Source organism: Streptomyces sp. NPDC050121, assembly GCF_044460385.1.
Taxonomy (GTDB): Bacteria; Actinomycetota; Actinomycetes; order Streptomycetales; family Streptomycetaceae; genus Streptomyces; species Streptomyces soliscabiei.
Map to the genome: position 1 here is coordinate 1 of NZ_JBITJV010000036.1, position 105,299 is coordinate 105,299.

The 105,299-nt window shown below is 70.0% G+C and carries 86 protein-coding genes, 2 tRNA genes and 7 pseudogenes; 54 read left to right on the forward strand and 41 right to left on the reverse strand.

The genetic code is table 11. The features are described 5' to 3' along the window. The first annotated feature begins 33 nt into the window (after positions 1–33). Positions 34–718: pseudogene (locus tag ACIBTS_RS37770) on the forward strand (MvdC/MvdD family ATP grasp protein). A 322-nt stretch (positions 719–1,040) separates the two neighbouring features. Beyond that, a pseudogene (locus tag ACIBTS_RS37775) lies at positions 1,041–1,340 on the forward strand (methyltransferase domain-containing protein); the annotation flags it as partial. A gap of 94 nt (positions 1,341–1,434) precedes the next feature. On the opposite strand, the gene ACIBTS_RS37780 reads toward ACIBTS_RS37775, so the two are convergent. The 4 genes and pseudogenes from ACIBTS_RS37780 to ACIBTS_RS37795 all read right to left on the reverse strand — a co-directional run. Beyond that, a tRNA-Arg gene (locus tag ACIBTS_RS37780) sits at positions 1,435–1,507 on the reverse strand. A gap of 102 nt (positions 1,508–1,609) precedes the next feature. Beyond that, the gene (locus ACIBTS_RS37785) at positions 1,610–2,020 is read right to left on the reverse strand and encodes a hypothetical protein (protein WP_399325197.1); all 411 of its coding nucleotides are present in this window, start codon (positions 2,018–2,020) and stop codon (positions 1,610–1,612) included. A gap of 59 nt (positions 2,021–2,079) precedes the next feature. Beyond that, positions 2,080–2,319, reverse strand: coding sequence for a hypothetical protein (locus ACIBTS_RS37790; protein WP_399325198.1), 240 nt, complete (start codon positions 2,317–2,319; stop codon positions 2,080–2,082). 10 nt (positions 2,320–2,329) lie between these two features. Then, positions 2,330–2,530: pseudogene (locus ACIBTS_RS37795) on the reverse strand (IS701 family transposase); the annotation flags it as partial. Between the two features lie 150 nt (positions 2,531–2,680). Here ACIBTS_RS37795 and ACIBTS_RS37800 point away from each other — a divergent pair. From ACIBTS_RS37800 to ACIBTS_RS37810, 3 genes are read left to right on the forward strand one after another with little or no spacing between them, the layout of a single operon-like run. Next, positions 2,681–2,869 (forward strand): hypothetical protein, encoded by a 189-nt coding sequence (locus ACIBTS_RS37800; protein WP_399325199.1) that lies wholly within the window; start codon positions 2,681–2,683, stop codon positions 2,867–2,869. After that, positions 2,866–3,510, forward strand: coding sequence for a cytochrome b N-terminal domain-containing protein (locus tag ACIBTS_RS37805; RefSeq protein WP_399325200.1), 645 nt, complete (start codon positions 2,866–2,868; stop codon positions 3,508–3,510). Before ACIBTS_RS37800 ends, ACIBTS_RS37805 begins: the two co-directional genes overlap by 4 nt. Continuing rightward, a complete protein-coding gene (locus tag ACIBTS_RS37810; RefSeq protein WP_399325201.1) occupies positions 3,507–4,463 on the forward strand; it encodes a hypothetical protein in 957 nt (318 codons plus the stop codon). The genes ACIBTS_RS37805 and ACIBTS_RS37810 overlap by 4 nt, the downstream gene beginning before the upstream one ends. A gap of 827 nt (positions 4,464–5,290) precedes the next feature. Here ACIBTS_RS37810 and ACIBTS_RS37815 read toward each other — a convergent pair. Then, positions 5,291–5,869 (reverse strand): Dps family protein, encoded by a 579-nt coding sequence (locus ACIBTS_RS37815; protein ID WP_399325202.1) that lies wholly within the window; start codon positions 5,867–5,869, stop codon positions 5,291–5,293. Positions 5,870–6,106: 237 nt separating this feature from the next. On the opposite strand from ACIBTS_RS37815, the gene ACIBTS_RS37820 reads away from it, so the two are divergent. After that, a complete protein-coding gene (locus tag ACIBTS_RS37820) occupies positions 6,107–7,474 on the forward strand; it encodes a dihydrolipoyl dehydrogenase family protein (RefSeq protein ID WP_399325203.1) in 1,368 nt (455 codons plus the stop codon). A gap of 14 nt (positions 7,475–7,488) precedes the next feature. Then, positions 7,489–8,652: a low temperature requirement protein A gene (locus ACIBTS_RS37825; protein ID WP_399325204.1), complete on the forward strand. Its 1,164-nt coding sequence runs from the start codon at positions 7,489–7,491 to the stop codon at positions 8,650–8,652. 240 nt (positions 8,653–8,892) lie between these two features. On the opposite strand, the gene ACIBTS_RS37830 is transcribed toward ACIBTS_RS37825, so the two are convergent. From ACIBTS_RS37830 to ACIBTS_RS37865, 8 genes are all read right to left on the reverse strand, one after another. Continuing rightward, a complete protein-coding gene (locus tag ACIBTS_RS37830; protein WP_399325205.1) occupies positions 8,893–9,867 on the reverse strand; it encodes a helix-turn-helix domain-containing protein in 975 nt (324 codons plus the stop codon). Between the two features lie 161 nt (positions 9,868–10,028). Continuing rightward, positions 10,029–10,844, reverse strand: coding sequence for a carbohydrate ABC transporter permease (locus ACIBTS_RS37835; protein WP_399325206.1), 816 nt, complete (start codon positions 10,842–10,844; stop codon positions 10,029–10,031). 11 nt (positions 10,845–10,855) lie between these two features. Beyond that, positions 10,856–11,779, reverse strand: coding sequence for a carbohydrate ABC transporter permease (locus tag ACIBTS_RS37840; RefSeq protein WP_399325207.1), 924 nt, complete (start codon positions 11,777–11,779; stop codon positions 10,856–10,858). Then, positions 11,751–13,004, reverse strand: coding sequence for an extracellular solute-binding protein (locus ACIBTS_RS37845; RefSeq protein WP_399325208.1), 1,254 nt, complete (start codon positions 13,002–13,004; stop codon positions 11,751–11,753). The genes ACIBTS_RS37840 and ACIBTS_RS37845 overlap by 29 nt, the downstream gene beginning before the upstream one ends. Before the next feature lie 163 nt (positions 13,005–13,167). After that, positions 13,168–14,013 (reverse strand): alpha/beta hydrolase, encoded by an 846-nt coding sequence (locus ACIBTS_RS37850; RefSeq protein ID WP_399325209.1) that lies wholly within the window; start codon positions 14,011–14,013, stop codon positions 13,168–13,170. Next, a complete protein-coding gene (locus tag ACIBTS_RS37855; RefSeq protein ID WP_399325210.1) occupies positions 14,010–16,754 on the reverse strand; it encodes an ATP-binding protein in 2,745 nt (914 codons plus the stop codon). The genes ACIBTS_RS37850 and ACIBTS_RS37855 overlap by 4 nt, the downstream gene beginning before the upstream one ends. A gap of 645 nt (positions 16,755–17,399) precedes the next feature. Then, a complete protein-coding gene (locus ACIBTS_RS37860; RefSeq protein WP_399325211.1) occupies positions 17,400–19,082 on the reverse strand; it encodes a helix-turn-helix domain-containing protein in 1,683 nt (560 codons plus the stop codon). A gap of 59 nt (positions 19,083–19,141) precedes the next feature. Next, on the reverse strand, positions 19,142–20,626 hold the full coding sequence (locus ACIBTS_RS37865; RefSeq protein WP_399325212.1) for a cellulose binding domain-containing protein: 1,485 nt from the start codon (positions 20,624–20,626) through the stop codon (positions 19,142–19,144). A gap of 496 nt (positions 20,627–21,122) precedes the next feature. Here ACIBTS_RS37865 and ACIBTS_RS37870 point away from each other — a divergent pair, with 496 nt between their 5' ends. Together ACIBTS_RS37870 and ACIBTS_RS37875 are read left to right on the forward strand one after the other, a co-directional pair. Beyond that, positions 21,123–22,229 carry a glycosyltransferase family 2 protein gene (locus ACIBTS_RS37870; RefSeq protein ID WP_399325213.1) on the forward strand — a complete coding sequence of 369 codons (1,107 nt, stop codon included), beginning with the start codon at positions 21,123–21,125 and terminating at the stop codon, positions 22,227–22,229. 38 nt (positions 22,230–22,267) lie between these two features. Continuing rightward, positions 22,268–22,480: a hypothetical protein gene (locus tag ACIBTS_RS37875; RefSeq protein WP_319677345.1), complete on the forward strand. Its 213-nt coding sequence runs from the start codon at positions 22,268–22,270 to the stop codon at positions 22,478–22,480. Between the two features lie 477 nt (positions 22,481–22,957). On the opposite strand, the gene ACIBTS_RS37880 is transcribed toward ACIBTS_RS37875, so the two are convergent. Continuing rightward, complete coding sequence (locus tag ACIBTS_RS37880) at positions 22,958–24,355, reverse strand: M6 family metalloprotease domain-containing protein (protein ID WP_399325214.1); 1,398 nt, start codon at positions 24,353–24,355, stop codon at positions 22,958–22,960. Positions 24,356–24,629: 274 nt separating this feature from the next. Here ACIBTS_RS37880 and ACIBTS_RS37885 point away from each other — a divergent pair, with 274 nt between their 5' ends. Together ACIBTS_RS37885 and ACIBTS_RS37890 are read left to right on the forward strand one after the other, a co-directional pair. Then, positions 24,630–25,274: a TetR/AcrR family transcriptional regulator gene (locus ACIBTS_RS37885; RefSeq protein WP_399325215.1), complete on the forward strand. Its 645-nt coding sequence runs from the start codon at positions 24,630–24,632 to the stop codon at positions 25,272–25,274. Positions 25,275–25,490: 216 nt separating this feature from the next. Further along, positions 25,491–27,029, forward strand: a complete 1,539-nt coding sequence (locus ACIBTS_RS37890) for an MFS transporter (RefSeq protein WP_319676960.1) — start codon at positions 25,491–25,493, stop codon at positions 27,027–27,029. Between the two features lie 37 nt (positions 27,030–27,066). Here ACIBTS_RS37890 and ACIBTS_RS37895 read toward each other — a convergent pair whose 3' ends face one another. After that, positions 27,067–27,582: a MarR family winged helix-turn-helix transcriptional regulator gene (locus ACIBTS_RS37895; RefSeq protein WP_399325216.1), complete on the reverse strand. Its 516-nt coding sequence runs from the start codon at positions 27,580–27,582 to the stop codon at positions 27,067–27,069. A gap of 166 nt (positions 27,583–27,748) precedes the next feature. Between ACIBTS_RS37895 and ACIBTS_RS37900 the strand changes: the two genes are divergently transcribed. Continuing rightward, a complete protein-coding gene (locus ACIBTS_RS37900; RefSeq protein ID WP_399325217.1) occupies positions 27,749–28,558 on the forward strand; it encodes a dioxygenase in 810 nt (269 codons plus the stop codon). An 11-nt stretch (positions 28,559–28,569) separates the two neighbouring features. On the opposite strand, the gene ACIBTS_RS37905 is transcribed toward ACIBTS_RS37900, so the two are convergent. Further along, on the reverse strand, positions 28,570–29,109 hold the full coding sequence (locus ACIBTS_RS37905) for a GNAT family N-acetyltransferase (protein ID WP_399325218.1): 540 nt from the start codon (positions 29,107–29,109) through the stop codon (positions 28,570–28,572). A gap of 219 nt (positions 29,110–29,328) precedes the next feature. Between ACIBTS_RS37905 and ACIBTS_RS37910 the strand changes: the two genes are divergently transcribed. Together ACIBTS_RS37910 and ACIBTS_RS37915 are read left to right on the forward strand one after the other, a co-directional pair. Further along, a complete protein-coding gene (locus tag ACIBTS_RS37910) occupies positions 29,329–30,327 on the forward strand; it encodes a sigma-70 family RNA polymerase sigma factor (RefSeq protein WP_334579250.1) in 999 nt (332 codons plus the stop codon). A 1,287-nt stretch (positions 30,328–31,614) separates the two neighbouring features. Continuing rightward, entirely contained in the window at positions 31,615–32,277 is a 663-nt protein-coding gene (locus ACIBTS_RS37915) for a TetR/AcrR family transcriptional regulator (protein WP_399325272.1), read from the forward strand. 413 nt (positions 32,278–32,690) lie between these two features. On the opposite strand, the gene ACIBTS_RS37920 is transcribed toward ACIBTS_RS37915, so the two are convergent. Then, positions 32,691–33,674: a helix-turn-helix transcriptional regulator gene (locus ACIBTS_RS37920; protein ID WP_399325219.1), complete on the reverse strand. Its 984-nt coding sequence runs from the start codon at positions 33,672–33,674 to the stop codon at positions 32,691–32,693. A gap of 62 nt (positions 33,675–33,736) precedes the next feature. On the opposite strand from ACIBTS_RS37920, the gene ACIBTS_RS37925 reads away from it, so the two are divergent. The 5 genes from ACIBTS_RS37925 to ACIBTS_RS37945 all read left to right on the forward strand — a co-directional run bounded on the left by ACIBTS_RS37925 (position 33,737) and on the right by ACIBTS_RS37945 (position 40,237). Next, positions 33,737–35,407, forward strand: coding sequence for a DHA2 family efflux MFS transporter permease subunit (locus ACIBTS_RS37925; protein ID WP_399325220.1), 1,671 nt, complete (start codon positions 33,737–33,739; stop codon positions 35,405–35,407). 214 nt (positions 35,408–35,621) lie between these two features. Then, positions 35,622–36,383, forward strand: coding sequence for a DeoR/GlpR family DNA-binding transcription regulator (locus tag ACIBTS_RS37930; protein WP_399325221.1), 762 nt, complete (start codon positions 35,622–35,624; stop codon positions 36,381–36,383). Between the two features lie 95 nt (positions 36,384–36,478). Then, the gene (pfkB, locus tag ACIBTS_RS37935; protein WP_399325273.1) at positions 36,479–37,426 is read left to right on the forward strand and encodes a 1-phosphofructokinase; all 948 of its coding nucleotides are present in this window, start codon (positions 36,479–36,481) and stop codon (positions 37,424–37,426) included. Positions 37,427–37,697: 271 nt separating this feature from the next. After that, a complete protein-coding gene (locus ACIBTS_RS37940) occupies positions 37,698–39,821 on the forward strand; it encodes a fructose-specific PTS transporter subunit EIIC (protein ID WP_399325222.1) in 2,124 nt (707 codons plus the stop codon). Between the two features lie 152 nt (positions 39,822–39,973). Then, on the forward strand, positions 39,974–40,237 hold the full coding sequence (locus ACIBTS_RS37945; RefSeq protein ID WP_399325223.1) for a hypothetical protein: 264 nt from the start codon (positions 39,974–39,976) through the stop codon (positions 40,235–40,237). Between the two features lie 87 nt (positions 40,238–40,324). Here ACIBTS_RS37945 and ACIBTS_RS37950 read toward each other — a convergent pair whose 3' ends face one another. The 3 genes from ACIBTS_RS37950 to ACIBTS_RS37960 all read right to left on the reverse strand — a co-directional run bounded on the left by ACIBTS_RS37950 (position 40,325) and on the right by ACIBTS_RS37960 (position 43,740). Beyond that, positions 40,325–41,071 (reverse strand): DUF6227 family protein, encoded by a 747-nt coding sequence (locus ACIBTS_RS37950; protein WP_399325224.1) that lies wholly within the window; start codon positions 41,069–41,071, stop codon positions 40,325–40,327. Positions 41,072–41,266: 195 nt separating this feature from the next. Continuing rightward, positions 41,267–42,523, reverse strand: coding sequence for an Ig-like domain-containing protein (locus ACIBTS_RS37955; RefSeq protein WP_399325225.1), 1,257 nt, complete (start codon positions 42,521–42,523; stop codon positions 41,267–41,269). A 188-nt stretch (positions 42,524–42,711) separates the two neighbouring features. Further along, positions 42,712–43,740, reverse strand: a complete 1,029-nt coding sequence (locus ACIBTS_RS37960) for a P1 family peptidase (protein WP_399325226.1) — start codon at positions 43,738–43,740, stop codon at positions 42,712–42,714. A gap of 678 nt (positions 43,741–44,418) precedes the next feature. Between ACIBTS_RS37960 and ACIBTS_RS37965 the strand changes: the two genes are divergently transcribed. The 5 genes from ACIBTS_RS37965 to ACIBTS_RS37985 all read left to right on the forward strand — a co-directional run bounded on the left by ACIBTS_RS37965 (position 44,419) and on the right by ACIBTS_RS37985 (position 49,873). Then, positions 44,419–45,846 carry a DUF4012 domain-containing protein gene (locus tag ACIBTS_RS37965; protein WP_399325227.1) on the forward strand — a complete coding sequence of 476 codons (1,428 nt, stop codon included), beginning with the start codon at positions 44,419–44,421 and terminating at the stop codon, positions 45,844–45,846. Beyond that, positions 45,834–46,007, forward strand: coding sequence for a hypothetical protein (locus ACIBTS_RS37970; protein ID WP_399325228.1), 174 nt, complete (start codon positions 45,834–45,836; stop codon positions 46,005–46,007). The genes ACIBTS_RS37965 and ACIBTS_RS37970 overlap by 13 nt, the downstream gene beginning before the upstream one ends. Before the next feature lie 152 nt (positions 46,008–46,159). Then, positions 46,160–47,989, forward strand: a complete 1,830-nt coding sequence (locus ACIBTS_RS37975; protein ID WP_399325229.1) for an SDR family NAD(P)-dependent oxidoreductase — start codon at positions 46,160–46,162, stop codon at positions 47,987–47,989. Further along, entirely contained in the window at positions 47,986–48,714 is a 729-nt protein-coding gene (locus ACIBTS_RS37980; RefSeq protein WP_399325230.1) for a sugar transferase, read from the forward strand. The genes ACIBTS_RS37975 and ACIBTS_RS37980 overlap by 4 nt, the downstream gene beginning before the upstream one ends. Beyond that, positions 48,707–49,873 (forward strand): DegT/DnrJ/EryC1/StrS family aminotransferase, encoded by a 1,167-nt coding sequence (locus tag ACIBTS_RS37985; RefSeq protein ID WP_399325231.1) that lies wholly within the window; start codon positions 48,707–48,709, stop codon positions 49,871–49,873. Before ACIBTS_RS37980 ends, ACIBTS_RS37985 begins: the two co-directional genes overlap by 8 nt. 137 nt (positions 49,874–50,010) lie before the next feature. Here ACIBTS_RS37985 and ACIBTS_RS37990 read toward each other — a convergent pair whose 3' ends face one another. Together ACIBTS_RS37990 and ACIBTS_RS37995 are read right to left on the reverse strand one after the other, a co-directional pair. Further along, a complete protein-coding gene (locus ACIBTS_RS37990) occupies positions 50,011–50,712 on the reverse strand; it encodes an acetyltransferase (protein ID WP_399325232.1) in 702 nt (233 codons plus the stop codon). Next, entirely contained in the window at positions 50,709–52,016 is a 1,308-nt protein-coding gene (locus tag ACIBTS_RS37995) for a glycosyltransferase family 4 protein (RefSeq protein WP_399325233.1), read from the reverse strand. The genes ACIBTS_RS37990 and ACIBTS_RS37995 overlap by 4 nt, the downstream gene beginning before the upstream one ends. A 460-nt stretch (positions 52,017–52,476) precedes the next feature. Here ACIBTS_RS37995 and ACIBTS_RS38000 point away from each other — a divergent pair, with 460 nt between their 5' ends. Genes ACIBTS_RS38000 through ACIBTS_RS38015 form a run of 4 tightly spaced genes read left to right on the forward strand, consistent with a single transcriptional unit; the run spans position 52,477 to position 58,193 of the window. Then, positions 52,477–55,206 carry an O-antigen ligase family protein gene (locus ACIBTS_RS38000; RefSeq protein ID WP_399325234.1) on the forward strand — a complete coding sequence of 910 codons (2,730 nt, stop codon included), beginning with the start codon at positions 52,477–52,479 and terminating at the stop codon, positions 55,204–55,206. Next, positions 55,203–56,426 (forward strand): glycosyltransferase family 4 protein, encoded by a 1,224-nt coding sequence (locus ACIBTS_RS38005; RefSeq protein WP_399325235.1) that lies wholly within the window; start codon positions 55,203–55,205, stop codon positions 56,424–56,426. The genes ACIBTS_RS38000 and ACIBTS_RS38005 overlap by 4 nt, the downstream gene beginning before the upstream one ends. Further along, on the forward strand, positions 56,423–57,010 hold the full coding sequence (locus ACIBTS_RS38010; protein WP_399325236.1) for a hypothetical protein: 588 nt from the start codon (positions 56,423–56,425) through the stop codon (positions 57,008–57,010). The genes ACIBTS_RS38005 and ACIBTS_RS38010 overlap by 4 nt, the downstream gene beginning before the upstream one ends. Beyond that, positions 56,997–58,193 carry a glycosyltransferase family 4 protein gene (locus tag ACIBTS_RS38015; RefSeq protein WP_399325237.1) on the forward strand — a complete coding sequence of 399 codons (1,197 nt, stop codon included), beginning with the start codon at positions 56,997–56,999 and terminating at the stop codon, positions 58,191–58,193. The genes ACIBTS_RS38010 and ACIBTS_RS38015 overlap by 14 nt, the downstream gene beginning before the upstream one ends. 71 nt (positions 58,194–58,264) lie before the next feature. On the opposite strand, the gene ACIBTS_RS38020 is transcribed toward ACIBTS_RS38015, so the two are convergent. Together ACIBTS_RS38020 and ACIBTS_RS38025 are read right to left on the reverse strand one after the other, a co-directional pair. Continuing rightward, positions 58,265–59,170 carry a glutaminyl-peptide cyclotransferase gene (locus tag ACIBTS_RS38020; RefSeq protein WP_399325238.1) on the reverse strand — a complete coding sequence of 302 codons (906 nt, stop codon included), beginning with the start codon at positions 59,168–59,170 and terminating at the stop codon, positions 58,265–58,267. 49 nt (positions 59,171–59,219) lie between these two features. Then, positions 59,220–59,735 (reverse strand): hypothetical protein, encoded by a 516-nt coding sequence (locus tag ACIBTS_RS38025; protein WP_399325239.1) that lies wholly within the window; start codon positions 59,733–59,735, stop codon positions 59,220–59,222. On the opposite strand from ACIBTS_RS38025, the gene ACIBTS_RS38030 reads away from it, so the two are divergent. From ACIBTS_RS38030 to ACIBTS_RS38045, 4 genes are all read left to right on the forward strand, one after another. Beyond that, positions 59,728–59,976 carry a hypothetical protein gene (locus ACIBTS_RS38030; protein WP_399325240.1) on the forward strand — a complete coding sequence of 83 codons (249 nt, stop codon included), beginning with the start codon at positions 59,728–59,730 and terminating at the stop codon, positions 59,974–59,976. The genes ACIBTS_RS38025 and ACIBTS_RS38030 overlap by 8 nt on opposite strands. 254 nt (positions 59,977–60,230) lie before the next feature. Beyond that, entirely contained in the window at positions 60,231–61,730 is a 1,500-nt protein-coding gene (locus ACIBTS_RS38035; RefSeq protein WP_399325241.1) for a polysaccharide biosynthesis tyrosine autokinase, read from the forward strand. Beyond that, entirely contained in the window at positions 61,727–62,266 is a 540-nt protein-coding gene (locus ACIBTS_RS38040; RefSeq protein WP_399325242.1) for a low molecular weight phosphatase family protein, read from the forward strand. Before ACIBTS_RS38035 ends, ACIBTS_RS38040 begins: the two co-directional genes overlap by 4 nt. Before the next feature lie 255 nt (positions 62,267–62,521). After that, on the forward strand, positions 62,522–62,704 hold the full coding sequence (locus ACIBTS_RS38045; RefSeq protein WP_079661683.1) for a hypothetical protein: 183 nt from the start codon (positions 62,522–62,524) through the stop codon (positions 62,702–62,704). Between the two features lie 40 nt (positions 62,705–62,744). Here ACIBTS_RS38045 and ACIBTS_RS38050 read toward each other — a convergent pair. Continuing rightward, positions 62,745–63,035: pseudogene (locus ACIBTS_RS38050) on the reverse strand (MscL family protein); the annotation flags it as partial. Between the two features lie 56 nt (positions 63,036–63,091). Further along, the gene (locus tag ACIBTS_RS38055; RefSeq protein ID WP_399325243.1) at positions 63,092–64,315 is read right to left on the reverse strand and encodes an RNA-guided endonuclease InsQ/TnpB family protein; all 1,224 of its coding nucleotides are present in this window, start codon (positions 64,313–64,315) and stop codon (positions 63,092–63,094) included. A 289-nt stretch (positions 64,316–64,604) separates the two neighbouring features. Between ACIBTS_RS38055 and ACIBTS_RS38060 the strand changes: the two genes are divergently transcribed. Then, a complete protein-coding gene (locus tag ACIBTS_RS38060) occupies positions 64,605–65,981 on the forward strand; it encodes an IS1380 family transposase (RefSeq protein WP_399325244.1) in 1,377 nt (458 codons plus the stop codon). 785 nt (positions 65,982–66,766) lie between these two features. Here ACIBTS_RS38060 and ACIBTS_RS38065 read toward each other — a convergent pair. The 4 genes from ACIBTS_RS38065 to ACIBTS_RS38080 form a co-directional block, all read right to left on the reverse strand. Further along, positions 66,767–67,174 (reverse strand): hypothetical protein, encoded by a 408-nt coding sequence (locus ACIBTS_RS38065; RefSeq protein ID WP_399325245.1) that lies wholly within the window; start codon positions 67,172–67,174, stop codon positions 66,767–66,769. Between the two features lie 247 nt (positions 67,175–67,421). Further along, on the reverse strand, positions 67,422–68,687 hold the full coding sequence (locus ACIBTS_RS38070; protein WP_399325246.1) for a hypothetical protein: 1,266 nt from the start codon (positions 68,685–68,687) through the stop codon (positions 67,422–67,424). Further along, positions 68,684–69,430, reverse strand: a complete 747-nt coding sequence (locus ACIBTS_RS38075) for an ATP-binding cassette domain-containing protein (protein ID WP_399325247.1) — start codon at positions 69,428–69,430, stop codon at positions 68,684–68,686. The genes ACIBTS_RS38070 and ACIBTS_RS38075 overlap by 4 nt, the downstream gene beginning before the upstream one ends. Positions 69,431–69,629: 199 nt before the next feature. Continuing rightward, on the reverse strand, positions 69,630–69,965 hold the full coding sequence (locus ACIBTS_RS38080) for a hypothetical protein (protein ID WP_399325248.1): 336 nt from the start codon (positions 69,963–69,965) through the stop codon (positions 69,630–69,632). Positions 69,966–70,491: 526 nt separating this feature from the next. Between ACIBTS_RS38080 and ACIBTS_RS38085 the strand changes: the two genes are divergently transcribed. Continuing rightward, a complete protein-coding gene (locus ACIBTS_RS38085) occupies positions 70,492–71,892 on the forward strand; it encodes a hypothetical protein (RefSeq protein WP_399325249.1) in 1,401 nt (466 codons plus the stop codon). Positions 71,893–72,058: 166 nt separating this feature from the next. On the opposite strand, the pseudogene ACIBTS_RS38090 reads toward ACIBTS_RS38085, so the two are convergent. Next, a pseudogene (locus tag ACIBTS_RS38090) lies at positions 72,059–72,304 on the reverse strand (transposase family protein); the annotation flags it as partial. Between the two features lie 303 nt (positions 72,305–72,607). On the opposite strand from ACIBTS_RS38090, the pseudogene ACIBTS_RS38095 reads away from it, so the two are divergent. Next, positions 72,608–72,685: pseudogene (locus ACIBTS_RS38095) on the forward strand (hypothetical protein); the annotation flags it as partial. Positions 72,686–73,021: 336 nt separating this feature from the next. Here ACIBTS_RS38095 and ACIBTS_RS38100 read toward each other — a convergent pair. The 5 genes from ACIBTS_RS38100 to ACIBTS_RS38120 form a co-directional block, all read right to left on the reverse strand. Continuing rightward, on the reverse strand, positions 73,022–73,591 hold the full coding sequence (locus ACIBTS_RS38100) for an RcpC/CpaB family pilus assembly protein (protein WP_399325250.1): 570 nt from the start codon (positions 73,589–73,591) through the stop codon (positions 73,022–73,024). A 280-nt stretch (positions 73,592–73,871) separates the two neighbouring features. Further along, complete coding sequence (locus tag ACIBTS_RS38105) at positions 73,872–74,768, reverse strand: S-methyl-5'-thioadenosine phosphorylase (RefSeq protein ID WP_399325251.1); 897 nt, start codon at positions 74,766–74,768, stop codon at positions 73,872–73,874. A gap of 77 nt (positions 74,769–74,845) precedes the next feature. After that, entirely contained in the window at positions 74,846–75,178 is a 333-nt protein-coding gene (locus tag ACIBTS_RS38110) for an FmdB family zinc ribbon protein (RefSeq protein ID WP_399325252.1), read from the reverse strand. 68 nt (positions 75,179–75,246) lie between these two features. Beyond that, positions 75,247–76,506: an MFS transporter gene (locus tag ACIBTS_RS38115; protein ID WP_399325253.1), complete on the reverse strand. Its 1,260-nt coding sequence runs from the start codon at positions 76,504–76,506 to the stop codon at positions 75,247–75,249. A gap of 272 nt (positions 76,507–76,778) precedes the next feature. After that, positions 76,779–78,284 carry a potassium/proton antiporter gene (locus ACIBTS_RS38120; RefSeq protein WP_399325274.1) on the reverse strand — a complete coding sequence of 502 codons (1,506 nt, stop codon included), beginning with the start codon at positions 78,282–78,284 and terminating at the stop codon, positions 76,779–76,781. 267 nt (positions 78,285–78,551) lie between these two features. Between ACIBTS_RS38120 and ACIBTS_RS38125 the strand changes: the two genes are divergently transcribed. Then, positions 78,552–81,356, forward strand: a complete 2,805-nt coding sequence (locus ACIBTS_RS38125) for a penicillin acylase family protein (RefSeq protein ID WP_399325254.1) — start codon at positions 78,552–78,554, stop codon at positions 81,354–81,356. An 83-nt stretch (positions 81,357–81,439) separates the two neighbouring features. On the opposite strand, the gene ACIBTS_RS38130 is transcribed toward ACIBTS_RS38125, so the two are convergent. Beyond that, positions 81,440–82,054, reverse strand: a complete 615-nt coding sequence (locus tag ACIBTS_RS38130; protein WP_399325255.1) for a 5-formyltetrahydrofolate cyclo-ligase — start codon at positions 82,052–82,054, stop codon at positions 81,440–81,442. Between the two features lie 115 nt (positions 82,055–82,169). Between ACIBTS_RS38130 and galU the strand changes: the two genes are divergently transcribed. The 7 genes from galU (at position 82,170) to ACIBTS_RS38165 (ending at position 87,746) form a co-directional block, all read left to right on the forward strand. Further along, positions 82,170–83,081 (forward strand): UTP--glucose-1-phosphate uridylyltransferase GalU, encoded by a 912-nt coding sequence (gene galU, locus ACIBTS_RS38135; protein ID WP_399325256.1) that lies wholly within the window; start codon positions 82,170–82,172, stop codon positions 83,079–83,081. Continuing rightward, a complete protein-coding gene (gene glp / locus ACIBTS_RS38140; RefSeq protein WP_399325257.1) occupies positions 83,078–84,403 on the forward strand; it encodes a gephyrin-like molybdotransferase Glp in 1,326 nt (441 codons plus the stop codon). The genes galU and glp overlap by 4 nt, the downstream gene beginning before the upstream one ends. A 62-nt stretch (positions 84,404–84,465) precedes the next feature. After that, positions 84,466–84,945 carry a cyclic pyranopterin monophosphate synthase MoaC gene (moaC, locus tag ACIBTS_RS38145; protein ID WP_319671112.1) on the forward strand — a complete coding sequence of 160 codons (480 nt, stop codon included), beginning with the start codon at positions 84,466–84,468 and terminating at the stop codon, positions 84,943–84,945. Next, positions 84,942–85,460 carry a molybdenum cofactor biosynthesis protein B gene (locus ACIBTS_RS38150; protein WP_399325258.1) on the forward strand — a complete coding sequence of 173 codons (519 nt, stop codon included), beginning with the start codon at positions 84,942–84,944 and terminating at the stop codon, positions 85,458–85,460. Before moaC ends, ACIBTS_RS38150 begins: the two co-directional genes overlap by 4 nt. Beyond that, complete coding sequence (locus ACIBTS_RS38155; RefSeq protein ID WP_399325275.1) at positions 85,457–86,083, forward strand: GNAT family N-acetyltransferase; 627 nt, start codon at positions 85,457–85,459, stop codon at positions 86,081–86,083. The genes ACIBTS_RS38150 and ACIBTS_RS38155 overlap by 4 nt, the downstream gene beginning before the upstream one ends. A 141-nt stretch (positions 86,084–86,224) precedes the next feature. Further along, positions 86,225–87,580, forward strand: coding sequence for a gephyrin-like molybdotransferase receptor GlpR (gene glpR / locus ACIBTS_RS38160; RefSeq protein ID WP_399325259.1), 1,356 nt, complete (start codon positions 86,225–86,227; stop codon positions 87,578–87,580). 92 nt (positions 87,581–87,672) lie between these two features. Further along, positions 87,673–87,746 (forward strand) — tRNA-Ala (locus ACIBTS_RS38165). Positions 87,747–87,793: 47 nt separating this feature from the next. Here ACIBTS_RS38165 and ACIBTS_RS38170 read toward each other — a convergent pair. Next, on the reverse strand, positions 87,794–90,193 hold the full coding sequence (locus ACIBTS_RS38170) for an FtsX-like permease family protein (RefSeq protein WP_399325260.1): 2,400 nt from the start codon (positions 90,191–90,193) through the stop codon (positions 87,794–87,796). Here ACIBTS_RS38170 and ACIBTS_RS38175 point away from each other — a divergent pair. Further along, a complete protein-coding gene (locus ACIBTS_RS38175) occupies positions 90,146–90,760 on the forward strand; it encodes a response regulator (protein WP_399325261.1) in 615 nt (204 codons plus the stop codon). The genes ACIBTS_RS38170 and ACIBTS_RS38175 overlap by 48 nt on opposite strands. Before the next feature lie 14 nt (positions 90,761–90,774). Here ACIBTS_RS38175 and ACIBTS_RS38180 read toward each other — a convergent pair whose 3' ends face one another. Continuing rightward, positions 90,775–91,257, reverse strand: a complete 483-nt coding sequence (locus tag ACIBTS_RS38180; protein ID WP_399325262.1) for a GNAT family N-acetyltransferase — start codon at positions 91,255–91,257, stop codon at positions 90,775–90,777. A gap of 90 nt (positions 91,258–91,347) precedes the next feature. On the opposite strand from ACIBTS_RS38180, the gene ACIBTS_RS38185 reads away from it, so the two are divergent. Further along, entirely contained in the window at positions 91,348–92,151 is an 804-nt protein-coding gene (locus tag ACIBTS_RS38185) for an exodeoxyribonuclease III (RefSeq protein ID WP_399325263.1), read from the forward strand. A 6-nt stretch (positions 92,152–92,157) separates the two neighbouring features. Here ACIBTS_RS38185 and ACIBTS_RS38190 read toward each other — a convergent pair whose 3' ends face one another. Further along, positions 92,158–92,802: a MerR family transcriptional regulator gene (locus tag ACIBTS_RS38190; protein ID WP_319671102.1), complete on the reverse strand. Its 645-nt coding sequence runs from the start codon at positions 92,800–92,802 to the stop codon at positions 92,158–92,160. A 152-nt stretch (positions 92,803–92,954) separates the two neighbouring features. Between ACIBTS_RS38190 and ACIBTS_RS38195 the strand changes: the two genes are divergently transcribed. The 5 genes from ACIBTS_RS38195 to ACIBTS_RS38215 all read left to right on the forward strand — a co-directional run bounded on the left by ACIBTS_RS38195 (position 92,955) and on the right by ACIBTS_RS38215 (position 97,501). Further along, on the forward strand, positions 92,955–94,511 hold the full coding sequence (locus ACIBTS_RS38195) for a flavin-containing monooxygenase (RefSeq protein ID WP_399325264.1): 1,557 nt from the start codon (positions 92,955–92,957) through the stop codon (positions 94,509–94,511). Continuing rightward, positions 94,508–95,422: an alpha/beta fold hydrolase gene (locus ACIBTS_RS38200; protein WP_399325265.1), complete on the forward strand. Its 915-nt coding sequence runs from the start codon at positions 94,508–94,510 to the stop codon at positions 95,420–95,422. Before ACIBTS_RS38195 ends, ACIBTS_RS38200 begins: the two co-directional genes overlap by 4 nt. Further along, entirely contained in the window at positions 95,419–96,315 is an 897-nt protein-coding gene (locus ACIBTS_RS38205) for an SDR family oxidoreductase (protein ID WP_319671099.1), read from the forward strand. The genes ACIBTS_RS38200 and ACIBTS_RS38205 overlap by 4 nt, the downstream gene beginning before the upstream one ends. Positions 96,316–96,406: 91 nt before the next feature. After that, positions 96,407–96,610 (forward strand): hypothetical protein, encoded by a 204-nt coding sequence (locus ACIBTS_RS38210; RefSeq protein WP_399325266.1) that lies wholly within the window; start codon positions 96,407–96,409, stop codon positions 96,608–96,610. Between the two features lie 135 nt (positions 96,611–96,745). Next, a complete protein-coding gene (locus tag ACIBTS_RS38215; RefSeq protein WP_399325267.1) occupies positions 96,746–97,501 on the forward strand; it encodes a hypothetical protein in 756 nt (251 codons plus the stop codon). Here the strand turns inward: ACIBTS_RS38215 and ACIBTS_RS38220 are convergent. Further along, positions 97,490–100,747 carry a S41 family peptidase gene (locus tag ACIBTS_RS38220; protein ID WP_399325268.1) on the reverse strand — a complete coding sequence of 1,086 codons (3,258 nt, stop codon included), beginning with the start codon at positions 100,745–100,747 and terminating at the stop codon, positions 97,490–97,492. The genes ACIBTS_RS38215 and ACIBTS_RS38220 overlap by 12 nt on opposite strands. 205 nt (positions 100,748–100,952) lie before the next feature. Here ACIBTS_RS38220 and ACIBTS_RS38225 point away from each other — a divergent pair, with 205 nt between their 5' ends. The 4 genes and pseudogenes from ACIBTS_RS38225 to ACIBTS_RS38240 form a co-directional block, all read left to right on the forward strand. After that, the gene (locus tag ACIBTS_RS38225; protein ID WP_399325269.1) at positions 100,953–101,558 is read left to right on the forward strand and encodes a TetR/AcrR family transcriptional regulator; all 606 of its coding nucleotides are present in this window, start codon (positions 100,953–100,955) and stop codon (positions 101,556–101,558) included. 141 nt (positions 101,559–101,699) lie between these two features. After that, the gene (locus ACIBTS_RS38230; protein WP_399325270.1) at positions 101,700–103,940 is read left to right on the forward strand and encodes an MMPL family transporter; all 2,241 of its coding nucleotides are present in this window, start codon (positions 101,700–101,702) and stop codon (positions 103,938–103,940) included. A gap of 308 nt (positions 103,941–104,248) precedes the next feature. Beyond that, positions 104,249–104,767, forward strand: coding sequence for a lamin tail domain-containing protein (locus tag ACIBTS_RS38235; RefSeq protein ID WP_399325271.1), 519 nt, complete (start codon positions 104,249–104,251; stop codon positions 104,765–104,767). A 90-nt stretch (positions 104,768–104,857) separates the two neighbouring features. Then, a pseudogene (locus ACIBTS_RS38240) lies at positions 104,858–105,299 on the forward strand (hypothetical protein); the annotation flags it as partial.

Sequence of the window (105,299 nt, forward strand, 5' to 3'; positions counted from 1 at the left end):
GGACGACAAGACCCCGCGGACCCCAGACCGCAGATCGGCACCGCCAACGACGCGCCCAGGTCACACATCAGCAGAACGAAAGACGCTCAACAGCTGCACGACCGGGGTGTCCCGGTCGTGCGGTTCGACTCCGGTGACTTCCCGGCCACCCTGTCGTGCTCCGCCTCCATCGGCGACACCGACAGGTGGCGAGGAAGCGTGCAGACCTCGACCCGGCGAGCCGACCTGGGCGCCGTGAGGTCCATGTACTACCGGCGCCCGTCTGGGTTCGCCTTCCCCTACCTCGACAGGCAGGAAGAGCGGTTCGCCATCGCGCACGCGCGCTACGGGCTGGGTGGCATCCTCACCTCGCTGCCCGGCTGCCTGTACGTAAATCACCCCAACCGCATCGGTGACGCCGAGTACAAACCGGCCGGGCTCGCGACCGCGGCGGCGGCCGGCTTCACCCTGCCGCCCACGCTGATTACTAATGTGCCTGACGATGCGCGGGCGTTCACCTGTCACCCCGCCGCCTGAGGTGGAACATGCCATGCGTGCCTACCTGAAGCACTTCGGGCTTGTCTTCGGGGCATTCGACTTCGCCTTGACCGACTCCGGCGAGTGGGTCTTCATCGAGTGCAATCCTTCGGGGCAGTGGGCATGGATGGAGCCGCCGACCGGGTTGCCCATGACCGCGGCACTCGCCGATCTCCTGGAAGGAGGACTCCGTGGCCGGTGAGCCTGATGCCGAGACAACGGCAGCCGACCTCCGACGGCAGCTGGCCGCCGGACTGGAGAAGGACCGCTGGCTGCGGTCACCTCAGTGGCGGGCTGCCGTTGAGGCAGTGCCCCGCCACGTGTTCATTCCGCGCTTCTACCGGGAGAGCGACGGCCTTGGTGTCACCACCTGGGAGCCGGTCACCGAGGCGAACCCCGGCCAGGAAGAGTGGCTCCGGCTCGTCTACTCCGACGAGACCTGGATGACCCAGTTCGACGGCCGGGACATCGACTGGGCCGATCCGAAGCCGATCACCAACGCGGTCCCGAGCTCATCGTCCACTCTGGCGAGCCTCGTAGTCCGGATGCTCGAAGACCTGGACGTACACCAAGGCATGAACGTACTGGAAATCGGGACAGGCACCGGCTACTCGACTGCACTGATGTGCCACCGGCTTGGCAGCGAGGCCGTGACCTCGATCGAGACGGACGAAGGTGTGGCACGGCGAGCCCGCGAGGCTCTCGCGAGCTCCGGCTATACCCCTGACCTGGTGGTGGGGGACGGCCGCGTCGGCCACCTCGACGGAGCCCCCTACGACCGGCTGATCGCCACGTGCGGTTTCCGCAACATCCCCCCTGCCTGGCTGGGGCAAGTGCCATGTGTGCCATATGTGTGCTGCAAGCGCAGGGGCCCTCCCGTCCGCCGGACGGAAGGGCCCCTGACCTGGTGCTTCTCTGTGCCCCCGGCAGGATTCGAACCTGCGACACCCGCTTTAGGAGAGCGGTGCTCTATCCCCTGAGCTACGAAGGCGGGCCTTGCGGAAAACGTTGGTGAACACTCTGCGTGAGAGTTCACCCGCGCTGTGGCAAGGGTGGGGCCGCCGGTGAGGGCGGTCCCTGACAGCGTAGCGGATCAGTGTGGGGTGGTGGGGCGAGGCTGAGACCTCAGTCCGGGTTCATGATCGCGGGAGTTGTTGGGGCCGTCGCTGAGGCCTGTGGCTTCTGCGTCGGCGTCGGTGTAGGTGGGGTCCTCTTGGTAGCGGGCTGCGCTGGTGGCGTTCTGGGCGAGGAGGAAGCCGAGGACGACGAGGCTCTGGGCTTCTGCGCCGAAGGCGATCATGCGGCGGTTCCACAGGGAGCGGTCGAACTGGGAGAAGCCGGCTTCGGTGTCCTCGCGGCCGCCGTAGAGGTGTTGGCGGGTGGAGGTGTTGTCGGGAATCTGCAGGAGGTGCTCGGCGCGGTGGAAGCCGGTCTCGGTGTCGCTCTGACCCTCGTCGCGTTCTCCGGGGGTGGTGGTGACTCCGACGGGTTCGCGGTGTTCCACCGCGCCCCGCCAACAGCCCGGTGGAATCCCTCTGATGTGGATCGCGCACACGCACGCGGTTAAGGCACGCGATCTGCGGCGAACTCGTCGACACCGGCAAGGCCTTCCTCGGTATCGGCATGGGCCGCGTCGAGGACCTCGTGAACCACCGGAATCCGCTCGCCGACCTCGACGCAGGCTTCTACTTCAATCGCTGAGCCGCCAGGAGGCTGGTAGTACTTCGTCAGGTTGGTGGTGGCGGGTGGTGTTCGGGCTGGGCTGGTAAGTGGCGGTGGCAGGTGGGGCTTGTGCCGGTCCATGCCCATATGAGGTTCTGGAGTGTGTCGAGGACTTGGTGGAAGGTCAGGTCGGCGCGGGGGTTTTTGGGGTCCAGGCGGTGCAGGGTGAGGAAGGCGTGGGCGGCGGTGACCAGGTGGTGGTGTGGTGGTGGTGCCGGCCGCGGCAGGTGCGGCCCTCGAAGTGGTCCAGGCCCAGCCCGTGCCTCATCTCGCGGTAGTCGTGCTCGACGCGGACCCCACCGGGATGAGCAAGGAAGGAATACGCCGCGGACAGGGCAGCCCTTGCGCGATTGAGCCGTTCGGCCCAATGCCCGGCCGGTCAGCAGGCCGATGGTCTTACAAGGCGCTCTACTTGCTCTCAGACTTCGAGGGGAGCCGGCCCATGACAGGACATCCGCACTCCGTCGAGCGCGTACTTGCCGCGCCCATCGATCTCAACGGGACTGGGCACTACGTGCACTGGGGAGTGGTGCAGCTCTCTGTCGCCAACCTCGTGGTCATCGGGGTGATGCTGGTCGTCTTCGTGGCGGCCCTGCTTCTGCCCTTCCCGCGAGGGCGAGGCCGAGGATGAGCGAGGCAGGAGGAGGCTGGACCGGAGCGGTCCGGCGGCGGGCCGTGCGGGCACTGCCCCCGGACAAGCTGCTGCCGGACACCCAGCCCGCGTACATGGCCTCATGGATCTACGTCTTCGGTGTGCTCACCGTGGCCGCGCTGATCGTAGTCCTGGTCACGGGCGGGGTGCTGGCCCTGAAGGGGCCCGCATGGTGGCATGTCTCGGGGACCGGCAAGTACGTGAACGGTCTGCACCTGTGGAGCGTCGAGCTGTTCATGTTCTTCATGGTCGTCCACCTGTGGGGCAAGTTCTTCATGGCCGCCTGGCGCGGTCGGCGGGCGCTGACCTGGGTCACCGGTGCGGTGTGTTTCTTCGCCTCGATCGGCACGGCGTTCACCGGCTACCTGGTCCAGCAGAACTTCGACTCCCAGTGGATCGCCGGGCAGGCCAAGGACGGGCTCAACTCGGTTGGTATCGGCGCGTTCTTCAACGTGCTGGACTTCGGTCAGATGCTGATGTGGCACATCGTCCTGCTGCCTTTCGCCCTCGGCCTGCTGGCGGTCTGGCACATCCTGCTGGTCCGGCTGCGCGGGATCGTGCCGCCGATCGGAGCCGCGCCCGATCCCCCGGACGGGCCCACGCGGGAGGCAGCGTCATGACCCACCGCGCCCGCAAGCGCACCGTGCCGGACCCGGCCAGTTTCCCCACCAGGCCCTACGACCTGGTCAAGGAGTTCACGATCGCACTGGTGGTGGTCGCGCTGCTCACCGTGGGCCTGGCCGCGGTATTCTCCTCGCCCGACATCAAGCCGGTGACGCTGGCCTCCTGGTCGCGGGCCGACGGCGCCGACTTCACGGCGACCGCCGTGTCCGAGCTCGGCGGCACCAGCGGAACGGCCGAGTACGGGCCGCCCTACAACCACACGCCGGGCGCGGCGCAGAAGCTCGGCCCGGTCGGGCTGCAGAGCGCCGCGGGGGTCCGCATCCCGGTGAACACGGCGAACGACTTCGTACTGCGTCCACTGCGAGACGCCCCGGAACCGCCCGCCGTCACCGCGGCCCTCGCCACCTGGGCCGCCGCCCCGGCGGCCCGGCAACAGGCATGGACCGCCGCCTACTCCGACGCCCTGTCCAAGGCCGGCGGCGGCGCGCCCGCGAAGGGCGATTACGGCCCGGTCCCTGTCCTCACCGAACGCCTTCTCGGTCTGGCTCGCAGCGGCGCACTGGATGGCGAACTGCAGGCGGAGGGCAAGTTCTACGAGACCGACTACACCCGTCCGCTGCTCTTCCTCTCCGATGGTTCCTACCTGGAGTCCCTTGCCCGTGCCGAGCATCTCGGCGGCGACCAGTGGGGGATGATGAACGAGACCGGGAACTACCCGGGCCAGGCGTGGCTGTGGCTCTACACCTTCTGGTACCAGATCGAGCCCTTCAAGTCCTCCGGTAACGCCGACGCTCTGATCTGGGGTTTGATGGCGCTGCTCAGCCTGGGCCTGATGCTGGTCCCCTTCATCCCCGGCGTGCGCTCGGTACCGCGCTGGACGCGGGTGCACCGGTTGATCTGGCGCACGTACTACCGCGAACAAGCTGTCCAACGGGACCGGCAGGAGTGATCTTCGCTCTCCGACGTACGCCCGCTGCGGGTGCACCGCCTGTTCCGCTGTCAGCCCTTCGGGGTTTGCCGGAGTCACCGCAGGGCGGCAAGACACCGTCGAGTGCGTGTCAGCCGTGCGACTCGCCCTCTTCCAGCATGTGGGTGGCGCGGGATCCAGTGGCGCTGCAGTGTCCGGACCCGCTGGCGGGTGCTGAGCACCTCCGCGCCGACGATCCTGGCTGCGGCCCGGTTGCAGGCGTGGTCGGCGGCCGCCGCCACCGCGCGCCGGTAGGCGGCTTCGGCGTTGATCAGGGCCGTGTTGCCCGGTGCGGCGGCGGTCGGCGGGCGAGCCGGGACCGTACAGGAGACTTCCGACGGGTGGTGCGTCCCCATTGACGTGGTCCAGCCGAGGTAACGTCCGCCGGGCGAGGTCGGGTACGGCCCGGACCGGCCCCCTTGCGCATCAGTCGGGAGCGCAGTGCAGCCGGGTCGAGCACGACTCGGCGGGTGCGCCGGGGGTGCAGTGCCCGGATTCGTCACACCCGGCCGCTCTGCCTGCATGCCACGGGATGGAGCAGCCCGCTTCGGCCCTACGGGCGTAGACGGCACGTGATCACGCGCGCCGGAGACGTGAACGCGTTGCTGAGGACATCCGCCAGGCGCATGTGGCCTTGATCGGCAAGTTCGTCGCGGACCGTGCTGGACACGGACAGCGCTCCGTCCGGGGCGAAGGCGACGGGCTTCGATCGTCGCCGCATGGTGTGCGGACGGCGGTCCGTCGTGCGGATGCGGTTCATGCCGCTCCAGGTACCGCCTCACGTACGTCGGGGCAGCCGCGGCCGTTCCTCAAGCGCGGACCAGCGGTGTGTCGACCAGATGCTCGGCCAGGAACCACGCCTGCCGTTCGCCGGTCCGGATCACCTGGGAGACCAGCAGGTCGATGGTGCCGTCGTCACCGCACTCGGCGGTCCGGGCGGTGGCGTCATGGGCGTCGATGAGGATCGTCTCGTGGGCCTCCAGCAGCCGGGACAGCATGGCCGGCACCTCCTCCACGCCGTCCGGGGGCCGCGGGATCGACGTGATCTCGGCGACGTGCCGCGGGTCTCCCACCGCGACGCCGCCCAGCGACTGGACGCGTTCGGCGATGGTGTCGATGATGTCGAGCTGTTCACCCGCGTGCTTGTCCAGGAGCAGGTGCAGCTGGTAGAAGGTCGCGCCGCGCATCAGCCAGTGGTGCTTCTTGTAGAGGCCGTAGAGGATCTGCGTGTCCGCGAGGACCTTGTTCAGGCGCTGACAGGAATACATCCGCGCCTCATAGGTCAGGGCGATGGGCAGCTGCTTGACGGTCCCGAACTTCTGGATCACCTCGCCCTTCTGGTGCAGCAGGGGCTGGCTGCTATGTGCGGATGGGGAGTTGGTGGTCATGGTCCGCCTCCTGCGGTGCCGTGCTGTGCGTACCCCGGTGACGCTAGGTGCCCGGTCGGGGGGTGTCTTGACCGGCAGTGCATGCGGTGGTGCCCGCCGGCGCACTGAGCCGGTCCTTGTCTTCGGTGTTCGCTCTCGGGCAAGCCTCCGTGCGCCGGCGGACTCGGGCCGTTGTCCCGCCGCTCTAGCGTCAGCGGAACAGTCCATGCCCCAAGAGCCGGCGGAACGAGGAGAGGCATGAGCGCGAACGAGCAGGCGGATGTGGTGGTCGTCGGGCTGGGGCCGGGCGGCGAGTACGTCGCCGGCACGCTGGCCGAAGCGGGACTGGACGTGGTGGGGGTCGAGGCGGAACTCGTCGGAGGCGAGTGTCCGTACTGGGCGTGCGTGCCCAGCAAGATGATGATCCGGGCCGGGAACCTGCTGGCCGAGGCGGGGCGGGTTCCCGCCCTCGCCGGTGAAGCGGTCGTGACTCCGGACTGGGGCAGGGTCGCCGGACGGATCCGTCACGAGGCCACCGATGACTGGAACGACCAGGTGGCCGCGGACCGCTTCACCGCGAAGGGCGGTCGGCTCGTCCGGGGGACGGGGCGCCTCGCCGGGCCGCGCCGTGTGACGGTTGGTGACCGCAACTTCGAGGCCCGGCGGGGTGTCGTGCTGGCCACCGGCACCCGGCCCCGGATCCCCCCGGTGCCGGGTCTGGAGGGAACGCCGTACTGGACCAACCGGGACGCCATGGCGGCCAAGGAGCTACCGGCGTCCATGGTGGTGCTCGGCGGGGGCGCCATCGGCGTCGAACTCGCCCAGGTCTTCGCCCGCTTCAAGTGTGCGGTCACGGTGGTCGAGGGGCAGGACCGGCTGCTGTCGCAGGAGGAGCCGGAAGCAGGGGAGCTGGCCGCTCAGGTGCTGCGTGCGGACGGTGTCACCGTTCGCACGGGCACTCGGGCGCGGCAGGTCAGCCATGACGGCTCCGAGTTCATCGTCCGCCTTGAGAGCGACGAACAACCGCTGAGCGCTGAACGGCTCCTGGTCGCCACCGGACGCCAGGCCGACCTGACCCCGCTGGCGGTCGACTCGGTGGGCCTCGATCCGGCAGCGGGAGCCGTTCCCACGGACGGGCGGATGCGGGCCGGGGACGGGCTGTGGGCGGTCGGCGACATCACCGGCCGGGGCGCCTTCACCCACGTGTCGATGTACCAGGCTGAGATCGCCGTCCGGGACATCCTCGGGCAGCCCGGACCCCCCGCTGACTACCGGGCGCTGCCCCGGGTCACGTTCACCGATCCGGAGATCGGAGCCGTGGGGCTGACGGAGCGACAGGCGCGGGAGCAGGGGCTGTGCGTGCGCACCAGCGTGGTGACCGTCGCCTCGTCCACGCGCGGCTGGATCCACGGGCCGGGCAACGAGGGGTTCATCAAGCTCGTCGAGGACGCCGACCGGGGCGTTCTGATCGGTGCGACATCGGCGGGGCCGGTGGGCGGGGAGGTGTTGTACGGACTGAACGTGGCCGTCCATGCCGAGGTACCCGTCGACCGGCTTCAGCACATGATCTACACCTACCCCACCTTTCACCGGACGATCGAGGCGGCCCTGGGAGCCCTCCGCTGAACCGCGCCCCGACCATGCAGGCGGACCCGGGCGCCAGGCGGTGGCGCACCATGATGGGCCGCGACCCCGGCGAACCGCACCGATCCGCCACCTCGCTGGAGCTCTTCTTCGACCTGTGCTTCGTCGTCGCGGTGGCGCAGGCCTCCGCCAGCCTGCACGGGGCGCTGACGGAAGGGGACTACGGCAGCGGCGCGCTGCGCTTCGGGCTGGTCTTCTTCACCATCTGGTGGGCGTGGATGAACTTCACCTGGTTCGCCTCCGCCTACGACCCCGACGACGTCACGTACCGGCTGACGGTGCTGGTGCAGATCACCGGATCGCTCATCCTCGCCGCCGGCGTGCGCCGCGCCTTCGAGGACGGCGATCTGCACGTCATCACGCTGGGGTACGTCGTGCTGCGCACGGCGTTGGCCGCGCTCTGGCTGCGGGCCGCGCTGTCCGATCCCGCCCGGCGGAAAACCACGCTGCGCTTCGCCGCGGGGGTGACGGGATGCCAGCTCGGCTGGGTGGGGTTGCTCGCCGTCCCGGCTCCGGTACGGCTGCCGGGCATCGTGGTGCTGATCGTGGCCGAGGTGTCCGTTCCGGTGTGGGCGCAGTCCGCCGGGATGACGCCCTGGCATCCGCACCACATCGCCGAGCGCTACGAACTGTTCACCCTCATCGTCCTCGGCGAGTCCGTCGCAGCCGCCACCGTCGCCGTCCGCAGCGCCTTCGACCGGCATCACGGCACCGGTTCGCTGTACACGCTGGCGGCCGGCGGCCTGCTCCTGGCGTACGCCATGTGGTGGCTGTACTTCGCCCGCCCCGCGCACACGCTGCTCGCCACGACGTACCAGGCCCACCGGAGGCGATTCCCCTGGGCCTACGGCCACTACCTGATCTTCGCCTCGGCGACCGCGGAGGGCGCCGGCCTGGCCGCGTACGCCGATCACGTCACGCGTCACACCGGGGCCTCGCCGGTTGCCGCCGGCGCCGCGGTCACTGTTCCGGCGGCCGTCTTTCTGATCACGGTCTGGCTCGTGCACCTGAGGCCGCACCAAAGGAGCCTGGCCGAGCGGATTCCGTTCCCCGTCGCCGCGGTCGGGGTCTTGGCGGCCGCTTGGTCCCCGGTGCCCGCGCTCATCGCCGGTGTGCTTCTGGCCGGCCTGGTCGCGGTGGTCACGGTGCCGCGCCGATGACCAGACCCCGCAGCGGAATCCCGGCCCTGGGCCGACACGAATGGGCCGCGCGGACGGACCGGGCGACCGAGCGCCGGCGGCGCATCGAGCTGAGGGCGGGCGGCTCGGCCGGTTGCCTGGGGTACTCGCCTCATTCGGCCGGACGGTCGTCATCGAGCGGCCCGGAACGTCGTTGTGTCGTTGGCGCGTTCGCCGGTCGCCTCGCGTCCTACGACCGCCGAGGCCGACGACGAGGAACCATCACTCAGCCGTGCGCCGTTCGCCGGACAGGCCTTGAAGCTGCCACTCGCGAGGCGCTATGCCATAAGCGGCCCGGAAAACCCGGCTGAAATGGCTGGGACTCACGAAACCCCAGCGTCGGGCGACGGTCGCCACCCCGAGCGTCAGAGCCGGGGACCGCAGAAGATCCCGGCGGCACCGCTCCAGCCGCTCGGTCCGGATCCATTCCCCGACGGTGGTTCCCTCGGACTGGAACAACTTGTGCAGATAGCGAACCGAAATGAAGTGGGCAGCGGCGATCGCGGTGGGTGACAGGTCGGGATCGGAGAGGTTTTGCAGGATGTGGTCCTTCACTCGCACCATCATGGCCGCGGCGGTTTCGGGAGCCTGAGGCGCGAAGCGGCCGCTGAGCTCGTTGAGGAACAGTGCCAGCAGGTCGAGCCCGGTAGCGACGACCTGACGGCCGACGAAGTCGTCGAAACTCGCTGCTTCGAGCCCCATCCGCGCGAAATAGGACGACACCAGTGCGGCACTGCCGCAACGATCCGAGAACGCTCGCGCAGTCAACGCCTGCAGGTCCTCGTCCCGCACGCGAAGCTCCTTCCGGGGGAACTGAAAGGAGGTGAAGCGGGCCTCGCCCTGCACTTTCTTTCTGAAAACGCGAGACGAATCAGAAATGGAGAAATCTCCGGGCTTGATCAGGCACTCTCTCCCGTCCTGCTCCTTGACGGCGCTGCCCGTGTGCTGAAACGTGAGGATCAGGAGCTCCTTCCCGTCCCGGGCTATCAGGCGCTTGCTGCGCCGCACCTCTTGCGGCCCGGCCTGGACGTCCGACACCTGAGTGGCACCCCATTGGTGGGTGACGATTCTTCCCGGCGACGGATCCTGCTCCAGGATATTGACATCGAGCGGTACGAACGCCTCGGACACCGCTTCATGCCAGCGCTCTATCCGAGCGGCTGCGGACAGCGCCGCGGTGGAAAGGACAACGGACATCTGGCCCCCTTGACATCCTGATCGACAGGTGGTTCGGACACGGTCACCGGACAGCCCGATCAGCGAAGATCCGGTTGGCCTCCACAACACCGTGCCAGCCGGCCTGGGACGGCACATCGCGTGAATCCGCTAGATCCAGGGGTGCCGGACCGAGACGCCCCTCACTTGACGGCTCCGCTGGTGGCGCCGGCGGCGACGTAGCGCTGAGCGACGACGAGCAGGAGGGCAGCAGGGACGGACGCCATGACCGTGGTGGCCATGACGGCGTTCCACTGGTTCGTGTGGGCACCGATGTACTGGTAGATGCCCAGGGTGATCGGCTGAACGGTCCGTGTGGTGGTCAGCGTGAGGGCGAAGAGGAAGTCGCTCCAGGTGAAGAGGAAGGTGAAGACGGCGGCAGTGATCAACGCGTTCGTGCTCACCGGAAGCACCACGGAGCGCAAGACACGCAGTCTGCCGGCCCCGTCCACGCGCGCGGCCTCGATGATCTCCCTGGGAATGCTCTGCATGAACGAACGCAGGATGATGATCGCGAAGGGGACCCCGGCGGTGGAGTCGGCGAGGATCAGTCCGAGGTAGGAGTTCAGGAGCCCCAGGTCGTTGTAGGCGCCGTAGAGCGCGTTGGCCACGACGATGCCCGGCACCATCTGGGTGAGCAGGATGCCGAAGAGCACGAGGTTGGTTCCGCGCAGGCGGAACTGGGCCAGCGCGTAGGCCGCGGGCGCGGCGAGCCCCAAGCTGAGGGCGACGCTGCCGAGGGCTACGACGAGGCTGGTGACGAGGTTGCGTCCCTGATCGCGCAGGGCGGTGACGTAACCACTGAGATCAGGGTGGAAGGGGAACCAGCCTCCCTGCAGTGTGTTGCCCGCCGGCTGGAGGGAGGCGTTCACCATCCAGTACACCGGAAACAGCATCAGCGCGAGCAGGGCGATCCCGACCACGGTGGACGACCTGCCACGGCCCGGAGCGCGCTTCACGGGGGCACCTCTCAGACGTTCCGGGCGCGACGGTTGGCGCGCAGGTAGACGACGGCGAAGGCAAGAGAGATGACGATGAGCACGTTGCTCATCGCGGCACCGCGCCCGAACTCGAACTGCTGAAACGACAGTTCGTAGGACTGGGTGGCCAGGGTCTCCGTGGCGCCCGCCGGTCCCCCGCCCGTCACCACGAGGATGATGTCCAGCACCTTGACCGTGTAGACCACGCCCAGCACCAGCACCACGCTCACCACGGGCCGCAGCAGCGGCCAGGTAACATGGCGGAACGACGCCAGCGGGCCGGCCCCGTCCAGCTTCGCCGCCTCGTACAGGTGCGTGGGGATGTCCTGCAGACCGCCGTACAGGATCGCGGTGTTGAAGGGGATTCCGACCCAGATGTTGATGAGGATCACCGACACCAGCGCCTGTGAGGTGCCGGTGAGCCAGGGGATGCCGGACGATGAGAGATGCAGGCCGCGCAACCCCGCGTTGACGACTCCCGAGTCGGGGTCGAGCATCCACCGCCACGTCGTTCCGGAGACCACCAGCGGCAGCAGCCACGGCAGCAACAGCAGCGATCGCAGAACGCCGCCGAGCGGGAAACGGCGCTGGAAGAACAGGGCGAAGGCCAGGCCGAGAGCGAACTGCCCGACGATCGACCCGGCGGTGAACAGGACCGTGGTCAGCAGCGCCCTGGAGAACAGGTCCGACGCAAGGATCTTCGAGTAGTTCTGCAGTCCCACGAACGGCGCAGCACCCGTGTAGAACGTCGTGGTCGTGTACTGCTGGAAGCTCATCACGATGTTCTTGACGATCGGGTAGCCGAAGAACAGCAGCAGGTATGCCGCGGCGGGCACCAGGTACATCCACTGGGCCGGCCGCTCCCAGAAACGCGCCCGGGCCGGGTCAGTTACTTGTCGCGATCTGCTGGGCATGCCTGAGGGCTTCCTCCGGTGTCTGCTCGCCCGTCAGCGCCAACTGGACAGCGGTGTATATCCCGGTCGCCGCCTTGGGCCACTTGACGCCGAGCTCGCTGGTACGGGATCGGGCCGCTTCCACGCTCTTGACGAAGGCAGCCATCGACGGGACCTGCTCGGCGTACTGGGAGGCCACGGTGGAGCGGGAGGGCACGGTGAAGTGCTGCTTGGCCAGGGCGAGCATGCTGGAGGAGTCGTTCAGGCAGGCGAGGACCTTGGCGGCCTTCTCCTGCCGGGCCTTGGAAGGGCTCTGCGGGACCGTCCACACCTCACCGCCGAGCGGCGTGATCGGGGTCTGCCCAGTCTTGGGAACGGGGATGGGGGCCACTCCCCAGTGCAGGTTCTCGTCCTTGTTCAGGGCCGGGATCCGCCACGGGCCGTTGATCATCATGGCTGTCCTGCCGGCGACGAACTGATCGTGGACGTCGGCCTGCGTCCAGTTCAGCACCGACTTGGACATGGATCCGCTCTTCACCAGGTCGACCCACAGCTGGAGTGCCTGCGCGGCCTGCGGGGTGTCCAGGTGCTTCTCGTCCCCGCCGTTGGACCACAGGAAGGGCAGGAACTGCCAGCTGCCCTCGAAAGTGGGGTTCGCGTCGACCGCCATGCCGTAGCGCCCGGGACGGGTCAGCTCGGCCGCCGCCGTCTTCAGTTCGTCCCAGTTCCTCGGCACGGCGACACCGGCCTTGGCGAGCATGTCCTTGTTGTAGATGAGGGCGACCGTGCTGACGTAGGGCGCCAGACCGTACACCTTCCCCTTGTACGTGCCCGCCGAGAGGATGCCCTTGGCGAAGCCGCCGGAGTCGACGCCGTACTGGTCCAGCGGGGTCAGTGCGCCGGTCTGTGCGATCTGCTGCAGGTCGGGGTTGTCCAGCATCAGCAGGTCGGGAAGGGTCCGCGACGACGCCTGCTGCAGGACCTTGGGGATGAGCGACGCTCCCGGAACGCTTGTCTGCTCGACCTTCACGCCGGCGGTCTTGCCACAGGCGGTGAGCATCTCGCCCCATTGGCTGTGTTCGGGTTCGTCGGTGTAGTAGTCGAGCGCCGTGATGGACGTGACCTTGCCGGCGGCGGAGCCGGTGGCGGTTCCGCCACCACAGCCGGTGGCGGCCAGTACCAGGGCGATGGCTCCGCTCAGGAGGGCGGCTGTCCGCCGCGCCGGCGGTCTGGCCGGTGAGATCATGCTGTGCCTTTACCGAGGGGCGTCTGTGGCCGGCATCGGTGTCGCAGGGGTGGGCGGATCCGGATTCCGGGGGGTGCCCGCAAGATGGCCCATGCCGGCGTCTTCCGTTCCGATGCATGCTATAGGGTCCGCGCGAAGACGTGTGATCACCTCTTCCCCCTGCTCATGAGGGCTGTTCGAGCTCGTCGCCGTCGCCGCGACCGGTGCCCTGTTCGGCGGCTTCCCGGATCATCGCCACCACGGCGTCGGGCTGCGACAGCACAACCGCGTGCGAGCCGTCCAGCAGGTATTCGGTGGCCGCCATGCGTTGTGCCATGAAGCGCTGAGCGGTGGGGTTGAGCATCCGGTCGGCGGTCGCGATGGCGTACCAGGACGGCTTGAAGGCCCAGGCCGGTGGGCCCGATCTGCTGGTCAGCGCACTGTGGACGATCGGGCGTTGCGCCACGGACATGACATTCTTCACGTGAGGCGGAAGGTCGGCGGCGTACACCTGCGGGAACCGTTCCGCACTGATGTAGAGCTCGCTGTCCGGGCCGCCGGGAAACTGTGCCGGAAGGTCGGCGGCGAAGGTCGCGTCGGCCACCGGCATGGGGGAGAACCGGCTCGTGATGTCCAGGACGCACTCGCCGGCGTCGAGGCCGAACCCTGCGACGTAGCACAACGCCACGACGTTGTCGGCGTCGGTGGCGGCGTGCGTGATGACCGCGCCGCCGTAGCCGTGACCGACCAGCACGACAGGGACATCGATGCCGCGCACCACGTTCTTGATGTAGGCGGCGTCATGGGTCAGGCCGCGCAGTGGGTTCGCCGGGGCGCGCACGGTCGAACCGGCACTGTGAAGGAGGCTGATGACCCCCGCCCAGGATGAGGCATCGGTGAACGCCCCGTGCACAAGCACGATGGTCGGCGGTGAGGGGATAGATGGCATGGCGATGCCCTCCGATTGAGTTCGCTGTCCCAGCCAAGTGGGTTCAGGCACGGAGAGGCATCGCGTGAACGTACCAATCATCCACAGGTCCGCTCAGTGTCGGGCAAGGCCATGACCAGGTTGGCGAGCTGGACCCGTGAGTTCACCACCAGCTTGCGGAAGGCGGAGGTCAGGTGTGTGTTGACGGTGTGCGGGGAGACGACGAGCAGGTCGGCGGCCGACCGGTTGGTGTGGCCCTCGGCGATCAGGCGCGCGACCTTCTTCTCCGAGGCCGTGAGGGCACTCCATCCCTGGACGGGGCGCTGCTTGGTCACTGCCCTGCCGCTGCCGGCCCCTGCACCGTCCAGGTCACGCCGCAGGCGGGCCGCCGCGGCGTGAGCGCCCGACCCCGCGAACATGCCATGGGCCTGGGTCAGGGCGGCCACTGCCTGAGGTCTCCGGCCCGCTGCGAGGAGCGCCTGTCCGAGATCGGCGTAGGCGGCGGCCCGGACCAGGGGGCGGGGGCTTGCCTTGAGCAGTGCTACGGATTCTTCCAGCAGGGCGAGATCGTTCTTCGCGAGCCCGAGGGCCTGCGCCGCGATGCCCGTGGCGGTCGGCACGGCAGGGTTGCGTTCGGCGTGGGTCTGGGCCTGTGCGGCCAGGTCCTCGGCGAGCTCGTGTTCCGCGCCGCGCAGGGCCATGCGTATCGCGGAGTCGACCCAGTCGCGCAACAGCCGCCAGCGCATGAAGAGACCTTCCTGCTGCACCTGTCGGATCTTGTCGACGGCAAGCCCGATGTCCCCGTCGGCCTCGGCATGGACGGCTTCCAGGAAGCGCACCGCGGCCGTGTTGCCCGGGTTCGGTTTGACCGCCAGTCTTTCCTGCGCCGCGGCTAGGTGCTCCCGCGCCGCTTCCCGGTCGCCGCGCAGCAGGGCGATCCGGGATCGAATCACGCGGGCGTTCACCTGCTGGACGGGTACCTGTACGTCGTCTTCCAGGCGCTCCATGGTCACGAAGTCGGCGTCGGCGTCGTCGAGCCGGCCGAGCCCCAGATCGTGCTGGCCCTGTGCCCACAGCATCATCGCCTGACGCATCGCCCGGGCATCGTCCGCTCCTTGCAGGAGCAGCCGTGCGCTGGACGCGAAGTCGTCCACGTGCAGGTGCGCGACGATCTCTTCGGGAAGGAAAGCGGAATCGATGGTGCTGAGCGCGGCAAAGCGCTCCAGAGCGACGGCGTTCTCACCCGCGTTCTGCGCGATCTCGCCGAGCCCGGACAGGGCCAGGACGTGCGCCTCCCGGTCACCGATCGCGGTGGCGGCCCGCAGCGCCGTCTCGCCGGCCTCACGGGCCACGACAAGATCCTGCCCCCGGGACAGAGCCAGCGCCCGCAGGGCCGCCAGCCTCGCCCCGGCTTCCGGAGCGGCGCCTTTGACGGCGAGGGCCGATTCGGCCCGGCGGCGCAGCTCCTCGGCGAGATCCATGTTCCACAGCGTCCCGCCGAGGGCGGCCTGCAGCCGGCTGAACACCTCCAGCGACGGTCGGCAGGCCAGCAGCCGGTCTCCGGTCGACAGCGCTTCTCGAGTCCGGCCTGCCCGAGTCAGGCAGAGGATCGCCTGCTCACCCACCTCGAACATCAGCGGGCGGGCGGACGGCACCAACTCCAGGGCACGCGTCATCAGGTCGGCCGCGAGCCCCGGCGTGACCGGCAGCACATCCTCAGCGGCCCGCCGCAGCAGCGTCACGGCCTCCTCGTCTCCGGGCAGGGCGCCCCTGAGGATGTGCGGCACCGCGTCGATCGGCCGGCGGCCCGTGGAGACAAGGTGGCCGGCAGCCTCCCGGTGCAGGGCCTTCCGGGCTGACGGCGGGACGTCGACGTAGACGGCCTGGCGCAGCAGATCATGCCGGAAGACCAGCTGGTCGCCGTCGTCGCCCAGAAGTCCGGCGCGCATCGCCTCCTCCAACGCCGAGATCAACGCGGCGGGCGGCCGACCGCACAGCGCGGCGGCGTCGTGGAAGCCGAACCGACGCCCCAGCACGGCTCCCATCTGAAGGAAACGCAGGGTGCTGGGCTGCAGGGATCTGAGCCTGCCACGCACACCCACCACGAGCGTCGAGGGCACGAGATCACCCGAGGCCTCGGCGGTACCCAGTCCCGCGAGCATCTCGACCGCGAGAAACGGGTTCCCTCCGGCCCCGTCGAGCAGGTCCCGTACCCGCTCGTCAACGGCTGCCCCCAGGGTGTCGTCGGCCAGTTGACGGATGGCCGCGCCGGACAGCGGCCCCAAGGGCACCGTGACCGCCAAAAGCCCGTCGGCCGCGGCCGCAACGATCTCTTCCGTCGGCCCGGCGGGGTCCAGTCGCCCGGCCAGCATCCACAGAACCGGCGAGGTCCGCAGACGTGCCGGAAGCTGCTTCAGGGCGAACCGGCTGAGCGGGTCGGCCCACTGCACGTCGTCCAGGCCGATCAACACCGGCGCACTGCCGGCTCTGGCTTCGATCGCCTCGGCGAGCCGCTCCACCAGCCAGATCCGCTGATCCTGATTACGCGCGAGATCGGCGAAGGCGTCGCCGGACAGCAGCGGCTGGTCGCCGTGCAGGACGCAGGCCGCCAACGACGAGAGGGGCACAATGTGATGCAGCTCATCGGCCTTGCCGAGGCCGACGGAGAATCCCGCTGCCCTGGCCGTTGTGACGGCCTCGGCGAGCAGCGTGGTCTTGCCGATGCCCGGTTCCCCCTGGATCAGGGCCAACCCGCCGCTTCCGGTGCGGGCCACCGAGGCGATCAGTGCTTGGAGTTCTTCGAGTTCGGCCTCTCGACCGCGCAGACCGCTACGGGTCAGCAATCCGCCTGACCCCACCACGTACGCCCCTTTCGGCCCACACTCGCCTGCTGGAGCCGGGCTCAACCCATGCCGACGAGTGACCGCACCCGTCCGCAGCAGATCTTCCTCCTGCGAAGTGGACATTCTTCCAATGGACCGTGGACGCGCGCATCACACGAGTCCGGCCGAGGGCGGGGGAGGGCGTGGGATGCGAACCAGTCACTCTGCGTGCTCGCGGGTGCCTGCCAGGCGGGCGAGTTCGCTTGGGCGGGTTCTCGATGGGCAACCGGAGAGGTCGCCCGGTACGTGTCCGCCTACGGCTCCGCCCGGGTTTCCAAGGTCGCCTTCCTGGCCTCGCAGGAGCCCTGCCTGCTCAAGAGCGACGACAGCCCGGACGGGGTCGCCCGAAGGAGTTCGCGACCTGAGGCAGCAACTGCGGTGAGGGGCGGACCGAGCCCGCGGGACACGCCGCAGCGCCCGCCGGGGCGCTCGATCCACGGGGTACCGGATCGGGGCTCGGACGGGCGCTGGTGTCTCCGAGTGGAGCGGAGCGGGACGGGCTGGGCGGTCGGGCCGAGGCGCCGGGACGGGGACCCGGCCGCAGCCCGAGTCGCACTCGGCTGATGGACCCAAGCCGCTCTCACTCCTCTCTCACTCTCAGCACTCTCAGGTCAGGGGGACGGTGGTGAAGCGGGAGGCCGTGTGGAGGTCCGTCTCGATGCGGGAGGCGGTGGACATCAGGGCGGGGAGGATGTCGTGGACGCAGCTCTCGGCCGTGCGGCGGGCCACGTGGGTCGCCGCGTTGAGGGCGGCGACCACCCGGCCCGTCCGGTCGCGGATCGGGACGGCGATCGCGCGCACGCCCTGCTCCAGTTCCTCGTCGACCAGGACGTAGGACGACCGTGCGGGCGACGACGGTGCGGGCGACGGCGGCGCGTCCGTGTGCTGCGGCAGCAGTACCCGGCCCATCGACGTTCCGCTCGCCGGCAGCCTCGTCCCCACCGTGATGTCCACGCTCATGACGTGGCTCGCGGGCACCTGGGCCGTGAACTGGATCTCGTCGCCCCGGTCGGTCAGGATCGCCAGGGAGGTCGTCTCCTGGATCTGCGCCGCCAGCGTCGCCATGTGGGGGGTCGCGATCCGCGGGAGGGACGTGCGGGAGAGGGGCGGGAAGCCGAGCGCGAGGACTTCGGGGGTGAGGGCGAAGGCGCGGTGCGGGGTCGGGGTCACCAGGCCCAGGTGCTCGTACGTGATCAGAGCGCGGCGGGCCGTCGCTCTCGCCAGGCCCGTCGCCTTCGCGACCTCCGTGAGGGTCAGTTCCGCCCTGCCCTCGCCGAACGCGGTCAGCACGGTCAGGCCCCGGGCCAGGGACTCGATGAACTCCCGGCCGAGTTCCTGTTTCGACGCGCCCGTCCAGGTCGCCAGGCCTGCGGGGGGCGGTCCGGGGTGCGGGGGCGGGGCGTGGCGCAGATCGTCCTCCATCGCCGACACGGCCGCCCGAAGGCGCGGGAGCAGCGTTTCGCGCAGGTCCGCCGCCGTGTGCCGGCTGGTGTGGCTGACGACGCTCGCCACGCACGCGATCCGGGCGGTACGCGGATCCCGTACGGGTACGGAGACCGCCACCAGCCCCGGTTCGATCAGCTGGTCGTCCAGGGCGTGGTGCGCGGACGCCGCTTCCGCCGTCCTTCGCACGAAGTCGACGTCGACGTCGACTTCGACAGCCTCGTCCTTGTCGTCGGGCTCGTGCCCCGGCGTGTGGTGGGGCAGTGGCGGTAGCGTCGGGAAGTCTCGGTTCTCGGGGTCCGTGGTGCGGCGGGTGCGCCAGGTCTGCCAGTCCTCGTCCGTCCACTCGGTGGCGAACAGCGGGCCGGGGGCGGTGCGTTCGGCCGGGAGGAGGTCGCCGATGCGGAAGCTCAGGGACATCGCGCGGCGGCGGGTCGCCTGGTGGATGAAGCGGATGCCGTCGCGGTCGGCGACCGCCAGGGACACCGACTCGTCGAGTTCGTCGGCGAGGGCGTCCGCGCGGGCGTCCAGCAGGGCGGGCAGGCGCAGGGCGGCCAGGTAGGCGTTGCCCAGTTCCATGACGCGGGGGGTCAGGATCGCGTCCCGGCCGTCCAGTCGGACGTATCCCATGCGGGCGAGCGTCGCCACGATCCGGTCGACGGTCGAGCGGGCCAGGCCCGTGGCGCGTTCGAGCGCGCTGAGGCTCAGCACGCCGTTCGCCTCGGTGAGCCGGTGCAGCACGGCGACGCCCCGCATCAGCGGCGCCACCGCCTCGGCGGGGGTACTGGTGTCGCTGGAGGCGGCGGCGTCGATGGGGGACCTGGTGGCGGCGTCGGGCAGTGGCATGGGCGGTGTGTGCTCCCCGTGGAGGGTGTTCGGGACACCGTAACGGGGGGCGACGGATATCAGGGCTTGGACAGGGTGTTCACATAGTGGCTCCCGTCGGCGGTGAGGCCGGCGACGGCCTTCTGGGCGTCCTTGCCGGACACGTCCTGGCCGGCCTGGTAGTAGACCCAGTCGACCTGCATGTCCCAGCTGCGCGACCCCTTGAAGGGGAGGTCGATGAACCAGGTGCTGAAATTGACGGTCATGGGCTCACGCGGGGAGTGCTCGCTTCCGTTGCTGAACAGCTCCTGCCCGTCGATGGAGTAGGCGGTCTTTCCGTCGTGCACGGTGATCACCATGGTGTGCCAGCCGCCGAGCTTGGTGATGTGGGCCTTCGTGACCCGGTCGTTCGTCGCGCTGTCGTGCCAGCTCGTGGTGTCGAGCCGCGGACCGAACGCCCCCCAGCCCCCGTTGGGCAGGTACTCGTAGTCGAGTTCGCTGTACTTCTTCGACTCGTGGTCGGGCGAGATCGTGAAGAAGGACTCGGCGATGTGGTCGCCGTCCTTGCCGTCGGCCGGCTTGTCGCTGAGGCGGACCCGGGCGACGAGGGTCCCCTCGAAGACGGTCCCCTTGGCGCTGTGGAACTCGGACTGCCGGGTGCCCTTCTGGGTCCCGTCGGTCTCGGCCCGCAGCTGAAGCGCCTGCCCCTGGCCCGGCTCGGCGCCCTCGCCCTCCCCGGCGGGGAAGCTGATGCCGTCCTTCGACCAGCTGTCCCTGATGCCCGGGCCGCCCTCGCCGCTACGGGCCTCCCAGCCGTTGGCCGCGAGCGCCGGGTCGCCGGGACCGGTGTAGTTGAAGTCGTCGAAGAGGACGCCCTTGGGCAGCGCGGGCGGACCGGGCGTTCCCGCCGCCCCCGACTTCGGCGTGGACGACGTCGAGGTCGACGTCGATGACGAGTCCGCCGGTGCCGGAGTGGCGCCGTTCGGCTCCTCGCCCCAGGCCAGTGCGCCGCCGAGGTAGGCGGTCACCCGCTCCGACGGCGTGTACGCGCTGTCATCGGCGTCGAAGGAGTGGTCGTTCTTCTGATCCAGGTTCTCGTGGTCGACGCGGTAGAGCTGCAGGCCGATGCCCTCGGTGCTCCCGCCGGGGGCCAGGGTGCCCGTGGCCTGCCGGAAGCCGACCTCGAGGTAGTGGTCGGCGCCGGGTGAGGCGTCGTCGGCCTTGATGGTCTTCTGGGTGATGTGCGAGCAGCCGAGCGTCGTCTGGACGCAGTTGGACGCGTACGCGGAGGCGTCGTCGGCCGAGTAGTAGTAGCGCAGAGTGACGTCACTCAGGTCCACGGGCTTGTCGGACGTGTTGATGACTTCCAGCCAGGGCCTCGCCACGACGCTCGTGGCCGGCGCGTCGGTCCGGTAGCGGACCTTCAGCGCGGTGGGCTCGGAGTCGGCGCCCGGGGACCACCACAGGAAGTAGAACGCGGCTCCGGCCCCGGCGAGAGCGCCGACGACGAGGAGCGATACGAGGCCCTTCCGGCCGCGACGACGGGGTGGACGGCGGAGGCTCACGAGTGCTCCGGGGTGGGGGAGTGCGCCGCCGAGCCGGCGGTGCACGGCAGGGTGCGCCACACACCGGATCTACGACTGATATGGCTGATCATCGCCGCGTATCGTAGGCATATCTTCAACAAACCAGCCAGGGCGTGGTATTTCTCGCCGGAGAGTGTGGTTTTGCTCACTGTCGCCTGTGGCGTCTTATGGACTCCAAGTGTCTGAATTATTGCCTTTTTGTCGTTCAAACAGGACTTCCAGCGTTCATTCACAGTTCAATCGCATGATCGTCGAGGGGTCTCGGCGGGGTGGGAGGGTCTGTGCCGGTCGGACGCCGCTGGGGTATTTTCCGTGGGGCTTTCACGACTGGAACACGTCGTTGGGGTCGTTGTGTGAACGAACCTGGGTGGGGGGATTGGCAATGGCCGGTACAGCGGCGCGTCCCGCGCGCGTTGAACCGCAGCGCGCAGCGCGCAGTCGGCACCGAAGAGGGCGGGGCGCGTACGAAGCGCCCATGGAGCCGACTGGGCGGGACACACTGGTCTACGAGACCGTCGTCCTTGTGCCGGCCCGCAACGAGGAGGTCGGCGTCCTCACCTCGCTGGAGTCCCTGGCGGGGCAGTCCCGCCGGCCGGACCTCATCGTCGTGGTGGTCAACAACTCGACCGACCGCACCGAGGAATACGCCCGCGGGTTCGCAGAGGACGAGAACACCCCGCCCACGGTCGTCCTGAACTTCGCCGACAACCCCCACAAGAAGGCCGGAGCCCTCAACTACGGGCTGCGCTGGCTCCGGGAGGCCGTCGGCGGACGGCTCACCAACCAGGTGGGCCACATCCTCGTGATGGACGCCGACACCGAGCTTCACTCCAGGTTCGTCGAGCGCGCCCAGAACGTCATCGCGTCCGACCCGGAGCTCGGCGGGGTCAGCGCCGCCTGCCTCGGCCGCACCGACCTGTGGCGCAACCCCTGGCAGCGGTTCCTCCTCGGCATGCAGATCATCGAGTACGGCCGGGCCGCCAACGCGCGCTACCGCACGGACGTCCACACCATGTCGGGGGCCGGCTCCTTCTACCGGGCCGAGGCCCTGCAGAACCTGATCGACTGGCGGGGCGAGGTCTTCTGGGAGGACCACCGCAACCTGGTCGAGGACTACGAGACCACGCTGGCGCTCAAGGAGTCCGGCTGGAAGGTGACGGCCAACCAGCTCTGCATCGCCTACACCGACCTCATGCCCACTCTGCGCGAGCTGATCCAGCAGCGCGAACGGTGGAGCCGCGGGACGGTGGACACACTGCGCCGACGCGGCTGGACCAAGTTCACGTGGCACTCGATCGCCACGATGATCCTCGGCTGCATCGGCTTCGTCTACATCCTGGGATGGGGGTCGGGTCAGCTCGTCATGGCCGCGGTGCACGGCCTCCACGAAAGCCCCTGGCTGTGGGCGCTGTTCGCGTTCTGGGTCATCTATCCAGCGCTGCGGGTCACGAACCTCGGCTGGAAGGCGATGTTCGTCGAGGCCCTGCTGATCCCCGAGCTGGTCTACACCGTGGTGCGCGCCTACTGGCTCTTCTCGTCCATCGTCAAGTCGTACGTGACCCGCGTGTCCGCCTGGAAGTAGGCCTGGAACCAGGTCCTGGAAGTGAGTCGGAAAAACAGATGAACACCCTCAAGGGTCTGGGGGCGTGCGCGGTGCTCGCGGGCATCGCCTATGCGGTGACCAAGGTGGCCACCACCGATCAGATGGTGACCGGCTTCACCGTCACGGTCGTCGCGCTCAGCGTGATCGGGTACATGGCGGCCCTCCGACGCAAGAGCAAGGACCGCCGGGCGGCCAGGGGTAGAGCGAAGAGCCGACGTGCCGCTTCCTGAAGAATCGTTTCCTCCGAGTCTGGCTCGCCACGACAGCAAACCCACCGCCAGCGCCGACCCATCCGAGCCCACTGCCAGCGCCGACCCGTCGAAGCCCCCGGCCGGGCCGACCCACCTCGGGCCACCCGGCTCGGTTGCTGCCTCGGGGCCGGCCGGCCCGGCCGACCCACCTCGGAGCCTCGGCCCGGCCGCTACCTCGGGGCCGGCCGGCCCGGCTGCTCTCCGGGGCACCCGGCTCGGCTGTCTCCGGGGTACGGGCCCGGCTGTCTTCGGGTCACGAGCCCGGCTGTATCCCGGTTCGCCGGCCTGGCTGCCTCAGGAGCATGGGCTCGGCTGCCTCCCGGTCACGCGGCTCGGCTGCCTCCCGGTCACGCGGCCCGGCTGCCGCCCGGTCACGCGGCCCGGCTGCCGCCCGGTCACGCGGCCCGGCTGCCTCCGGGGGCACCGGCCCGGCTGTCTCAGGGTTCCCCGGACTCGCTACGTTCGGGTTACCCGCACCCGGTAGTCCCCCTCCGGATCCGCCCCCGGCCCTGTCCCCGCACTCGCCCCTGCGCCGGCGCCTGCCCCCGTCACCGTGCGGGTGCCCGTCCCCGCCCCCGTCACCGAGATCCGGATGCCGCGTTTGGGGTCCTTGAACGTCTCGCCCGCGGTGAAGGGGGCGTCGGAGAGTTCGGCGTGGACGTTGGGGCTGCGGGTGCAGCCGCCGCTGGCGGTGTGGGAGTCGTAGACGGTCACCGGGCCCATCCCGGTGTCGACGTCGGCGTCGACCTTGTAGATGAGGACGCCCGGGCGGCACACCGCCTCGTCGTTGCCGCCGGGGGCGCGCAGTTCGACGGCGTATCCGGTGCGGCCGTCGATCGGGACGAAGACCAGCTTCGGGCCGCCCGCGCGGGAGAGCGGGGTCAGTGGGTACTCCCTTGTGCCGCGGGTCGCCGCGCAGGCGATCTGGGAGGCGTCCAGCCAGCCCAGCTTCCACTTGTGCCAGCCGAGCAGGTCGTTGTTGGCCCCCCAGTCCTCGCTCATGATGTCCCAGTGGCCGACCGCGCCCCCGCCCTCCTGGGTGTAGAGGTCGGGCAGGCCGAAGACATGGCCGTTCTCGTGCGGGAGGACCCGGTAGCCGGTGCGGTTGTAGGAGCCGGAGCCGTCGTCCTGGCGGGAGTAGACGAAGGACGCGTTCGCCACCGACACCCCGTCGGCGACCGGCGCCTCGGCGTTGCCGGCGAACGTCACCGACAGGACCGTGTCCAGCGCGGAGGGGCCCGCGTTCGGGGTGACCAGCACGTTCAGGAGGTCGTACGCGCGGAAGTCCACCGTCGGGTCGGCGGCGGCCACGATGTCCTGGACGAGTTCGCGGTAGCCGGGGTCGAAGGGCGCGCCGCGCTCTATGCCGTACGCGCGAAACGACTTGGGCATGCGCAGCCAGTGCGGGATCGGGGTGTCGGCGTGGTAGGTGAGGCGGCCGTAGGACGCTGTGCGAAACCATTGCTCGGTCTTCGGGAAGAACTCGCGGTAGCGGCTCAGCGCGCTGCCCCGGCCGGGCGCGTCCGAGAAGTCGATCATCAGGGTGAGGGCGCGGACGGTCCCGGTGGAGCGTGCGTAGCCGGCGGTGGTCGGGACCCCCTCGGACATCTGGACGGACGAGTGGCCGCTGATCATGCAAGGCGCGAGCGCGGAGGAGCGGGCCAGGGAGATCGGGCCCGCGCCGGCCGCCGCCGAGCCGGGGAACGGCCGGAGATGTGCCGTGCCGGCCGACGTGCTGACGGCCAGGGTCAGGGCGGTGACCGAGGCGAGGGCGGCGGCGCGGCGCGGGCGTATCCGACGGCGGAGCGGCTCGCCTGTGCGGGCCGTGGCGGTACGCACGGGCTGCGGCTGCATGCGGGGGGCCTCTCGCTCCGGGCAGCCGCCGGTCACCGACTGCACCCTTGCGATCACCCTGTGCCGGGGCGCACGCGGGCGCGCGCTGGAGGAGACCGATCGTGGATTACCGGGTGGTAGTCGCCCTCACGATGGTGTGGCTCAGGTCACATCGAGAAAGTCTCCGGTCCGGGAAATAACTGGGGACCTCTTCCCCGTTTAGCCAGGTGTCCGAGTGAAACGGGGACTCCATCCCCGGATCGCAATCCGTCGCAGAACTCAGCAGGAGTACGCCGTGCAGACCGCCAACCCCACCGCGCGTAAGGTGACCCGGCCCCGCGCCGATGCCCTGCGCAACCGGGAGCGGATCGTCACCGCCGCCCGCGAGATGTTCGTCGAGTTCGGCCCCGATGTGCCGCTCGACGACATCGCCCGCCGGGCCGGCGTCGGCAACGCCACGGTGTACCGCAACTTCCCCGACCGGGACGCGCTGGTCCGTGAGGTCGTCTGCTCGGTGCTGGACCGCACGGTCCGCGCCGGACAGGTCGCCCTCGCCGAGACCGGTGACGCGTTCGGGGCGCTGGAGCGGTTCGTGCACGTCTCCGCCGACGAGCGGATCAGCGCGCTCTGCCCGATGATCTCCAGCACCTTCGACCAGTACCACCCCGACCTCGAAGCCGCGCGTGAACGGGCCGAGCGGATCATCGAGGAGGTCATGGACCGCGCGAAGGCGGCCGGGCAGCTCAGGCCCGACGTCGGCGTGGGGGACGTGATGATCGCGGTGGCCCAGCTCAGCCGACCCCCGGCCGGCACCGGATGTCTGAGCGCCGACCGCTTCGTCCACCGCCATCTCCAGCTGTTCCTGGACGGGCTGCGGGCTCCGGCCCCCTCCGTTCTGCCGGGTGCGGCCGTGACCATGGAGGACCTGCGCCAGTCCTGAGCGATTAGTCCGCGGCGTCGCGGAACTCAGCCCACAGAACTCAGCCCACAGAACTCAGCCCACAGAACTCAGCCCACAGAACTCGGCCCACAGAACTCGGCCCACGGAACTCAGCACGCAGAACTCAGACGTTGTGCCCCAACGGCCGTCATCGACGACGAGCCGCCCCCTTTGCTCACCTTTTTTCCGTCACGAAGTCCCGAAGCGGGTATCTCCATGTCTCAAACAGCCCAGAAGGCCCCCGGTAAGACGGGCGCCGCACCGGACGCCAACCGGTGGAAAGCGCTGGCCTTCATCGCCCTCGCCCAGCTGATGGTCGTCCTCGACGCGACCATCGTGAACATCGCCATGCCCTCCGCCCAGCAGGACCTGGGCATCTCCGACGGCAACCGGCAGTGGATCGTCACCGCCTACGCCCTCGCCTTCGGCGGTCTGCTGCTCTTCGGCGGCCGCATAGCCGACCTGTGGGGCCGTAAGCGCGCCTTCGTCGTCGGCCTCGGCGGCTTCGCCGCGGCCTCCGCGCTCGGCGGCGCGGCCGCCAACGAGGCGATGATGTTCGGTGCCCGCGCCCTGCAGGGCGCCTTCGGTGCGCTGCTCGCGCCCGCCGCGCTGTCGCTGCTCGCCGTGATGTTCACGGACGCGAAGGAGCGCGCCAAGGCGTTCGGCATCTACGGCGCGATCGCCGGTGGCGGCGGCGCCGTCGGTCTGATCCTCGGCGGCTTCCTCACCGAGTACCTGGACTGGCGCTGGACGTTCTTCGTCAACATCCCGTTCGCGATCATCGCCGCGGCCGGCGCCTACTTCGTCATCCGTGAGCCCGAGGGCGGCCGCAACCGCTCCGCGCTCGACATCCCGGGCGTCATCCTCTCCACCCTGGGCCTGGTCGCGCTGGTCTACGGCTTCACCCGCGCCGAGTCCGAGGGCTGGAGCGACTCGCTGACGATCGGCATGTTCGCCGCGTCCGCCGTGCTGCTTTTCGCCTTCGTGGTCGTCGAGTCGAAGGTCAAGGCTCCGCTGCTGCCGCTGCGCGTGATCACCGAGCGCAACCGCGGCGGTGTCTACCTCTCCCTCGGCCTCGCGATCATCGCGATGTTCGGCCTGTTCCTCTTCCTGACCTACTACCTGCAGATCGTGAAGGGCTACTCGCCGGTCAAGACCGGCTTCGCCTTCCTCCCGATGATCGCGGGCATGATCACCGGCTCCACCCAGATCGGCACCCGGCTGATGACCCGGGTCGCTCCGCGTCTGCTGATGGGCCCGGGCTTCCTGGTCGCCGCGCTCGGCATGCTGCTGCTGACCCAGCTGAAGGTCGACACCTCGTACGCGGCCGTGCTGCTGCCGGGGATGCTGCTGCTCGGCCTCGGCATGGGCACGGCGTTCATGCCGGCCATGTCCCTGGCCACCCTGGGCGTCGAGCCGCGGGACGCCGGTGTCGCCTCCGCGATGGTCAACACCTCGCAGCAGGTGGGCGGCGCCATCGGCACCGCGCTGCTGAACACGATCGCCGCGTCCGCGACGACCTCGTACATCAAGGACCACGTCGCCGGCGCCACCTCCAGGCCCCAGCAGCAGCTGGTGCAGCTGGAGGGCATGGTGCACGGCTACACCAGCGCCATCTGGTTCGCCGTCGGCATCCTGGTCGCCGCCGCCACGATCGCCCTGACCCTCGTCAACACCGGCAAGCCGGACATGGGCGCGGTCGCGGGCTCGGGGGCCAAGGACGCCGAGGACGCGGTGCCGGTGATGGTCCACTGACGCGCGTAGCTCTGGCGCGCCCGGCCTTCAGGGGCTGTTAGCGCAGCCAGGGCAGGTCGGCACCCGCTTCGTTGGGCTGAAGTCCCTCGGCGATGATCTGCATGATCTCGCCGAGGGACTTCTGCTGTTCGGGGGTGAGCCGGTCGAACACCGCGTTGCGGACGATGGCGACGTGGCCCGGTGCGGCCTGCCGAAGCACCTCCAGGCCCTGCTCGGTCAGGACGGCGAACTGGCCGCGCTTGTCGGAGGGGCAGTCCTCGCGCCGGACCCAGCCGTTCTTCTCCAGGCGGGCGATGGCGTGCGAGAGACGGGAACGGGTGATCTTCGCGTGCATGGCCAGCTCGGTCATCCGCAGTCGCCGCTGGGCGGACTCGGCAAGCTTGACCAGGAGGCCGTAATAGACGTGTGGCATGCCCGCGTCACGCTGGAGCTGGCGGTCCATATGGTCCTCCAGGAGGGTCGTGGCGTGCACGTAGGAACGCCAGATGAGCTGCTCCTCGGCGGTGAGCCAGCGGGGCTCGTCAGCGTCAGTGGGTGCGGATGCCTTCGTCATGCACTCCACTGTAAACGCCTTCTCCTTGAAATTTAAATCAATTAGGAATATGCTCACCGATATTGACGTTTTAGGTTTCAATCAACCGAGCCTGACGATCCCGGAGCGCCAGGAGTGCCAGGAACGCCAGGAGTGAGGGGCTGAGGTCCCGGAAGGAGTCACCGCCATGACCGCCGTACCCCAGGAACGATCCCTTCCCCGGGAGCGCATGCCCGCGCTCTACCTCAGTCACGGCGCCCCGCCGCTCGCCGACGACCCGATCTGGCCCGGCGAACTCGCCGCCTGGTCCGCCGACCTGCCGCGCCCCAAGGCGATCCTCATGGTCTCCGCCCACTGGGAGGAGGCCCCGCTCGCCCTCGGCGCCGTCGACCCCGTCCCCCTGGTCTACGACTTCTGGGGCTTCCCCGAGCACTACTACCGGGTGACGTACGACGCCCCCGGCGCACCGGAGCTCGCCGAAAGCGTACGCAAGCTGCTGCGCGCCCCGGGCATCCCCGTACAGGACATCCCCGACCGCGGCCTCGACCACGGCGCGTACGTCCCGCTCGTCGAGATGTTCCCGACCGCCGACATCCCCGTCCTGCAGATCTCCATGCCGACCCTCGACCCCGTCAAGCTCATGGAGATCGGCCGCAAGCTGGCGCCCCTGCGCGACGAGGGCGTCCTGATCGTCGGCTCCGGCTTCTTCACCCACAACCTGGCCGCGCTACGGCACACCGGCCCGGGCGTGCCGACCTGGTCCTCCGAGTTCGACGACTGGGGCAGGCGCGCACTGGAGACCCGTGACTGGGACGGCCTGCTGGACTTCCTCCACAAGGCCCCGGCCGGCCGGTACGCCCACCCGCGCACCGAGCACTTCGCCCCGCTCTTCGTGACCATGGGCGCGGCGGAGGTGTCCGGCGAGCTGGACGCGCAGAAGTCGGTGATCGACGGGTTCTGGATGGGAATGGCGAAGCGGTCGGTGCAGTTCGGCTGAGACCGGCCGGTCTACAGGTCCTTCTCGTACCAGGCGACGTCCCAGTAGCGGCCGAACTTGCGGCCCACCTCCCGGTAGGTGCCGACATGCCGGAAACCGAAGCGTTCGTGCAGTCGCGCGGACGCTTCGTTCGGTTGCGCGATGCCCGCGTACGCCCGGTGCACGTCCTCGCCGGCCAGCGCCTCGAAGAGCGCCTCGTACAGGAGCGTGCCGATGCCGCGCCGGCCGGCGTGCGGGGCGACGTAGACCGTCACCTCCACCGAGGTGGAGTACGCCGCCTTCGGCCGGTAAGGGCTGGATGTGGCGTAGCCGAGGATTTCCTGTGAGGTCCCCCGGATGTCCTGTGAGTCCGCCTCTGTGGCAACCATCAGGCGGTACGGCCCGTCTTCAGGGTGGGAGAGCAGCCAAGGACGTCGCTCTTCCGGAGTGAAAACCGCGGTGTCGAATGTGATGGACGTCTCATGTACGTAGTGGTTGTAGAGGCGCGTGAGGGCGTCGAGATCGCCTTCGACTCCCGGTCTGACCTGCACCTCTTTAGGTTCTGACAGCATCGCGCCTCCCCGCGTGGTCGGACAGGGTACTGCATGATCATAAAAATTGGGGTGCGGGTTGGGAATTCTGTCCTGATTCCAGTCGTTGTTTCCATCGGATGCAGGGCACACGAGGAGAGTTCCGAGAGTTTCCAGGCTTCAGTTCCAGGGCTTTTGAAACCTCCGAGACGCCGAGCGTCCGAAGGCCACCCGCTGAACCTCCATCGCAAGGGAGCACGCATGGCAACCCGTGCCGTCGCCCGTCGCAAGTCCGCCACTGGCGGGACGACCGACGCGGCCCGCAGTGTTCGCGCCCATGGCGGCGAGATCGCCGACCGCGACCTGGTCGGCATGTACCTCGACGAGATCGCGCGTACACCGCTGCTCGACGCCGCCAAGGAAGTCGAGTTGTCCCAGATCATCGAGGCGGGCGTCTTCGCGCAGCAGGTCCTCGACGGCGAGGAGGAGTCCAAGGCGGACGCCTCCCGTGAGGAGCTCGAGGCCCTGGTCGCCGACAGCGAGCGGGCCAAGGACGTCTTCATCCGATCCAACCTCCGCCTGGTCGTCGCGGTCGCCCGCCGCTACCCACGCAGTGGTCTCCCCCTCCTCGACCTCATCCAGGAGGGCAACGCCGGTCTGGTCCGCGCGGTCGAGAAGTTCGACTACCGCAAGGGCTTCAAGTTCTCCACGTACGCGACGTGGTGGATCCGTCAGGCCATCACCCGCTCGATAGCGGACCAGTCGCGCACGATCCGCCTGCCCGTCCACCTCGTGGAGGAGCTGGGCCGGATCCGGCGCGTGCAGCGCGAGTTCAACCGGGAGAACGGCCGCGACCCGGAGCCCGCCGAGATCGCGACCGAGCTCGGCTCCACGCCGGAGCGCGTCACGGACGTCCTGGACTGGGCCCGTGACCCGGTCTCGCTGAACATGTCGGTCGACGACGACGGCGACACCCAGTTCGGCGACCTGCTGGAGGACACCTCCGCGGTCTCGCCCGAACAGTCCGTCCTGACCCTGCTGCGCAGCGAGGAACTGGACGGCCTGATCGACCGCCTCGACCCGCGCACGGCCTCCATCATCAAGATGCGGTACGGCATCGACGACGGCCGCGAGCGCACCCTCACCGAGGTCGGCAAGGAACACGGCCTGACCAGGGAACGCATCCGCCAGATCGAGAAGCATGCCCTCCTGGAACTGAAGAAACTCGCCCGCGACACCGGCTTCGAAGCAGCGGCGTAACGCCCGGCGGCGCCTCGCTCCGCCGGGCCGGACCGGACCGGTGGGACTGCGCTGGACCGGGTTGGCCTGGAACCGGCGGGCCCGGACTGGGCGGGACCGGACCGGTGGGACTGCGCTGGACCGGGTTGGCCTGGAACTGGCGGGCCCGGACTGGGCGGGACCGGACCGGTGGGACTGCGCTGGACCGGGTTGGCCTGGAACCGGCGGGCCCGGACTGGGCGGGACTGGGCCGGGCGAAGGGACCCGGACCGGCCCGCGCTGGGCCGGGTGGCAGGACCGATTGGGCCGGACCGGACCCGGGCGGCTTTGGGCCGCGCTGGGCCGGGCGGCGGGGCAGGACCGGACTGGGCGGGACTGGGCCGGGCGAAGCGACCGGGCTGGCCCGCGCTGGGCCGGGCGGCAGGACCGACCGGACCGGACTGGGCTGGGACGAACCTGACTGGGCTGGCCGCGGGCCGGGCTGGGCGACTGCTGGGTTGGGCTGGGCGGGGCTCAGCGTGCGGCTCGGGTGTGCTTGGTGTCCGGCCGGGCGGGGTGGCACGGGCGGTCGGGCTGGGCGGACGCCCGGCTCGGCGGCAGGCCCGTGCGGCCGGCTGGTCCGGTGCGTCCGCCCATTCCGTCGGGCGGGCGTGTGGCTCGGCTGGACCGGTGTCGCTGCCCATTGGGCGGGCTCCGCGCCGAGCGGCTGGGGAGCCGGCCCGTGCGGCCGGCTGGGGCCGGGGCTGGGGTGAGTGGGCCTCGGGCGTTGCCTGGTGCTGGGTTTCCGCCCGCGTACGCCGGGTGGTGGAGGGCCGCGCAAACATGGCGTGGGAACGCCGCTTCAACCAGGAGGAGTGCGGGAACAAGACTTCAGAGCACGGGAGTTCAGGTCGGCACGGGAGTTCGGGTCGACCGGACCCTGCAGCTTCCTCCGAGATCTTCGTCTCACGTGAGCCAAGTCCCGACGCACATCCCCCCGGCGCCGGGACTCTCCCCGAGCCGGGCTTCGGCGCCTCTCCCCCCAGGCGCCGGGGCCCGGCTCCCTTTGTCCCCCGAGCTCGCCCCCCGAGTTCGTCCCGCGAGTGGGGATCGTGGTCCCCGGGCGGGGATTGCGGGCGCACACGCCCGGTGCGGCGTACCGAAAGCGGGCGGGCACGCCGGAAGGGCGGGACACCCCGTACCTGAACCACGGGGTGGCCCGCCCGAATGGCAGATTGTGCCACATGGGCATAGCCTGCCGAGGTGATCAGCTCCACCTCCCCCTCCGCCCAGGCTTCGCTGACCGAGCGGCGCAAAGCGGCGACCCGCATGGAGATCGCCCGGGCGGCGGCCGGCCTCTTCGTCAGCCGGGGCCTGAAGGCCACCCGCGCCGAGGACATCGCCCAGGCCGCAGGCATCGCCCCACGCACCTTCTACCGGTACTTCGCGACGAAGGAGGAAGCCGTCACCCCGCTCTACGCGGCGGGCGCCCAGCGCTGGGCGGAGGCGGTGCGCGACGCCCCCGCCGAACTGCCCGTCCCGGAGGCGCTGGAGCACGCCGTACGACACACCCTCGTCCCGGGTCGTGGAGTGTCGGCGGCGTCCTGGGAGTGGGTCCGCACGCTGATCCGGCTGGCCGGAACGAGTCCCGCGCTCGGCAAGGTCTGGGCGGAGGTCTGCCACACCTCGGAGACCACGCTCGCGGAGGTGCTGGCGGAGCGGGTGCAGGCCGCCGCCACGGCGCCCACGGCCGCCCCGTCGCCCAGCCTTGCCCCCGACAACGTTGCCTCACCGCACCAGCGCTTCACCGCAGCGGTGGCCAGTGCCACCGTCCGGGTCGCGGTCGAGAGCTGGGCGGCGAGCAACACCCCGCCCACCGGCCCCCAGGGCCCGGCCGAACTGGCCCTGCACAACCTGCGGTCCCTGCGGGGCTTCACATGGGAAGAAGGGCGCGCGGAAAGGTCGCCGGAGGGACCCGTGGAAGGCCGGTAGCGGGCCCGACGCAGGGGCGGGCGGAGAGGCCGACAGCGGGGCCGACGCAGGGCCCGACGTAGGGGCGGGCGGAGAGGCCGGCAGAAAGGGCCGACGCAGGGGCAGGCTGTCGGGCCCGCAGAAAGGGCCGACGGAGAGGCCGACAGGGCGGCCGACGGAGAGGCCGACAGGGCGGCCGGCGAAGCGGCCGACGGAGCCGCCTCAACAGCCCTGACCCGGCTGCGCTCTGACCCAGCCAGCTCACCCCACGCGGCTCACCCCGCCCTCGCCCCCGCCCTCACCCACACTCGTACCCGGTCGCCCGTCTGTCCGCTCACCCGCCGGCCGGCCCGCTCACCTGCCCGTTTGCCTGCTCACCCGTCCGTCTGGCCGCTCGCACGGCCGTCTGCCCGCTCACCCGGTGGGGTTCCCGCTCAGCCACCCGCCGCCCGTCCCAGCCGTCCCCCCAACTCCCGTACGGACTCCACCAGTTCCGCCGGTCCCCGGACCGAGAACTCGCAGCCCAGCATGGCCAGTCGTACCGCCACCCATTCCACCGGCTCGCTGGTCGAGCCGCGCAGGCGGCAGCCGTTCTCGCCGTTCTCCGGCGGGTGGGCGACCGGCGTTCCAAGCGAGGCCGACAGCCGCGTCGCCACGAACTCGGCAGGGGCGTCGAAGGCGACGTCGAGTTCGTACTCGCCCGCGTCCGGGCGTCGTTGGATGGACCGCCGGAGGTATTCCGCGGCGCTGCCCGTCGGCAGTTCCCGCGGCGTGAAGCGGGCGCCGGTCGCGAACGGGTCCTGGATCCGGTCGACGCGGAAGGTCCGCCAGTCGTCGCGGTCGAGGTCGTACGCCACGAGGTACCACCGTCGGCCGGTGGACACGAGCCGGTAGGGCTCGGTCAGGCGGCGCGTCTGCGTGCCGTCCTTCGCGCAGTAGGCGAACCGCAACCGCTCCTGCCCGGCCACCGTGGACGCGATGACGGTCAGCGTCTCGGGTGCGATGCTCGCGCCGTCTCCGCTCGTCAGCGGCGTGGTCGCGGCCTGGAGGACGGACACGCGGTGACGCAGCCGGGCCGGCAGCACCTGCTCCAGCTTGGCCAGGGCCCGCACCGACGCCTCGTCGACCCCCTCCAGGGCGTGCCCGGCGCCCGCCCGCAGTCCGACCGCGATCGCCACCGCCTCCTCGTCGTCGAGCACGAGCGGTGGCATCGCCTTGCCCGCGACCAGCCGGTACCCGCCGTCCGAGCCCTTGGACGCCTGCACGGGATACCCCAGTTCGCGCAGCCGGTCGACGTCCCGCCGGACCGTGCGGCGGGACACCCCGAGCCGGTCGGCGAGTTCGCCGCCGGGCCATTCGCGGGGCGTCTGGAGGAGGGAGAGGAGCTGCAGCAGCCGAGCCGGAGTGTCCGTCGTCATGCATCCGAGGATGCCGCACCACTAGGACACGATCTGACCTAATGCGGTCCTACTGTCACACCATGACCTCCACGGAGACCTCCACCGACGAGCAGTCGGCCCCTTCCATCCCCGAGAAGACCCCGGGTGACCGCCGCCGCTGGTTCGCGCTCGCCATCGTGATGACCGCGGCCTTCATGGACCTCGTCGACGTCACGATCGTCAACATCGCCATCCCCTCCATCCAGCAGGACGCGGGCGCCTCCTGGAGCCAGATCCAGTGGATCACCGCCGGTTACGCCCTCGCCTTCGCCGCGGGACTCATCACCGGCGGCCGGCTCGGCGACATCCACGGCCGCAAGCGGCTGTTCCTCGTCGGCATCGGCGGCTTCACCCTCGCGTCCGCGCTGTGCGGCCTCGCCGCGAACCCGGAGATGCTGGTCGCCTCCCGCATCCTGCAGGGCGGCATGGCGGCGATGATGGTCCCGCAGGTGCTGTCGATCGTGCACGCCACGTTCCCGGCGCACGAGCGCGGGAAGGTGTTCGGGCTCTTCGGCGCGGTCGTGGGGCTGGGGGCCGTCTCCGGACCGCTGCTCGGCGCGCTGCTGACGGAGTGGAACCTGTTCGGTCTCGAATGGCGGCCGATCTTCCTCATCAACCTGCCGGTCGGCATCGCAGGACTGATCCTCGGCAGCCGCTTCATCACGGAGTCCAAGGCCCCGAAGGCGCTGAAGCTGGACCTCGTCGGAGTCGTCCTGGTCGTCGTCGGACTGCTCATGCTGCTCTACCCGCTCACCCGCGGACGTGAGCTGGGCTGGCCGGTGTGGGGGTACGTGTCGATGGCCGGCTCGCTCGCGGTCTTCGGGGCGCTCGTCGCCTACGAGCGGCGCAAGGGCGCACGGGACGGCTCGCCGCTGATCGAGCTCTCCCTCTTCCGCGTGAAGAGCTTCGCGGCCGGCATCGCCGTGCAGACCGTCTTCGGGGTCGGCCTCGGCGTGTTCTTCCTGGTCTGGACGCTGTACATGCAGACCGGCCTGGGCTGGAGCCCGCTGAAGGCCGGCCTGACCGGGGTGCCGTTCTCGATCGCCGTCTCGCTGGCCGCCGGGCTGTCCGTGCAGCAGCTGGTCCCGCGCTTCGGACGCAAGGTGCTCCAGACGGGCGCCCTGGCCATGAGTGCCGGTGTGCTCCTGTACATCTGGGAGTCCGAGCGCTACGGCCTCGCCATCGCCCCGTGGCAGATGGCGCTCCCGCTGGTCGTGATGGGCCTCGGCATGGGCCTGATCGTCGCCCCGCTGACGGACGCGGTGCTGTCGGAGGTGCCGCGCGAGCACGCCGGTTCGGCGTCCGGGCTCATCAACACCGTCCAGCAGATGGGCAACGCGCTCGGCCTCGGCCTCGTCGCGGTCGTCTTCTTCGGTGAGATCGGCGACCGGCTGACCCCGGTCCAGGTGCGTCCCGCCTTCGTGAACGCCTTCCAGCACGCCCTGGGCTGGGTGGCCTTGGTGATGTTCGCGATCTTCCTGCTGATGTTCGCCCTGCCGAAGCGTCCGGCACAGCACGTGGAGGGCACGATCGAGGACACCTCCATAGGCGAGGACGCCTCCCACGTCGAGGACGCCTCCCGCGGCGAGGACGCCTCCCGCGGCGAGGACGCCTCCCGCGGCGAGGACGCCTCCCGCGGCGAGGAGAGCACCCGTGGCGGGGAGAGCTCGCCCGGCGGGGAGCGCGAGCGGGAGACGGAGCTTGTGGGCTGACCTGACCCACGCACTCCCCAGGCGAAGGGCCCGGCACCCCAGGTGCGGGGCCCTTCGCCATGCCGCCACCGAGCAGGGTTCGAGAGCTGGACGGAAGTCCGTTCATGCCCGAATCGAGTCCGAACCTGTTTACTTTCCGGAAATCCGGGCGTAGTCTCCGTGCCGAAACGACAAGTTCGGGCATAAACCTGGTAAGGGTCGGAGGCGAACGGACATGTACGCACCGGAGCGGCAGCAGGAGATCCTGCGGCTCGCCCGTGACGGCGGCCGGGTGGACGTCCTGTCGCTGGCCGAGGAGTTCCAGGTCACGGCGGAGACGATCCGCCGCGATCTCAAGGCCCTCGACCGTGCGGGCCTGGTGCGTCGCGTGCACGGCGGCGCCATACCGGTCGGACGCCTCGACTTCGAACCGGACCTCGCCGAACGCGAGGGCACCTCCGCCGACGAGAAGGACCGCATCGCCAAGGCGGCGCTCACGGAACTGCCGTCCGAGGGCACGATGATCCTCGATGCCGGCACCACGGTCGCCCGCCTGGCCGCCGCCCTCCCGCTGGAGGCCGAGCTCACCGTCGTCACGCACAGCCTGCCCATCGCGGCCCGCCTCGCGGACCACCCGGGCATGCAGCTCCACCTCGTCGGGGGGCGCGTACGGCACCGGACGCGCGCCGCCGTGGACGCCTGGGCGCTGCGCGCATACGGCGAGATCCGCGCCGACGTCCTGTTCGTCGCCGCCAACGGCTTTTCCGCCGAGCGCGGGCTGACCACCCCCGACCTCGCCGAGGCCGCGGTGAAGCGGGCGGCCGTCGCCGCCGCGCGCCGCGTGGTGCTGCTCGCCGACTCCTCCAAGCACGGCCAGGAGCACTTCGCCCGCTTCGGCGACCTGAGCGACGTGGACCTGCTGATCACCGACAGCGGGCTGAGCCCCGACGACGCGGCCGCGATCGAGCGCGGCGGCACGGAAGTAGTACGCGCATGAGCAGCACGAGTGGCACGAGCCCGAGCGGCACCGGCCTGAACAACGCGGACCTGAACAACGCGGACCTGAACAACGCGGGTCGGAGCAACGCGGGCGTGATCCTCACCGTCACCCCCAACCCCTCCCTCGACCGTACCTACGAGGTCCCCTCCCTCGACCGCGGCGAGGTCATCCGCGCCACCGGCGAGCGGATGGACCCGGGCGGCAAGGGCGTGAACGTCTCGCGCGCCGTATCCGCTGCCGGACGGCGCACGGTCGCCGTGCTGCCCCTGGGTGGCGCGCCGGGCGCACTCGTCGCCGACCTCCTCGACGCCCAGGGCATCGAGGTCGCACCGGTCCCGGTCGCCGGAGCCACCCGATCCAACATCGCGCTCGCGGAGTCGGACGGTGTCCTGACGAAGATCAACGCGCCCGGCCCCGAGCTGTCCGCCGAGGAACAGGAACTGCTCCTGGAGACGGTCCGCGAGCAGTCGCGCGACGCCGACTGGATCGCCTGCTGCGGCAGCCTGCCCCGCGGGCTCGAGCCCTCCTGGTACGCCGAGGTGGTCGCGCGGGCGCACGCCGGTGGTGCGCGCATCGCGCTGGACACCTCGGGGCGTGCGCTCCTCGAAGCGCTGCGCGAGCGGCCCGACGTGGTGAAGCCCAACGCCGAGGAGCTCGCGGAAGCCGTCGGCCGCCCCCTGGCGACCGTGGGTGACGCGGTGAAGGCGGCCGAGGAACTGCGCGAGATGGGCGCCCGCGCCGTGCTCGCGAGCCTGGGCGCCGACGGGCAGCTGCTCGTGGAGGACACGGGTACCTGGTTCGCGAGCGCACGCGTCGACGTCGTACGCAGCAACGTGGGAGCAGGCGACTCCTCCCTCGCCGGATTCCTGATCGCCGGCGGCCGCGGTCCGGCCGCGCTCGCCTCCGCCGTCGCGCACGGCGCCGCCGCCGTCCAGCTGCCCGGCAGCGTGATGCCGACCCCGGCCGACCTGGACCCGGCGGCGGTGACGGTCACGGCCGAGGTGCCGGTGGACCGCGAACTGAAGGAGCCGGTGTCATGACCCGCTTGACGTCGCCCGAGATGTTCACAGCAGCGGCCGGGATGCGGCGAGGCTCCTCGTTACTCGCCGTCCACGACGGGCAGCGGGGCACCCTGAGCCGCCCCGCTGACCAGGGGACGCAGGCCCCGAACCCGCCTGCGGCCCCCCGGAGGCGGGGTTTCCCCGGCCCCGCCTCCGACCCCCGCTTCACCTCTGTCCCCGTCCCCGTCCCCGTCCCCACCCCCGCCCACCACCCCACGCCCCGGGCGATACGCGTGCGAAGGAGCCCGCGATGAGCGACATGATCACCGCGGACCTGGTCGACCTCGACCTGTCCGCCTCAACGAAGGAAGCGGCGGCGCGATCCCTCGCCGAGCGCATGGTGTCCCTGGGCCGGGTGACCGACCTGGAGGGCTTCCTCGCCGACGTCGCCGCCCGCGAGGCCCAGATGCCCACCGGCCTCGACGGCGGCATCGGCATCCCGCACTGCCGCAGCGAACACGTCACCGAGCCGACGCTCGCCTTCGGGCGCAGCGCCGCCGGCATCGACTTCGGCGCGGCGGACGGCCCCGCCGACCTGATCTTCCTGATCGCCGCCCCGGCCGGCGCGGACGACGCCCACCTGACGATCCTGTCGTCGCTGGCCCGTCAGCTGATGAACGCCGAGTTCACCGACGCACTGCGCTCGGCCGGCGACGCGGCCGCCGCGGCGGCGCTCATCCGCGGCGAGGAGGCCCCGGCGGCACCGGCCGAGGCCGCCTCAGCCCCGGCGACCGTTCCGGCCTCAGCTCCGGCGTCCGCGTCCACCTCCGAGAACTCCGTGTCGGCGTCGGCGGCGGCCTCCGCCGACGCCGACACGGCCACCACCACCACCCAGGCCCAGGCCCAGGACCCGGCCTCCGCATCCGAGAGCCCCTTCCGGATCGTCGCCGTCACCTCCTGCCCGACCGGCATCGCCCACACCTACATGGCGGCCGAGTCCCTGGAGAACGCGGGCCGCGACGCGGGCGTCGAGCTGGTCGTCGAGACGCAGGGCTCGGCCGGCTTCACCCGCCTCGACCCGGCCGTCATCGCCGCCGCCGACGGCGTGATCTTCGCCCACGACGTCCCCGTACGCGACAAGGACCGCTTCGCCGGCAAGCCCACCGTGGACGTCGGCGTGAAGGCGGGCATCAACCGTCCCGCCGAGCTGATCACCGAGGTGCGCGGGAAGGCGGCGCGCGGTGAGGTCAGTGCGGCGGCCAAGGGCGGCACGCCGGTCGAGCGGACCGGCGAGTCCGGCGACAGCTACGGCACCAAGCTGCGCAAGTGGCTGATGACCGGCGTGAGCTACATGGTCCCGTTCGTCGCCGCGGGCGGTCTGCTGATCGCTCTCGGGTTCGCGATCGGCGGCTGGCAGATCAACAAGGCGCCCTCGGTCATGGAGCACTTCTCCTGGACCCAGGTCGACAGCTGGGGCGCCCTGCTGTTCCAGATCGGCGGGGTCGCCTTCGGCTTCCTCATCCCGGTCCTCGCCGGTTACATCGCCTACGGCATGGCCGACCGCCCCGGACTCGTCCCCGGCTTCGTCGGCGGCATGATCGCCTCCAACATCGCCGCCGGCTTCCTCGGCGGTCTGGCCGCAGGTCTGCTGGCGGGCGGCACCGTCCTCGCGATCCAGCGGATCAAGATCCCGCCGGTGCTGCGCGGCATCATGCCGGTCGTGGTGATCCCGCTGATCTCCTCGCTGGTCGTCGGCTTCCTGATGTTCGTCGTGGTCGGCAAGCCCATCGCCGAGGCCCAGAAGGGCATGACGGACTGGCTGTCGGGCCTCTCCGGCACCAACGCCGTCCTGCTCGGCGTCCTGCTCGGCCTGATGATGTGCTTCGACCTCGGCGGCCCCGTCAACAAGGTCGCGTACGCCTTCGCCACGGCCGGTATCGCCGTCCAGGACCCCAGCGACTCCGCGATGAAGGTCATGGCCGCCGTGATGGCCGCGGGCATGGTCCCGCCGCTGGGCATGGCACTCGCGACGACCGTCCGCAAGAAGCTCTTCACCCCGACCGAGCGCGAGAACGGCAAGGCCGCCTGGGTCCTGGGCGCCTCCTTCATCTCCGAGGGCGCGATCCCGTTCGCCGCGGCCGACCCGCTGCGCGTCATCCCGGCCTCGATGGCGGGCGGCGCGGTCACCGGCGCCCTGTCGATGGCGTTCGGCGCCACGCTCCGCGCTCCGCACGGCGGCGTCTTCGTGATCCCGCTGATCGGCAACGCCTTCCTCTACCTGGTCGCCATCGCGGCGGGCGTGTGCGTGACGACGGCCGTGGTCGTCGTCCTCAAGGGCCTGCGCAAGCCGGTCCCCGGGGCCGCCGAACCCGGGACGACGGAGGAGAGCGCGACCGCCACATCGGCGGAGACGAAGCAGCCGGTGGCCGCATAAGGGGCCCGGCGCCCCGCGTCCGCCGCTGTGCGGCTGTCTGCGGTGATCCGTAACTCTGTGCACGGAAAAGGCCTTTGGCGCGATGTGCGTGGCCTGCGAGATACGTCACGGTCCGGGACCAACGTCCCGGACCGTGGTGTGTACTGGGCGGTATGCCTGTGCATTTCACGCCCACTCAGCTGACGGTCCTGACCGTCCTCGCCGTGGCGTCCGTCGCCTGGCTGCTCGTCCTGACCCGGATCCTGCGCCGCATCCGCTCCGGTGCCGACAACCGTCCGGCGCTCCCCACCCGCCCTGACCTGCCGGCCCTCCCGCGCCAACGGCCGACCGGCCCCCATCTGGAAAGCGTCGAACTGACCCCCGCGGAGCGGGACGCCTTCGCGGGCCTCGTACGGCAACTCGACGGCGGCCGCTGACGCCCACACGCGTCCACACCGCTCAGGCGACCTGCCCCAGCCCAGGCGATCCACCCGGCCCTGCTGAGGCGATCCGCCCGCCCCTGCTCAGGAGACCTGTGCCGCCCGGCGTTCCATCGCGTCCCGGGCCGCCGTCTCGGACGGATACACCTCGCACATGTGCCGCCCGTCGGGCGTCGCCGTGTGCTCGACCTCCCACAGGGAGATCTCCTGGCCGTCGCGCAGCAGGAACGCATGCTCGTAGAGCGAGTAGCCCAGGCCGATACGACCCGCCCGGCAGGGGCGCCCGAAGGCCTGGGTGATCTGGTGCGCGAACGCCGACGTCAGCAGCGCGGCCGTGTCCGTGCCGGGCCGGTCGGGGTTCTCCGCGCGGCGCAGCAGCCGGCGCGCATGGTCCGCCGAGTCGTCCGGCACATACACATGCCGGGGTGCGCTGACCGGCGCCAGCTGCACCAGTACCGGCAGCTCGAAGTCCGGGGCGTCCGCCGGCAGCGGCAGCCGGGCCGTGGCGGTGCGCAGCTCCTCCTCGTCGACATACACCTCGTGCTGCGGCTCGCTGCCCGGCGCGGTGTTGTGCACGAGCTCCCACAGCGTGAGCGCGCAGCCGTCGGCCAGCAGCCAGGTGTGCCGGTACGTCTCCCGGTGCAGACCCGCGCTGTGGTGCGCGGAGTGCAGCGAGCTGTCGTGGGCCAGGGCGCAGTCGAGCCGCCGCAGGGCTTCGTCGGGCAGCTCGAACGAGTTCAGGGCGCGACCGAGCAGTCGCGCGAGGTGCTCCTCCGGAGACTCGGGCGACTCGGCTGGTTCGTACGCTGTCGTCTCGTACGGAACGCTCAAGGTTTCTCCCGGCATTGCTGCATGTCACCTTGTGGGTGCATACCGTAGCCCCTCGGTCGGACATCATGTCCGGGAACCGAGAAAACGTACGCCGGGAAAACGCGGAGGCCGCGCGAAAAGTTCCCGCGCGGCCCGGCGTCCTGTCAGAAACCGCCGGTCAGACGGCGTTCCCGGCGATCTCCGCCTACCAGGCTCTCAGCCCGCGCCCCCGGCGCTGCCCGCGCTCCCCGCTGTCCACTCGGCCCACGACATGTTCCAGCCGTTCAGTCCGTTGTCCGGGGCCACCGTCTTGTCCGGGGAGTTCTTGACGATCACGACATCGCCGATCAGCGAGTTGTCGTAGAACCACTTGGCGGGCGTGTCGCCCTGCGCGCCCCGCACGTCCGCGAGCCCGACGCAGCCGTGGCTGGTGCCGGTGCGACCGAAGGGCGGATTGCCCTGGTTGTACCAGTAGTTGCCGTGGATGAACGTGCCGGACGTCGTCAGACGCATCGCGTGCGGCACGTCCGGGATGTCGTACTCGCCGCCCAGGTTGACCGTCCGGCTGTTCATGCGGGTCTGCGTGAACTTCTCGGAGATCACCATCTGCCCGTTGTACGTGGTGTGCTCCGGGCTGCCCGACGAGATCGGAATCGTCTTCAGGGTCTGCCCGTCCCGCATCACGGTCATGGTCTGCGTGTTCACGTCGACCGTGGACACCTGGGACCGCCCGACGGTGAACGTGACCGTCTTCTTCTGTACCCCGAAGACACCGTTCGTGCCCTCGACGCCATCCAGGTCGATCTTCATCGTGACCTTGGAGCCGGCCTTCCAGTACTCCTCGGGCCGGAAGTCGAGCCGCTGCGCCCCGAACCAGTGCCCGACCACCTGCTGACCGCTGCTGGAGGTGACCGTGATGTGCGACTGCACGGCCTTCTTGTCGCCGATGGCCTTGTCGAAGGTGAACGACACCGGCATCCCGACGCCGACCGTCGTGCCATTGTCCGGCGTGTACGTCCCGATGAAGCTGTTGGCCGAAGTGACCGTGGTGAAGATGGAGTTGGCGGCGGCGGTCTTGCCGCTCGCGTCCTTCGCGATCGCCGATATCTGGTACTTCGTCCCGCGCTCCAGTTGCTCCTTCGGCTTCCAGCTGCTGCCGTCGGCCGACAGGGAGCCCTCCACGGCCTGTCCCGACCCGGCCACCGTCATCTTCACCTCGGTGAGCCGGCCGTCGCTCACCTTCACGCCGGTCGCGTTGATCGACGCGCCCGTCGAGCCGTCCTGCGCCGAGATGACGATCTTCGCCGTGGACGCCTTGGTGGAGCTCCTGCCGTCCTTGCCGCCGTCGTCCTTGGCGGTGGCGCTGCCCCCGCAGGCGGTCAGGGTCAGGGCGCCGACCACCAGGACGGCACAGGCTCCCAGTGCACGCCGCGCTGCTTTGTCCGCCGTTGTCACGGGCTGCTCCAGCTTCATGTGAGGTGAGTGATCCGCTCCGGTACGTGGAGTACGTGGAGTACGTGGACAAGGAGGGACCCGGCCGCCCGTGAGGTTCCCCTCCACCGGCCCTTGGCACCATCACGTGACAGAACCGGGACAGTCCCCCTTCCCGCGCGCCTCCCTGCCCCCTTCGCGAGTCGGAGTCGCCCCGGACCCGCGGCACGTCACCGGCCCCCGTACAACTCCTCGTAGGAGGGCCACAGGCCGCCCGGTCCGTCCACCGGCTCGGCGGCGCGGACGGCTCGTACGATCGCGCGGGTCACCATGTCCGCACCCGCCGCGAGGATGTCGTTCAGGGCGAGCGGGTGGGCGGGATCGAGTGGGCGGGCGCCCGTCGCCAGGGAGAACACCGTGTCCCCGTCGGTGAGCAGGTGGACCGGACGCACGGCGCGTGCGATTCCGTCGTGCGCTGTGCCCGCGAGCTTCTGCGCCTGCGCCTTCGACAGGTCCGCGTCGGTGGCGACCACCGCGAGCGTGGTGTTGAGCAGCGGCGACGCGTTCCTCGCCGCGCTCTCGGCAAGCCGCCGGCGCGCGGCCTCGTGCACCTGCGTCTCCGGGTATGTCACGCGCCCCTGGAACAACTCCCCGTACAGCACCCCTGTTTCGGGATCCAGCACCGACCCCACGGCATTGGCCACCACCAGCGCGGCCACCGTGATTCCCGAGTCGAGGAGGACGGCGGCGGTGCCGACCCCGCCCTTCATCGGGCCGACCGCCGCCCCCGTCCCGGCGCCCACGCATCCTTCCCGCACCCGCGCGCCAGGCTCGCTCGCCGCGGCCGCCTCGACCGCCGCCCGGCCGGTGGCCGCGTCCGGCCGGGCCCGGAAGTCGCCGCCCCGGCCCAGGTCGAAGACGCAGGCGGCGGGAACCACCGGTACGACGTGCGCGGGGTCGGGCCCCACGGGCACCCCGCGCCCCTGCTCCTCCAGCCAGGCCATCACCCCGGACGCCGCGTCGAGCCCGTAGGCGCTGCCCCCGGTCAGCACGACCGCCTCGACCCGCTGCACCAGGTTGCGTGGATCCAGGGCGTCGGTCTCCTTCGTGCCGGGACCGCCGCCGCGGACGTCCACGGCGGCCACGGCGCCGCCCTCCGGCGCGAGGACGACCGTGGTGCCGGTGAGCCAACCGTCGCCGGTGCGCGTGGCGTGTCCCACGCGCAAGCCGACGACGTCTGTCAGAGCGTCAACTGTCATGGGAGCCAGTCTCGCCCAGCGCACGCCGGGTGCGGCGGTGTCGCACCATACCGCCGCGCCGATCGCGAGGCTTGAACTGCGCCACCGCCAACGGCCCGAAAGGTTAGGCCGTCTGGACCCAGTTTCCGGCCCCCTGACGCGGTGAGGTTTGCAACGAGTCGTGACTGTCATTACTGATGTAACCCACATGCTCGGTTCTGGTGGAAAAGAACTCCTTCGATTCATGGGTAGGAAATGACGGCAGGAAAGGATCCGGGGTACGGCCTGAAGGGCGCTCAGGAGGGGGAGCCTGCGGAGCAACCACGCAGGTGGGCCTTTCAGCGACGCAGAAGGAGTGCGCGGGCATTCGGGGCTGTGACGGTCCGCCGCCACCGCCGGGCAATCCTCTGGAGTGCAGCGGTCGGCGGTCTGTTGTCCGTCGCGTCGGCCGGTTGCCTGCTGTGGGAGGTCCGCGCGGTCCAGAGCAATCTTGCTGCGGCGCAGGTGGCGACCGAACGAATCCGTACGGACCTGGTCAGGCATCGCCCGCCCTCGGCCGAGGCGCTGGGCTCCATCCGGAGACACACAGGGGACGCCCGGAGGGCGGCCGCCACGCCGGTGTGGGGCGTAGCCGAGAAACTCCCACTGGTGGGCCCACCGCTCCGCTCTGCCCGGGGGCTGAGTGCTGCCGCCGATGAGATGGCCACCGGAGTGCTGCCGGAGGCGGTGCGACTGCAGCAGATGCTCACGTCCGGCCAGATTGTGCACAATGATCGTGTCGACCTCCGCCGGCTTTCGACGGCCACGGACCTGCTGGGAAATATCCGCCGGCAATTGACGGGAATCCGGACGGGATTGAGTGGCCTGCCCGGTTCGACCGCGGTCCGTCGCCTTGATGCAGCACGGCAGCGGATGTCCGACCAGGTGGTGAGCCTTTCCGGCTCGGTCTCCAAGGCGGAGGCGACGACGCGGCTGCTGATGCCTGTTCTGGGCGCCTCGGGGCCGCGCTCCTACTTCATCGCCTTCCAGAACAATGCCGAGGCCCGGGGTACCGGTGGGCTCGTCGGCGCCTTCGGCATCCTGACCGCCGACCGTGGTCGCATCACTTTGCACGACTTCGCGTCGGATGACGCGCTGCCGCGTACCGCCACCCCCGTGGCGAACTTCGGGTCGGCGTTCGACCGCCGGTACGGACCTGCTGAGAGCACGCGGGGGCTGGCCAATTCGAATCTGTCCGCCCATTTTCCCTATGCGGCACAGATCTGGGTGGAACTGTGGCAGCGGCATACGGGCCAGCGACTCGATGGGGCCATCGCGACCGATCCCGTGGGACTCGCCCATGTCCTCAAAGCCACCGGGCCGGTCCAACTTCAGGACGGAAAACGGCTGACGGCGGCGAACACTGTAGAACTCACGGAGAGCACCCTCTACGCGTCGTACAACAACATCGAACGCAAACGTTTCCTGGTACAGGTCGCGCAGTCCGTCGCCGCTGCCCTGCTGAATCACCATCCCGATTCGGCGGCCCTCTTCCAGGCACTGCGGCAGAACACCGATGAAGGCCGACTGCGCATGTGGAGCAGAGACGCCTCCACCGAGTCGGCGTTGGAGGAAGCCGGGCTGGCGGGCGAAGTCCCCGAAAGAGCAGGGCCCTTCGCTCACCTCGTGGTGAACAATTCCGCGGGCAACAAGATGGACTACTATCTGGGACGCTCGCTGACCTACGAACTCGGTCCTTGCGACGGCGGTTTCCGTCCCAGCGTGGTACGGATCAGACTGACCAATACCGCTCCCGCCGCGGGTCTGCCTGCGCTGGTCGCTCTCCGTTCCGACGATCCCGGGCACCCGCACCCGCCGGGGTCCACACGGATCTGGATTTCGTTGTACGCCAGTTCCGGTGCGCGGTTCACCGGCGGGACCCTGGACGGGCGGCAGCTTCTGGTGTCGTCGACCGAGGAACGCGGTCACCTGGTGCTGGACGCGCAGGTGGAACTCCTGCCCGGTCAGACGCGAGAGGTGGACGTCCGTCTGCTGGAACCGGCTTCGGAACGCTCCCCCGTGGTTCCTGTGCAGCCGTTGGCGCGACCGCAGACCACCAAGGTGCTCGTCCAACCGTGCGCGAAGTAGACGGACGGCTGAGTCGAAATGCCGCCCGCGCTGTGGACGGTGAGCGAACGCGCGAGAAGCAGGTCCGCGAGGCCGAAGAATTTCGACAATACCCGAAAGGACGCGGCAGCGTCTTTGGACATACCGCCAGCAAAATGCCCAAATATGCCATTGGCGACTGACATTCTGCTGATCGGGGTTCACCTTGCCTGGGCAATGTGCCAGCGACGAAAAGTTGGCAGCGGTTCATCCTGCCGGTCTCCACACCGCACAAGAAGGCCAAGCCTGGCCGGGCGGTCGGTCTGGCGTTGCCGCTCGGTATCGCCGGCCGGCGGTGCGAGCCGCCATAGACGCGATCGCCTGGACTTGCGGCCTCTTGATCGCCGGCCTGACCAGCCGCAGCGCTTCCGACCCGCTCTTCGGACCCGGCGATCTGGTCGTCGTCTGTGCTGTCACCGGCGCCGCGGCGGTACTGGCCGGGACTGTCTGTGGGCTCTACTCCGGGCGCTATCAGGCGGAGACCGGCGCAGAGTTGAGCGCGGTTCTGGTCGCCGCCGGGCTGACCGCGCTGCTTCTGGAGGGCGTCTACCAGGCAGAGCTACCCCTGGTGGGCGGCAGACCGGCCACGGACGGCCTCGCCGTCCTGATCGGCGCGCTGGCGACGATCACCGTGCGGGTCGCTGTCGCGGCCATCCAGCACAGGCCGAGACGGCCTGACCCGAACGCCGTCAAGGTGATTGTGTTCGGCGCGGGCGGCGCCGGAACGCAACTGGTGCAGCGGCTGACCGGGCAGCCTGGCGCGCAGTACCGACCGGTTGCCCTGCTGGATGACGACCCCGGCAAGCGGCGACTGCGGATCTGCGGTATCCGCGTGCGCGGCGGACGGGAGCGGCTCGCCGAGGTCGCTGCGGAGACCGGGGCGACGGTCATGGTCGTCGCCCTTGCCGGCGGGTGCCGTGACGGCCAGGTGATCCGGGAGCTGACCACACTGGCCGAGTCGATCGGCCTGATCACCAAGGTGATTCCGGGCGTCGAGGAACTGGTCGCCGGACCGGCGCGGATCGACGACGTCCGCGACCCGCGGATCACCCAGCTCCTGGGGCGCGATCCGATCCGCCTGGACCTGAAGTCCCTCGCCGGTGATTTCGCCGGACGCCGCATCCTTGTCACCGGCGCCGGCGGCTCGATCGGTTCGGAGCTGTGTCGCCAGTTGCACCGGCTGGGCCCCGCGTCGCTGGTGATGCTCGACCGGGATGAATCAGCACTGCACGCGATCCAGCTCGCGCTGCACGGCCGTGCACTGCTCGATTCCGACGAGGTCGTGCTCGCCGACATCACAGATGCCGCCCGCGTCAGCGAGGTCTTCGCGCAGACCCGCCCGGAGATCGTGTTCCACACGGCGGCCGTGAAACATCTTCCGCTACTTGAGCGGTATCCGCGCGAGGCGCTGAAGACGAACGTGACCGGCACGCTGAACGTGCTGCGAGCGGCTGCGGCCTGCGGCGTGCGGTCGTTCGTGAACGTCTCCACCGACAAGGCGGCCGACCCGGCGAGCGTCCTCGGCACATCCAAGCGGATCACCGAGCGGCTCACCGCGCACATGGCCGGTGAATTCCCCGGGACCTGGGTGTCTGTCAGGTTCGGCAACGTCCTGGGCAGCCGGGGTTCGCTGCTCGGCTCACTGTCCGCGCAGATCGCTGCGGGCGGCCCGGTCACCGTGACTCACCCGCAGGTCGCCCGCTACTTCATGACGGCCACCGAAGCCGTCCAACTGGTGCTGCAGGCCGTGGCCGTCGGGGAGAGCGGCGAGGTCCTCGTCCTCGACATGGGAGACCAGGTCCGCATCGTCGACCTCGCCCGCCGTATGGCCGCCGCGGCATCGCGGCATGTCGAGATCGTCTTCACCGGGCTGCGGCCCGGCGAAAAGCTGGCCGAGGACCTGCTGGGCCGTGGGGAGCCGGACTACCGGCCGAGGCATCCGCTGGTCAGACAGGTGCCGGTGCCCGCGCTCGATGCCGGTGAGGTCACCGGTATCAGTCACCTCACCGGTCCCGATGAGGTGCGCGCCGCCCTGGCGCTCCTCGCCGCCGCGCCAGGCGCCGGGCAGCCTGCCTGTCTGCCTGTTCTGCATGGCCAGCCCGGAAGAGCGGAGGCCACCACATGACCGCCCCGCCCATGCCGGGCCGGAGCCGGGCAGGCTCGGTGATCGCGGAGGCGCCCACCGCTCTTCCCGGCGACGCCGGGGTCGGCGACCAGGCGCCTCACGGCAGGTCGTACCGCGGCAAGCGCATGCTGGACCTGGTCGTGGTCAGCCTGATCATCGTGCCGGCCGCGATGCTCTGCGCGATCGCCGCGCTGGCGCACCTGCTCGCGCACGGCAGGCCCGTCCTGTTCCGGCAGCAGCGGGTCGGCCGCGACAACCACCCGTTCGTCGTGCTGAAACTGCGTACGATGCACGATGCTCCGTGCGACTCGACGAGACCGGGCGACGCCGATCAGGCCCGGGTGACCGCGGTCGGGCGGGTGCTGCGCCGCACGTCCCTCGACGAGTTGCCCCAGCTGGTCAACGTGCTGCGCGGAGAGATGAGCCTGGTGGGGCCTCGGCCGACGCTGCCCTACCAGGTGCACCGGTACACCGGTCGTCAGCGGATGCGGCTGCTGGCCACCCCCGGCCTGACCGGCCTGGCGCAAGTACACGGGCGACAGTGCCTGAGCTGGCCTGAGCGCATCGAGTGGGATCTGCGTTACGTCCGCCATCAGAGCTTCTGGCTCGACCTGGCCATCTTGTTCCTCACCGTCTGGACGGTCCTGGCCAGGGGCGGAGCCACCGTCGGCCACGACAACGATCCCATCGCCGGCAGACCAGAAAGGATGCTCTCAGGTGTCTGACAGCAATGTCCGGATCCGGCTTGCGAGTCCCGACCTCGGTGAGGAGGAATGCGAGGCGGTACGCAGGGTCATGCGCAGCGGTGTCCTCACCAACGGGGCGGAGAACGAGGCTTTCGGGCAGGAGTTCGCCGACCGGCATCAGACGCGGTTCGGCGTGACGTTCTGCACCGGCACGGCCGCGCTGAACGCGATGTTGCTCGCCGAGGGCATCGGCCCCGGCGATGAGGTGATCGTCCCGTCGATGACCTTCGTCGCCACCGCGACATCGGTGTGCCACGTCGGGGCCACCCCGGTGTTCGCCGACATCGACCCACGGACGTTCAACCTCGATCCGGCATCGGTCGCGGCCCGGATCACCCCGGCCACCCGGGCGGTCATGACCGTGCACTACGCGGGCCGGCCCGGTGACCTCGACGGGCTGGCGCGGGTGTGCGCCGAGGCCGGTGTGCCGCTGCTGGAGGACGCCGCGCAGGCAGCAGGCGCCGAGTACCGTGGCAGACCGGTGGGCGCCTTCGGACGGTCGGCCATGTTCAGCTTCACTCCTACCAAGAACATCACGACCGGTGAGGGCGGCATGGTGCTGACCGACGACCCGGGCGTCGCGGAGCGGCTGAAACTCCTGCGCAACCACGGTCAGACCGGGCTGTACCGGCACGAGAGCCTCGGCTACAACTGGCGGCTGACCGAGATGCAGGCCGCGATCGGCCGGGTGCAGCTGCGCAGGCTGGACGGCATCCTGCGGCGCAAACAGCTGATCGCGCAATCGCTTACCCGGCGGCTGACCGGGCTCCCCGGCCTGATCACGCCGCATCAGGTACCCGATACGCGGGGCACCTGGATGCTCTACACCTGCCTGCTCCCCGGCATCCGCGACCATGTGCTCGCCGACCTGCTGGACCAGGGCGTGGAGGCACGGATCTACTTCCCGCCGGTACACCGGCAGCCGGTCTTCGCCGAGCGGGACGGCGGCAGCGGGCTCGCCGCGGCTCTGCCGGTGACCGAGGCCGTCGCTCAGGCGATGCTCTCGCTGCCCGTGCACCACCGGCTGACCGAGGCCGAGGTGGCCGAGATCGCCGACGCGGTGACCGCCGCCGTCGGCCGGGCCACCGCGTCAGCGGATGTCACGGCCCAGCTGATGCCGGTCGGCGCCGCCCGCTGACCGCCCCTCACGCATCCGCTGACTGCGGCCTGGTCCCCGCCGTGCCGACACCCCGCGTGCGGCGGTGACCAGCCGGGCGACGACCACGAGGAAGTCCTCGGATCAAGGCGCCGTGGAAGTGCACGGGACCCCCCTGATCAAACCGGCCGTCGAGGCTCCCGGGGCCCTGACCGGTCACCGGCGTCGGCCGAGCAGGGCGGGCCGCCGGTTGCCGGTGACCGGGCCGATCCGCGGGCCCTGGCGGGGACGCCGACGACCAGCTGACCGGCGGCGACATCGCGGGTCACCAGGGCCGCGGCGCCGACCATGACAGACGGCCCGATCCGACGGCCCTGCAGCACGGCGGCGTTACTGCCCACCGTGGACCCGGCGCCGACGGTCACGCTGCCGGCGACATTGGCCCCCGGCAGGATCGTCACGAAATCCTCGAGCACCGTGTCGTGACCGATGCTGGCGTGGTAGTTGACCTGGACATGTGCGCCGATGAGGGCACCAGTGGAGACGAACGCCTGACCGAGCACGACACAGCCGCGCCCGATGCTGGCGCCGGGGGAGACAACCGCACGCGGGTCGATCACCGTCGCCGCTCGCAGGCCGCGATCTTCGAATTGCCGGGCCAGCCTGCGGCGCGCGTCGGCGTCGGCGATCGCGACCACGAACTCGTCCCGCGGCCCGTCAGCCGCAGCCAACTGCCCGGGCAGCAGCACCGGACAGCCGGCCAGCGTGGTGGCCGCCGGGTGCTCGTCCACGAAAACCACCTCGGGTGGCGCGGCCGCCGCCCGCACCGCGTCCAGTGTTTCCCTGCCGAAGCCGCCCGCGCCCACGATGTGCAGCGTCACAGCCGCGCCTCCGTCCCAGGCCCTGGGCCCCTCGCCGGTTCCGAGACCGCGGTGAGGAACGCGCCCGCCAGCGCGGTCATGCCGTGATGCCGGTAGACCCAGCGACGGCCGCGTTCGCCCATCCGCTCCCGTTCGGCCTCGCTCATCGCGGCCAATTCGGCCAGGGCGCCCGCCACGTCCGCCGGTGACTCGGCGGGCACGCACACGCCGCCGCCGGACTCGCGTACCGGGCTGCCGGGCGCGTTGCTCGCGAACAGCACCGGCTTGCCGGACGCCAAGTAGTCGAACAGCTTGTTGCTGCTCAGGCCGTACTTGAAGACCGCGACATCACGCAGGCAGAACAACGTCACATCCAGCTCGGCCAGCACGGCCGGCACGGCCTGCTTCGGCACCGGCGGCCAGAACAGCACGTTGTCCAGGCCGTGCCGGTGCGCGAGCCGTTCGCACGCGGCCTTCTCCTGGCCGTCGCCGACCATCACGACAGCGACCCGCGGACGGCCGGCGGCTCGCAGTTCCGCCGCGGCCTCGACAAGGGTCGCCACCCCGTTGGCCGGACCGTGCGAGCCGATGTAGCCGGCGGTGAGACAACCCTCCTTGCGAAAGCGTCTGATCCGGTCGATCAGGTCGGCGGCCTGGTTCCCGGGGTCCGCAACGTTCGGGTCGGCCGACTGATCCGGATCCCTCGGCCGGGGGAAGTCGGTGATCCCGTTCGGCACATAATGGATCTTGTCGGCCGGCACGCCACGGGCCTGCAGGTAGCGGGCGGCGCCGGGCAGGAGACAGATCACGGCGGACGCGCGCCGGCAGCAGAAGGACTCGACCAGCCGGAGCAGCCGGGCAGGCAGCCCGTTCGCGCGCAGCGCGCCCATGTCGATCAGTGTCTGCGGCCACAGATCACGCACCTCGACGACGAAGCGGGCACGGCGGCCGCAGGCCGCCAGCCAGGCAGCGAGCACCGCGGCCAGGTGCACTGATGAGCCGACGATCACGTCCGGCCGGTTCAGGGCGCGCTGCGCCGAGAGGACCCGGGCCGCGTAGTGGACCATGTTCAGCACGCGGCTGTATCCGTTGCTGGTGTACGGCGGCGTGCGGACCCAGACGAAGCGGACGCCGTCGATCGTCCGGGTTGTCGTCTTCTCGCCGGGCACGAGCCGTTCCTCGCGTCTGCTGAAGTGGCTGAAACTGCTGGCGAAGACGGTGACTTCGTGCCCTTTCGCCGCCAGCACCCGGCCCAGCTCGTAATGCCGGGTGCCGGCGGCGCAGTCCGGCGGCGCCGCATAGTGGTTGAAGATCCAGATCCTCATGTCCTCGCCTCCACCTCCGTGACGCCACAGATACCGTCGGCCGGTGTCCACGATCAGATGCGCATCGCCGCGGCGAGCGAGCTGCCACGTGATCAACGCCGGCCTGACGAGCCGCGGACGTGCGCCGCCGCACTGAACACCTTCACGGCTGCGTTTTCCCCGTCCCACCTGCTCGTCCACACCGGAGAAACCGCCTTCCGGGCACCCGCCATGCCGACGGTGGACGGCCCGGCATCGAGAAACGTACTACGCAACGTGCGCGAGTCGCTACGTTCAGCTACTGACGCCGTTACATTGTGCCTGCATGCCGAGGCGGCGAGATCATCCGCCGCCCCAGCAGCACCGTTCCCGACCCGCGACTCCGAAGGCCGTTTCCCTGGTGCTGTCGATCACGAAAAGTCTCCGCGTCCGGCTGCCGGGGGTAAGTCCGGCGGCGATCGGGGGAACGCTGGCCACGCGCGTGCTGGCCACGGCCATGAGCTTCGCGGCGGGCGTCATCGCGGCGCGGGCCCTGGGGGTGAGAGGAAGGGCCACGTTCGCGGTCATGATGTCGGTCCCCGCCGTGCTGAGCATCGTCACCCTCCTGGGTATGGACAATGCCAACGCCCGGTTCGCCGGAACCTCGCACACCGCATTCCGGCAGATCGTCCGGTGGAGCGTCGCGTTCTCCCTGGTTCCGGGTTCCGCACTGGCGGGGCTGTGGCTGCTGCTCGGTCATCTCTGGCCGGTCGTACTGCTCGGCGTGCCGTTCCGGCTTGCGCTGGTCGTGGCCGCCATGTGCCCGATGGCCTTGCTGACCACGCTGCTCGGTATGGCTGAGATCGGCCGTGGCCGGGTCGCGACGTACAACCTCGTGAGCACCGTCCCCGCGGCCTGCTATCTCGTCGGAGTCTGCGGTCTTGGCGCCGCGGGAGCGCTGAGCCCCACCAGCTGCTTTCTGTCGGCGCTGGCCGGGCAGATGATCTGCGCCGGGATGCTGCTGATCGCGGCCACCACCCGCGTCCATGCCGACGGTGAACCGGTGTCCGCCCGCACCTTCGGCAGCTTCGCCATCAGGACCTACCTACCGAATCTCGTCCAATACGGAATGCTGCGCCTGGACGTGCCATTGATCCAGATGTTCGCCGGGGCGACGGCCGTCGCCGTGTACGCGGTGGCGCTGCCCCTGGCCGAGGGGCTGCTCCTGCTGCCGACGGCGGTCGGGCTGGTGATGTTTCCGGCGGTTACCTCCGGTGCCGTCGACGCGCGGGCGACGGCCAGGATCGCCCGGACCGTGTTCGCTGCCGCCGCTGCGTCGGCCGCCGTGGCGGCGGCAGCCGCACCCGTCCTGATCCCGGCTGTCTACGGGCAGCCGTACTCCGGTGCCGTGCCGGTCATCTGGGCGATGCTCCCCGGCCTCGTGCTGTTCAGCGCGGGCCGCTCGATCCAGCCGTACCTGGCGGCCGTCGGTCTGCTCCGGCCGGTGATCGCGGCTACCGTGACCGGCGCGATGGTCAACGTCGCGCTGCTCGTAGCCTTGACCCCCCACTATGCCGCGGTCGGTGCCGGCGCCGCCGACTCGGCCGGATACCTGGTGTTCGCGGTGCTGCTCGTCCTCGGGGTGCGGCTCGGCGTCCGCGCCCGCCGGTGCCGTCGGGCCGCGCCCGCCACCGAGCAGAGGGCGGCCGCTCCTGCGCGCCCGCCGGTCGGGCGACCGTCGGTCAAGAGGATGTCGGTCATGAGGGCCGGCGACCGATGGCGGAGCGCGTACTCGACGCAGGCGAGGCCGGTCCTGGCCAGGAGGGCCCCCGTGGTCGCGGCGGGGCTCCTGACCGCGGCGGCCGTCGGCTGTCTCGTGACGGCGTACAGCCCCACCGTCACCGTCAGCGCCGGGCTCATGGTCATCGTGCCGGCCTGTCTTCTGCTGATTCCGGACGCGGCTCTGTATGTGCTCGCAGCCGCCATCCCGCTCTCGCAGTCCGACGTCGGCGCTTCGCTGATCACCCCGAGAGTGCTGGTCGCTCTGATGATCATCTGCCTGCTGGGCCGCGTCGTCGCCGGCCGGGGGATCGCGCGGCCGAAGCTGATCGGCGCCCTGGCCACCGTCGGCACGGTCGGATACATGGCGGTCTCCAGCGCCATGATCGGCGACACTGATCTGCCCGGTACCGGCACATGGCAGTACCTGCTGCTGGTGTGCTCGCCGCTGCTGCTGCTGCCACTGGTCGCCGAACCTGGACGGGTTCTCGACCGGGCGCTCCTGTTGTTCTGTGGCGGCAGCGTCATTCTGGCCGTGTTCGAGATCGTTCAGGTCGGCTCCGTCTTCGCGACGAGGACGGATCTCGCCCCTGCCGTCACCGCCGCTCTGGCCATGACTCAGGGGTACGCGGACAACCACAACGCCGCGGGTGCCCTGTTCGTCATGGCGGCCGCGGTCCTGCTCGGGCGCTATCCGGCCGTCCGGGAGCGCCTGCCGCGGCTGGCGACCGGCATCGGAGTCATCGTGCTCGCGCTGGGGGTTGCGTACTCGCTGAGCCGCGCGGCCTATCTGGCGGGAATCGCGGTGGTCGTGCTCTACGCCGTCCGCAGATCGCTGCGCGGCGTCCTGGCCCTGGGCGTAGGTGTGGCGTGCCTGCTGCCGCTGCTGCCCGCTGCGGTCGCGGCCCGGTTCGGCTCGATGCTCGGCGGCGGCGCCCTGGACGCCGACTCCGCCGTACGGCTCGACCTCTGGAACAGCGCGCTGCGGATGTTCGAAGCGCACCCGGCTTTCGGTGTCGGATATCTGAACTTCGCCAGCCAGTTGCCCGCCTACTACCAAGCCACCGGTGATTACGAGGTCATGCTCCTACAGTTCCCGTTCCTGAATTTCGCGCACAACACCTACCTGACAGTGCTCTCGCAGACGGGCCTGGTGGGCACGGTCGGGATCGGCTCGCTTGGCGTGTTCGGCGTCCGCTGGGCGTGGCGCGCGGCCCGGTCCGGTGATCCCGCTGGTGAGGCGGCGTTGCTGGCCATGCTCGGTGCCGGCGTCTGCTCCTTCTTCGGCGAGGTCCTGTTGCTCCCTCCTCTGCTGGCCGGTCTGACGTTGATCGTCCTGGCCGCGAAGCCGGCTCGGGCCGACGTACCGCCACCGCCACCGCCACCGCCTTCGGTGCCGGCGCGGGCGCGGGCGCGGGCGCGGGCATCGGCATCGGCAGCGGTGGCGCGATGAGTACGTCCGAGATCGGGAAGTCCCCGCGGCCCTTGCGCATCCTGCAGATCACCTCGGCCGCCATCGGCGGAAGCTGGTTCTACGACCAGGTGCGGGGCCTTGCCGAACTGGGCAACGAGGTGTGCGCGGTGTTGCCCCAAGAGGGCCCGCTCACCGACCGGCTGCGCGGGGTCCGCGGTGTCCGGGTGGAAATCATCCCGGGACTGCCCTATCGGATCCGGCAGCTGCCGGTGCTGATGACTGGGCAGTGGCGGCTGATGAAGTTCGTCAGGGAATACCAGCCGGATGTCATCCACTCGCATCTCATCGTCGCGAAGCTCTTGGCCCGAGTGGTGTCGGCCGCCTACCGGCCCGCGCTGGTCGTGTCACAGGTTCCGGGAGTGGTGCATCTACGACTCGCGCCCTTCCGGATCCTGGAGCGACTTTCGCTGCGCCGGGACGATCTGGTGATCGGATCCTGCCGGGCGATCGCGCACCGTTATCAGGCCATGGGGGCGCGGTCGGTCGCCGTCAGTTACTACGGTTGCGACGTGCACCGGTTCGATCCGGCAACCCCGCGGGAGCCGTTCCGCCGTGAGTTCGGGCTCACCGACGACACGCCGGCCGTCGGCATGGTCGCGTACATGTATCCGAGCAAGTCGCGGGCGTTCCGCCAGGTTGGTGTCAAGGGGCATGAGGTCTTCATCGACGCCGTCCCGCTGATCCTGCGACAGAACCCCAGTGCCAGGTTCTTCGTGGTCGGCGACGAACTGGTCGGTGACGGGGAGTACCGGCGCCGGCTGGAACGCCGCGCCGCCCGGCTCGGCGTCGCCGACCGGATCAGCTTCACCGGCTTGCGGTCCGACGTCAGCTCGGTCATGGCCGGGCTGGACGTACTGGTGAACCCATCCATGGACGAGTCCGCCTGCTACACCGTGGTGGAGGCGTTGCTCATGCGCAAGGGCGTGGTGGCGACCGATGTCGGTGGCCTGCCGGACACCGTCCAGCACGGCCGCACCGGCCTGTTGATCCCGCCCGCCGATCCGACGGCACTGGCACAGGCCGTGAACGCACTGGTCGCCGATCCCGCGGCGCGTCTGCGCATGGCCGACCGCGGCCGTGAACTCGCGCTCCGGCAGTTCGACATCGCCAGGACGGTGAGCCAGGTGAACGAGCTGTACCACGAAGCACTGGCCGCGCGGGGTCATCGCAGGCCGCTCCGCGGGGGGAATCCGGCGTGAACGACACGACGCGGGCCGCAACGACGCTGGTCGACATGGCGGGGAAGGCGGTACTCGATCTGCGGCGGCCGAGCTGCCCGGTCGACGCGCCGCCGCCAGGCGACATGCCGGCCGACCAGCCGGGCGGGGACCCGCCCGACATGTGGCCGATGACCGGCGGGAGCATGCTCGACCACAAGGGCCTGACGTTGCACGCGTATGCCACGACCGGCGAGCGGTCCTTTCTCGACGCGAGCGAGGGTGCGGTGGAACTGATGCTCCGGCTGCTGGGCGCGGGCGGTTGCTCGCACCATCAGGGCGTGGCCGTCCACCAGCACGCCGCGGACCGGCTGCGCGACTCGCCGGCCGAGTTCGACCTGGGGTACTGGACCAGACACGACCTGCGGTACCGCGCGCCCGCCAGTCTCGCCTACCACTGCCTGCACACCGCGTTGCTGACCGCGGCCGGAAGCGTGCTCGCCGATCCACGACGGCCGGCGGTGGCGACGGCATGGGACCGCTCCACGCGCAGCCCGGCCGGACAGCTGCGAGCTGCGGCGGGCAAGAGCCGTTTCGTCCTCGGGGAGCGCCGTGCCGGATCGTGATCACGTCGTGCGCCGGCCGGGCCCGTGCGATCCGCCCGCCGCGCCGCTGCGCGTCGTCCTGCTCGCGCCGGCCACGTCGGCCCACACTCGGCGCTGGGCGGACGACCTGGCCGCGCGGGGGCATCAGGTGACCGTCTGCAGCTGGCACGAGCCGGACCTGCGTCCAGAGGGCTGGCGAGCAGTGTCCGCCCCCGCCGGACCGTGCCTGCCGGTGCGGGTGGTGCGGGCGGTGCACTGGCTGCGCCGCGAGGTGCGCAGGGCGAGGCCGGATGTCGTCCATGTCCATTCGCTCGGCCTGCACGGGGCGCTCTCCCTTCTGCTGCCGGCCCGCTCGGCGGTGCCGGTCGTGATCACTCCGTGGGGATCTGAACTGCGCGCGGCGGAGCAGCATCCCGGCCGGGCGTGGGTCGCCTGGCTGGCGCTGCGGCGGGCCGCCCGCGTGGTGCCGACCTCCCAGGAGGTGGCTGGGCACGTCGCGAGCCGATACCGGGTCCTCCGCTCACGGATCACGGTTCTTTCCTGGGGGGTCCCGGACGTGCTGCTGGATGCCGGAAACGACGCCGATCCACGGTTGACGCGCGCGAGGTACGGCATTCCGGCCGGAGCCACGGTCGTGCTGTCGGTCCGCAGCACGTCAGAGGTCTACCGGACACGCGAGATCCTCGCGGCGTTCACCCGTGTCGCGCGGGTCCGGGCCGACCTGTTCCTCGTGTTGCTGGTGGGGCACCGGCCGGCTCATGCCGCCGCCAGATGCGCGCAGCAGGAATATCTCGTGCCTCTGCGCGCCCGAGCACAAGAGCTGGCCGGCCGGGTCGTCGTCATCGATCGGCCACTCGGCCAGGACGAGATGTTCAGCCTGATGCGAGCGAGCGATGCGGCGATTTCGGTTCCTCAGGCCGACCAGCGAAGCTCATCGGTGCTTGAAGCCGCGGCTGCCGGATGCCGGCTACTGCTCTCTGACATCGCGCCCTACCGAGAACTGGTGGCGGACGGCCTGTCGGCGGACCTGCTTCCCGATCCGCTGGTCGGCTCGTTGGCTGACGCCCTCTCAAGTGTGGGGCCGCTGGACGCCGCGGACAGCCTGACCAATCGTCAGTTGATCGGTCGGGCCGAGCGCGGCTCCTTGAAGGTCGCGGAACTCGAACAGCTGTACAGAGATGTGGCCCGCGCCCGGACGGTGTGATCAGGGCCCCTGTATGCGGAGGGGCGATGAGAAGTGCCTTCGGCGGGAAGACGGCACCGCCCACTGCTGGTTCAGCGGGCGGTGCGGCTCGGCGGCTGTGCCGGAACAAGAGCGACACGGAACATCCTGGGCCAGAACTTGCCCGTGAGAAGGAACTGGTCCGTTCCGGGGACGGCCGCGATGCCGTTCAGGGTGGAGCCGGGGACGAGTTCGTCGGCGTGCAGGAGGCCCGAGGCGTCGATGCTTGCCGTCACCGCACCGGTGAGGGGGTCGATGCGCACCACGCGGTCGGTGAAGAGCACGTTGGCGTAGACGGCGCGGTCGGCGCACTCCAGTTCGTTCACCCTGATCACCGGTCGGCCGTCTTCGGTCACGGTGACCTCGCCCGTCTTCGCGAGAGTGCGGGGATCGCGGAAGGTCAGTTGTGCCGAGCCGTCGCTCGTCACCAGCCGCCGCTTGAGGCGGTCGAAGCAGATGCCCCAGCCTTCTTCGGGGTAGGGGAGGCGGCGCAGCTCCCTCAGTGTCGTCGCGTCCCGCTCGATGGCGATCCGGTCCCGCCAGGTCAGCTGCCACAGGGTCCGGCCCACCAGGGTGATTCCCTCACCGAAGAGAGGAGCGGGAAGGCCGGCGCGTGCCATGGGCGACGTGCCAGGAGCCCCGTACCGTACGGAGGACCGACCGGACAGCCCGGTGCCCTCATAGAGCGTGCCGCCGGTCATCTCCAGGCCCTGGGTGAACGATTTCGGGTCGTGGGGGAGGGTTTCGAGGACCTTCACCCGCAGGTGCTCGACCCGGTTGGGGTCGGCCTGCCGCCAGTGCGTGTGGCTTCGGCCGCCCGGATCGGCGGACGCTGCTGCGATCCAGACGCAGCCGGTGACCAGGAGCGCCGTGACGGCCGACAGGGCGCACCTCGGTGTGCGGCGACGGTGCGCCGCCCGATTGCCGGAACGACTGGCTCCGGCAGGCGGACGGCGCACCGGCCCCGGCAGGGGCGCCGTGGTCCCGTCGTGTGCACTCCCCGATCCGTCAGGAATGGCGACGACGGCGTGCGGCCAGCATCGTGCCACCGCCCGCGACGAGCAGGGCGCTCGCGATGCCGCCGATCACCAGGGCCTGGTGACTGCCCGTTGCCGCGAGCCTCTTGGTGTCCTGGTCCGGCTGCGGGTGATTCGCCGGCTCGACGTCCCTCTGCGGGTAATCCATCGGCTCGACCGCCGCGGCGACTTCGTGGGAAACGGCCTGACTGCCACCCTGTCCAACGCGCTCACCGTGTCCTGGCTCTTGGTGGTGCGCGGCCTTGGCCGGGTGGTGGGGCGGCTTGTGAGGGGGAGTGGGCAGCGTGACGCCCAGCACGTAGATGGTGACGCCGAGACTCGAGTCGGGGTGGTGCGAGGTGAGTCGGAAGACGTGCCAGCCGGTGATGGTCCTCGCCGGGATGGTCACGGTTCCCGCAACCGATCCATCGAGCCGGGCCCGGAAGCGGCCGAGCACGACCGGGGTCGATTCCAGCAGCGCTGTGACGTTCGCCCCGGCGGTGAACACGCCGGAGACGGTGCTGAAGGTCAACTGCGCCCCGGCTGTCACCGTGGTGGCGCTGACGGACAGGGGCGGGGGCGGCGGCGGGTACGGCTGTGCCGAGGCGGTTTGCGCTCCGATCAGCGGTGCTCCGATGAGAATAACGGTCGATGCCGCCGAAGCCAGTGCGGCCCGCCATCTGCGCGATGCTGTCATCTTCTTCGATCTCCTCGACTTGGGTCCGGGCCTGGGCCTGAGGTGGCCGTGAGCTGTGCGTGGGCACCAAGATCTGGATATATGGAATATGTGGGACGCGGCGACATTTACTGGCGCGACGGCGCGAGAAGTCACCGGATTGGGGGAGCCCCCGCTCACGTGGCGGGCGTCGCAGAGATCGTTCGAGGGCCGACACGAGGGTTGGCTCCATCGCTCGAAGTGTCCGAGTCCCTATGGTCGACTGCGTCCATAGGGAACAGAAAGTCCCAATTCGGGTCGTTCCCTCAGTCCTGTGAGGGGTGCAGCTTGGATCTTCAAGGATTCCTGAAGGCTCTTGCCAGACGCTGGCCGACGGTCGGGGTCTGTCTGGTTCTCGCGGTCGGGGCGGCCCTCGGCGTGACAAGCCTGAGCACCCCCGTCTACGAGGCGAGGACGCAGCTCTTCGTCGCCACCCGCACCGGTGAGGACACCGTCGACCTCAACCAGGGGCAGACCTTCTCGCAGGCGCGTGTGCAGTCCTACGCCGAGATCGTGAGGACCCGTCAGGTCACCGCTCCCGTGGTGAAGCAGCTTGGGCTGCGCGGCACCCCGGAGGAGCTGGCGTCCCGGATCACCGCCGTCGTCCCGCTCAAGACCGTACTCATCGACATCACCGTCCGGGACACCGTGCCCCAGCGCGCGGCGCGCATCGCCAACGCCGTGGCAAAACGGTTCAGTTCGGTTGTCGAGCAACTGGAGACCCCCAAGCGCCCGGTCCGCTCGCCACGGTCCGGGAAGGGCGGCCACGGCGCGGATGCCGCGCCCGTGTCCCCGGTCTCGCTGGGCGTCACCCAGGAAGCCATTGCGCCCACCGGTCCCGCGTCGCCGCGCCCCTTGCTGAACCTGGCCGCGGGTGTGCTCGGCGGCCTGCTGCTCGCCGCCGGGCTGGTCGCCCTGCGTGAGACGCTCGACACCACGTTCAAGACGAGCGAAGCGCTGGGCGGATTCACCTCGCTGCCCGGCCTGGGCACCATCCCGTACGACAGGAATGCCCCGAGGCAGCCGCTGGTCAGTGCCGACGGGCACTCCAGGCGCGCCGAGGCATTCCGCAAGCTGCGGACCAACCTGCAGTTCTCGCAGGTCGACGATCCGCCGCGGATCATCGTGGTGACGAGCTCGGTGCCAGGAGAGGGCAAGACGAACACCGCGATCAACCTCGCCCTCTCGCTCGCCGAGGGCGGCGTCTCCACCTGCCTGGTGGACGGTGACCTGCGCCGCCCGTGCGTGGCGCCGACCTTTGGCCTCATCCAGGACGCCGGCCTCACCACGGTGCTCATCGGACAGGCCCGTCTCAAGGATGTGATGCAGGAGGTCGCCGGCGGACTCTCGGTGCTCGCCAGCGGCGCTGTGCCGCCGAACCCCGCGGAACTGCTCGCCTCGGCGCGCATGGAAGAGGTGCTGCGCGAGCTTGCGGACATGTACCAGGTCGTGATCGTCGACACCGCGCCGCTGCTGCCGGTCGCTGACACCGTGGGCCTCGCCTCCCTCGCCCAGGGCGCGCTGCTCGTCGTACGGGCCGCGAAGACCAGCCGGGACCAGGTGCGCACCGCGACGGAGGCACTGGAGCGCGTGGGCGTCCGCATGCTCGGCACCGTGTTCAGCATGGCTCCGGTTTCCAAGGCCGGTCACTATGGCGGTTACGGCGCCTACGGGCCGTACGGCGAGCTGCCCGCTCCGCGTGAGTCGGCCCTGCCGGAGGGGAGTGTGCCGGCCCTGCAGGAAGGGAGGGTCGCCTCCGCGATGGCGAATCCCCCGGACCGGAAATGACCCGGATCCTGTTTGTCTGCACCGGAAACGTGCACCGCTCGGTGATCGCCGAGCGCCTGCTGGCGGCGAGATTGCCGCCCGGCGCGGCCCTGCACCCGGAGAGCGCCGGCACGGAGGCGTGGCACCGCTCCTCCATGGAGCCCACCACCCGCGCGATCGTGGAGGAGTTGGGTGGTGACGGCAGCAGATTCACCTCCCGCCCGCTCACCGCGCGGTTCGTGGTGAGCGCCGGGCTGGTCCTCGGGCTCGCGCGCGAGCACCGGGAGGCGGCGGTGCGCCTCGCGCCGGCGGCGATGCGGCGCTGCTTCACCCTGAAGGAATTCGTGCGGCTCTCGGACGGGGGAGGCGCGGGAGGTGGGGGTGAATTCGGCGCCGTGTTGGCGGCCGTGGCCACCCGCCGCGGCGCCGCGGCCCCGGTCCAGCCGGCCGAGGACGACATCCCGGACCCCTGGGGCAGGCCCCGCGAGGAGCTGTACGCGTGCGCCGTGGAGATCGACAGGGCGGTGAGCCGGCTGGTCAGGCTGTGGGGGATGTAGTCGTGCATGGTGATCGTCAGCGGGAGCGAGGAGTGGCGTGGTTCGGTCCGGCGGGAAACCCACGCCGGCGCACGGCAGGCGACACCGGGTCGGCGCTGTTCCGTGAGCGGTTCCGGCAGGGCGAGCCGGTCGGCAAGGGTGTACGAACGCCGATCCTCCTCCGTCTCGCCGATCACCGGTCTCGGCACACAGCAGTTGTCGGGGCGGGTGGTCCGGCCCTCAACCGGCCCGGCCCCAGGGCCGTACCCTGGAGGCATGAGCACCTCCGCCGCCCCCGAGCCGCGCGCGCCGAAGGCCGCGCTGATCTTCGACGACCCGCTGGACCGGCAGTCCTCGGACGACACCGACCGCGGGTGGGGCGAGCGCCCCGCCTCCGACGGCGACAGCGCCGCCGACCTGAGGCGCTTCCTCGACGAGAAGCCGCCCCACCACATCTGAACCCGGCGGGCCGTCCGGCGCAGTACCGTCCGCAGCGTCGCTACCGCTCGCCGTGGCCCGAGCCCCGCTGGGCGACCAGCGCGTCGCGGATCTCCTTGAGGACCTCCAGCTCGGTCACCTCGATGACCTCCTGCGTGCCCTCCTTGGCCTTCCTGCGGGCCTCCACCTTCGCCAGGTACTTCGACATCGGCAGCACCATCAGGAAGTAGACGACCGCCGCGGTGATCATGAACGTGAGCGTCGCGCCGAGGACGGAGCCCCACAGGATCCGCACTCCCGTCGCACTGTCGCCCGTGCCCGTGCAGTGGCCCTTGAGACAGGAGCTTTGACTTGCTCCTCGGGCTGAAGCCCGAGGATTCTGGCCTTCCCTGACTGGTTGCTGTGCCGCTACGCGGCACGGGGTTCGGTCGGGAATCCGTGGCTTCCTGTTTCTTCGCGCTGTGCCAGAACGGGTTCTGGTCTTACCGGCGCTCCGCAGGCCGATGCCGCCAGTCCGGCGGCCGTCTTCACGTTGATCGCGGCGTTGTGGTCCCGGTCGTGGACGGCGCCGCAGGCGGCACAGGTCCATTCCCGGACGTTCAGCGGTTTGGGCCCGTCCACGGCGCCGCAGGCAGAGCAGGTCTGGGAGGTCGGTGTGAACCGGCCGATCTTCACCAGCATGCGGCCATACCGCTGCGCCTTGTACTCCAGCATGTGCACGAACGACGACCAGCCCGCGTCATGGACGGACTTGGCCAGCCGGGTACGCGCCAGCGCTTTCACTGCCAGGTCCTCCACGGCGATCCCTTGGTTCTCGCAGATCAGCTGTGTGGAGAGCCGGTGGTGGAACTCGCGGCGCGCGTCAGCGACCTTGGCGTGGGCGCGGGCGACCTTCAGGCGGGCCTTGGCCCGGTTCTTGGATCCCTTCTGTTTGCGGGACAGCTCCCTCTGGGCCTTCTTCAGCTTCTTCTCTGCGCGCCGCAGGAAGCGCGGGGAGTCGATCTTCGTGCCGTCGGACAGGACCGCGAAATGCGTGAGGCCGAGGTCGATGCCGATGGTGCGGTCGGTGTCGGGCATCCGCGTCGCGTCGGCGGCGGGGTCGGTGTCGATGACGAAGGAGGCGAAGAATCTGCCCGCGGCGTCCTTGACGACGGTGACGGAGGAAGGGGCGGTAGGCAGAGGGCGGGACCATTTCACCTTCACCGCGCCGATCTTCGGCAGGTTCAGACGGTTGCTGTCGGTGACGCTCCAGCGGGCGTTGGCGGTGAACCGGATGGACTGCCGGGCGTCCCTGCGGGACTTGAACCGCGGCGCACCCAGTTTCGGGCCCTTGCGCGTGCCCTTGAGGGAGGCGAAGAAGTTGCGGTAGGCGGTCTCGGCGTCCCGCAGGGACTGCTGGAGCACCACCGCGGACACCTCACCCAGCCAGGACCGCCCGGCCGTCCGCTTCGCCTCGGTGATCAGCTTCCGGGACAGGTCGCCGGCCGTCGGGAAGGGCTGCCCGGCCCGACGGGCGTCCTCGCGGGCCCGCACGGCGTCGTTGAACACGACACGGGCGCACCCGAACGCCCTGACCAGAGCGGCCTGTTGAGTGGCGTCGGGGTACAACCTGAAGGCGTACCGGAGCTGCATGACGATCACACTAGGCACGTCGAACCCGCGTAGTCATCGGGAACGTGTGAACGATCCGTCACCGTCACGAGCCGGTTCCGGCTCCGCCGGACCTGAGTCTGCGACGCTCCGCGTCGACTGTCGGCGCCACCAAACCCAAACGGGTCAAACGAACACCAAAGCCCTAACCTCGCGCTTTCACGAGTTGGGGCGTCCGAGGCTTGATCAAATAAGCAGAGAGTGCTCCTGACCTGCAACGATGGGACTTGTCTAGGGTCCTGTTGGCTGCACGGAAAGAAGCACTCTCCAGGTGAAGAAGCGTATCGGGTCATACCCGCGTGTCCGCATCGAGGGCGGCGGCCGGACGGTGGTCTCGCAGGCCGGGGGCGTGCTGCTGGTCGAGACCGTCCGCAAGGCCGGCTTGGACACCGCGATATCAGCGGCGCTGACGCCGTGGCGGAAGCCTCGTGCGGTGCACAATCCGGGCAAGATCCTGCTGGACGTGGCCCTGGCGGTCGCGCTGGGCGGGGACTGCCTCGCGGATGTCGCCATGCTGCGGGCCGAGCCGGCCGTGTTCGGGCCGGTGGCCTCCGACCCGACGGTCTCCCGCCTCATCGACACCCTCGCAGCCTCCGGGGAGAAGGCCCTGCGGGCCATCCGTGCCGCGCGGGCTGAAGTCCGCCGCCGTGTCTGGCAGCTGGCCGACCGGGAAGCGCCTGATGCGGGCGGGACGGTGACCGTGGACCTTGACGGGGTGCTGGTGATCGCACACTCGGACAAGGAGGACGCCGCACCGACGTGGAAGCGAACCTACGGCCACCACCCGCTGATGGGGTTCGTCGACCACGGACCGGGCGGCACGGGTGAACCGGTGGCGGCCCTGCTCAGAGCGGGCAACGCGGGATCGAACACGGCCGCCGACCACATCACCGCCGCCCAACTGGCCCTGGCCCAGCTGCCGAAGAAGTACCGGCGCGGACGTCGGACCCTGCTCCGCACCGACTCCGCGGGCGGCACCCACGACTTCGTCGCCTGGCTCGCTCAGCGAGGACGGTGGCTGTCCTACTCGGTCGGCATGGTGATCACCGAGGCGATCCACCAGCACGTGCTGAAGGTTCCGGCATCAGCCTGGACGCCCGCCGTCGAGGCGGACGGCGAGATACGCGACGGCGCCTGGGTCGCCGAACTCACCGGCGACGTCCTGGACGGCTGGCCGGAGGGCATGCGGCTGATCGTCCGGAAGGAACGACCGCACCCCGGGGCCCAGTTGCGGCTCACGGACGCGGACGGCATGCGGCTGACCTGCTTCGCCACCAATACCTTGGGCCGGCCGATCGCCGAACTCGAGCTCCGTCACCGACTGCGGGCCCGGGCAGAGGACCGCATCCGCGCCGCCCGGGCCACTGGCCTGCGCAACCTGCCCCTGCACCGCACCGCCCAGAACCGGATCTGGCTGGAGATCGTGCAGATCGCTCTCGACCTGCTGGCCTGGATGCCGACGCTCGCACTGACCGGCAAGGCCAGGCTCTGGGAGCCCCGCCGACTACGGCTCCGCCTGTTCACCGCGGCCGGACAGCTCGTGACCACCGGCCGTCGGCGAACCCTCCGCCTGTCCCGGCACTGGCCCTGGACCGGTCACATCACCGCAGCCCTCGACCGGCTCACCCAACTGCCCGACCCCGGCTGACCAGCGAAGTCCCCGCCCCTTCGACAGCACCCCAACACCCGGAGCAGTGGAATCCGGCGCCATCCCGAGGCGACACTCGGGTCTTCGGCCTCCACAGCCTCAGCCGACGGCACGAAAACGGTCCACCGACTCCGTCGGCGGACCGTCACGAAACTTCGAGGTTAATGACGTCACGAGATGTGCAGTCATCCGCCGAGGAGGGCTGTGCTATGGAGCTGTAAATCGACTGCTTAATTAACCCTGGTAGCGAGTCGTGACGTAAGAGACGCTGAAGGTGCAGTCATAAGGTGCCGCTATGACCGCCTTGCTGCCCTTCTTGCGCACCGGAGAAATTGCCCCGTTACCCTCCCAGTCGCACTCCGCCTCCGAGTAGTACGTGCCCGCAGCGGTAGCTCCCGACCCCTGGCAAACCTGCTGCCACGAGGTCGAGAAGTACTGGCCGAGGCAGTTGTTCACCGTGTTTCCGTTTGTTGCGGAGGCGACGGGCGCAACGGAGAGACCGGCTCCAGCGGCCAGTACGGCTGCCAGAGAGATCTTGGCAGCGAGAGACCGGTTAAAAATGTGGCTCATGTATCGCTTCTTTCATTTCGGATGATTGAACGACTTGCTCGAGTGATCGAAGAAATTACCCCTCTTCGATCCGCCGAGTGATTTTGCACTCCGGCTGTACACATATTGCGCAGCACGCCGGATTGACTGTTCACCGAACAGCCAAACCTTGGGGGTGCACCTTCCGGGTGAAACGATCTTGATATCACCGCACTGCGGCCGTCAAGCCCCTGCCATTATGTGTCCTGGAGATTATCGGAGTCGGGTTTCTTGAACAAACGCCGAGCGGAAGAGATGCGCCATGGCGTCAGCGAGTAGACAAGAATCCCCAAAAGACACAGAGCGACATTTCCGGCTGCTGCCCCTATATCTTCGATGGGACGTGCCGTGAATTCCCACCATGGAAAGTTCCCGTCGGTGTCCGTCGTCCCCCAGTACAGCATTGGAACTAGAACAAGAACCGGCAGAATCCAGCACACTCGCCAGCCGAACATTCGTCCTGCAGCCAGCGCGATACCGAACCAGCCGAAGAAGTCCCGGATCATTATGGCTGTCATCGCGCTCGGGAAAGCGAGCGACACCGACGCGATGAAGCATGCACAAGAGGAGAAAGTGACGAGAATCAAAAATATCTTCTGTTGCACATGAAATGTCGAAGTTGCTACTTGTTCGAGTGACTCTATAGGGCTGTACAAGGCAGTGACGGAAACTACAGCCGGTCCGAGCACGAAAAAGCGCCACATTGGAGGAGCGGTACTACCAGGGCTGAGCAGTGGTATAGGGATAAGATGTCCCCCGATCACCGAGGTAACCAACCCCAAGACGCATGCAATCCCAAGTGCTACGAACGGCCTACGAGGACCCGCAAAGCGCAGGAATGTCGACCACGGGCTATCGGCAGTAGCGTTCATCGAACTTTTCCGCGGTCTTGGCTGCCCATGCATCCTGAGCAGACTGAGTCTTGTGTTTTGCGATATCCTCGGCCTGCTGCCGCGCTTCATAGAAGCCGGAGGATCCGCCGTTGCCAAGTCGATATTCAGGTGTTCCGCCGCCCGCCAGGGTGATCTCTACCCAGTGCTGAAGCGTGTCCGCAGTGTAATCATTATTCGCTTCCGCGGCGGACCAGTCGCATGCCGGCGGGAATGTCTGGTGAGAGATGGCGGCTGCCAGTGACGAAGCCAGCGACCATCTATTTCCCTCAAGAATACTGAAGTCGCCAGTGGCCTGTTCCACAACCTTCGACCCGATCTGTATTCTTTCCATTTTTAGCCCGTACTCGTGGGCGCGTTCTGGAAGTTTAAAAACGTCAGGCAGCTTCGAGGCACGAAGACTGACCTCTCGCATCATGGGGACGTATTTTGCTTCCTCAGGCCAGTAGCAGAGTTCGATGGAACCAGTGGTGCAGGTCTCTGTTTTCGGTGCCTTCCTGTCATGCACCATCGGATAATTGGCTATCACCGCTGCAGCAAGTGCGGCGGTCATCAGGCTAGCCAAGACCGGTATCGGCACCTTGCGCCGGATACGCAACGGAAGGAAGAGCAGGGACCCGAGGAACAGAATTCCGGCCGCCCAGCGCAGTGCCAATGACCCGAAGTTCACATCCGTGTAGACGTGACCACTGACGAACGAAAGACCGATAGATGGTCCGAAATTGAACCCCACGATAACCCAGGCAAGAATGGCTATAATCGTCGCGAATCGGCCGGCGAACAACCTGCCTACCAGCCATCCGAACCCGCAGGCCAGCCACAGGGCGACGGCTCCGGCAAGCGCATATGCGAAGAACTGGGCCATGCCGGGCGGGTTGTGCACCACGGTGAAGGCCCACGCGGCAATGACGCCACAGGCGTAGGGAATCGCGAAAGTGAAGAGAACGGCGCTAAAGCGATAGAATTCCAAGAGTGCGGGGTGTCTTGGTGTCGCCGTGAGTTGTTCTTCTACTCGATGCCGTGCTCGGCTTCCTGAAATCCAAGCAGCGAGTCCACTCGCCGCTACACCAAGAATCAGGGCTGGCACCTGCGCGGCAGCGCCCGCCTCCGGCCAGACGCCAATCCAGTAGCGAGTGCGCAAGAACAGGATAGCCAGGTCAGCGACCGCAAGCGGAAGTATCCACCACTGAAGACCATTGAATCGGATATGCCTGACTATGAGCCTCATGCCGATCGCTCCGCCCGGGGCAAAAGATCCATGTACGCTCGCTCCAGAGCCGTCTCGCCGGGAAGGTCGACGTGGCCGCGTACGGAGAGTTCTGGAACGCCCCCGTCATAGGTGATCTTTCCAGCATTGAGTACCAAGACTCGGTCGCAGACTGCTTCGACGTCATCCGTCAGGTGGGTGCTAAGCACTACCGTCGCGTTTCTGATCGTCTTCAAGATTGATCGGAACTGGATTCTTTGCTGTGGGTCCAAGCCGACCGTAGGTTCGTCAAGAATTATGATGCTTGGGTCGCCCACAATGGCCCAAGCAATCCCTGCGCGGCGCCTCTGGCCACCCGAGAGCTTACTCATCTTGACGCCTCTTTTTTCGGTCAGGTCAACCGTTGCCAAGGCCTTTTCGGTGAGTTGCTCGAGTCTGCTGCCGGATATCCCTCGAAGCCAGGCGGCGTAATTAACAAAGTCGATTACCCGCATACCCGGATCGTAGCCGAACTCCTGTGGAAGGTATCCGATCTGGCTACGCGCTCGACGAGCCGTGCGCTCGTCAGTCACTGGCGTGTCGTTGATCTCCACACAGCCGCCTCGTGGCGGCATGACCGTTGCCATGGTGCGCATGAGGGTCGACTTGCCAGCCCCGTTGGGACCCAGAAGTCCTATTACGCCTTGACCGAGTTCGAAGTTCACTCCATGCAGAACTCGATTGCGGCCATAATGCTGTGTCACGTCACTAAAGCGCAAAGTCACTCAGGATCCCATTTCTATTTTCTCTCAGCTTCACGGTCCACGGTGCGAGAAATCTTCCGACGATGCTCGGCGGTATGCACACTGCCGCCTTGCGGTAATGCACTACTCCTGCAGCTGTCATAAAGCAAGAAGGCTATCGCGCTGTTAGAAATCTATGGGCCCAGTCAAATTGCTGGGCGCATAGATTTCTAACTCAAAGTCAGCCTCCGTAGTACTCGGTGACGACCGAAGACACGTTGAATGTGCAGTCCTCGCCGTGGCGCACGCCAGTTGATCCCTGCCCGCGGGCAACGGTGATGTCATTGTCGGTTTCGAACGAGCATGTACCGATAGAGTGGTAGAGTCCGGTCTTACTCGCTCCAGCGCTCCCGCAGGTCTGCTGCCAAGAGGTGCTGAAATACTGGCCCCAGCAGTTGAAAACCTTGTTGCCGTTCGTGGCAGAGGCCGCAGGAGCGACCGCAACCGCTGCGCCGGCGGCAAATACGGCAGTTACTGCGATCTTAGCGACAAACGAAATGCGACTCACGCTTCCCATTGGTGAACTCCTGTTCATGGTGGCACCTAAAAGGTGCACAAACCCCCGAAGTGGTCTACCCGGAGTGCGCAGCCACAGTCGATACGGCTGCGACTGCGACTACTTTTCCGTTCGCGGGAGTTTGGGTCAATGAATTCCGGCAAGCCCTGAGGAAGACTTGAGGTTTACCGCGAACCCCACGCTGGATCGCAGGGACCTTTTGCACCCTCTGGCCGGAACAAGGTGGCGGAAAAGAGTCGCCTGGGTGCGGATCAGGCGCTGCGGTATCTCGTGTCGGAGATGACGCTCGCGATCACCCCGACTTCGGGCCAAGCCGAGCTAGGGAGCTACGGTGTATACGCTTCGCGGCCGGCTGCTGGCGTTCACGTCATTTCTGTGGCGCTGTATGCGCTATCAGCCGCTCCGAAGCCTTATGTCCACAGGCCGACGATTCGGTCATTGCAGCGCAAACATGAGGGTCGGAACACATTTCATGCAATCACCCATAGTTGTTTTGCGTCGCCCTGTCCCTCTCTGGTCGATGCCAATGCTGTGGACACTCGCCCTCGGCACGTGGGGTCTGTCTCGGCAAAACAGTGTCTGGCGCGACGAGGCCGCAACCTGGAACGTGGCTCAGCGCTCCACGACCGAGATATGGCACTTGCTGGGAAACGTGGACGTCGTGCATGGGTGCTACTACCTGCTGATGCACGCGCTGTTCGAGTGCTTCGGAGCCAGCACCACAACGCTGCGGCTCCCTTCGGTCCTGGCCACGAGCGTGGCAGCGGCCTGTGTCACGGTCATCGGTCAGCGGCTTGCCGACACGAGGGCAGGCTTGGCTGGCGGCCTGGTGTTCGGGTTGCTTCCGGCCGTGCAGTTCTACCTGCAGGAAGGACGGCCATACGCGCTTGTGGCAGCCGGGGTTGGTATCTCGACTCTGCTGCTCATCACTGTGCTCCAGGGACGCGCCCGCGCGGTGCACTGGGCTGCCTACGGCGGCACTGTCTTGATCTGCGCAGCACTTAACTGGCTGTCGCTCATGGTTCTGCCGGCTCACCTGGCGACTCTGGCCTGGTCACGAATATCACGGGCGGTGTGGATCCGCTGGTTGATGGTTTCTGCAGCCGCTGCGGCCTGCGTGTCGCCGTTGATCGTCTTCAGCCGAAGCCAGTCGGCACAGGTGTCATGGATACCGCCGCTGACGTGGCACATGCTGATCGGCCCGGCGGTTCTGCTGGCGATCGGTGGGGTGGGAGCCCTGCTTGACCGGCCGCGGGCCCGCCAGTTGTCGCTGGCTGCCGTTGGACTACCGCTGTTGGCGGCGCCGCAGCTCGGCCTTATCGGCCTTTCCCTGATCCAACCGCTGTTTTTGGACCGCTACATCCTCTTCAGCATGCTTGGCCTCGCTCTGCTGGTCGGCGGGATCATCGGCTCGGCGACACAGGCTGCAGCACCCCGATTCCCGAGGGGGTCTGTGTGGATCCTGCCCTTGGTGGTCGTAGTCGCGATGGCGGTCCTGCTGCCGCAGTCACTGTCCAAGCGTTCTCCTGAGAGCCGAGTGGACGACGTCCTGGCCGTGGCATCAGACATACAGCGGATGAAGAAGAAGGGCAGTGCGGTGCTGTTCGTCCCATCGGCCCGCAGAGACGTCAAATCGGTCTCACCAGGAGCTTTTGCCGGACTGCACGACATTGCCTTGACGGAGAGCCCAGAAGGGTCCGGAACGTTGAAGGGCGTGGAGGCGAACCCGGCGAAGATTCGCACTGCGATGCTGCTGCAGCAGCAGATCCTGCTGGTCACGGATGCTTCTGCAGTGGTGAAACCGGCAACAGCCAATCGGGACAAGATGAAGATTTCTGTGCTGAGAACGTACTTCACGGCAGTGGCCGACAAGCAAGACCGTGGCCGCAGGGTCACCGTCTACGAACGGCGCGCTTCTGACCGCTGATCGGTACCGCACCGGCAACCCCCGTCGCCCGATATGCCAGAAATGCCAGAAAGTCAGACCGGCGGGGTCGCAGTTCACACCACAGCTTCGCTTTTTTCCCCTTTTACCCATTCACGACCCGCCAGTGTCAAGGTCGACTCGCCACCGCTGCATGCGGTGAGCGTTTTCAGCGTTGTCTCTCCAGGGTGAGGAGGGCTTTGGCGATGGATGTCATCCGGTTGGGGCTGATGCGTGACTTGCGAAAGGTGCGCCAGGACTTCAGCTGAGCCCTGCCACGTTCGACAGGTGCGCGGGCCTGGGTGAGTGCGCGGTTGACGGTCCGCTGGGTGGGGGTACGTTCGCCGCCGGGAGGGCGCTTGAGGCCGGTGGTCACCCAGGGGCCGACGCCCTGATAGGCACGGTCGGCTAGCACCAAGGCCGTGAAGTTACGGGTCTGGCGGGGTTGTCCAGGCGGTCTTTGAGCTGTGGACTTGCCGGACGTGAGGAGCGGAGCCCCGGTAGAACTGGCAGTCGACCAAGACAAGCCGTTCACAAAGACCGCAGGCTCCGCTGTCCGGACAGTCTGCCATCACCCGTGCCGTCCGGGTGGCCGAAGGCCCCTTCGCGCCAGGTCATCTCGGCGAACTCACCCAGCTCATACCCTTCGAGATGGTCGACGAGGCGCTGGGCGACCAGGGCGGTGCAGTCACGGCTGCGGGACCCGCCCTCCCGGGTCGTGATCTACCTGATCCTGGCCGCGTGCCTGTTCCCGGAGGTGGGATACTCCGGTGTGTGGCGCAAGCTCACCGGTGCGCTGGCCAGCCTGCCCCTGGCCGCGCCCTCGGCGAGCGCACTGGCCCAGGCCCGCCGGCGCGGGCTGCTGGTGGTCGCACTGGACGGCACCATTCTGACGGTTCCTGACACCCCAGCCGTCCTGACCGGGTTCACCAAGCAGGCGGGCAACCACGGCGGGACCGGCTACCCGCAGGTCCGCCTCCTGGCCCTGGTCGCCTGCGGCACCCGCACCCTTGACAGGTTCCGCCGCGGGGACACTCCTCACATGTACAGGTTGTGGAACAAACAGCTCCGCAACCTACGTCAGTGCGACGCGCCCGTGTCTCCGTGGGTAGCTCGAACGAGGGACTTGACTTCACCACAGAGTCACCGCCAGCCGAGCCGTCGCGCTCGCACCCGCCAGGCGCGCCGCAGTGGAACGGGGCACCGAGAGGACGACCAGCGCACCGCCGTCGGCGGCGCCCGGCGAGGTGTCCGGAGGCTCCGGCACCTTCGTCACGAGCGCCCCGCGCGCTACCACATGGGCGTCGCCGCCCACGTCATCGCCCACGCCCCCACCGCTGCCCGACGCTGTGCGCTCGGCGACGGCGAGGACGTCGACCCGGTCACCGGGCCGCAGGAGCCCGACGGTGGCCGCGTCGGCGATCCGCACCGGCGCCGTCACCTTCTCCACGGCGCGCGGATCAGGCGCAGGGGCGCGCACCGGCGTCTGCGCGCGGGCATACGAGCCCTGGCTCGCCTCCCCGTTCCCGCCCGCGCCGTTGCCTGAATGTCCGCTCGCCGGACCGCCGACCCGTGGGCCGGCCGCCACGAGGGCGGCGGCGGTGACGGCGAGACCGATCGCGAGGGCCCGCCGCCGGCTCCGCACGAGCCGTTGCAGCCGGTACCGCCCGCCGCGGACCCGCACGGGAGCGAAGGACGGCACCTCGCACGTGGCCGGAGCGTCCGAGCCGGGTGGGTACGCCGCGGACGTGCGCGGAAGAGGCGGCTGCGGAGCGAGGGGAGAGGGACGACTGTGAGGAGGGAGTGGAGTGGGAGGAGGGAGTGGAGACGGTCGGGCGGGGGAGGGGTCGGACATGGGATCACCACCTGCGACGAGGGACGGACTTGCGAAGCCACGATGAGGCTTCGCGCCGCCGCTCGCCGGAGCCGGTGGACTACCGACGGGTTGTGGACAACTCCTTCACCCGAACGAGGAGTTCCGCCTACGGCAGCTCGAACCCGGGGTTCAGTCCGCCCAGCGCGTTCGTGCACAGGCAGTCCCGCTCCTCGTTCGAGGGCAGTGCGGCCACCGCGTCGAACAGGACGCCTCGCAGCCGGTCCACGTTCGCCGCGAACACCTGCAGGACCTCCTCGTGGGACACGCCCTCACCGCTCTCGACACCCGCGTCCAGATCGGTGACCAGGGTCAACGACGTGTAGCAGAGCTCGAGTTCTCGGGCGAGCGCGGCCTCCGGATGGCCCGTCATACCCACCACCGACCAGCCCTGCGCCCGATGCCACAGCGATTCGGCGCGGGTCGAGAACCGCGGCCCCTCGATCACGACCAGTGTCCCGCCGTCCACCGGCTCCCACTCCCGCCCGCGCGCCGCCTTCAGCGCAGCCGAGCGTCCGGCGGGGCAGTAGGGGTCGGCCAGGGACACGTGCACCACGTTGGGCACTGTGCCGTCGGGCAGGGGCAGCCCGTCGAAGTATGTCCCGACCCGCGACTTCGTGCGGTCCACCAGCTGATCGGGCACGAGCAGCGTGCCGGGTCCGTACTCGGGGCGCAGGCCGCCCACCGCGCACGGACCGAGGACCTGGCGCACCCCGAGCGAACGCAGCGCCCACAGGTTGGCCCGGTAGTTGATCCGGTGGGGCGGCAGATGGTGGCCACGCCCGTGCCGGGGCAGGAAGGCGACCCGCCGGCCGGCGATCTCGCCGAGGAAGAGGGAGTCGCTGGGCGGCCCGTAGGGGGTGTCGACCTGGATTTCGGTCACGTCGTCGAGGAACGCGTAGAAGCCGGACCCGCCGATCACGCCGATCTCAGCGTTCGCCTCGATCTCTGCGCCCGCCCCGAAGTGTGTGTTCGCCCCGGGCTCCGTGCTCGCCTTGTTCGCCATGTTCCGCACCCTAACTGCCGTCGAGAACGCCGAAGACCCCGCCGTCGGTTGACGACAGGGTCCCGTAAGAAGTGGCCTTACGCGGCGGAGCTGTTGCCGGTCGAGGTGCCGGTGCTCGACGACTTCGAGTCCGAAGAGGTCGAGGACGACGAGGTCGAGCTCGACGACTTCGTGTCGGAACCGGACGTCGACGACTTCGACGCGGACGACGCCGGGGAGCTGCTCGACGAGGAGCCGCGGCTGTCGTTGCGGTAGAAACCGGAGCCCTTGAAGACGATGCCGACCGCGGAGAACACCTTCTTGAGGCGGCCACCGCAGTTGGGGCACTCGGTCAGGGCGTCGTCGGTGAACTTCTGCACCGCCTCGAGGCCCTCGCCGCACTCGGTGCACTGGTACTGGTAGGTCGGCACTTGTCTTCCTCCTGGCACTCTCACTCAGTGAGTGCTAACGACGGTCTATCTTGACGCATTCCCGAGCATCAGTCCACTGTCACCGGCACGCGGTGACCGACGCCACGTGCGACGGTACGCGCGCGTGGGCGCGTCTCCAGCCGCGAACGCAGCGCCAGCAGGACCGCCAGCGCCGCCACTGTGCCGCCCATCGGCACCAGGAAACCGGCGCCGCCCCAGAAGCGGTCCTCCAGCTGCCCGGCGACCGTGACGGCCGCCGCCTGCCCGAGCGCCACCGCGCCCGTCAGCCAGGTGAACGCCTCCGTGCGGGCCCCGGCCGGGACCAGCCCCTCGACCAGGGTGTAGCCGGTGATCAGTGCGGGCGCGATGCACATGCCGACCAGGAGGCCGAGGCCCGCCAGCACGAGCACCGAGTGCGCGGCCCACAGGCCGGAGGCGACGAGGGCCAGCGCGGCGTAGGCGACGACGAGGCGTCGCCGCGGCGAGGCCTTCCAGGCGATCGCCCCGCAGGCCAGGCCGGAGAGCATGTTGCCGGCGGCGAAGGTGCCGTAGAGGACGCCGTTCAGGCCGGGCTCGCCGATCGACTCGGTGAACGCGGCCAGCGAGACCTGCATGCCGCCGAAGACGGAACCGATGCCCAGGAAGACCGCGATCAGCACACGCACCCCGGGGACGCGCAGCGCCGAGGCGTGCTCCACGCGCGCGTGCCCGACGGCGACCTGGGGCTGCGTGCTCTTCTGCGCGGCGAACAGCAGACCGCCGAAGAGGGTCAGCGAGGCCTCGGTGATCAGACCGGCGGCCGGGTTCACGGCGGTGCACAGGGCGGTCGCCAGCAGCGGGCCGAAGACGAAGGTGAGCTCGTCGGTGACGGACTCGAAGGCCGCCGCGGTGGTCATCAGGGGCGAGTCCTTCAGCTTCACGCCCCAGCGGGCCCGCACCATCGGCCCGATCTGCGGCACGGACGCGCCTGTGGGCACGGCCGCCGCGAACAGCGCCCACAGGGGCGCGTGAGCGAGGGCGAGGGACGTGAGGGTGAGACCGGAGAGCGTGTGCACGAGCACGCCGGGGACGAGTACGGCGCGCTGGCCGTAGCGGTCGGCGAGACGGCCGCTGTAGGGGGCGCACAGCGCCATGGAGACGCCGGTGACGGCCGCGGCGGCGCCGGCCGCGCCGTAGGAGCCGGTGGTGTGCTGCACCAGCAGCACGATGGAGATGGTGAGCATCGCGAACGGCTGGCGTGCCGCGAAGCCGGGGAGCAGGAACGTCCAGGCGCCGCGGGTGCGCAGCAGCTGTCCGTATCCCGGGCGGGAGGTGACCGTGGATGCCACGGCCCGTGCCTTTCTGCCGCCTGGTAGCGCGGCCCACATGGGGCCGGGCGCCGAGAGCTGTCCTCTTGCGCGGACTGCGGTAGATGCCGGCACTCACTGCGGAGGGCTTCTCGGCCGCCATACGGTCGCGCCAGCACTGCGTCAGGCAGAGTTGGTCGATCAGAATGCGCCTTCATCGTACAGGGATCAACGCCTGGTGTACCTGTGAAAACGAGCACCACGCGCGCGTTCACCTGCATTTGGCGGGAGGGTGAACCGTACGAAACATGCCCTTAACGGCCCGTGCCGGTGCTGCCCGTCCCGAGCCACCCGGCCAGCTTGCCGCCGTGGCCCACCGCGCGCAGCCGTTGTTCCGCAGCGTCCCGGACGGGATCGGTGGCGACGACGAGCAGTTCGTCCCCGTGCCGCAGTACCGTCGCCGGCAGAGGAACAAACGATTTTCCATCCCGTACGACGAGGGTCACGGCAGCCCCGGCCGGCAGCCGCAGCTCGTTGACCTCAACGCCGTGCATCTTCGACCCCTCGGGGATCGCGACCGACAGCAGGTGCCCGCGCAGCCGCTCCAGGGGCGCCGACTCGACGCCCAGGTCGGCTGCCTCGGGCTCCCCGCCCAACCGCAGCTTGCGCGCCAGCCAGGGCAGCGTCGGCCCCTGGACCAGGGTGTAGACGACGACCAGGACGAAGACGATGTTGAAGATGCGGCGGCTTTCCTCGACGCCGTTCACCATGGGGATCGTCGCCAGGATGATGGGCACGGCGCCGCGCAGCCCGGCCCAGGACATCAGCGTCTGCTCCTGCCATGGCACCCGGAACGGTGTGAGGCAGAGCACGACGCTGAGCGGTCGGGCCACCATCGTGAGCACAAGACCGATGACGAGGGCGGGCAGCACGTCGTCGCCCAGCTCGTGCGGGGTGACCAGGAGGCCGAGCAGTACGAACATGCCGATCTGGGCGATCCAGCCGAGGCCGTCGGCGAACCCGCGCGTGGCGGGCCAGTGCGGCAGTTTCGCGTTGCCCATGACCATCGAGGCGAGATAGACGCCCAGGAAGCCGCTGCCGTGCGCCAGTGAGCCCGCCGCATACGCGGTGACGGCGATCGCCATGACGGCGATCGGGTAGAGGCCGGAGGCGGGCAGCGCGACGTGCCTGAGACCCCAGGAGCCGAGCCAGCCGACCGCGAGGCCGATGGCGGCGCCGATGGCCAGCTCCAGGGCTATCTCGCCCAGCAGCACGTACCAGTGCTCGACAGGGCCCGCCGTGGAGAAGGCGACCACCAGGATGACCACCGGGGCGTCGTTGAAGCCGGACTCGGCCTCCAGGGTGCCCGTCACGCGCGCGGGCAGGGGGATCTTGCGCAGGACGGAGAAGACCGCCGCCGCGTCCGTCGAGGACACCACCGCGCCGATGATCAGCGCCTGCCGCCACTCCAGCCCCACCACGACGTGCGCGGCCGTGGCGGTGACGCCGACGCTCACCGCGACGCCGGCCAGCGCCAGCGCGGTGGCGGACGGCAGGGCCGGCTCGATCTCCTTCCACTTCGTGCCGAGACCGCCCTCGGCGAGGATCACGACCAGGGCGGCGTAGCCGATGACCTGGGTCAGTTCGGCGTTGTCGAAATGGATGTCGCCGATGCCGTCCTGGCCCATGGCGATGCCGATCCCCAGGTACACGAGCAGGCTGGGGAGCCCGCTGCGCGAGGAGATCCGGACTGCCGCGACGGCGACGAGCAGGACGAGCGAGCAGACGAGCAGGAGCTGGTTGAGGTGGTGGACAGTCAGCGGCGGTTCCCTTCACCGGCGTGCGCGCCTCGCGTACGGGCGCCCACGTGCATCGGATACATCGGACACGAAGCGGCACGCTCCGGACCCAACTACTTCGTTACCTTACCTAACTCTTGACGATTTCTTGACGCTCGCCGAGGCAAGATCGAACATCCTTCCGTGCCGGTACCCGACTCCGCGTCAAGTGGCGCGAGGCCCTGCGCCTATGGTTGCTCCAGCACTCCAGGACCGCCTGCCGCTCGCGTTAGGACAGCAAGGACAGCGATGCCCCCCAACACCACCGCCACATCGGGTGACAAGCCCGGCAAGTCCGGCAGGAAGAAGGGGCGCAAAGCCCGTTTGATCGTGCTTGTGCTGGTGCTGGCCATCATCGGAGGCATCGCCTACGGCGCCTACTGGTCCATCAGCACCGTCCGCGCGTCCTTCCCGCAGACCAAGGGTTCGATCACACTCGAGGGCCTCTCCGGGCCCGTCGACGTGAAACGGGACGGCTACGGCATCCCGCAGATCTACGCGGATTCCGACGAGGATCTGTTCATGGCGCAGGGCTACGTCCAGGCGCAGGACCGGTTCTACGAGATGGACGTCCGCCGGCACATGACGTCCGGACGCCTGTCGGAGATGTTCGGCAAGGGCCAGGTCGACAACGACGAGTTCCTGCGCACCCTGGGCTGGGACCGCGTGGCCCAGCAGGAGTACGACACCAAGCTGAAGCCCGAGACCAAGAAGTACCTCCAGGCGTACGCCAAGGGAGTCAACGCCTACCTCAAGGGCAAGGACGGCGCGGACATCTCCCTGGAGTACGCCGCCCTGGGCTTCACCAACGACTACAAGCCCGCCCAGTGGACCCCGGTCGACTCGGTCTCCTGGCTGAAGGCGATGGCCTGGGACCTGCGCGGCAACATGCAGGACGAGATCGACCGCGCCCTGATGACCAGCCGTCTCGGTCCGCAGCAGATCGCCGAGCTCTACCCGCGGTATCCGTACGACCGCAACCAGGCGATAGTCCAGGGCGGCGAGTACGACAAGCTGACCAAGACGTTCAAGCAGAGCGACGGCGACACCGGCAGTGGGGGCAGCTCGAACGACAACTCCACGGGCGGCAGCACGGGCGGCGGCGCCAGTGGCGGCACGGGAACGTCGAACGGGTCGGGCTCGGCCCTGCAGGGCCAGCTCTCGGGCCTCTACAACGTCCTGGACGACCTGCCCACGGCCGTCGGCGTGAACGGCAACGGCATCGGCTCCAACTCCTGGGTCGTCGCGGGGAAGTACACGATCACCCACAAGCCGCTGCTGGCGAACGACCCGCACCTGGCGGCCTCGCTGCCGTCCGTCTGGTACCAGATGGGCCTGCACTGTCGCACCGTGTCGGCCAAGTGCCAGTACGACGTCTCCGGCTACACCTTTGCCGGCATGCCCGGTGTGATCATCGGCCACAACCAGACGATCTCCTGGGGCATGACCAACTCGGGTGTCGACGTGACCGACCTCTACCTGGAGAAGCTCTCCGGGAACGACGGTTACATCTACAACAAGAAGGTCAGGCCGTTCACCACGCGCGAGGAGACCATCAAGGTCGCCGGTGGCACGTCCAAGAAGATCGTCGTCCGGCAGACCGAGGACGGGATGCCCCTGCTCTCCGACCGTGACGACGAGCTCGTCAACGTCGGCAAGAAGGCCACCGTCGACACCGCGGCGCCCGACCGCGGCGACGGTTACGGCGTCGCCCTGAAGTGGACCGCGCTGGAACCGGGCAACTCCATGGACGCCGTCTTCGCCATGAACAAGGCGAAGGACTGGGACAGCTTCCGCGCTGCGGCCAAGCTCTTCGACGTGCCCTCGCAGAACCTCGTCTACGCCGACACCGCGAACCACATCGGCTACCAGCTGCCCGGGAAGATCCCCACGCGCGCGAAGGGCCTCGACGGCTCGATCCCCGCGCCCGGCTGGGACTCCAGGTACAAGTGGACCGGCTACATCGCCTTCGACGAGCTGCCCTACGAGTACGACCCCGCGCGCGGGTACATCGTCACCGCCAACCAGGCCGTCATCGACAAGGACAAGTACCCCTACACGCTCACCACGGACTGGGGCTACGGGGCGCGCAGCCAGCGGATCGCCGACCTGATCAAGGGCAAGATCAAGGGCGGCGGCAAGATCTCCACCGACGACATGCGGCAGATGCAGCTGGACAACGACAGCCAGATCGCCCGGCTGCTCGTGCCCACCCTGCTGAAGATCAACCTGGACGACCCGGACGTCCGCGAGGCACAGAAGCTGCTGCAGGGCTGGGACTACACCCAGGACGCCGACTCGGCGGCGGCCGCCTACTTCAACGCGGTCTGGCGCAACATCCTCAAGCTGGCCTTCGGCAACAAGCTGCCCAAGGAGCTGCGCGTCGAGGGCCAGTGCCTGTGGGTCGACCCGGTCAACAGCACCGGCCCGGTCGACGACACCGACAAGGTCCGCGAGTGCGGTGAGCGCGACGCCGACCAGGCGCAGCCGGACGGCGGCGACCGCTGGTTCGAGGTCGTGCGCAATCTCATGCAGAAGACCGACAGCGAGTGGTGGACGACGCCCAAGTCGGTCAGCGGCCGCCCCGGCGCCGACCACAACCGCGACAAGCTGTTCGAGCGGGCCCTGATCGACGCCCGCTGGGAGCTGACCGCCAAGCTCGGCAAGGACATCGACACCTGGAGTTGGGGGCGGCTGCACCGCCTGTTCCTGAAGAACCAGACGCTGGGCACCAGCGGCCCCGGCTTCCTGCAGTACATCCTCAACCGCGGCCCCTGGAAGCTCGGCGGCGGAGAGGCGACGGTCAACGCGACCGGCTGGAACGCGGCCGGCGGCTACGGCGTCGTGTGGGTGCCGTCGATGCGGATGGTGGTCAACCTCGACGACCTCGACAAGTCGAAGTGGATCAACCTCAGCGGCGCCTCGGGGCACGCCTTCAGCGCCCACTACACCGACCAGACGGGCAAGTGGGCCAACGGTGAGCTGCTCGACTGGTCCTTCTCGAAGAAGGCGGTCGACGACAGCACCAGCGACACCCTGGTCCTCAAGCCTTGAGCGACCGCCCGGTGAAAGGGGCCCTCCACGCGCGCGTGGAGGGCCCCTTTCACCTCCTCCCGTGGCCCAGGAAGGCGGGTGCCTCAGAGGAAGCGGCGCACTGCCGAGGGCGTCACCACCGCGTGCACCGGTCGGTCGTGCGGCTCCATGGGGACCTGCTCGACGACCTCGCTGTCGTAGAGAAGCACCACCAGCAAGGGACGCGCGTCGGAGTCCGCCAGCCGGGCCAGCACGCGGTCGTACGACCCTCCGCCGCGGCCCAGCCGCATGCCGCGCTCGTCGACCGCCAGCCCCGGCAGCAGCACCACGTCGGCATCCGTCACGGAGTCCGGGCCGAGGCGCTCGCCGGACGGCTCCAGGAGGGCCATCTTCCCGCCGTGCCTGACCCGCGCGAGGGAGTCCTCGCCGGTGTAGGCGCCCCAGTCGAGGTCGTTGTCGGGCAGGAGCACGGGGAGCAGGACACGTACGCCCCGCGCGCGCAGCGCGTCCAGCAGCGCCAGGGTGCCGGGTTCGGTGCCCACCGAGACGTACGCCGCCACCACGCGCGCGTGCGCCAACTCGGGCAGTTCCAGGGCGCGGGCGGCCAGTGCGATGCCCGCCCGGCGCACGTCGTCCGACGTCAACCTGTTCCTCACGGCGAGGAGCTCTCGCCGCAACGTGGCTTTGTCGGGCTCCCGTACGCCTTCGAGGTGACTCATATGTCGCTCCCGCATCGCTCCCGCACTCCTCCCGCGCCGTTCCAACGTGGTCATATGATCATGAATTAACCGGAGCTACGGATTTCTCTCAAAGTCACCGGATAAGGTTGCCGCCATGACTCAGTCGCACCCCAGGATCAGCAAGGCTGTCATCCCCGCAGCCGGTCTCGGTACCCGGTTCCTGCCGGCCACCAAGGCCACTCCCAAGGAGATGCTGCCCGTCGTGGACAAGCCGGCTATCCAGTACGTGGTCGAGGAGGCCGTCGCCGCGGGGCTCGACGACGTCCTCATGGTCACGGGTCGCAACAAGCGACCCCTGGAGGACCACTTCGACCGCAACTACGAGCTCGAGTCGGCGCTGCAGAAGAAGGGCGACGCCGCCAGGCTCGCCAAGGTCCAGCAGTCCAGCGACCTCGCGACGATGCACTACGTGCGACAGGGCGACCCCAAAGGTCTCGGACACGCGGTGCTGTGCGCGGCCCCGCACGTCGGACAGGAGCCGTTCGCCGTCCTCCTGGGGGATGACCTGATCGACCCCCGCGACCCGCTGCTCCAGCGGATGATCGAGGTCCAGGAACGGCACGGCGGCAGCGTCGTCGCGCTCATGGAGGTCGCCCCCGCGCAGATCCACCTCTACGGCTGCGCGGCCGTAGAGCCCACCGCGGAAGGCGACGTGGTCAAGGTGACCGGCCTCGTCGAGAAGCCGGACCCGGCGGACGCCCCGTCGAACTACGCGATCATCGGACGCTACGTCCTCGACCCGAGCGTGTTCGGCATACTCCGCCAGACCGAGCCCGGCCGCGGCGGCGAGATCCAACTCACCGACGCCCTCCAGCAGCTCGCCCAGGACGAGAAGGTCGGCGGACCCGTCCACGGTGTCGTCTTCAAGGGGCGGCGCTATGACACCGGCGACCGCGGCGACTATCTGCGTGCCATTGTCAGACTCGCGTGCGAACGTGAAGATCTGGGTCCGGACTTCCGGTCCTGGCTTCGCAGTTACGTCACCGAGGAGATGCAGCCACTTTGAGCACCGCCGCGCCCCGCCCCGCCGGCCAGGACCGCCTCTGGTCGGTGGACGAACACCTGGCGGACATCCTCGCCGCCGTTCGCCCCCTGGAACCCATCGAGCTCCAACTGCCCGACGCCCAGGGCTGCGTCCTCGTCGAGGACGTCACGGTGCCGGTCTCACTGCCGCCCTTCGACAACAGCTCGATGGACGGGTACGCGGTGCGGGTCGCGGATGTCGCGGGCGCGAGCGAGGAGTTCCCGGCGGCCCTGGACGTCGTCGGGGACGTCGCGGCGGGCCAGCAGGCCGACCTGCTGTACGTGGGACCGGGGCAGGCCGCCCGGATCATGACCGGCGCCCCGCTCCCGTCCGGCGCCGAGGCCGTCGTCCCCGTGGAGTGGACCGACGGCGGGCTCGGCGAGGGCCCCGTCACCGGGATGCGTGCCCGCAGCCTCGCGCCCGAGCAGGCCTCGGGGCACGTGCGCGTGTACCGGCCCGCCGAGGCACGTGCGCACGTGCGCGCGAAGGGCAGCGACGTGAAGGCCGGCGACCGCGCCCTCGACGCCGGAACCGTCCTCGGCCCGCCGCAGATCGCCCTGCTCGCCGCGATCGGACGCGGCAGCGTACGCGTGCGCCCGCGCCCGCGCGTGGTCGTCATGTCCACCGGCAGCGAACTCGTCCAGCCCGGCGAGGAACTGGGCGGCGGCCAGATCTACGACTCCAACAGCTTCGCCCTCACCGCGGCCGCACGCGACGCCGGCGCCATCGCCTACCGGGTCGGCGCGGTCGCCGACGACGCCGACACCCTCCGCTCCACCATCGAGGACCAGCTCGTCCGCGCCGACCTCGTCGTCACCACCGGCGGTGTGAGCGTGGGGGCCTACGACGTCGTCAAGGAGGCCCTGGAGCACGTCGGCGACGAGGACGAGGCGGGCAGCGGCATGGCCTTCCGCAAGCTCGCCATGCAGCCGGGCAAGCCCCAGGGCTTCGGCTCCATCGGCCCCGACCACACCCCCCTGCTGGCCCTGCCCGGCAACCCGGTGTCGTCGTACGTCTCCTTCGAACTGTTCGTCCGCCCCGCCATCCGCACACTCATGGGACTCGACGACGTCCACCGGCCCACCACGCGCGCGAAGCTGACCGCCGAGAAGGCGCTGACCTCGCCGAAGGGTCGCAGGCAGTTCCTGCGCGCCACCTATGCCGACGGCGCCGTCAGCCCGGTCGGCGGCGTCGGCTCCCATCTGATCGCGGCCCTCGCGCACGCCGACTCGCTGATCGTCGTCCCCGAGGACGTGGAGTGCGTCGAGCCCGGCACCGAGGTCGACGTGGTCCTCCTCGGCTGAGCACGCCTGGTTGGGGGTACCGTGTCGCGCACAACAGGCCCGACCGGGAGCGCCGACAGAGCATGAGTACGCAGGACCGACTGACGCACATCGACGACGCGGGCGCGGCCCGCATGGTCGACGTATCCGGCAAGGACATCACCGCGCGCACCGCGCGGGCCAGCGGCCGTGTCCTCGTCTCACCCCAGGTGGTCGAGCTGCTGCGCGGCGAGGGGGTACCCAAGGGTGACGCCCTCGCCACCGCGCGGATCGCGGGCATCATGGGCGCCAAACGCACCCCCGACCTCATCCCGCTGTGCCACCCGTTGTCGGTCTCCGGTGTGAAACTGGACCTGTCGGTCGCGGACGACGCCGTGGAGATCACCGCCACGGTGAAGACGACGGACCGCACGGGCGTCGAGATGGAGGCCCTCACCGCGGTCTCCGTCGCCGCGCTCACCGTGATCGACATGGTCAAGGCGGTCGACAAGGGAGCGGTCATCACGGACGTGCGCGTGGAGGAGAAGACGGGCGGCAAGTCGGGCGACTGGAGCCGGGCATGACAACGGCCGTCGGGTACCGGGCGCTCGTCGTGACCGCCTCCAACCGGGCCGCTGCCGGGGTCTACGAGGACAAGGGCGGCCCGCTGGTCGCGGACGGTCTCAAGCGGTTCGGCTTCGCCGTGGACGGGCCGCAGGTCGTCCCCGACGGCGACCCGGTCGAGGCGGCGCTGCGGGCGGGCGCCGAGGCCGGCTACGACGTCATCGTGACCACCGGCGGCACCGGTATCTCGCCCACCGACCGCACCCCCGAGGCGACGCGCGGCGTGATCGACCACGAGGTGCCGGGGATCCCCGAGGCGATCCGCGCCTACGGCCGGGAGAAGGTGCCGACCTCGGCGCTCTCCCGGGGCCTGGCCGGGGTCGCGGGCCGCACCCTGATCGTCAACCTGCCCGGCTCCACCGGCGGGGTGAAGGACGGTCTCGCCGTCCTGGAACCCCTGCTGATCCACGCCGTCGACCAGATCCGCGGCGGTGACCACCCCAGACCCGGGGCCGGCCCGGGGGGTGCGAGCTGAACAGCGCATCCTGGCCCGTGGAGCTCGCGGAGGGCGACATCGTCCTGCGGCCGATAAAGCTGCGCGACCAACGGGCCTGGCGCGAGGTCAACCGGCGCAACCGGGACTGGCTGCGCCCCTGGGAGGCGACCATCCCGCCGCCCGCGCCGAGCGGGCCGATCGCGCACCGGCCGACCTACCGCCAGATGGTCCGGCACCTGCGGGCCGAGGCGAACGCCGGGCGGATGCTGCCGTTCGTCATCGAGTACCAGGGGCAGCTCGTCGGGCAGTTGACGGTGGCCGGAATCACCTGGGGGTCGATGTGCTCGGGTCACGTCGGCTACTGGGTGGACGAGTCGGTGGCCGGCCGCGGGGTGATGCCGACGGCGGTGGCGCTCGTCGTGGACCACTGTTTCCGGACCGTCGGACTGCACCGCATCGAGGTCTGCATTCGCCCCGAGAACGGCCCCAGCCGCCGGGTCGTGGAGAAACTCGGATTCCGTGAGGAAGGGCTGCGGCCGCGCTATCTCCACATCGACGGCGCCTGGCGCGACCATCTCGTCTTCGCGCTCACCGCGGAGGAGGTCCCGGAAGGCCTGCTGAGCAGGTGGCGGCGAGCACGCTCGCAGAACGCGTCCAATTGAAAAAAACGTGTCGAATAAGCGTTCGAAAATGATCGGTTGATCGCATCGGTCGCAAAAAAAGCTCGAAATATCAGCCAGATCGTGCGACACACCGGCTCAATTGGCGGATGGCCTCACGCAAACCCCTCTACCGTGTGAGGCGTGAGCAGCAGCGGCCTCATCTACGCAGTCATTGTCGGGGCCTGGGCCGCCTACTTGGTGCCGATGTGGCTCCGTAGGCAGGACGAGCTGAACGAGGCCCGTCCGACGGAACGCTTCAGTACCGCCATCCGGCTGCTGTCCGGAAGGGCGGGTATGGAGCGCCGGTACGCCAGGGACCTGCGGGCGCGCTCCACCGAGGAGGGGGAGCAGGGCGCCGACGCCTCGGACGCCGTCACCGACTCGGTGGACGTCCGCTCCTTCGCCATGCCTCCGACCCGCCCGCAGGTGACGGCGCCGGTTCCGGAGCGAGAGCAGGAGCGGGGGCACGAGCGAGGGCAGGAACGCGGCCAGGAGCGGGCCCAGGAACGAGGGCCGGGACGTCCGGAGACGACGCGTGAACCGGCCCGCGATCCGGCAGCCAATCCCACGCGGGAACAGCGGGAGCAGCGCGAACAGCGCGAGCCACGGGATCAGGGTTCCGCCCCCGCGCGCGAAGGGAACGCCGCTCCGGCGGACCGGCGTGTGCCGGTCGCGCGGCGCGCGACCTCCGCGCAGGCGTCCGCCGCACGTGCCCAGCGCTCGAAGTCGCTCGCCCGCCGTAGGCGCACCACTGTGATGCTCTTCCTCGCCTTCACGCTCGGCGCGATCGTCGCGGCGGTCGGCGGTCTCGCCTTCCTCTGGGCGCCCGGCGTGCCCGCCGTCCTGCTCAGCGCCTACATCGCGTACCTGCGCTCCCAGGAGCGCCGCCGCTTCGCCTACCAGATGGACCGCAGACGCGCCGAGGTCGCCGCGCAGCGGCTGCGGGAGCGTCAGCCGCGTCGGCGCGCACCCGCCCCCGCGAACGCGTCCTCCGTCGACCCCGGCCCCGACGCCGGCGCCGAGGAGCCGCACGAGGCCCCCGAACCGGAGACCGACCCGGGCCTGCTGGCGCTCGCCGCGGACCGCAGGGCACTCGTCGAGCAGACCGACCACGCGGAGTGGGTCGACCAGCAGCGCGAGCGGCAGCGCCGGCCCGGCCACGGCGAGAGCTGGGACCCGGTACCGGTACCGCTGCCGACGTACGTGACCGCCCCGGTCGCTCCCCGGGCCACCTCCGACGTGGACCTCGGAGCGCCGGACGCCTGGAGCTCGGCCCGCTCCAGCTCGGTCGCGCCGGAACAGGAAGCGGCGTCCGCCGCGGACGCAGCGGCCGGGGACCCGGAAGACACGGACCGCGCGGAGGACCGGACGGTGGACGGCGACGAGCGCAGCGACGCCCGACGCGCGGCCTCGGCCCGACGCTCGCGCGAACGCGGACGCACCCCGCTGTTCGACCAGTACGAGGACGGCGAGCGTCCCCGCGCCGCCAACGAATAAGGCCCCCGGCGCCCCCACGCACCCCGCTCCCGGCCTCGGGGAACGGATTTCCAAGCAGGCCGACGGGGGTGCTAGAGTTTCACTCGTTGCAAGGGCCTGTGGCGCAGTCCGGTAGCGCACCTCGTTCGCATCGAGGGGGCCAGGGGTTCAAATCCCCTCAGGTCCACGCAGCATAGAGCCCCCGTCGGGTAACCGACGGGGGCTCTATCGTGTTCACGGCCAGTGCCGTCTGGCGGGTGGTCGTAACGCCACCGCCGCCGTTGACGCCAGGGCGGTCGTCAGCGCGAGCAGAGCGCACGCTGCTGTGGTCCGGGCGAGGGCCGGCCAGGGCAGGGTGAGCGGGGTCGGGGCCGAGAGCTGGTGGAGGGCGGCTGTCAGGGCGGCCAGGTTGGCGCATGTCACCAGCAGGCCCAGCAGGCTTCCCACCGCGACGACCGTCAGCGCCTCCGTGGCGACCAGCCGCAGCACCTGCCCGCCCGTCGCGCCGGCCAGCCGCAGGGCCGTCAGCTCGCGCCGGCGTTCGGCGGCCGACATGAGCAGGGTGTTGGCGAGCGAGATACCGGTGTAGAGCAGCGCGACGCCGAGGACGAGCAGCAGGCCGAGCCGGGTCGTCCGGTCGGTCCGCGGGTAACTCGCCCGCACCCACTGCGCCTTGCTCATCACCCGCACCCCGTCGACGGCCCGCAGCCCCGCAGCGACCGCTGCCGCGTCGGCCCCCGCCCGCACCCGCACATCCACCCGGTCGACGCCCGTGCCGGCCGTGCCGCCCGCGTTGGCCGGGGTGACGTACGCTCCGTTGTCGCCCGTGCCCGTCGCCAGGACGGCGGCGACGCGGAGGGTCTTCGCGGTGCCGTCCCCGAGCCACACCCGCACCCGCTGCCCCACCCGGAGCCGGGCCCACTCCTCGGTCACGACGATCGACCCGTCATCGAGATCGGCGAGCCGTCCGGCCGTCACCGGCAGCCGTACGGTCTGCGCGAGCAGCGTCGGATCGGCCGCCCGCGCCTCGGACTTCACGAGCGCCACGCCGTCCTGAAGGGTATACACGGCGGTCGCGGTGGAGGCGGACACGAGTGTGCCGGGGACCTGCCGCAGGCGCTCCACGGACGCCGCCCGCACCGTCTTTCCGGCCTGCGCCGTCACCACGAAGTCGGCGGCCGTCTCCTGCCGCACCTCCGCCGCACGGGCCTCGTTCAGCGTGGCCGTCGCACCCAGCAGGGACCCCGCGAGTGCCACCGTGACCAGGACGGGCGCGGCCACGGCGGCGGTACGGCGCACCCCGGCGACCGCGTTCGCCCGCGCCAACAAACCGACCACACCCGGCAGTCGGGGCACCAGCCGGCGCACCAGTACCGGCGACAGCAACGCCACCGCCGTGATGAGCAGCATCGGGCGGCTGATGTACGTCTTGCGGTGCAGCAGGTCGCCCGGGTCGCTCACCAGCGCGTACGCCAAGGTCGCGGCGGCCGTCAGCAGCAGCGCCGTACCGCACAGGCGTCGGCCCGAGGTCAGGGCGCGGCCGTCGACCGAGGCCTCGCGCAGCGCCTGCGCCGGGGCGGTCCGGCCGGCCCGCCAGGACGCGGCGGCCGCCCCGCACAGGGCGACCAGCAGGCCCGTCCAGAAGGCGAGGTGGAAGGGCCACAGCGCGGCCGCGCGGCCGCCGATCGCGTACCAGTGCGGTGCGAGCCCGCCGTCGACCACCAGGTCGGCGAGGAGCGGGGCGGCGTACCCGCCCAGCGCGCAGCCCGTCGCCGAGGCGGCTGCGCCGACCAGCAGCGCCTCCGTCAGGACCGTCCGCCGGATCTGGCCGGGAGTGGCGCCGACGGTGCGCAGCAGCCCGAACTCGCGGCGCCGGCGGTCGACCGCGAAGGCGAAGGTGGACGCCACGACGAACACGGACACGAAGGCGGTCACGCCGCCGGCCGTGCCGAACAGGGCGTTCAGCGCGGTCAGGGCCTCGGCGTCCCGGCCCGGGTCGGCGTCGGCCAGCCGGCGACCGCCACCGGTGAGGACCCGTACGTCGGCGTCGGCGGTGGCGATCGCTGTCCGGACGGCCGTGGCGGTCGCCTCCACCACCAACTGGACCGGCTCCGGGGAGAGTCGGGCGGCTTGCGCGTCCGTGTAGAACACGGCGTTCTCTAAGCCGCGTCGCCCCACCGTGCCGACCACCCTCACCGTGCCGTCCGGGGTGCGCAGTTCGGTGCCTACGCGCGCCCAGGTGCCGGACGTCACGACCTCGCCGGCCGTCTCGGGCGCCCGGCCCGCGGCCAGTTCGTACGGCGCGAAACGTGCCGTCGACCAGGGGTGGCCGACGAGATCGGCGGGGGCGCCCGGTGCGTTGACGGGGAAGACGCGGTCCTCGGTGACCCGCCCGACGGTGCGCAGTGCGGCCAGACAGACCCTGACCAGCCCGCCGGGCGGACCGACCCTGCTGCGTGTGGAGATCCCTTGCGAGCCGAGCCAGCCGATCCAGCCGAGCGCGTTGACGGAAGCGACGGAAGCGACGGAAGCGACGGACACGACGGACACGGCGGGGCGCTCCGCGTAGTCCTCGCCGAGGACGGCGTGCTGCTGCGCGACGGCCTGACGACCCTCCTCACCCGCTTCGGTCACGAGGCCGTGGCCGCGGTCGGTGACGCGCGGGCGCTGCTGTCGGCGGTCGCCGAGCACACGCCCGACGTCGTCGTCACCGACGTCCGCATGCCGCCCGGCTTCCAGGACGAGGGACTGCGGGCGGCGGTCCGGCTGCGCGCGGAGCGCCCCGGGCTGCCGGTGCTCGTGCTCAGCCAGTACGTGCAGCGCGCCTACGCCGCCGAGCTCCTCGACTCCGGGGACGGCACCGGCGTCGGCTACCTGCTCAAGGACCGGGTCGGGCAGGTGGAGGAGTTCGTGGCCGCGCTGCGTGAGGTCGCGGACGGCGGCACGGTCGTCGACCCGGAGGTCGTGCGGCAGTTGCTGCGCCGGCGCCGCGACCCGCTGGCCCGGCTCACCCCGCGCGAGCGGGAGGTGCTGGAGCTGGTCGCGGAGGGCCGGTCCAACGGGGCGATAGCGCGCCGGCTGGTGGTGTCGGAGGCGGCCGTCGGCAAGCACATCGGCAGCATCCTCGCCAAGCTGGACCTGCCCCCGGCGGACGACACCCACCGCCGGGTCCTGGCGGTCCTCACGTACCTCAGGAGCTGAGCGGCTCGAATACCTCAGGAGGTGAGCGGCTTGGCGAAGCAGCGGCTCGACTCGTACTCCCGGTAGTAGCCGAACTTCGTGCACGGCGTGTACCCGCTGGAGGTGTACAGGGCGATGGCCTCGGGCTGCTCGGTGCCGGTCTCCAGGACCATGCGGAGCCGCCCGGCGTCCCGTGCGTCCTCCTCCAGGGCGGAGAGCATGCGCCGGGCCAGTCCCAGGCCGCGCATCTCGCGGATCACGTACATCCGCTTCAGCTCGGCGTCGCCGTCCTCGTTGCCCTCGCCGTTGCTGTCCTGGCTGCGCCAGCCGCCGGTGGCCACGGGACGGTCCAGCTCGTCGTAGGCGATGAGGTACACCCCGCGCGGCGGCCGGAAGTCGGACGGCGCCAGGGTGGTGGCGTCGCCGCCGTCGCCGTAGCGCTCGTGGTACTCGGCCTGGACCTCGTCGTTGAGCTTGACGGCATCGGGGTGGTCGAAGGGGACTCTGCGTATGTCCATGCGATTCACTGTAGTTTTATGCCCCCTTGGGGGGAAAGTGAAATTCGGATCGGCTCCAGTGTGCATGTATCCGACCGGTATCGTGCCCGGGTGCTGACCGTGACTTCCGTGAACGTGAATGGACTGCGAGCCGCCGCGAAGAAGGGCTTCGTGGAGTGGCTCGCGGACACCTCCGCCGACGTGCTGTGTCTGCAGGAGGTGCGGGCCGAGCCGGAGCAGTTGCCGGAGGCGGTCCGCGCCCCCGAGGGCTGGTACGTCACCCACGCCCCGGCCGCCGCGAAGGGCCGCGCCGGCGTCTCCCTCTGCACGCGCCGCGAGCCGGACGCCGTCCGCGTCGGCTTCGGCTCGTCCGAGTTCGACGGCAGCGGCCGCTACGTCGAGGCCGACCTGCCCGGTGTGACGGTCGCCTCCCTCTACCTCCCGTCCGGCGAGGTCGGCACCGACCGGCAGGACGAGAAGGTCCGTTTCATGGACGAGTTCCTCGCCTATCTGAAGGACCTGCGCGGGCGTGCCGCCGCCGACGGACGCGAGGTCCTGATCACCGGCGACTGGAACATCGCCCACCAGCAGGCCGACCTCAAGAACTGGCGCTCCAACACCAAGAACTCCGGCTTCCTCCCGGAGGAGCGGGACTGGCTGACCCGGGTCCTCGCCCCGCAGGACGGCGGGTACGTGGACGTCGTACGGTCCCTGCACCCGGACGTGGACGGGCCGTACACCTGGTGGTCGTACCGGGGGCGGGCCTTCGACAACGACTCGGGATGGCGCATCGACCTGCACGTCTCGACGCCCGGTCTCGCGGGCAAGGCCGTCAAGGGGCTCGTGGAGCGGGCCGCCACGCACGGCGAGCGCTGGTCGGACCACGCTCCGGTGACCGTCGTCTACGACCTGTAGGCCCCTTCAGTTCCCTTTGCGCAGCCGTCGGTCCAGGGCCAGGGAGAGTTCGGCTTCCATGACGCTGCGGGCCAGGGGGCGCAGGCGGGGGAGGTCTGCCTCGGTGGCGTGGCGGAGGATCAGGGCGGTGAAGAGTTCGGCGAGGGCGTCGGCGTGTTCGCGGACGCGGACGCCGGCGGCCAGCACCTCGGCGAGCGGGATGCCCTCGCGGACCAGGGCGGAGGAGACGTCCAGGAGCCGTCGGCTGATGTGGACGATCTCGTCGCCGTCGATGCCCAGGTAGCCGAGGTCGAGGGAGGCGGCGAGGTTCTCGGGGGTGACCTGGCCCTCGAAGCGGGCCGCGAGTTCCTCGGGGGTGAGGTGGATCGGTTCCTCCTCGCTGGGGCCGTCGACGCCGAGGAGGTCGGCGACGCCGCGGCCGTGGTCCAGGGCGTCCGCCAGCTCCGCGATGCCGGTGAGGGTGTGGCCGCGCTCCAGCAGCGCCGCGATCGTGCGCAGCCGGGCCAGGTGATGGTCGTCGTACCAGGCGATACGGCCTTCGCGGCGGGGCGGCGGGAGCAGTTTGCGCTCGCGGTAGAAGCGCAGGGTGCGCACCGTGATGCCGGCCTCCCTGGCCAGCTCCTCCGTCCGGTACTCCCGCTTCTCCGTCACGGGCGAAGCTTATGTTGTACCGCCGGTAACTTTCGTTCCTCCAGCCTCTACCCATCGGTACAGGGCTCCTCTACTCTCCCATTGCGCCAGTGTTCACTGGCAGGGTCCGCAGAGTCCGCGAAGTGGTGCGCACGGCTGGGAGGTGTGTCGGGATGACCGAACACGTACGGGTGGCGGTGATCGGGTCCGGCTTCGGCGGTCTGGGGGCCGCCGTGCGACTGCGCCGCGAGGGGATCACCGACTTCGTCGTCCTGGAGCGGGCGGGCAGCGTCGGCGGAACCTGGCGGGACAACGACTACCCGGGGTGCGCCTGCGACGTCCCCTCCCACCTGTACTCCTTCTCCTTCGCGCCCAACCCGGACTGGCCGCGCACCTTCTCCGGGCAGAAGCACATCCGCGCCTATCTGGAGCGGGTGACCGACGTGTTCGGGCTGCGTCCGCACCTCCGCCTCGACTGCGAGGTCCTGCGGATGACGTGGGACGCGCAGGAGTTGCGCTGGGACATCGAGACCAGTGCGGGGCGCTACCTCGCCGACGTCGTCGTCTCCGCGACCGGGCCGCTGTCCGACCCGAAGATCCCGGACGTCCCGGGGCTCGACACGTTCCCGGGCAAGGTCTTCCACTCGGCCCGCTGGGACCACGACCACGATCTCACCGGGCAGCGTGTCGCCATGGTCGGCACCGGCGCCTCCGCCATCCAGATCGTGCCCGCCCTCCAGCCCGACGTCTCGCGGCTGACGGTCTTCCAGCGCACCCCGCCGTGGGTGATGCCCCGCGTCGACCGGGCGATCAGCGGCGCCGAGCGTGCGCTCCACCGGGCGCTGCCCGTCACCGCCCAGCTGCGGCGCGGGCTGCTGTGGGGCATCCGGGAGCTGCAGGTCCAGGCCTTCACCAAGCACCCGAACGAGCTCGGCTTCGTCGAGCAGCTCGCCAAGCGCAACATGGCCCGGGCGATCAAGGACCCGGCCCTGCGGGCCAAACTGACCCCGGACTACCGCATCGGCTGCAAGCGGATCCTGCTGTCCAGCACCTACTATCCGGCCCTCGCGCAGCCCAACGTGGACGTCGTCGCCAGCGGCCTGAGCGAGGTCCGCGGGTCCACGCTGGTGGCCGCCGACGGCACCGAGACCGAGGCCGACGCGATCGTCTTCGGCACCGGGTTCCATGTCACCGACATGCCGATCGCCGACCGGGTGGTCGGCGCCGACGGGCGCACCCTCGCGGAGAGCTGGCAGGGCGGCATGGAGGCCCTGCGCGGCACCTGCGCCGTCGGCTTCCCCAACTGGATGACGATCATCGGCCCCAACAGCGGCCTCGCGAACTCCTCCATGATCCTCATCATCGAGTCCCAGCTGAACTACCTGGCCGACTATCTGCGGCAGCTGAACGTCCTCGGAGGACGGGCCGCCCTGGACGCCCGGCCGAGCGCCGTGCACGCGTGGAACCGCCGGGTGCAGGAGCGGATGAAGCGCACGGTGTGGAGCACGGGCGGCTGCACCAGCTGGTACCTGGACGCCAGTGGCCGCAACACGACCATCTGGCCGGGCACGCCGAGCGAGTTCCGGCGCGCGACGCGACGCGTGGACCTCGCGGAGTACGAGGTCCTGCGCACCCCCGCCGTCGTCAAGAACGCCGACAGCGGTGACGGGAAGAACGACGAGACGAAGGGCGAGAACATGGACGAGAAGAAGGACGAGGTGACCGCGTGAGCGTCCTCGGCGGCTCCCCCCGCGAGCTCACCGCCGTCTCCGCCGACGGCGCCCCGCTGCACGTCGAGGTGTACGGCCCCGAGACCGGCCCCGCCGTCGTCCTCGCCCATGGCTGGACCTGCTCGACCGCTTTCTGGGCGGCCCAGATCCGGGATCTCGCCGCCGATCACCGGGTCATCGCCTACGACCAGCGCGGCCACGGACGCACCCCGCCGAGCGCGGTGTGCAGCACGGACGTCCTCGCCGACGACCTTCTCGCCGTTCTCGGCGCGACGCTCGCGCCCGGCGAGAAGGCCGTGATCGCCGGTCACTCCATGGGCGGCATGACGGTGCTGGCGGCGGCCGCCCGGGACGCCTTCCGGGAGCACGCGGCCGCCGTCCTGCTGTGCAGCACCGGCGCCTCGCGGCTGGTCGCCGAGGCCACCGTGGTGCCGATCCGGCCCGGCCGGCTGCGGAGTTGGCTGACCCGGCAGGTCCTCGGGTCGAAGGCGCCCCTCGGGCCGGTCACGCCGGTCGCCAAGGCGATCCTCAAGTACGCCACGATGGGCGCCGGTTCGGCCCCGCACCTGGTCGAGACGTGCGCCCGGATCGTGCACGCCTGCCCGCGCCGGGTGCGCCACACCTGGGGGCATGTGCTGAGTCTGCTCGATCTCGACCACGGGATACGGGAGTTGAGCGTGCCGACGGCGGTGGTCGTCGGCACCGGCGACCGGCTCACCCCGCCGGTGCAGGCCCGCCGGATCGCCGCCGGGCTCCCGCGGTGCGTCGGCCTGACCGAACTGGCCGGCCTCGGCCATATGACGCCGGTCGAGGCGCCCGAGCTCGTCACGGCACGCATCCGCGAACTCGTCACCACGTACACCACGCACACCACGCACACCCCGGACACGCAGTTGAAGGAGGGCGCATGAGCGGCAGGGTGAGTCTCGAAGGGCAGGTCGCCGTCGTGACCGGGGCCGCGCGGGGCGTGGGCGAGTTGCTCGCCCGCAAGCTCTCCGCGCGCGGTGCGAAGGTCGCCCTGGTCGGCCTGGAGCCCGACGAACTCAAGCGGGTCGCCGAGCGGTTGCACGGCGACAGCGGTCACTGGTACGCCGACGTCACCGACCAGGAGGCGATGGCGCGGGTCGCGGCGGAGGTGAAGGAACGCTTCGGGAAGGTGGACATCGTCGTCGCCAACGCGGGTGTGGCGAGCGGCGGACCGTTCGCCGACTCCGACCCGCAGGCCTGGCGCCGGGTCATCGAGGTCAACCTGATCGGCTCGGCGGTGACGGCCCGCGCCTTCCTGCCGGTGCTCGTGGAGAGCCGGGGCTATCTGCTGCAGATCGCCTCCCTCGCCGCGATCACCCCGGCCCCCATGATGACCGCGTACTGCGCGTCGAAGTCGGGGGTGGAGGCGTACGCGCACTGTCTGCGCGCCGAGGTCGCCCACCGGGGTGTCCGGGTCGGCGTCGGCTATCTGTCCTGGACGGACACGGACATGGTGCGCGGGGCGGATCAGGAGGAGGTGATGCGGGAGCTGCGGCAGCGGCTGCCGTGGCCGGCGAACAGGACGTATCCGCTGGGGCCGACGGTCGACCGGCTCGTGGCCGGGATCGAGCGGCGCTCGGCGCATGTGTACGGGCAGGGGTGGCTGCGGGGGATGCAGGGGGTGCGCGGATATCTGCCCGGGCTGATCGGGAGGGTCGGTGCGCGGGAGATGCGGCGGTTCGCGCCCCGGCTGCAGGGGATGCGGACGGGGCTGGTGGGGGCGGGCGGCTCCGCCGACGAGCAGGCGCGACAGGCGAGGACTACGCAGCGTAGTTGATCGACATGCGCGCCGTGACCGCCCGTGTGAATCTGGTCGAGGCCCCACCACGGGGCCACAATCCCCTCATCTCCCACAGGAGTGAACCCACATGGGTATGAAGGACAAGTTCCAGGACCAGTCCGAGCAGTGGCAGCAGCAGGCCAAGCAGAAGGCCCAGCAGGGCAAGGAGCAGGTCCAGCAGCGCGGCAAGAAGCGTCCGGGCGAGGAGTCCGAGCGTATGCGTCCGGAGCGCGAGGAGTCGGAGCGCCGCTCGCCGGAGGCCCCGCACCACCGCGACGACGAAGCGTTCTGACGCACCGCTCCCGGCGGACGTCGAACAGCGATTGACGGAAGGGGTGTCCCCGACGGGGGGCACCCCTTCTCGTGTGCCAACTCGCTGCTGCACACTGCTGGTTGACGCACAGGCGAGGGCGAGGGGGAGCCGGTCGTGCAGGATCTGACGGTCAACCTCATCGCTTCGTTGCTGGCGTTCGTCGTCGGGTGGCTCGGCCGCGCCCTGCTGCAGTACCGGCGGACCAGGAGGCCCGCCGCGCGCGTGTGGCGGCTCGACCGGCGCAGGCGGGTGGTGATGGTGGTCGCGGAGTCGACCGGTGGGACGCCGGGGCATCCGAAGATCTCCGAGACGGACGCCCTCGCGGCGATGAACCTGCGCCAGTTCCTCTCCCAGGAGCTGCGGCGGCACGAGGTGACCACGGTCCGGGCCAGGGCCTTCCAGATGGCGTCCGACGCCGAGGAGAACCTGGTGGTGATCGGCGGACCGGCGCGCAACGCCCTCTGGCAGGTGCTGGCCGACCGGCTGAACGTGCCGTACGCGTTCCGGCAGTATCCGACGGAGTACCGCATCGCCTCCGTGGACGGTGATGAGGAGTACGGGGCGTCGACGCCGGACGGGACGACGCTCGTGGATCACGCGATCGTCGTGCTGGCTCGCAATCCCTTCGCGCCCGGCAGCCGCCTCGTGATGATCGCGGGCTGTGCCCTGCTGGCGACGTCGGGCGTGACCCAGCTCTTCGCCCGGGGCGAGATCCGGGCACTGGCCAGGGCGTACGACACGGCGTCGCCGCTGGCGCTCGTGGTGCGGGTGGAGAGCGTCGGCGGGTATGTGCGCAGGCCCGAGGTGGTGGCCGCGGCCAACTTCGCGCAGGCCCCGACCGGCAGCAACGCGCCCGCCTCAGCCTCCTGAGGTGCGTGGCGGCAGTTTCGGGCGGGAGCGGTCCGGGGTGTTGGCGTAGTCGGGCGGGGTCGCCGGGGGGCTGGTGGTGAGGAGGTCGAGGGCGAGCTGGACGGCGTCGGCCAGTTGGGCGTGGCGGCCCTCGGCCCAGTCCAGGGGGGTGCGCTGGATCTCCAGGTCGGGGGTGACGCCCTTGTTCTCCACGGTCCAGCCGTACGCGTCGAACCAGGCCGCGTTCATCGGGACGGTGATGACCGTGCCGTCGCCGAGCTGATGGCGGCCGGTCATGCCGACGACTCCGCCCCAGGTGCGCTGGCCGACCACCGGGCCGAGCTGCAGCAGCTTGAACGCGGCCGTGATCATGTCGCCGTCCGAGGAGGTCGCCTCGTCGGCGAGGGCCACCACCGGGCCGCGCGGCGCGTTCGAGGCGTACGACACCGGCTGGGCGTTGCGGGTGAGGTCCCAGCCCAGGATGGTGCGGGTCAGTTTCTCCACGACCAGTTCGCTGATGTGGCCGCCCGCGTTGCCGCGCACGTCGACGATCAGCGCGGGCCGCGACACCTCCATCCGCAGGTCGCGGTTGAACTGGGCCCAGCCCGAGCCGCCCATGTCGGGGATGTGCAGGTAGCCGCACCGGCCGCCGCTCAACTCCCGTACCACGGCGCGTCGTTTGGCCACCCAGTCCTGGTAGCGCAGGGGGCGTTCGTCGACGAGGGGGACGACGGCCACCCGGCGGGAGCGGCCCGCCTCGCCCTCGGCGGGCGTGAAGGTCAGCTCCACGGTGGTGCCGCCGGCGCCGGCGAGGAGCGGGTACGGGCCGGTCACCGGGTCCACGGCCCGGCCGTCCACGTGCGTGAGCACCGCGCCCTCGCGGATCCCGGTGCCGGCCAGCGGTGAGCGTGCCTTGGAGTCGGAGGAGTCGCCGGGCAGGATCCGCAGCACCGTCCAACCGCCTTCGCGGTGTACGAAGTTGGCGCCCAGGAGCCCTTGCAGGCGCTGGTAGTGCGGTGGGCCCTCGTTGCGGCGGGCGGCGGTGACGTACGCGTGGGAGGTGCCCAGTTCGCCGAGGACCTCGCGCAGCAGGTCCGCGAACTCGTCGGGCGAGGCGACCCGTTCGACGAGCGGCCGGTACTGGTCGAGGACGGCGTCCCAGTCGATGCCGCACATCCCGGGCTCCCAGAAGTAGGCGCGGATCAGCCGCCCGGCCTCCTCGTAGGACTGACGCCACTCGGCGCCCGGGTCCACCTCGTGCATGATGCGCCGCAGGTCGATCCAGACCGTGGAGTCGAGGTCGCCGGACTCGACGGACGGCACCGCCCGCAGGTCGCCCTCGTCGACCACGACGAGCCGGGTGCCGTCGCCGCTGACCGCGAAGAAGTCCAGGTCGCCGACGAGTTCGGACTTCTTCGCCTTGCTGATGGTGAAGTACTCGAGCGTCGGCCGCCCGCTGGTGTCGTCCGGGTTGGCGAACGTCTCGCCCAGCGCGCCGGAGATCGGCCAGCGCAGCCAGACCAGCCCGCCGCCCGCCACCGGGTGCAGCGCCGAGTACTTGGACGCGGTCACCGGGAAGGGCGTGACGCGGCTTTCCAGCCCTTCGATCTCGACGGTGACGGCACCGCCGGCGCCTTCGTCTTCCTCCTCCACCGGGTCCAGGCCACCGGCCGCCGGACGGCCCTCCGGGGTCAGCGCGAAGGGCGAGGGGGTCGCCGACGACAGCGGCACGAGGTAGGGGCGGCAGCCGAGCGGGAAGGACAGGTCGCCGGTGTGCACGTCGTACACGGGGTCGAAGCCGCGCCAGGACAGGAACGCCAGATAACGGCCGTCCCGCGTGAACACCGGGTTCTCGTCCTCGAAGCGGCCGTTGGTCACGTCGATGATCAGCCGGTCCTTTGTGCGGGCCATCTTGATCTGGCGCAGGGAGCGTCCGATCCCCGGGTGCGACCAGGTCAGCCAGTTGCCGTCGGGGGAGAAGGCCAGGTCGCGGACGGGGCCGTTGACCGACGAGATCAGCTCGGTGACCTCGCCGTTCGAGTCCTCCGTGGCGTCTATGAGCAGGAGCCGGCCGTCGTGTGCGGCCAGGGCGAGCCGCTCGCCCTCCGGGTCGGAGACCATCTCCAGCACCCGTCCCAGCTCCCCGGAGGCCAGCCGTCGCGGCTCGCGGTCGCCACTCGCGCGCGGCAGGTGGGCGATCTCGACGGCGTCCTCGCCCTCCGCGTCCGTCACATAGGCGACCTGTCCGCCCGAGCCGAGCATCTCCGGCAGCCGCACCCGTACCCCGGGGGTGTCGGTGATCGTCCGGGCTGGGCCGTCGCGGTGCGTCAGCCAGTACAGGCTGCCGCGGACGACGACGGCGCTCGCGCGTCCGGTCTCGTCGACGGAGATGCCGTCCACGTGCTGGGCGGCCGGGATCTGGTAGCGCCGCCGTCCGGCCCGCGGCCCGCTCAGCCGTACGTCGATCCGGCGCGGCTCGGAGCCGGCGGCGAGGTCGTCGACGATCCACAGGTCCCCGGCGCACTGGTACACCACGCGGGTGCCGTCACTGGAGGCGTGCCGGGCGTAGAAGGCGTCGTGGTCGGTGTGCCGGCGCAGGTCGGAGCCGTCGTAGGCGCAGGAGTAGAGGTTGCCGACGCCTTCGTGGTCGGAGAGGAAGGCGATCCGGCCGCCGACGAAGAGAGGGGAGGCGAGATGCCCGTCGAGGCCTTCCAGGAGCCGCTGCCCGTGCAGCCACAGGCGGCCCGTGGCGCCGCCCCGGTAGCGTTTCCAGGCGGCGGGCTCGTGCGGCGGGGTGCCGGTGAGGAGCAGGGTCCTGCGCTCGCCGTCGATCTCGGCGACCTGGAGGTCGGAGACCGGCCCCCAGGGGAGTTTGCGGCCGGGGGCGCCGTCGGTGGGCACCTTGTAGGCCCAGGTGTAGTAGGAGAAGGGTTCACCGTGGGAGGCGACGGCGAGGATGTCGGCGTGGCCGTGCTGGTCGGGGGGTGTCCAGCCGCAGACCTGGGTGTCGGAGTTGCCCCAGTACGTCAGCCGCCGTCCCGGCCCGCCGTCGACCGGGACGAGGTGGATCTCCGGGACGAGACTGCGCCAGCTCGTGTACGCGATCAGGCGGCCGTCGGGGGAGAAGCGGGGGTGGCCGGCCTTGGTGCGGTCGACGGTGAGCCGCCAGGCGCGGCCCGGGTCGGCGAGGGGGGCCAGCCAGAGGTCGTCCTCGGCGACGAAGCACAACAGGTCACCGCTGAGGTGGGGTAGACGCAGATAGCTCACCTTCCCATGCTTTTCCGGGGGATGGACCGCAGCAACTTATGACATATGTGCGCATGCGGGCGGGGGGTATGGCAGGCGCCGGCAGAGCGCTGTCGGGCCGTGAGCCAAGACACGTACGAAACGGTTTCGTTTCGCAGAAGAGTGCGCTACATTCGTCATGTACGAAAACGAAACCGTGTCGGTTCGGAGTGGGAAGGTGAACGGGATGACTGAGGTCGCAACGGCGCGTCGCAGCCGTATCACCCCCGAGCGCGAGGCCGAGCTGTACGAGGCCGTGCTCGACCTGCTCCGCGAAGTCGGCTACGACGCCCTCACCATGGACGCCGTCGCCGCCCGCACCCGGTCCAGCAAGGCGACGCTCTACCGCCAGTGGGGCGGCAAGCCCGAGCTGGTGGCGAAGGCGGTCCGGCACAACAAGCCGGGCGGCTCCCTCAGTGAGATCGACACCGGGTCGCTCAAGGGCGATCTGCGCGCCCTCACGCTGCGTTCGGACGACTGCCAGATGGAACAGAACTCCGCGCTGATGCGGGGTCTGGCCATGGCGGTCCACGGCAACCCGGACCTGCTCAAGGCGTTCCGAGAGCACCTCATCGAGCCGGAGATGGCGGAGTTCCGTCATGTGCTGCAACGGGCGATCGACCGGGGCGAGGTCCGTGCGGACTGCCCGGCGGCCGAGTTCATGATGCACATGATGATCGGCGCGCTCGCCGCGCGCACGCTGCTCGACGAGCAGCCGCCGACGCAGGACTTCCTCCTTTCGTACATCGACGCAGTGGTCCTCCCCGCCCTCTGCGCCCCTGCCACCAGCTGACACCACCCCCTACCCGACCGTCCCCACGGTCCGCCCATCCTGACGTCACCGCTCACGTCGTCGGGCCGATCACCCCTGTCTCCCCGCGGGTTGGTCAACCCTGCCCTGAATACCCCACGACCTGACCGGGAGTACGCCTCCGTGGCCACGTTCCTCTACAAACTCGGCCGGCTCGCCTTCAGGCGACGGCACTTCGTCGCCCTGATGTGGGTCGCGCTGCTGACCCTCGCCGGTGTCGGCGCGGCCTCCGCGCCCGCCCCGGGCACCACCTCCTTCTCCATCCCCGGCGTCGAGGCCCAGAAGGCCTTCGACCTGCTGGAACAGCGTTTCCCCGGGGCGAGCGCCGACGGCGCGACCGGACGCATCGTCTTCAAGGCGCCCGAGGGCCAGAAGATGACGGACGCCGCCAACAAGGCGACCGTCGAGAAGACCGTCGACGCACTGGGCGACGGCTCCGAGGTCCTCTCCGTCGCCGACCCGTTCACGTCGCACGCCGTGAGCAAGGACGGCACGGTCGCCTACGCGTCCGTGAAGTACAAGGCCCCCGGCATGGAGTTGAAGGACTCGACCCGCAACGCCCTGGAGAAGGCCGCGGACGACGCCCGCGCCACCGGACTGACCGTCGACGTCGGAGGCGACGCCCTGCAGGCCGCGGCCGAGGCCGGAGCCATCGGTGAGGTCATCGGACTCGCCATCGCCGCGGTCGTCCTCGTCATCACCCTGGGCTCGCTGGTCGCGGCCGGACTGCCGCTGTTGACCGCCGTCATCGGCGTCGGCATCGGCGTCTCCACCATCACCGCCCTCGCCAACGCGCTCGACCTCGGCGACACCACCTCCACGCTCGCGCTGATGATCGGCCTCGCGGTCGGCATCGACTACGCGCTGTTCATCGTCTCCCGCTACCGCAGCGAACTCGCCGAGGGCCGGGACCGCGAGGAAGCCATCGGCCGCGCCACCGGCACCGCCGGCTCCGCGGTGGTCTTCGCGGGCCTCACGGTCGTCATCGCGCTGGCGGGCCTCTCGGTCGTCGGCGTCCCGATGCTGACCAAGATGGGCCTCGCCGCGGCGGGCACGGTCGTGGTCGCCGTCCTCATCGCACTGACCATGATCCCGGCGCTCCTCGGCTACGCGGGCAAGAAGGTCCGGGCGACGGGCGAGAAGCGCAAGGCGGGCAGCGACAAGCGCACGGCGGGCAGCGAGCAGGGCAAGCCGGCGGCCAAGCCCGGCCTGGGCACCCGCTGGGCGAGCTTCGTCATCCGCCGTCCGGCCGCCGTGCTGCTGCTCGGCCTGGTCGGCCTCGGCACCATCGCCGTCCCGGCCACCCAGCTGGAGCTGGGCCTGCCCGACGACGGCTCACAGCCGACGTCCACGACCCAGCGCCGCGCCTACGACCTGCTGTCGGAGGGCTTCGGCCCCGGCTTCAACGGCCCCCTGATGATCGTGGTCGACGCCAAGAACAGCGACGACCCGCAGGCCGCGGCCACCTCCGTCACCGACGGCATCAAGGACCTCAAGGACGTCGCGACGGTGACCCCGGCGGTCTTCAACAAGGCCGGCGACACCGCCACGATCACCGTCATCCCGGGCTCCAAGCCGTCCTCGACGCAGACCGAGGACCTGGTGCACGCCATCCGTGACCAGGGCGTCGGCGTCAAGGCCGACAGCGGCGCACAGGTCCTGGTCACCGGCACCACCGCGATGAACATCGACTTCTCGCAGAAACTCAACGACGCGCTGATCCCGTACCTGGGTCTTGTCGTCGGCCTCGCCTTCCTTCTGCTGATCGTGGTCTTCCGCTCCATCCTGGTCCCGCTGAAGGCGGCCCTCGGCTTCCTGCTCAGCGTGCTCGCCGCGCTCGGCGCCGTCGTCGCGGTCTTCCAGTGGGGCTGGCTGTCCGGCCTGATCGGCGTCCAGGAGACCGGCCCGATCATGTCGATGATGCCGATCTTCATGGTCGGCGTGGTCTTCGGACTCGCGATGGACTACGAGGTGTTCCTCGTGACCCGGATGCGCGAGGCATACGTCCACGGGGAGAGCCCGAGCCAGGCCGTGGTGACCGGCTTCCGGTACAGCGCCAAGGTCGTGGCCGCCGCCGCGATCATCATGATGGCCGTCTTCGGCGGCTTCATCAGCTCCAGCGAGTCGATGATCAAGATGATCGGCTTCGGTCTCGCGATCGCCGTCTTCTTCGACGCGTTCATCGTGCGCATGGCGATCGTGCCGGCGGTGCTGGCGCTGCTCGGCAAGAAGGCCTGGTGGCTCCCGAAGTGGCTGGACCGCGCCCTGCCCAACGTCGACGTCGAGGGCGAGGGGCTGCGCACGCGGGACGACGCCGACGCCTCCCGCGACGGCGACGAGGACCGGGAACTGGTACGCGCCTGACACGCGCCTGACCTGCCAGTACACCTGAAAGACCGCCGGTGAGGGCTCCGTGGGGACGGGGCGCCCTCACCGGCTCCTTCTTTGTGACCCACTTTCGGGTGAGGCGCGGTCCCGCCCAGGGCCGCGCGGGCCGGTACGGCAAGGGGTTCAGTGCGTTCGTTACATATATGGACATTGAAGGCTACTGTCACCACAATGTGGACGGCTCGTAACAAGCGGTGTCAATAAGGTGCTTGGTCCGTGGTCGGTGGTCAAGTGTCGGCCGTGCGGCCCGTTGGGCCGCGACCCGCACCAAGCAAGGAGACCTTGTGTCCGCTTCTGTTTCCGCTCGCTGCCTCGCCGCCGCCGCGCTCGCCGCCGCCGTGGTCGGGACGGTGGCGCTGCCGGCCTCCGCCGCCGACCACCCGCGTCAGGCCCGGCCGAAGGTGGAGATCAGCGCCGTGCAGTACGACGCACCGGGCCGGGACGACCGCTCCGGCCGCTCCCTGAACAGGGAGTGGGTCGAGCTGACCAACACCACCCGCAACGAGATCAACCTGGACGGGTGGACCCTCTCGGACGAGCGCGGAGACACCTACACCTTCCGCCACTACCGCCTGGCCGGCCGCGCCACCGTCCGCATCCACACCGGAGAGGGCCGCGACACCCGCACCGACCTGTTCCAGGATCGCCGACGTGAGGTATGGGACAACCACGCCGACACCGCCACCCTGCGCAACCACCGCGACCGCCTCGTCGACGAGGAGTCCTGGGGCCACGACCGCCACCACGGCGGGGACCGTGAGCACGGCTGGGACCGTGAGCACCACGGCGGGGACCGTCACTGACGAACCCGCACAGCCGGCGGCGCGTCCGACCCTTCCTTGGGGTCGGGCGCGCCGCTCGCTTTGCGCCGACGTCCTGGGAGGATGCGGGACATGCCGATGGATCCCCTGCGGGCGAGGGCCCGCGCGCTGTGGATGGACTTGGCCGGGGCGCCGGTGTCGTTCCCGCCGAGGGGTGAGGTCACCGTGGTGGCCTCCCCGCACTCCGGACTGTGCCCTGCGGGGTGGGTCGGCGTGGTCGCGCTGGGCGGATCGGCGATCGTGACCGTGCCGGGCGAGGGGGCGGCCGGGCCGGTTCGTGAGGCGTTGGCGGGACTGCCGGTGGCGGCGGTCGTGGACGGCGTCTCGGTCGGCGAGGTGCTGCCCGTGGCGCGGGTGCTCGGCCCGGCGGCGCTGGCGTACGTGTCCCCGGAGGGCTTCCGTTCGGCGCGGCCCGGCACCGTGAGGTGGGCCGCCGGGCGAGGTGGCAGCGGAGCTGCCCCTTTTCCCAGCGGCCTCCTCCCGAACCCGTCGTGCGACGTTAACCGCAACGGGC

Bases quoted from the DNA above. Each gene is read 5' to 3' on its own strand.
- ACIBTS_RS37790 (WP_399325198.1), bottom strand. From the start codon at position 2,319: ATGGACCGGCACAAGCCCCACCTGCCACCGCCACTTACCAGCCCAGCC.
- ACIBTS_RS37800 (WP_399325199.1), top strand. From the start codon at position 2,681: ATGACAGGACATCCGCACTCCGTCGAGCGCGTACTTGCCGCGCCCATC.
- ACIBTS_RS37805 (WP_399325200.1), top strand. From the start codon at position 2,866: ATGAGCGAGGCAGGAGGAGGCTGGACCGGAGCGGTCCGGCGGCGGGCC.
- ACIBTS_RS37810 (WP_399325201.1), top strand. From the start codon at position 3,507: ATGACCCACCGCGCCCGCAAGCGCACCGTGCCGGACCCGGCCAGTTTC.
- ACIBTS_RS37815 (WP_399325202.1), bottom strand. From the start codon at position 5,869: ATGACCACCAACTCCCCATCCGCACATAGCAGCCAGCCCCTGCTGCAC.
- ACIBTS_RS37820 (WP_399325203.1), top strand. From the start codon at position 6,107: ATGAGCGCGAACGAGCAGGCGGATGTGGTGGTCGTCGGGCTGGGGCCG.
- ACIBTS_RS37825 (WP_399325204.1), top strand. From the start codon at position 7,489: ATGCAGGCGGACCCGGGCGCCAGGCGGTGGCGCACCATGATGGGCCGC.
- ACIBTS_RS37830 (WP_399325205.1), bottom strand. From the start codon at position 9,867: ATGTCCGTTGTCCTTTCCACCGCGGCGCTGTCCGCAGCCGCTCGGATA.
- ACIBTS_RS37840 (WP_399325207.1), bottom strand. From the start codon at position 11,779: ATGCCCAGCAGATCGCGACAAGTAACTGACCCGGCCCGGGCGCGTTTC.
- ACIBTS_RS37845 (WP_399325208.1), bottom strand. From the start codon at position 13,004: ATGATCTCACCGGCCAGACCGCCGGCGCGGCGGACAGCCGCCCTCCTG.
- ACIBTS_RS37850 (WP_399325209.1), bottom strand. From the start codon at position 14,013: ATGATTGGTACGTTCACGCGATGCCTCTCCGTGCCTGAACCCACTTGG.
- ACIBTS_RS37860 (WP_399325211.1), bottom strand. From the start codon at position 19,082: ATGCCACTGCCCGACGCCGCCACCAGGTCCCCCATCGACGCCGCCGCC.
- ACIBTS_RS37870 (WP_399325213.1), top strand. From the start codon at position 21,123: ATGGAGCCGACTGGGCGGGACACACTGGTCTACGAGACCGTCGTCCTT.
- ACIBTS_RS37875 (WP_319677345.1), top strand. From the start codon at position 22,268: ATGAACACCCTCAAGGGTCTGGGGGCGTGCGCGGTGCTCGCGGGCATC.
- ACIBTS_RS37880 (WP_399325214.1), bottom strand. From the start codon at position 24,355: ATGCAGCCGCAGCCCGTGCGTACCGCCACGGCCCGCACAGGCGAGCCG.
- ACIBTS_RS37890 (WP_319676960.1), top strand. From the start codon at position 25,491: ATGTCTCAAACAGCCCAGAAGGCCCCCGGTAAGACGGGCGCCGCACCG.
- ACIBTS_RS37895 (WP_399325216.1), bottom strand. From the start codon at position 27,582: ATGACGAAGGCATCCGCACCCACTGACGCTGACGAGCCCCGCTGGCTC.
- ACIBTS_RS37900 (WP_399325217.1), top strand. From the start codon at position 27,749: ATGACCGCCGTACCCCAGGAACGATCCCTTCCCCGGGAGCGCATGCCC.
- ACIBTS_RS37905 (WP_399325218.1), bottom strand. From the start codon at position 29,109: ATGCTGTCAGAACCTAAAGAGGTGCAGGTCAGACCGGGAGTCGAAGGC.
- ACIBTS_RS37910 (WP_334579250.1), top strand. From the start codon at position 29,329: ATGGCAACCCGTGCCGTCGCCCGTCGCAAGTCCGCCACTGGCGGGACG.
- ACIBTS_RS37915 (WP_399325272.1), top strand. From the start codon at position 31,615: ATGGAGATCGCCCGGGCGGCGGCCGGCCTCTTCGTCAGCCGGGGCCTG.
- ACIBTS_RS37920 (WP_399325219.1), bottom strand. From the start codon at position 33,674: ATGACGACGGACACTCCGGCTCGGCTGCTGCAGCTCCTCTCCCTCCTC.
- ACIBTS_RS37925 (WP_399325220.1), top strand. From the start codon at position 33,737: ATGACCTCCACGGAGACCTCCACCGACGAGCAGTCGGCCCCTTCCATC.
- ACIBTS_RS37930 (WP_399325221.1), top strand. From the start codon at position 35,622: ATGTACGCACCGGAGCGGCAGCAGGAGATCCTGCGGCTCGCCCGTGAC.
- ACIBTS_RS37940 (WP_399325222.1), top strand. From the start codon at position 37,698: ATGAGCGACATGATCACCGCGGACCTGGTCGACCTCGACCTGTCCGCC.
- ACIBTS_RS37945 (WP_399325223.1), top strand. From the start codon at position 39,974: ATGCCTGTGCATTTCACGCCCACTCAGCTGACGGTCCTGACCGTCCTC.
- ACIBTS_RS37955 (WP_399325225.1), bottom strand. From the start codon at position 42,523: ATGAAGCTGGAGCAGCCCGTGACAACGGCGGACAAAGCAGCGCGGCGT.
- ACIBTS_RS37960 (WP_399325226.1), bottom strand. From the start codon at position 43,740: ATGACAGTTGACGCTCTGACAGACGTCGTCGGCTTGCGCGTGGGACAC.
- ACIBTS_RS37965 (WP_399325227.1), top strand. From the start codon at position 44,419: ATGGCCACCGGAGTGCTGCCGGAGGCGGTGCGACTGCAGCAGATGCTC.
- ACIBTS_RS37980 (WP_399325230.1), top strand. From the start codon at position 47,986: ATGACCGCCCCGCCCATGCCGGGCCGGAGCCGGGCAGGCTCGGTGATC.
- ACIBTS_RS37995 (WP_399325233.1), bottom strand. From the start codon at position 52,016: ATGAGGATCTGGATCTTCAACCACTATGCGGCGCCGCCGGACTGCGCC.
- ACIBTS_RS38005 (WP_399325235.1), top strand. From the start codon at position 55,203: ATGAGTACGTCCGAGATCGGGAAGTCCCCGCGGCCCTTGCGCATCCTG.
- ACIBTS_RS38040 (WP_399325242.1), top strand. From the start codon at position 61,727: ATGACCCGGATCCTGTTTGTCTGCACCGGAAACGTGCACCGCTCGGTG.
- ACIBTS_RS38045 (WP_079661683.1), top strand. From the start codon at position 62,522: ATGAGCACCTCCGCCGCCCCCGAGCCGCGCGCGCCGAAGGCCGCGCTG.
- ACIBTS_RS38055 (WP_399325243.1), bottom strand. From the start codon at position 64,315: ATGCAGCTCCGGTACGCCTTCAGGTTGTACCCCGACGCCACTCAACAG.
- ACIBTS_RS38070 (WP_399325246.1), bottom strand. From the start codon at position 68,687: ATGAGGCTCATAGTCAGGCATATCCGATTCAATGGTCTTCAGTGGTGG.
- ACIBTS_RS38080 (WP_399325248.1), bottom strand. From the start codon at position 69,965: ATGGGAAGCGTGAGTCGCATTTCGTTTGTCGCTAAGATCGCAGTAACT.
- ACIBTS_RS38085 (WP_399325249.1), top strand. From the start codon at position 70,492: ATGCTGTGGACACTCGCCCTCGGCACGTGGGGTCTGTCTCGGCAAAAC.
- ACIBTS_RS38105 (WP_399325251.1), bottom strand. From the start codon at position 74,768: ATGGCGAACAAGGCGAGCACGGAGCCCGGGGCGAACACACACTTCGGG.
- ACIBTS_RS38125 (WP_399325254.1), top strand. From the start codon at position 78,552: ATGCCCCCCAACACCACCGCCACATCGGGTGACAAGCCCGGCAAGTCC.
- ACIBTS_RS38130 (WP_399325255.1), bottom strand. From the start codon at position 82,054: ATGAGTCACCTCGAAGGCGTACGGGAGCCCGACAAAGCCACGTTGCGG.
- galU (WP_399325256.1), top strand. From the start codon at position 82,170: ATGACTCAGTCGCACCCCAGGATCAGCAAGGCTGTCATCCCCGCAGCC.
- moaC (WP_319671112.1), top strand. From the start codon at position 84,466: ATGAGTACGCAGGACCGACTGACGCACATCGACGACGCGGGCGCGGCC.
- ACIBTS_RS38150 (WP_399325258.1), top strand. From the start codon at position 84,942: ATGACAACGGCCGTCGGGTACCGGGCGCTCGTCGTGACCGCCTCCAAC.
- ACIBTS_RS38180 (WP_399325262.1), bottom strand. From the start codon at position 91,257: ATGGACATACGCAGAGTCCCCTTCGACCACCCCGATGCCGTCAAGCTC.
- ACIBTS_RS38195 (WP_399325264.1), top strand. From the start codon at position 92,955: ATGACCGAACACGTACGGGTGGCGGTGATCGGGTCCGGCTTCGGCGGT.
- ACIBTS_RS38205 (WP_319671099.1), top strand. From the start codon at position 95,419: ATGAGCGGCAGGGTGAGTCTCGAAGGGCAGGTCGCCGTCGTGACCGGG.
- ACIBTS_RS38210 (WP_399325266.1), top strand. From the start codon at position 96,407: ATGGGTATGAAGGACAAGTTCCAGGACCAGTCCGAGCAGTGGCAGCAG.
- ACIBTS_RS38225 (WP_399325269.1), top strand. From the start codon at position 100,953: ATGACTGAGGTCGCAACGGCGCGTCGCAGCCGTATCACCCCCGAGCGC.